This window comes from Pseudomonas sp. 7-41, from assembly GCF_021233075.1.
In the GTDB taxonomy this organism is placed as follows: domain Bacteria; phylum Pseudomonadota; class Gammaproteobacteria; order Pseudomonadales; family Pseudomonadaceae; genus Aquipseudomonas; species Aquipseudomonas veronii.
The window spans coordinates 690,660-806,002 of record NZ_CP089551.1 but is presented as its reverse complement, the minus strand read 5'-3'; the positions used below and the strand labels follow the sequence as shown (position 1 = coordinate 806,002).

The window sequence follows — 115,343 nt, the reverse complement described above, 5'->3', positions numbered from 1 at the left end:
CAGCTGCAACACCAGTTGGACGGGCGCATCAGCGTGTTCGTCGGCCAGTCTGGCGTGGGCAAGTCCTCGCTGGTCAACAGCCTGCTGCCGGAAGTCGACACCCGTGTCGGCCCGCTGTCGGAGCTGTCCGGCCAGGGCACCCACACCACCACCACCGCGCGGTTGTTCCACTTCCCTGGCGGCGGTGAGCTGATCGACTCCCCGGGCATTCGTGAATTCGGCCTCGGCCATGTCAGCCGCAGCGACGTGGAAGCCGGTTTCATCGAGTTCAACGACCTGATCGGCACCTGCCGCTTCCGCGACTGCAAACATGACCGCGAACCCGGTTGCGCCCTGCTCAAGGCGTTGGAAGATGGCCGCGTGCAGCAGCAACGGATGAACAGCTATCGGTCGATTATTGCGAGTTTGCCCGAGAGCAGTTACTAAACAGCACATACGACAAGGCCGCGTTTATCGCGGCCTTGTCGTATACAGCTTACGATCCCGTACCCGGCACCGTAGGGTCTTTCATCCCGCCACCTTCGAACAGGTTCAGCTTCTGCCGCAGCTCATGCGCCGGCAACGGCTCCTGCCCCGGCGGGATCGCGTTCGGGTCGGCCGGTGCACCGCCCTGCGCGCCCGTATCTGGGGGCGGTGGCGGCTGATCACCTTCAATCGCGCGCTGGGCCTTTTTGGTCAGCACGACGATATCGATCCGGCGGTTGATCGGGTTGAACGGGTCCTTCGGATCAAACAGCTGCGACGACGCGAAACCCACCACCCGCGCCACCTGCGAGTCCGGGTAGCTGCCGGCCACCAGCGCACGTCGGGCGGCGTTGGCGCGGTTGGCCGAAAGCTCCCAGTTGCCGAAGTCGCCCTGCCCCGAATACGGCTTGGCATCGGTGTGGCCGCTGATGCTGATCTTGTTCGGCACCGCCTTGATGGTGTCGGCCATGGCCAGCAGGATGTCTTCAAAGTACGGCTTCAACCGCGCACTGCCAGAGTCGAACATCGGCCGGTTGGCGGCGTCGGTGATCTGGATGCGCAAGCCATCCGGCGTGATCTCGAAGGAAATCTGATCCTTGAATTTCAGCAACTGCGGGTTTTCTTCGACCTTGGTCTGCAATTCCTTCAGCAACAATTCGAGGCGTTCCTGCTCGACCTGTTCGGCCAGGCTCTCGACGGTGTCGCGCTCGATCGGAATTTTTTCCTGCGGCGCCTCGGTCTTGACCTCAGGGTTGATGGTGCGCTCCGGCGCCAACTGCGGCGAACCGCCCAGGTCGATCACGAAGGGTGTGCCGCTTTCCGAGAAGCCGATCGGGTCTTTGAAGTAACCGGCGATGGCGATCTTCTGCTCGGGGGTCGCGGTGGACATCAGCCACAGCACCAGGAAGAACGCCATCATCGCCGTTGCAAAGTCGGCGAAGGCGATTTTCCAGGCGCCACCATGGTGCCCCGCAGCGAAGCGCTTGACGCGCTTGATGATTATCGGCTGGTTGTTTTCCATGGCTTAGCGACCGCGAACCGCTTGTTCCAACTCGGCAAAGCTCGGGCGATGTTTCGGGTACAGCACCTTGCGACCGAATTCCACAGCCAGCGAAGGCGGCATGCCGGAGGCCGAAGCCACCAGGCTGGCCTTGATCGCTTCATACAGATTGACTTCTTCCTTGGCATCGTGGGCCAGGGAGGTGGCGAGCGGACCAAAGAAACCGTAGGCCGCGAGAATACCGAAGAACGTACCCACCAGCGCCGCACCTACGTGCATGCCGATGGCCGCCTGGTCGCCCTCGCCGAGGGAGGCCATGGTCACCACGATACCGAGTACCGCCGCAACGATACCGAAGCCGGGCATGCCGTCGGCAATACCGGTGACGGCGTGGGACGGGTGCTCCAGCTCTTCCTTGAGGCTGAACAGTTCCATGTCGAACAGGCCTTCCAGCTCATGGGGGGCCATGTTGCCGGAGGACATGATGCGCAGGTAATCGCAGATGTAGGCAGTCATGCGCTCGTCTTTGAGCACTGCCGGGTATTTGGCGAAAATCGGGCTCGCTGCAGCGTCTTCGATGTCCGCTTCGATGGCCATCATGCCTTCACGGCGACTCTTGTTGAGGATCTCATAAACCAGGCCCAGCACTTCCATGTAGAAGGTGTGGGAGAAGCGCGAGCTGAACATGCCCAGCGACTTCTTGATCACGTGCATGGTCATGTAGCCGGGGTTGGCCTGCAAGAATGCGCCGAATGCCGCGCCGCCAATAATCATCACTTCGAAGGGCTGGATCAACGCAGCAATCTTGCCGTGAGACAGGACATAGCCACCGAGCACACTTGCAAGGACGACGATGATGCCGATTATTTTAGCCATAGGGGTTTTGTACTTGCGCCGTCGGGTTCATGGACATATTTGGGGTAACTGAAAAACTCTTGTTCTACTTATCGGCAAAACTGCGCCAGACTATAGGCCGTCAAGGCGAAAAGCCAGTTCGGCCCGTTCAGGGCGTGTTGAAGTAAGTGATGATCGCGCCCCAATCATGGCCAATGAAAAGACAGCCCCATCTGTAAGACCCATCTCTCTCGCCGCTTGGATCAAGTGCCTGGACGAAGTCCGGTTGCCCGTTCCCCAGGCCAGCCACGAGCGCGTGTGCAAAGCCATCCGCGATAGCCGCAGTTCTTTGCGAGATATTGCCGAGCTGATGCAGAACAGCCCGTCGCTGGTACTCAGCGTAATGCGCGAGGCCAACAGCCACACCCATGGCAGCATGGCGGAACCGGCAGAAAACCTTGAGGTGGCGCTTAACCGTCTCGGCCTCAAACGCGCCGAGGACCTGCTGGAACGGCTGCCGTCGGTGCCGATGAATGAAATCCCCGTCGCCTTTCGCCAACTGGTGCTGGTCAGCCGCCACGCGTCGCAGCAAGCCAGCGGCTTGTTCGCCAGCCGCCTGGCGCGGTTGTGGCAAGACATTCATTGGGGCAGCCTGCTGTTCCTGGCGCCGTTGTGGCCGATGGCGGTGGCCTACCCCAAGCTCCTGGAAGAATGGGAACTGCGGGTGATCCACAAAGGCCAATCGGCGCGTCAGGTCGAACAGGAATTGTTCGGCGTGCGCCTGCTCGACCTGTGCCTTGGCCTGACCGAAACCTGGCACCTGCCGATCTGGGTATCCCAGGGCTATCACCTGCTGCTGACCGAGCAACGCTTGCTGGTCAAGGCATTGCGCATCGCCCGGGAAGACGACCCACTGCGCCAGCAACAACTGCTGGATGCCGAGCCCAGTTTGCGGCGCTGGCTGAACCAGCCGGCCAATACGGTGTTGCTGGCCAACGGCCTGGCGATGTCGGCCCAGGAATCCTGGACCTGCCCGCATACCGAGCGCTGGCAATACCTCACCGCGCTGTACCTGCAACAGCCGTTGAGCGAGGTGCAGCAACAGGTTCACCAGCAAGCGGTGATCAGCGCTCGCGCAACCCTGATGCCCGACCTCTGGCACCCGGCGCTGTCGCTGATCTGGCCGTGGAATGTACAGAAAATCCATCGCGGCCTGCTGCCCGCACCGCCGCCGACCGCCGAGGCCCTGGCCGTCTGGCGCAGCCGTTGCACCGAACTGCTGGTGGAGCCAAGCCGCTTCGCCAACGCCATGCACCTGACCACCTGCGCCAAGGAAGCCCTGGAGGCCAGCGGCATGCAGCGCGTCTTGCTGTTCATGGCCGATCGCGCCCTGAGCACCCTGCGCGTCCACCAGGCCGCCGGCCTGCCGAAGGACGCCGCCAACTTGAGCCTCGACGTGGTCAACAGCACGCTGCTGCAACGCATGCTGGAAAAATCCGCCCAGGTGCGCCTCACGCCCGACAATCACGCGCAATTTGCCGCCCTGTTGCCGCCGATCCTGCGTCGCCTGTTCAACGGTGAACACCTGCTGTTGCGCTCACTGAGCTGCAACGGCCGGGTGGTCATGCTGATGATCGCCGACCAGGGCGGCGGGCCGTTCTCGGAAACCACCGTGCAGGCCTTCGGCAAAACCGCTCAATGCATCGAGAAAGCCCTGCACAGCTTTACCAACCGCACCGGCTGATGCTTGCGCTACAATCGCCCTCTTTTATCGCCAACATTTGTGCCCAGGAGACCTCACATGCCTGACTTCTCTGGCTTGCCGCTGGTGATCGAACCCAGCGACCTGCTTGGCCGCCTTGATGCCGACCAACTGATTCTGGTGGACCTCACCAGCGCCGCCCGCTACGCCGAAGGGCATATCCCCGGCGCGCATTTCGTTGACCCCAAGCGCACCCAACTGGGCCAGCCGCCAGCCCCCGGCCTGTTGCCGAACAAGGCAGACCTGGAAAAACTGTTCGGAGAGCTGGGCCACACCCCGGACGCGACCTACGTGGTCTACGACGACGAAGGCGGTGGCTGGGCCGGACGTTTCATCTGGCTGCTCGACGTGATCGGCCACACGAAATACCACTACCTCGACGGCGGCCTGCTGGCGTGGCTGGCAGACCCGCTCCCGCTGTCCACCGAGGTGCCGGCCCCGGCTGGCGGGCCTGTCAGCCTCACCCTGCATGACGGCCCCACCGCGACCCGCGAATACCTGCAAAGCCGTCTCGGCGCCGCCGACCTGGGCATCTGGGACGCACGCGGCCCGCTGGAATATTCCGGCGAAAAGGTCCTGGCAGCCAAGGGCGGTCACATCCCCGGCGCCGTGAACTTCGAGTGGACTGCCGGCATGGACAAGGCGCGCAACCTGCGCATCCGCCGCGACATGCCGCAGATCCTCGAAAACCTCGGGCTGACCCGCGACAAAGAAATCATCACCCACTGCCAGACTCATCACCGCTCTGGCTTCACCTACCTGGTGGCCAAGGCGCTCGGTTATCCGCGAGTCAAAGGTTATGCCGGTTCCTGGGGCGAATGGGGCAACCACCCCGACACCCCCGTCGAGATTTAAGGTTTAAGGACAGTTAATGAAAAAGCAGTTGTTCATCCTCAGCCAGTACTTGCTGCCGCACCACTTGCTGTCGCGCCTGGCCGGCTGCATTGCCGAGTGCCGCGTGCGCTGGTTCAAGAACGCCTTCACCGCCTGGTTCGCCAAGCGCTATCAAGTGGACATGTCCCAGGCCCTGGTTGAAGACCTGAGCGCCTACGAACACTTCAACGCGTTCTTCACCCGCGCCCTGAAAGACGGCGCGCGCCCACTCGATCAAACCCCGGGCGCCGTGCTGAGCCCAGCCGATGGCGCAGTCAGCCAGCTCGGCCCGATCGAGCATGGTCGCGTGTTCCAGGCCAAGGGCCACAGTTTCAGCGTGCTGGAATTGCTGGGCGGCGATGCGGCCATGGCTGCGCCGTTCATGGGCGGCGATTTCGCCACCATTTACCTGTCGCCGAAAGACTACCACCGGGTGCATATGCCACTGGCGGGCACCTTGCGCGAGATGGTCTACGTACCAGGGCGGATTTTCTCGGTCAACCAGACCACCGCCGAAAACGTGCCGGAGCTGTTTGCGCGTAACGAGCGGGTTGTCTGCCTGTTCGACACCGAACGCGGCCCGATGGCCGTGGTGTTGGTGGGCGCGATGATTGTGGCGTCGATCGAAACCGTGTGGGCCGGCCTGGTCACGCCGCCCAAGCGCGAGCTGAAAACCTTCCGCTACGACGAAGCCGCGCGTGCGCCGATTCACCTGGAGAAAGGAGCAGAGCTGGGTCGCTTCAAGCTGGGTTCGACCGCGATCGTGCTGTTCGGGCCGGATCAGGTGCAGTGGGCAGAAACACTGGTGGCGGGTTCGCCGGTGCAGATGGGCCAGGGCATCGCGTTACCGAAAGCCTGATCCGAAACCTGCAAAAATCCAATGTGGGAGGGGGTTTGCCCCCGATAGCGGTGGCTCAGTCACTTATTTGTAGCTGAACCACCGCCATCGGGGGCAAGCCCCCTCCCACATTTTTAAGCGCATTGTTTCAGTTAGAGCTGTCCGTCGCGGTCGCGAAAGCCCAGCAAATACAACACACCGTCCAACCCAAGGGTCGAAATCGCCTGCTTGGCCGATTGTTTGACCAGCGGCTTGGCGCGGAACGCCACGCCCAACCCGGCAATCGCCAGCATCGGCAAGTCATTCGCACCGTCGCCGACCGCAATGGTCTGCTCCAGACGCAAACCTTCCTTGTGAGCCAATTCCCGCAGCAAGTCGGCCTTGCGCTGCGCGTCGACGATCGGCTCCACGGCCACGCCGGTCACCTTGCCATCCACCACTTCCAGCTCATTGGCGAACACATAGTCGATGCCCAGCTTGGCCTGCAATTGCTTGGCGAAGTAGCTGAAGCCGCCGGACAGGATCGCAGTCTTGTAGCCCAGGCGCTTGAGTTCGGCGAACAGGGTTTCGGCGCCTTCGGTCAGGCGCAGGGAGGCACCGATCGAATCCAGCACGCTGACATCCAGGCCCTTGAGCAACGCCAGGCGCTCCTTGAAGCTGGCGCGGAAATCCAGCTCGCCGGCCATGGCGCGCTCGGTGATCGCGGAGACTTGCTCACCCACACCGGCAGCCTTGGCCAGTTCGTCGATGACTTCGGCTTCGATCAGCGTGGAGTCCATGTCGAACACCGCCAGGCGGCGGTTGCGGCGGAACAGCGAATCTTCCTGGAAGGCGATATCGACATTCAGCTCTTGGGCCACGCTCAGGAAGTCGGCACGCAAGGCTTGGGGATCGGCCGGTTCGCCGCGCACGGAAAACTCGATGCAGCCCTTGCCCTGGTCATCTGGCGTGTCCAATGGCATGCGGCCCGACAGACGGTCGATATGGTCGATATTCAAGCCATATTGCGCGGTGATCGAGCTGACGCGCTGCAACTGCTCGGCCGTCACCTTGCGGGTCAGCAAGGTCACGATATGGCGTTTTTTGCCCTGGCCGGACACCCAATGCCGGTAATCCTCTTCGGACACCGGGGTGAAACGCACCTGCTGATCCAGCTTGTACGCGGTAAACAGGATGTCCTTGAGGACAGACGACGCCTGCTCGGTGCTGGGGATTTCCACCAGAATCCCGAAGGACAGGGTGTCGTGGATCACCGCCTGGCCGATGTCGAGAATGTTCACACCACCCTGGGCCAGAACACCGGTAATGGCGGCGGTCAGACCTGGCCGGTCTTCCCCCGTGATGTTAATCAGGACAATTTCGCGCAAAGCGCACCCCCAGGCTGGAAAAAAACCGCATTCTACCCACTTTCAGTGACCATCGGGCACAGCCAGCGCTTTGCCGGTCTTGGGCCTGTCGCTATACTGCGCGTCAACTTCACGGACTAAAGAGCCGAGCTCAAGTGAACCGGCCCACGCCAGTAAAAACCGACAACTTCTTCCTGCTGATCTTCCGGGCACTGCGCCACCGCCGTGTACCGATCGCATTACGCATCGCCAGCCATAACGTGATCCTGGTCGCCCTGGCCCTGGTGATCTACGCCTGCGTGATGGGTTTGCAGTTCAAACAGGCCATGCACGAACAAGCCGATGCCCTGGGCGAGAGCTTGACCACCCAGACCGCCACCTCGGCGACCGAGCTGCTGGTGTCCAACGACATCCTCAGCCTCAACGTGCTGCTCAACAACCTGACCAAGAACCCGCTGGTGGCCCACGCCGCCATCTACAGCGTGGACAACCGGATCATGGCCGAAGCCGGGCAACGCCCGAAAAACGGCCTGCTGGGAGAGGCCGAAGGCCTGTACCAGAGCAATATCACGTTTCAGGATGTGAAAGCCGGCCAATTGCGCATCAGCCTGGACATGCAGCAATTCCAGCAGCCGATGACCATCAGCCTGCAAAGCATGGGCATCCTCAGCGCGATCCTGCTGGCGCTGGCCCTGGCCTTGAGCCTGCGCCTGGGGCGGCATATCTCCACGCCGTTGATGCAACTGCGCATCTGGCTGCGGGATATCGACGAGCACACCCCGGCCACCGATCGTCAGGACGAGATCGGCGACCTTGCGCGCCAGCTTCACGCCAGCTTCGCCCCGGAACCGGTGGTACACGAGGTTGAACCCGAGCCCGAGCCCGAGTTCGACGACAGCGATTACGACGAACCTGCCTTTGAAGTGCGCAACCTGCGTGACCCGGGCTTTGACGAAAGCGCGCCGGTCGCGGGCCTGAAGCCTGCGCCACGCCATGTAATCAAGGCCGAAGAAGACGAGCTGGACGACGAAGACCCGTTCGCCGACCTGCGCGACACCTCGGCCAGCAGCCCGGCCATCGCGCCGAAGCCCGTGCCGGCAAAGAACGCCGAACCCCAACACAGTGCGGTCCTGGCCGTGCAACTGGGCGCCCAGGACCAACTGCGCCGCCTGCCCCGCGCCCGCCTGACGGAATTGCTGGAACGCTACCGCGACTGCCTCGACCAGGCCGCCTCGCTCTACCAGAGCGAGCTGCACACCCTGAACGATGGCAGCACACTGATGCTGTTCCACAGCGAAGACAGCGGCGAAGACTACCTGACCAACGCCATCTGCTGCGGCGAACTGCTGCGCGCCCTGGGCCATGAGTTGCAGATCGAAGTGGCCGACAGCGGCATCACGCTGCAACTGCAACTGGGCCTGACCGTTGGCGACGACCTGTTCGGCATGAGCCAGATCGACCTGCTGCTGACCGAAATCGCACAGGACGCCTTGGCCCTGTCCCAACACAGCCGCAACCTGCTGCTGGTGGAGCGCAAGATCAGCGAAGACACGCTGATCCGCCAACGCGCGCGCATCCGTCCGATTGCCAGCCCCGAGGGCGCCAGTTGCGTAGAGCGCTTGATGGAGCCGTATCCGTCGATGCTGGAGCGGCAATTGGCGCGGATGCACGAGTCCCGTGCCAAGCCCTGACTGACATGTGAGAGGGGGCTTGCCCCCGATGACGGCGCGTCAGTCAAAACGGCGGCAACTGACACATCGCTATCGGGGGCAAGCCCCCTCCCACATTTGGACGCCACAAGCCTCAAGTAAAACGCGCACAAACAAAAAGGCCCGCTGAATAAGCGGGCCTTTTGGGTTGGAGCCATTCAGATCAGAACCTGAACACTTCCATATCCGTGCGGATCGGCGTAGCCATCGGCATTTTCGGTTTCCCCGGAGCCGCCGGTTTGGCCTGTACCGGCGCTTGCTTGCGCGGTGCCTCGGCGACTGGTGGCTGGTTGGCCAATGGCTTGAGGGCCACCGACAACTGCTGCGCCAGATGCTGCAACAGCACGCCCTGGGCCTGGACCTGGGACGCCGTGGTGCCGGCATGCTCTTCCTGCAGATGCACGATGCGGCTATCACGCACCTGGCCGCGGCGGTCGATCAAGCGCCATTGCGCATCGAGGATCGCCGGTTGCGAGGTGCCGGAGTCGAGTCGGGTAATGGTCAGCAACACCTGCACATCCGGGGAAAAACCGGCGGGCGCGGGCGCCAGGACCACACGCTGACTGTCCAACTGACCCGCCACCTGGCGCAACATCAACTGATTGATGTCGGACGACAAACTACCCGCCCAACGACCATCGGTGGAACCTTGCAGGCTGCCGTCGTTCTGACGTTGCAGCAATGTTTCGCGTTGCAGGTAGTCAGCGACGACGACCGGGCCCAGCAAGACGGCCATGCCGGCCGATTGAGCTGGCTGAGCGGGACTTCCGCTGTCCAGCTGGTACAGCGACACCGGCTGGTGCGTGCTGCAACCCGCCAACCCCAGAAGGCCAGCGAGCATAAAAATAAAAGGAAGGCGTGGAGCAGTCATCATCCCATCCAGGCGGCTGCCACAAGGCAAACCACAATGTAATACTAAAAATAACCTAAACACGCTCGGCCACGCCGGCGCTGGAAAGGCCATATCATCCGTGAATATGCGCCATGACTCCAGCGCGAAAGCGTCGATCTACGCGTTAAATCGTAGATCAAGAGCTCTAATCCGCGCTAAACCGGCGTTTCCACCAGTAAAGCATCCACGCGCTGGAAGCCACGAGGCAGTTTATTACCGCGTCGGCCACGCTCGCCCTTGTAGTGCTCAAGGTCGTCAGGGCGCAGCGACAACGTGCGCTTGCCGGCCTGTAGCACCAGGGTAGAGCCTTCCGGGATCACTGCGATGTCTGTCACGTACTCTTCGCGACTGGCCACCCGCTCGCCGGGAATACCAATGATCTTGTTGCCTTTGCCTTTGCCCAACTGCGGCAGGTCGCTGATCTTGAACACCAGCAAACGCCCTTCTGTGGTCACCGACGCCAGCCAATTACCCTCGCGATCGTCCACCGGCCGCGGCAGGATCACCTTGGCGTTATTCGGCAGGCTCAACAGTGCTTTACCTGCTTTGTTCTTGGCCTGCAGGTCTTCACCCTTGACCACAAAGCCGTAACCCGCGTCGGAGGCGATCACATACAGCGAGTCGTCGTCCGGCAGCAGCACGCATTCGAAACTCGCCCCCGGTGGCGGCGTCAGGCGCCCGGTCAACGGCTCGCCCTGCCCGCGCGCAGACGGCAAGGTGTGGGCCGGCACCGAGTAACTGCGCCCGGTGGAGTCGATAAACACCGCAAACTGGTTGGACCGCCCGGCGGCGGCGGTCTTGAAGCCGTCGCCAGCCTTGTACGACAAGCCGGTCGCATCGATATCATGCCCCTTGGCGGAACGGACCCAACCCTTTTCCGACAGAACGACAGTAATTTTCTCGTTTGGCAGCAGCTCGGTTTCTGTCAGCGCTTTCGCTTCGGCGCGCTCAACGATCGGTGAACGGCGGTCGTCGCCATAGGTCTCGGCGTCTTTGATCAGCTCGCTGCGCACCAGCTTCTTGAGCTTGGTTTCGCTGCCCAGCAGGGCTTGCAGCTTGGCTTGCTCCTTGAGCAACGCGTCCTGTTCGTCGCGCAGCTTCATTTCTTCCAATCGCGCCAACTGACGCAAGCGGGTGTCGAGGATGTAGTCGGCCTGGATCTCGCTCAGCTCGAAACGCGCGATCAGCTCGGCTTTCGGGTGCTCGGCGGTACGGATGATGTGGATCACTTCATCCAGGTTGAGGTAGGCAATCAGCAAGCCGTCCAACAGGTGCAGGCGGCGCTCGACCTTGTCCAGGCGGAACTGCAGGCGACGACGCACGGTCTGGACGCGGAACTCCAGCCACTCCACCAGCAGATTGCGCAGGTTCTTCAGCTGCGGCTTGCCGTCCAGGCCGATGATGTTGATGTTGACCCGGTAGCTGGACTCCAAGTCCGTGCTGGCGAACAGATGCTGCATCAGCACTTCATGGTCGACCCGGCTGTTGGTCGGAATAATCACGATGCGGCACGGGTTTTCGTGGTCGGACTCGTCGCGCAGGTCAGCGACCTGCGGCAATTTCGACGGTTTGGCCTGCATCAGCGCGGCGATCTGTTCCAGCACCTTGGCGCCGGACACCTGATGCGGCAACGCGGTGACGATGATGTCGCCGTCTTCGACGTGGTACACGGCGCGCATACGCACCGAGCCCTTGCCGGTTTCGTACATTTTCAGCAGGTCGGCACGCGGCGTGATGATTTCCGCTTCGGTCGGGTAATCCGGGCCCTGGATGTGCTCGCAGAGCTGCTCGACCGTGGCTTTGGGTTCATCGAGCAAGCGCACGCAGGCCGTGGCGACTTCCCGCAGGTTGTGCGGCGGTACGTCGGTGGCCATGCCGACGGCAATGCCGGTGGTGCCATTGAGCAGGATGTTCGGCAAACGTGCCGGCAGCACCAGGGGCTCGTCGAGGGTACCGTCGAAGTTCGGGCCCCAGTTCGCGGTGCCCTGGCCCAGTTCGCTGAGCAGCACTTCCGAATAACGCGACAGGCGCGCCTCGGTGTAACGCATGGCCGCGAAAGACTTGGGATCATCCGGCGCACCCCAGTTCCCCTGGCCATCCACCAGCGTGTAGCGGTAGCTGAACGGCTGGGCCATCAGCACCATGGCTTCATAGCAGGCCGAGTCGCCGTGGGGGTGGAACTTACCGAGCACGTCACCGACGGTACGCGCCGACTTCTTGTGCTTGGAATCAGCGTCCAGGCCCAACTCACTCATGGCGTAGATGATGCGCCGTTGTACGGGCTTCAGGCCGTCGCCGATATGCGGCAAGGCACGGTCCATGATCACGTACATGGAGTAGTTGAGGTAGGCATTTTCGGTGAAGTCAGCCAGCGACCGGCGTTCTACGCCGTCTAAGCTGTCTGCGAGGATGTCACTCATGCGGGCCTCATCATTGTTTGGTAAGGCGCAGCGGAAATGCCGCGGCGCCGGGTCAATTCAAAACAGGGGTGGCTCATGGCTGGGCGCTCCAGCCACCGGCGGGGGCGGCGAAACGATAGACCACCGGGCGTTTTTCGCCATCGGCGCGGGCGCCGAAATTATTGTCGATGCCCAACCAGGCACCGTCTGCGTCCAGCACCAGGGCTTCGGCCAGGCCATAAGGCTGGGCGTAGCGCCGTTCGGGCGTCAGGGTCTCGTCGGCGAACGACCAGCACAGCTCGACCTTGGCCGTGACCGCATCGCGCCGACAAATCTGGAACGCATTGCGCTCCAGGGTAAACAACTTACCGTTGAACAGCGCCAGGTCGGAAAAGTCCTTGGACACCGCCTTGGCACTGGGGAACTGCGCCGGCTGCACTTCCTGGCCGGCCTCGCTCAACAGCACGCACGCGCCCGCGCAATCCCACACGCTTTGCTGGCGCTTGATGGAAATCAGCCCGCGCCGTTCACGCTCCGCCGCCAGCCAGATCTGATTGCCCTCGGGGTTCACCGCGAGGCCTTCGAACAACGCATTGAAATGCAGCAACATGCCGCTGGCGCGGGCCTCACGCACCATGCCGGGGGCGATCTTCAACCACTCGGGCGCACCGCTCGCCGGCACTTTCAGCACCGCCGCATGGGCTTCGCTGACCACGTAGCGGTTACCCGCGGCATCGCAGCCGATGCCTTCAAAATCCAGGTCGCCACCGCGAATCAGCGACGCCGCCTTGGTGCGCGAACGCAGCCCCCAGGGCAGGCCGGAGTCAGGCACGGGCGGCACGTCGAGCTTGACCGTTTCGGCCTGCCAGGTCGGCGCGCTGATATCCAGGCGGTAGATCTGGTCGTCGTCGCGGTCGGAAACCGTCCACAACGCGTTGCCACACAAAGCCAGGCCCGACAGGTTACCGCCGCGCATGCCGTCCACCGGGTGTTCGGACACCAGCTTGAGCTCAGCCACGGGCGCGGCGACCGCCTGGGTGGCCGCCAACCCGCTCAACATCAGGATCGCCAGGGCGAAACCTGTACGCATCAGCCCAGGACCTCGGCGAGGTTGCCCTTGGACTCCAGCCAGGACTTGCGGTCCGGCGCGCGTTTCTTCGCCAGCAGCATGTCCATCATTTCCGAGGTGGCAGCGAAGTCGTCCAGGGTCAACTGCACCAGGCGCCGCGTGTTCGGGTCCATGGTGGTTTCGCGCAGTTGCGGCGGGTTCATCTCACCCAGGCCTTTGAATCGCGTGACCTGCGGCTTGCCGCGTTTCTTCTCGGCGATCAGGCGGTCGAGGATGCCATCGCGCTCGCCTTCGTCGAGGGCGTAGAAAATCTCCTTGCCCAGGTCGATACGGTACAGCGGCGGCATCGCGACGTAGACGTGACCGGCGTCCACCAACGGGCGGAAGTGCTGCACGAACAGCGCGCACAGCAAGGTGGCGATGTGCAGACCGTCGGAGTCGGCGTCGGCGAGGATGCAGATCTTGCCGTAGCGCAACTGGCTCATGTCCGCCGCGCCGGGGTCGACGCCGATGGCCACGGCGATGTTGTGCACTTCCTGGCTGGCCAGGACTTCGCTGCCGTCGACTTCCCAGGTGTTGAGGATCTTGCCGCGCAACGGCAGGATCGCCTGGAATTCCTTGTCCCGCGCTTGCTTGGCGGAACCGCCGGCGGAGTCACCTTCCACCAGGAACAGCTCGGAGCGCATCGGGTCCTGCCCGGCGCAATCGGCCAGCTTGCCCGGCAGTGCCGGGCCCGCCGTGATGCGTTTGCGCTCGACCTTCTTGCTGGCCTTGAGGCGACGGCCGGCGTTGTTGATCGCCAGCTCCGCCAGGGCCAGGCCCAATTCCGGGTGCTCGTTGAGCCACAGGCTGAACGCATCCTTGACCACACCGGAGACAAACGCCGCCGCCTCGCGGGACGACAAACGCTCTTTGGTCTGACCGGAGAATTGCGGCTCCTGCATTTTCATCGACAGCACGAACGCGATGCGCTCCCACACGTCTTCCGGCGCCAGCTTCACGCCGCGCGGCAGCAGGCTGCGGTATTCGCAGAACTCGCGCATGGCGTCGAGCAGGCCCTGGCGCAAGCCGTTGACGTGGGTGCCGCCCTGGGCGGTAGGGATCAGGTTGACGTAGCTTTCCTGCACGCTGTCGCCGCCTTCAGGCAACCACAGCAGCGCCCAGTCGACGGCTTCTTTGTTCCCGGCCAGGCTGCCGCAGAACGGCTCGTTGGGCAGGCGTTCGAAATCGCTGACGGCGTCTTCCAGGTAGGAGCGCAGGCCGTCTTCGTAGTGCCACTCGACCTTTTCGCCGCTGCCTTTGTCTTCAAAGGTGACCAGCAGGCCCGGGCACAACACGGCCTTGGCCTTGAGCACATGCTTGAGGCGGCTGATGGAGAATTTCGGCGAATCGAAGTATTTCGGGTCCGGGGCGAAGTACACGCTGGTGCCGGTGTTGCGCTTGCCAACGGTGCCGATCACCTGCAGGTCGGTGGCTTTGTAGCCATCGGCGAAGGTCATCTCGTATTCGTTGCCGTCGCGCTTGACCCGCACCCGCACCAACGTCGACAGGGCGTTGACCACGGAAATACCGACACCGTGCAAGCCGCCGGAGAACTGGTAGTTCTTGTTGGAGAACTTGCCGCCGGCGTGCAGCTTGGTGAGGATCAGCTCGACGCCCGACACCCCCTCTTCCGGGTGAATGTCCACCGGCATGCCGCGACCGTCGTCGGACACCTCCAGGGAGTGGTCAGCGTGGAGAATGACATGCACCGACTTGGCGTGCCCGGCCAAGGCTTCGTCGACGCTGTTGTCGATGACTTCCTGGGCAAGGTGGTTCGGCCGACTGGTGTCGGTGTACATGCCGGGGCGTTTGCGCACCGGGTCGAGGCCCGAGAGGACTTCGATGGCGTCGGCGTTATAAGAGCTAGCGCTGGGAGTGGCCATGGGGTCTCGTCGTGAGTCGTTCGATTAAAAAGTGACCTGCGGTTTCCAAGGCAATTACAGTGCCGAGAAATCGAAGGATTGATACTGATCCGCGCCAATGCCGGCAAAGCTCAACAACGCCGGCAACTGCCGGGCAAACCCCTGGTAACCGTGGTCGCCACCGGCCTGGATGCGCAAGGCACAGGCCCGGTAATACTGCTGGGCGAGGCGATAATCCAGGGTTTCGTCCCCGGTCTGCAACCACACCTGATAACGCGCGGCATCCTGGGGCGCCGGGACTTCCAGCTCGGCCAGCGCCGTGACGTGATCGTGGGTCAGTTCCCAGGTTTCATCGGTATAGAGGTTCTTCTGGGTGCCCAGGTAACCGTCGAACATCCGATGGGGGCTGACCGCCGGGTTGACCAGCAGCGCCTTGAGGCCATGGCGCTCGGCAAGACAGGTTGCATAGTAGCCGCCGAGCGAGCTGCCGACCAGCAGCGGCCGCCCCAGTTCTGCGATGGCCGCCTCCAATTGAGGAATCGCCTGGCGAGGGTGGTGATGCAGGGCCGGCACGCGCAGTTGGTCGGCCAGGCCGAGGGTGTCCATCACGCGGATCAACTGGCTGGCCTTGTTCGACGCAGGCGCGCTGTTGAAACCGTGGATATACAGGATCGAAGCGGACATGCCGGGCTCTCCGTGCTTGCGCCAAAAAGGCGCAGTTTACAGGGATCGGAGTGGTGAGTCCCCTGTCTTCCCCTCCCACCTTCAGTAGCCGTTGCTGGCGTAATCCACGGTAAAGGCAAAGCCTTTGACCCGTTCCACCCCGGTCTCCAACCGCCCGTCGGCATGCAGACGCAGCCAGCGATAGCCCGGCGCCTCGGTGCTGACGTTGAAGTCCTCGCTGCCCGGCGTGAACTGGATGCAGGTGGACGGCGACGCCAGCAGGCGCACGCCGTTGCGCTCGCGGTCGATCTCCTGGTGTACATGCCCCCAGAGCAAGGCCCGGACCTGAGGGAAACGGTCCAGCACGGCAAACAGTGCCTCGGGGTTGCGCAGGCCGATGGGTTCCATCCACGCACAGCCGACGGGCACCGGATGATGGTGGAAACACACCAGATGATGGCGGTGCGGCGCTTCGCTCAAGGCTTGGGCCAGCAGTTGCAGCTGGCTGTCCTGCAGATAACCCGGCACCGAACCGGGTACGGCGGAGTCGAGCAGGGTAATGCGCCAATTGCCGATGTCGACCACCGGTTCCAGCAGGTCGCTGTGCAGGGCGGCGTGGGCCATGATCTGCGGCTCATCGTGGTTGCCGGGAATCCAGCGCGCCGGCACGCCAAAGGGTGCGGTCATCTCCCGGAAGTGCTGATAGGACGCCAGCGTACCGTCCTGGGACAAGTCCCCCGTGGCCAGCAGCAAGTCGATCCGGGGCTGCTGCTCGCGCACCAGGCCGATCACCCGTTGCAAGCTCTCGCGGGTGTTCATGCCCACCAGCGTGGCGTCGGCCTCGGCAAACAGATGGCTGTCGGACAGTTGCACCAGCACTGCCGGTGCATCGGGGGTCACGGTGGGTACGCGGGGCAAGGTGCTCTCCCAAGGCAATCACAGGAATGGACGTATGGCGCGATTATGCTGGGGCAGGACACAAAGAGGAAACCCAGGGAAGCAGATGCAGTTCACATCTACCGCACGACTTCGAACTCGTGGCCCAGGGCCAGACAGTGACTCAACCATTCTCCGAGGAACACATTGAGCTGTGCTTTCTCATCGGGCTGGTGCATGAACACATTGGGGTAAGGATAGATGCTGCGAAAGCGTCGCGCATGTTCGGCGCTGATGACTTCGGCCATTCGCGCATCGTGGTACACCTGCACTTCCAGTTGCGGCACCGGCAGCCATGGCAGGCTGTGCTCCTGGCGCACGCGCAGAGTGGTGGTGTACGGGCAATTGACGATGACTTCCAGGGTCAGCACGCCGAGCATCTGGTCGCCATGGGTCACGGCGATGCGCCGTGCCTCGGGCGTGTGGCGCATGTCCGGCAGCAGGCGCATCAGCCGCGCATAGTTGGCCTCGCAGGCGGCTTGCAGCCCGATCAGGTCAACCCGGTATCGTTCCCGTGCCTTTACTGCCATAACCCCCTCACTTCCGCGCGATTGAGCGCTAGCCATTGCAAGGCAATAATGCTGGGCGCATTGGATATCCGACCATCACGCACCGCTTGCAAGGCATCTTCGAAAGCCCAGGTGCTGACGCGGATATCTTCTGCCTCTTCTTCCAGTCCATGAACGCCACCGGCGCCCGAGCTGTCGCAACGGCCCAGGTACAAGTGGACGAATTCGGTACTGCCGCCGGGCGAAGGGAAATATTGGGTGATCGGCCACAGTGCGGAGAATGTCAGTCCAGCTTCCTCCTCGGCTTCGCGGTGTGCAACCTCCTCCGGTTGTTCGTCCTTGTCGATCAGGCCGGCGACCATTTCCACCAGCCACGGGTTGGCGGCACGGCCCATGGCGCCGACGCGAAACTGCTCGATCAGCACCACTTCATCGCGCTGCGGGTCGTAGGGCAGCACGCACACGGCGTCATGCCGCACGAAGACCTCGCGGTTGATCACCCGGCTCATGCCGCCGTCGAATTTTTCGTGGCGCAGTTGCACGCGATCGAGCTTGTAGAAACCCTGATAGGCATTGTCGCGCTGAACAATCTCGATCGTGCTCGGCGTCGATTTCGCGATGTCCGTCATATCCTTCCTCGTTATGCCCGTGCAATTGGCGCCATCCTAACGCGCTCCTGCCCGTTGGCGCAGCCCCTTTACGGTTGCCGGGATAGACGGCGGGCGTCAAACTCACTCTAATGAGCTTAGTGGCGAACTGACTGCCATGCCGGTAGTCGAAGCTCCACGAATTTCGCTCTTATCGACGGACGAAGACCCTACATGTCACTTTTAAAAATCGCCTCCGTGGCGTGTATCGCCTTGACGCTCGGCGCCTGCCAGAGCCTGTTCCAACCGAACTACAGCACCCCGCTGGAAGCCACCCGCGACGCCAGCGAGCAAAGCAAGCCGGACTGCGCCAACGCCGATTGCCCGCTGGTGAATATCGACACCGTGCATTTTGCCAAGGAGCCCAAGCTCGACGCACTGATCGAACAACGCCTGCTGGAAATGACCCGCACCCGGTCGAGCGACCCGTTGCCGTCGAGCCTGGCGACGTATCGCGAGCAGTTCCTGAGCACCGCCGCGCCACGCAACAGCATGTACTTGCAGGCCAAGGTACGCGAGCAGCATGACGGCTTGGTGATCATCGAACTGTCCAGCTACCTGGACCAGGGCGCCACCCACGGCGAACCGGGCCGCGCCTTCATCAACTATTCGCGCCCGCAGCAAAAAGCCCTGTCGCTGAGCGACATGCTGCTGCCCGGCAAGGAAGAAGCATTCTGGAAGGCCGCCCAGGTGGCGCACAACAGCTGGCTGATCAGCACCCGCCTGAGCCTGGAGCCGGAGTTCGTCAAGCGCTACCCGTTCCAGAAAACCCCGAACGTGGCGCTGACCTCCGCCAGCGTGACCCTCAAGTACCCCACCACCACGATCGCGCCGTATGCCCTGGGCCACATCGAGTTGCAGATTCCTTACTCGCGCCTGGAAGGCATCATCAAGCCTGAGCTGGTGCCCGCGCGCCGCTGAAGACGCGCCCGAGGATGAACTGCAACAGCCCTGCCAGCGCCAGTGCCGGCAGGGTCGCGCCGATATCCGGATACAGGTTGGCCAGCAAGTGGTAGGTGCCGATGCCGCCCAGCCAGGCCAGCAACGCCGTCCAGCGTAGCGTGGCAAGCGCGCCCTGGCCGCGGCGGCGCAGGATGAAATGATCGACCAGCACCACGCCAAACAGCGGCGCGAATACCGAACCGATCAACAGCAGAAAGTTCTGGTACTGCGCCAACGGAGCAAAGCAGGCGATCAACGTGCAGAGCACACCGATGGCCAAGGCCAGGTGCTCGACCTTCAGGCGCAACAGAATCCCGCTGGAGACGGCCGCCGAGTGAATATCGGCAAAGGCGTTTTCCGACTCATCCAACAGGATCAGCAACAACGGAATCCCCAGCCCCGCGCCGGCCAGCGCCAGCAACAGCGCGTTGACTTCACCGCTCGGCGCAAACGCCAGGGTGTAGGCCACGCCCAGGCTCATCAGCCAGAAATTGCCGATAAAAAAGCCCAGCGCCGTGCCGCCGAACACGCTTTTCGCACGTTTGCCGAAGCGCGAATAATCGGCGATCAGCGGCAGCCACGACAGCGGCATGGCGATGGCGATATCAAACCCCACCGCGAAGGGCATCGAACCGTCACCGGCCTGGGCCCATAGCGTGGCGAGATCGGCTTTGGCGAATAGGTTCCAGGTCAACCACAGGCAGCCCGCGAGCAGCAGCCAGATGCCCCATTTACGCAGGATCTGGCGCACGAACGTCAGCGGGCCACTGACCGCCAGCAAGGTCGCCAGGCCACCGAAAAACAGGGTCCACAGCATCGGGCTGGCCAACAGGCTGGCGTCGCTGAAGGCCCGCGCGCCCAACAGGCTGGCGGCATCGCGCATGACGATGATTTCAAACGCGCCCCAACCGATCAGTTGCAGCAGGTTCAACAATGCCGGCAGGCTCGCGCCTTTGGCGCCGAGGCTGAGCTTGAGCGCGGCCATGGCGGACAGCCCGGTGTCGCTGCCGATCACGCCGACAGCGGCGAGCAGCAGCACGCCGACCAGGGTGCCGAGGAAAATCGCCAGCAACCCACCGGCCAGGCCCAGGCCGGGCGCGAGCAGCGCGCCGGTTTGCAGGACCATCAGGCCGATGCCGAGGGAGAACCACAGGGAAAACAGATCGCGGGTGCCGAACACGCGTTTGTCAGCAGACACCGCGATATCGGGGGAATAGGTGCTGGGTTGAATGCTCAAGGATGGAATCTCTGAGGGGCATTTGTTGTTTGAAAGATTGTTATCGGGGGCAAGCCCCCTCCCACACTTGAATGTGTTCACAATTCAAATGTGGGAGGGGGCTTGCCCCCGATAAGGCCCTTGAAAGCGCCTACAACCTCGGATCAGACCTTCTTGTAGAGCTGGCTGCCTTCCTGCTTGAACCGCTCAGCCTGCTCGGCCAAGCCCTTGGCCACCTCCACATCCACCGCATCGATGCGCTGGTTGGCCGCGTACTCACGCACTTCCTGGGTGATTTTCATCGAGCAGAACTTCGGCCCGCACATCGAGCAGAAATGCGCGACCTTGGCCGAGTCCTTCGGCAGGGTTTCGTCGTGATACGAACGCGCGGTGTCCGGGTCGAGGCCGAGGTTGAACTGGTCTTCCCAACGGAACTCGAAGCGTGCCTTGCTCAGTGCGTTATCGCGGATCTGCGCGCCCGGATGACCTTTCGCGAGATCGGCTGCATGGGCGGCGATCTTGTAAGTGATGATCCCGGTCTTCACGTCATCCTTGTTCGGCAGACCCAAGTGTTCCTTGGGTGTGACGTAGCAGAGCATGGCGCAACCGAACCAACCGATCATCGCCGCACCGATGCCGGAGGTGATGTGGTCGTAGCCCGGCGCGATGTCGGTGGTCAGCGGGCCGAGGGTGTAGAACGGCGCCTCGTCGCAGCATTCGAGCTGCTTGTCCATGTTCTCCTTGATCAGTTGCATCGGCACGTGGCCGGGGCCTTCGATCATGGTTTGCACGTCGTGCTTCCAGGCGATCTTGGTCAGCTCGCCGAGGGTTTCCAGCTCGCCGAATTGCGCGGCGTCGTTGGCGTCGGCGATCGAACCCGGGCGCAGACCGTCGCCTAAGGAGAAGCTGACGTCATAGGCCTTCATGATTTCGCAGATTTCGTCGAAATGCGTGTAGGTGAAGTTCTCTTTGTGGTGCGCCAGGCACCACTTGGCCATGATCGAGCCGCCGCGGGAGACGATGCCGGTAACGCGCTTGGCGGTCAGCGGAACGTAGCGCAGCAGCACGCCGGCGTGGATGGTGAAGTAGTCGACGCCCTGCTCGGCCTGTTCGATCAGGGTGTCGCGGAACAGCTCCCAGGTCAGGTCTTCAGCGGCGCCGCCGACTTTCTCCAGGGCCTGGTAGATCGGCACTGTGCCGATCGGCACCGGCGAGTTGCGGATGATCCACTCGCGGGTTTCGTGGATGTGTTTGCCGGTGGACAGGTCCATCACCGTGTCCGAGCCCCAGCGAATGCCCCAGGTCAGTTTCGCCACTTCTTCTTCGATGGACGAGCCCAGGGCGCTGTTGCCGATGTTGCCGTTGATCTTCACCAGGAAGTTACGGCCGATGATCATCGGTTCCAGTTCGGTGTGGTTGATGTTGGCCGGGATGATCGCGCGGCCGCGGGCGATTTCTTCGCGCACGAATTCCGGGGTGATGATCTTCGGCACGCTGGCGCCGAAGCTGTAGCCGGCGTGTTGCTGGTCGAGCAGGCCGCTGGCGCGGGCTTCTTCGAGCTTCATGTTTTCGCGGATGGCGACGTATTCCATCTCGGCGGTGATGATGCCTTTGCGCGCATAGTGCATCTGCGTGACGTTGGCACCGGCCTTGGCGCGGCGCGGGTTCTTCACATGGGCGAAGCGCAGCGCAGTCAGTTCGGCATCGGTCAGGCGTTGCTGGCCGAAGTGCGAGCTCAGGCCCGACAGGCGTTCGGTGTCGCCACGCGACTCGATCCACGGCGAGCGCACATCGCCCAGGCCCTTGCGCACATCGATGATGACGTTGGGGTCGGTGTAGGGGCCGGAGGTGTCGTAGACCACCACGGGGGCGTTGATCTCACCACCGAAATCGGTGGGGGTGACGTCGAGGCTGATTTCACGCATCGGCACGCGGATGTCCGGACGGGTGCCTTGCACGTAGATTTTCTGCGAGCGGGTAAACGGTTGCACGGAGCCGGAGTCGACCTTGGCCGATTCACTCAAATGCACGGTATTTTTTGGTTTTGTACTCATCACGGGCTCTCCAACTATCCAGGCGGTGGATTTTTGTCGGAGCGAACCTGTGGCGGATGGACGCACTGGAAGCAGTGCTGTGCTGGGTACTCGAGGGTTGTTCGAAGGTCGAACAACATCCCGGACAAAGCACAAGAGGACTCGCCGGGTGACGAGAAATCTTGTTCCCTACGCAGGCGTTAACCTGATCAGGTTCAACGGGATCCGGTATTTACCGATCTCAGCCTTCCAACAAGGCACCCCGACAAGAACCCGGCCAGTCTAGACAGGGTGAGGGCAAATTGCCAATAACGGAGCATTCAGCGTGATGAATGGCGCAATTGCAGGATTGTTGCGCCGTGTAACCACCACTACACTCGGTGACTGCCCCGACGCTTGACGCCAGGAATGGCCAACCGTAGCCTTGGGCGTTAAATTATCATCGTAATATTAAAACTAGGGATCAATTCATGCTGCGCAAACTCTCACTGGCTCTCGCCGTGTCTTGTGCGACCAACGGAATGGTCTGGGCAGCTGAAGCGCCCTTGTCCGCCCGAACCGACCTGGTCAGCGTCTACCAGGAAGCGGTGGACAACAACGCCGACCTGGCCGCCGCCCGCGCCCAGTACGGTGCGCAGAAAGAAGTGGTGCCCCAGGCCCGCGCCGGTTTGCTGCCCAACCTGTCGGCCGGTGCCGATATCAACAATTCGCGCACCCAGATCGACACCCCGGCCGCCACCGCCAACCGCGACGCGCATTCCTGGCGTGCGACCTTGAGCCAGCCGCTGTTCCGCGCCGACCGCTGGTTCCAACTGCAAGCCGCCGAAGCCGTCAACGAACAGGCTGCGCTGCAACTTTCAGCCACCGAACAGAACCTGATCCTGCAAAGCGCCGAGAACTACTTCGCCGTGCTGCGCGCCCAGGACAACCTGGCCTCCACCAAGGCCGAAGAAAGCGCCTTCAAGCGCCAACTGGACCAGTCCAACGAGCGCTTCGACGTGGGCCTGTCAGACAAGACCGACGTGCTGCAATCCCAGGCCAGCTACGACACCGCGCGGGCCAACCGGATCGTCGCGCAACGCCAGGTGGACGACGCTTTCGAAGCACTGATCGCGCTGACCAACCGTCAATACAATTCGATCCAGGGCATTGTGCATACACTGCCGGTGCTGCCGCCGCTGCCGAACGACGCCAAGGCCTGGGTCGAAACCGCCGGCCGCCAGAACCTGAACCTGCTCGCCAGCAACTACGCCGTCACCGCCGCCGAGGAAACCCTCAAGCAGCGCAAGGCCGGGCATGCGCCGACCCTGGACGCCGTGGCGCAGTATGAAAAGGGCGATAACGACGCGCTCGGCTTCAGCAACCCGAATGCCTTCGGCACGCCTTATGGCGGCGATGTCTCGCAACGCACCATTGGCCTGCGCCTGAATATCCCGCTGTACAGCGGTGGCCTGACCAGCTCGCAAGTGCGCGAATCGTACTCGCGCCTGGGCCAGACCGAGCAGCAACGCGAAGGCCTGCGCCGCCAGGTGGTGGAAAACACGCGCAACCTGCACCGCGCGGTCAACACCGACGTGGAGCAGGTGCAGGCACGCCGCCAGTCGATCATCTCCAACCAGAGCGCGGTGGAAGCCACGGAAATCGGTTATCAGGTGGGTACGCGCAATATCGTCGACGTGCTCGACGCCCAGCGCCAGCTCTATGCGTCGGTGCGCAACTACAACAACAGCCGCTACGACTACATCCTCGACAACCTGCGCTTGAAGCAGGCAGCCGGCACGTTGAACCCTGGGGACCTGCAAGACCTGACGCGCTATCTCAAGGCCGACTACAACCCGGACCGCGACTTCCTGCCGCCGGACCTGGCCAAGGCCGCCGCCGAGCAGCTCAAGGCCCGCCCGGGTTATTGATCGCACCACAGAACCAATGTGGGAAGGGGCTTGCTCCCTTCCACATTTGGATCGGCATTGCGTCAGTGAGTTATCAAGCGATCAAGGCCATCCAACAATCGCTTCAAAGCGCCCTGGTTGGCCTGCATCACCTTAAGCCCCGCCTGCGCCATCCGCTGGGCATCCTGCGGTAGCTCGAACAGCTGCCGCACGGCCTCGGCCAAACCTTCGGCATCATCCACCTCACGCAACGCCCCGGCGTCGCGCAGCATTGCGCTGATTTCGAGGAAGTTGAACCGGTGCGGCCCCATGATCACTGGCTTGCCCAACGCCGCCGGTTCCAGCGGGTTGTGCCCGCCGGTCGCGACCAGGCTGCCACCCACCAACGCGCTGTCGGCCAAGGCATACAAAAACAGCAACTCGCCCATGGTGTCGCCGAGCAACACGGCGGTGTGCGCGGTGACCGGCTCGCCGCTGGAACGACGCACCGTGGCGAACCCTTGTCGCTCGCACAGCTCAAACATCGGGCCGAAGCGTTCCTGATGACGCGGCACCAGAATCAGCAGCGCATTGGGATAGCTGGCGAGCAGTTGGCGATGGGCCGCCAGCACCACCTCATCTTCGCCTTCGTGGGTACTGGCGGCGATCCACACCGGGCGCTCGCCGGCGCCCCACTGTTCGCGCAACGCGGCCGCGCGCGCCAGCAGTTGCGGGTCGATGGTCAGGTCGAACTTGATCGAGCCGGTCACTTGCACCGTGTCCGCACGCGCCCCCAGGCTGCGGAAACGCTCGGCCTCAGTCTCGGTCTGCACGGCGATCAGACTCATTTCTGCCAGCATCGGCGCCGTCAGTTTGGCAAAACGTGCGTAGCCCTTGGCCGAACGCGCCGACAAGCGTGCATTGGCCAGCGCCACCGGAATCCCGCGCTGGGCGCAGGCGTGGATGTGGTTGGGCCACAGCTCGGTCTCCATGATCACGGCCAGTTTGGGCTGGACACGGTCGAGAAAACGCTTGGCCGCGCAGGGCAAGTCATAGGGCAAGTAGCAATGCTGGACGCGCGGTTCATCGGCGAACAATGCCTGGATACGCTCGGAGCCGGTGGGCGTCATGCAGGTGACCGTCATCGGCAACTGCGGGTAACGCTCCAGCAGGCCACGGATCATCGGCGCGGCGGCGATGCTTTCGCCCACCGACACCGCATGCACCCAGATCCCGCCCGGTTGCATCCGCGGCAAGCCGTAGGAAAAGCGCTCGCCCACGCGCTTGGCGTAGGCCGGCGCCTTGCGCGCGCGCAGCCATAGACGTAAAGCCACCAACGGCAGCGCCAGGTAAAACAGACAGCTGTAGAGAGTTCTATTCATGGCGGCGGAGTTTATCGGCTTTTTCAATCGATCGCCTGCAAGCACTCGGCAAAACGCTCGGCGAGAAAGCGTGCGGCAGGGCCCAGGGGTTCATCGCGGCGCCACACCAGCTCGACCACAAGCGCCGGCGGGGTCCATTCGCTGTCGAGTTCGACCATTTGGTTCTGGTACGCGGGGTATTGCACCACATGCCGGGGCAACCAGGCCCAACCCAGGCCACGGATAAGCCATTCGGCCAGCACGTAGAAGCTGTCGGCGCGCCACACCTGCGGGCTGGCGGCCTCGCTGCCGGGGTAGACGCTGGTCTGGGTCGACATCAGCAACTGGCGATACTGCGCCAACCCCTGGCAGTCCACGGTTTGCTGCGCCGCCAGCGGATGGCGACGCCCGCACACCGTGACCATTTCCACACTGCCGACGACCCGCCGCTCCAACGCTTCGGGGATTTGATCGTGATAGAACAACATGCCCAGGTCGGCCCTGCGCTCCACCAGTTTGCGTGCGACATCGCCCTGGGCAGCGCTGGAAAGCTGCACCTCGAGGTTGGGAAACTGGCCGGCCAAGGCGTCGAGACTGTCGAGGACCGGCTGGTACAGCATCGCTTCATCCTGGGCCAGGCGCAGGCAGGCTTCTTCGCCGCGCACCAACGACAGTGCGCGGCCATTGAGGCGTTCGCACTGGCGCAGCACTTCCCGAGCCTCTTCGAGCAGCACCGTGCCGGCTTCGGTCAAGCGCGGCTGGCGGCCGCTGCTTCGTTCAAACAGGCTGACGCCCAGGTCCGCTTCCAGCAAGGCGATCCCGTTGCTGACTGCCGACTGAGCCTTGCGCTGCTGACGCGCTACCGCCGAAAAAGAACGCTGCTCGGCGACGCTGACGAACAGGCGCATCTGTTCCAGGTTCCACTGCACATTCATGGCACAACCCATCTTTAATTCGGATAGGTAATGACTTTACCCCATCTGACGAGCCTCTAGAATGCCGACCTTATCCAGCGCGCTACACACCGAGGACCGCACCATGACCCCTGCCTACTACTACCTGGCCATCGCCATCTGCTCGGAAGTCATCGCCACCGTTTCCATGAAAGCCATCAAGGGCTGGAGCACACCGATCCCACTGCTGCTGGTGATCGTCGGCTACGGCGTGGCGTTCTGGATGCTGACCCTGGTGGTGCGTACAGTGCCGGTCGGCGTGGCGTATGCCGTGTGGGCTGGGATGGGCATCGTGATGGTCAGCGTCGCGGCGCTGTTCATCTATGGGCAGAAGCTCGATCTGCCGGCAATGCTGGGGATGGGCTTGATTGTGTTGGGCGTGGTGGTGATTCAACTGTTCTCGAAAACGGCGGGGCACTGACCTCACGCGTCAATATTGATCCCGCGCAAAGATCCATTCGTTGAGTCTGTATACTTGGCACCTTGATTTGAACACTGAGGTTGCCCATGCCATCCGTTATTTCCACCGACGTTCTGATTGTCGGCGCCGGAGTTGCCGGCCTCTGGCTGAATGCGCGCCTGCGCCGCCAGGGGTTTTCCACGGTGGTGGTGGAAAACGCCACCCTGGGAGGCGGGCAAAGCGTGAAGTCCCAAGGCATCATTCATGGCGGTGCGAAATACGCGCTGCACGGTGCACTCACCGGCGCCTCCGAAGCGATTGCCGATATGCCGCGGCGCTGGCGTGAGGCCCTGGCCGGTCACGGCGAACTGGACCTGACCGGCGTGCGCCTGCTCTCCGAAGCCCATTACCTGTGGTCCCCTGGCACGCTCGCCGGCAACCTCACCAGCTTCTTCGCCAGCAAGGCCGTGCGCGGCCGCGTCGATCAGGTCAAGGGCGACGCCCTGCCGCCAGCCCTGCAAGACCGCCGCTTCAAGGGCAAGGTCTATCGCCTGTCGGAATTGGTGGTCGACGTGCCGAGCCTGATCGGACGCCTGGCGCAGTTGGCCGGCGATGGTTTGCTCGCCGGACAACACATCGAACCGCTGCGGGAAAACGACGCATTGGTCGGTCTGAAAGTCGACGGCCGCGAGATCCGCGCCCAGCGCATCGTCTTGAGCGCCGGCGGCGGCACTGCCGATCTGCTCGCCGCTCTGGGCCTGAGCGAGCCGGCCATGCAAAAGCGTGCGCTGCACATGATCATCGCCAAAGGCCCAGGCCTGAAACCGCTGTACGCCCACTGCCTGGGCGGCGGCACCAAACCGCGCCTCACCGTGACAACGCACCCGGCCGCCGATGGCAACTGGGTGTGGTACATGGGCGGCGACATCGCCGAGGCCGACGGCGTAGCACGCACGCCACAGGAGCAGATCGCCACCGCGCAGCACGAGTTGGCGCTTCTGCTGCCGTGGATCGACATGAGCCACACCGAATGGGCCACCCTGCGCGTCGAACGTGCCGAGCCGCTGCAATCGGGCCTGACTCGCCCCGACAACGCCTTCCTCGCCGAACAGGGCCGCCTGCTCGTGGGCTGGCCGACCAAGCTGGCCCTGGCACCGGACTTCGCCGACCGGGTGCTCCACGCCCTCGAACGCGATGGCATCCAACCCGGCCCCGCCACCCCGCTGCCCGAGCTGCCCAAACCCGCCATCGGCCAACCGGCCTGGGAGCAACTGTTGCCATGAGCCTGCCCACCCTGCACGACCTGCACCGCCCGCTGGGCAGTACCGGCCTGCTGGTGTCGCCGCTGGGCCTGGGCACCGTCAAGCTCGGTCGCGACCAAGGGGTGAAATACCCCAGCGGCTTCCAGATTCCCGATGACGACGAAGCGCGCCTGCTGCTGCGCCAGGCCCGTCAGTTGGGCATCAACCTGATCGATACCGCGCCGGCCTATGGCCGCAGCGAAGAACGCCTGGGGCCGCTGTTGCGGGGCCAGCGCAACGAGTGGGTGATTGTCAGCAAGGTCGGCGAAGAATTCGACAACGGCGTGTCCCGTCACGACTTCAGCGCGGCCCATACCCGGATGTCGATCGAACGCAGCCTGAAACGACTGGAAACCGACTTTATCGACCTGGTGCTGGTGCATTCCGACGGCAACGACCTGCACATTCTCAACGACTGCGAGGTGTACCAGACCCTCGCGGACTTGAAACGAGAGGGCAAAATCCGCGGTTTCGGCTTCTCCGGCAAAACCGTCGAAGGCGGCGTGAAGGCTCTGGAACAGGGCGATTGCGCAATGGTCACCTACAATCTGAACGAACAGGCCGAGAAAGCCGTCATTGATTATGCGGCCGCCCATGGCAAAGGCATCCTGGTGAAAAAAGCCCTCGCCAGCGGCCACGTCTGCCTGGAACCGGGAATGGACCCCATACGTGCCAGTTTCATGTTGTTGTTTGCGCAAACGGGTGTCGCCAGTGCTATTGTCGGGACCATTAATCCGCTGCACCTGGCTCACAACGTGGCGACCGCTGCCCAGGTCATTCGTCAACTCTGATGCCGCCGACGCGGCCGCCCCGACGTAAGAAGGAGCCGACATGTCGCGAACGCTCATAAGAAAAAACCCCAGCAACTTCAAGACTCTGCCACTGCATGTCGAAGCCACCCCCGAAGGCCTGAGCTACCAGAGCGTCGGCATGCCGCTCAACTTTGCCCAGACCCTGCAACGGCGCAAGCCGGTAGAAGTGACAGACCCGGAGCGTTTCGCCCTCGAGCTGGCCAACCTCGGCGTGTCGGTGCGTTTGACCCTGCATTGGCAAAACAAGGATTACTGGGTGCTGGTGCGCCAACGCCGCCAGGACCGTGGCGACGTGGTGCTCAAGCTGATTTCCGGCTACGTCCCCGCCCATGAGCTGAACCTGCCGCTGCACACCGCCATCCAGGAAATCGCCGAAGAGTGCCTGCTGGAGACGCCCGAAGGCTGGCTCAGCGGGCGCTTCAACGACACCTGGCTGCCGGCGCCCTACTCCGCCGCGCTGCACTACCGCGAAGCCTTGCCGTTTCGCTTGAGCCCCTTGTCCGGCGCGGCCCGCCCGGTGCGCTGCGCGACCACGCAACTGATCGAGCGCCCACGGGCCTACGTCCACTTGCCTACGGCCTCGCTGCAATTGATTTATGACTTGCGCCTGGAGGTGCCCAAGGAAGCCAAATCCTTGAGCCTGTTCCATGTGGATGAGCGACTCGAAGGCGATCAACTGGTCGCGCGCCTGGACCGCCAGCGCCCGGACCTGTACCTGATGCCCTTGAAGGACGGGCAGCCGCTCGCCGAACTGTATACGGTCAAGAAAGATCAGCTGTACCCGGCGAGCACGCGGGGTTTGTACCTGGCGGAGAGCTTCGCCCAGCAGGACGGCTGGGTGGTGCGCGACGAGCGGATTCGTTGGAAGGATTGGCTCAGGCAGCAAGGCCTGGCCGTCCCGGAGAAAGAGTCGAAGCTCAAGCGCCTGACCGGCAAGGCCCGGCAGATGTTGCGCAAGATCGTGCCAAAGAAGGCCAGACCGTAGGAGCGAGCAGGCCCGCGCCTACGGCCGCAAGCCTTATTCGTGATTGCGGATTTTTTCCACGATCGCGGTCGTCGAGCTGTTCTCAACCAACCCCAGCACTTTGACCTTGCCGCCGTAGGCGCTGACGATGTCGGCGCCGACCACCTGGTCGACGGAATAGTCGCCGCCCTTGACCAGCACATCGGGCTTGACCTGGGCCAGCAGGTTTTCCGGGGTGGCTTCGGGGAAGCTGATCACCCAGTCCACCGCACCCAGGCCGGCCAGGACCGCCATGCGTCGGTCGACACTGTTGATCGGGCGGCCCGGACCTTTCAGGCGGCTGACCGACGCATCGTCATTGACCGCGACGATCAGGCGATCGCCTTGGGCGCGCGCCTGTTCCAGGTACGTCACATGACCGGCATGCAGGATGTCGAAACAGCCATTGGTGAACACAATGCTTTCGTTGTGGGCGCGCGCGTCGTCAATCGCCAGCAGCAATTGCTCGAGACTCAACACCCCACGCTCGGAGCCTTCGGAACGCTGGATCGCACGGCGCAGTTCGGGCGCGCTGATCGCGGCGGTGCCGAGCTTGCCGACCACGATGCCCGCTGCCAGGTTGGCCAGGGCCACGGCGTGGGGCAATTCCTCGCCGGCCGCGATGGAGGCGGCCAGGGTGGAAATCACGGTGTCGCCGGCGCCGGTGACGTCGAACACTTCACGCGCACGCGCCGGCAGGTGCATCGCCGCATAGCCCGGGCGCAGCAAGGTCATGCCGTGTTCGCCACGGGTCACCAGCAAGGCGCCCAGGTCCAGTTCGGCCATCAGCGTCGCGCCCTTGCTCACCAGTTCGTGCTCATCGGCGCAACCGCCGACGATGGCTTCGAACTCGCTGAGGTTCGGCGTGATCAGGCTGGCGCCGCGATAAATCGAGAAGTCCTTGCCCTTGGGATCGGCCAGCACCGGAATATTGCGGGCCTTGGCGGCCTGGATCAGCATCTGGTGGTTCTTCAGCGCGCCTTTGCCGTAGTCGGACAACACCAGCACCTTGATGCCTTCGAGCAACTCATCGACCTGCGCGCTGAGGGCCAGGGCGTCGGTGGCGAAGGGTTCTTCGAAATCGATGCGCAGCAATTGCTGGTGACGGCTCATGACCCGCAGCTTGACGATGGTCGGCTGATGGGCGATGCGCTGGAACAGCGCGCGCACGCCGGCACCGCGCAGGCTGTTGGCCAGGCTGTCGGCGGCTTCGTCGTCGCCGGTCACGCCCACCAGGGAGGCAGGGGCGCCGAGGGCGGCAATATTGAGGGCAACGTTGGCAGCGCCACCTGGACGGTCTTCGATTTGCTCGACCTTGACTACCGGTACCGGCGCCTCAGGGGAAATCCGTGAGGTTCCGCCATGCCAGTAACGGTCGAGCATGACATCGCCGACCACCAAGACAGGGGCTTGATCGAATCGCGGCATGGACAACTTCATGGAGCAACCCACATACAAAATGAACAGGGGCGCGATATTAGCACAGGGTTACAGAAGGCTTGTGGGGGTGTGACAGAAGATGTTGCAGGAACGTTGGTGAGGCGGATTGCCCGCCCCACCAAGGGTATCAGGTGATATCCGCCGACACCGGGGCATCCAGGCCCATGGCATGCAGGCGGGCGTAGTAGCCGTTCTGTGCAAGCAATTGACCGTGGGTGCCGCGCTCGACAATACGCCCGTCGTCCATCACCAGGATCAGGTCGGCCTTCTCGATGGTGGACAGGCGGTGCGCGATCACCAGGGTCGTGCGGCCTTGCATGACCTTGTCCAGCGCCGCCTGAATGTGGCGCTCGGACTCGGTGTCGAGGGCCGAGGTGGCCTCGTCGAGAATCAGCAGCGGCGCATTCTTGAGCAGGGCGCGGGCAATTGCCAGGCGCTGGCGTTGACCGCCGGACAGCAGCACGCCGTTTTCGCCGACCTGGGTGTCGAAGCCTTTAGGCAACTGGTCGATGAAGTCCTTGGCGTTGGCATCCATCGCGGCGGCTTCGACGTCGGCCCGTGGTGCGCCGGCCAGGTCGCCGTAGGCGATGTTGTTGGTCACCGTGTCGCTGAACAGGGTCACGTGCTGGGTCACCTGGGCGATGTGCTTGCGCAGGTTGAGCAGTTTGTAGTCTTCGATCTCGACGCCATCGAGCAGGATTTCACCGCTTGCATGGTGGTAGAAACGCGGGATCAGGCTGGCCAGGGTCGACTTGCCACTGCCCGAGCGCCCCACCAGGGCGATCATCTGCCCAGGCTCGGCGGTAAAGCTGATGTCCTTGAGTACAGGACGTTCGGTGCCGGGATAGGTGAAGTTGAGGTGACGCACTTCCAGATGGCCGCTGACCTTGTCGCGCTCGATCGTGCCGTTGTCGACTTCAGCCTCTTCGTCCAGCTGTTCGAAAATGCTCTCGGCGCCCGCCACACCCTTCTGGATGGTCGAACTGACTTCCGACAACTGGCGGATCGGCTTAGGCAGCAGACCGGCCAAAGTGATGTAGGCCACCATGTCGCCCGCCGATGCGTCGCCGCGCAGGTAAAGCACCAGGAACATCAGCACGGCCATGGCGGTGTAGATCACCAGTTGCAGCGCCGGGGTGTAGATCGCCCCGGTGCGGGTCATGCGCAGTTGCTTGTTGGTGTTGCTCTGGCTGGCCTTGAGGAAGCGTTTTTCCTCGTAGATCTCGCCGCCGAAGCTGCGCACGACGCGGTAACCCTGGATGGTTTCAGACGCCACGTGGGTCACGTCGCCCATGGCCACCTGGATCTTCTTGCTCTGTTTGCGGAATTTCTTGCTGGCCGTGCTGACCATCACCGCAATCAACGGCAGGATGGCGATCATCACCAGCGTCAGGCGCCAGTTCATGAACAGCAGCGAAGCGAACAGGAAGATCACGGTCATGCCTTCGCGAATCACCACCTTGATCGCATCGGTCGCCGCCCCCGTGACCATGGTCACGTTGAAGGTGATGCGGGAAATCAGGTGCCCGGAGTTGTGATTGTCGAAGTAGCGGTTGGGCAGCGTCAGCAGGTTGTTGAACAGTTGCACCCGCAGGTCGTGGACCAGGCCCAGGGAAACCTTGGCCAGCAGGTAGTTACCGAGGAACGAACCCAGGCCCTGCCAGGCGGCGATCAGGATGATCAGCAGCGGCACGGCCTGCAGCAATTGCAGGTCGCGCAGGAACGGCACGCTGGGGAACAACACGGCTTGCGGGTTCGAAAGGCCGTCGACAAAGTACTTGAGGATGTACCCCAGCATCGGCTGGGTCGACGCGAAAATCAGAAATCCGACAATACTCAGCGCGAACAAACCCGCATAGGGCCTGACGTAACTGAGCAGGCGGAAGTATATTTTCAAGCTCGAAGGGCTTGCGCTCGGACTGGAGTCGGTCATATCACGCGGCGTTTTAAAAAAGGAGGCTGACTTTAGCACAGCTTCTCTGTTGTACTTGCACCCCACATGACCCGCGGGCCGGCGAAATCCAACCGGCGACATTATATAGCCACTACTCTAAGATGGTCGGCTTTCTATTTCTGAAATGGCTTTTACCGTATGCAGTGCAAGCGTCTTACCTATGGCTCAAATCGCGTCTTCGACTTCCTGGTCCTATGGATTTTGCCCATTGGCTTGTTGCTTCTGCTGAGTTCGCTGTTCTTCGTCACCAATCGCAACGTGCTGCACAGGTTCTACTACGTCCTGTTCAGCGCGCCGACCTTGTTGCTGTTGTGCCTGCGCCCCAGGGAATTCATGGAATTGCTGCGTGAGCCGCTGGCCATCGCATTCCTGGTCTTCTCCGCCTGGGCCCTGACCAGCCTGTTCTGGAGCCCGGAGTTTCATCCCGACACCGACCTGTTCAAGCGACCGCTGCACACGTTCATGTTGTTTGGCGGCTGCGGGCTGTTGCTGCATTACCGCAACGACCTGTTCAAGCCCGTGTTCTTCAGTGCGGCAGTGATCGCACTGGTGGCGACCCTGTGTGACCTGGTGGCCTTCGCCAAGGGGTTTGAGCCGGGCCTTGAAATACGCATGATCGGCGGCCGCGGCGCCCTCGACAACCCGCTGCTCAGCTCCCACGTGTTCGGTTTTTTCAGCGTCTACTGGTTGTATGTCTGCATGACCAGCCAGCGCTTTCAGGTGCTGTGGTTCAGCGTACCGGCCCTGGCAATCATGACCCTCGCGGTGCTGGCCACCGGTTCCCGCACGCCGCTGGTGGCACTGACCCTGGCCATCCTGTGGATGAGTTTTGTCAGCCGCAACCGCCGCTCGGTCTTGATGATTGCGGGCTTGGTCCTGGGCGCGGCGGCGCTCTTGCTGTTCTACCCTGAACTGATCACCAACCGTGGCAGTTCGTTCCGCTTCGAACTGTGGAGCATGACGCTGCAGCGCATCGCCGAACACCCGTGGATCGGCCACAGCTACGATTCCGAGCTGTACCTGACCCTGGCTCAGGCCAACGGCTTCCAACTGCGCGAACCCCACAGCTTTGCCCTGGGCGTGCTGTATTACGTCGGCATCATCGGCTTTATCCCGTGGATCTTCATGCTCGGCTGGGGCCTGTACAAAAGCCTCAAAGAGCGGGCGCAACCGCTGTTCATCCTTGCGTCCTCCCTGCTGGCCTACGGCATCGGCGCCGGCCTGACCGAGGGCGGCGGCATCCTGTCGCGGCCCAAGGAACACTGGTTCCTGCTGTGGATTCCTTTGGCGATCATCGCCGGCCTGAGCATCGCCCAGCGCCGCCACAGCCTGCTGCGCATGCCGGTGCAAACCCTCAAGGCCGAGGCCTTCGATCAACTGTGCCACAACGCCCATGTGATTGAAGCCGACGGCCTGGGCCCGAAAGTCCTGCGCCTGGAAGACGGCAGTTTCCTCAAGGTCTTCCGCGCACGCCGCTGGTACACCTCGGGCAGCTTCAACCCTTATTCCGAGCGGTTTGCCAACAACGCCGAACAATTACGCAGCCTGGGCATTCCCACCCCGCAGATCCTCGGCGTGTACAGCCTGCGCGACGCCAGCAGTGCCGTCACCTACTCGCCACTGCCCGGCCTGACCCTGCGCCAGGCCCTTCAAAGCCTGGACAGTAGCCTGCGCGAATCGCTGATCGAGCGCTTCGGTCGATTCATGGCCCAATTGCATGAGCGTGGTGTGTACTTCCGCTCGCTGCACCTGGGCAACGTGCTGCTGATGGATGATGGCGAGTTCGCGCTGATCGATATCGCCGACCTGCGCATCTTCCCGTCGGCCCTGCGCAATGCCTTGCGCCAACGCAACCTGCGCCATATGCAACGTTACCCGCAGGACCGCAACTGGCTGTTCGAAGCGCACTTCGAGCAACTGGCCAAGGGTTACGCCAGCATCGCAAGCCCAAAAGCCACGGCAAAAATCCGCGAGCAGGTCCAGGGCCTGGCTAGCCCGGCCGCCTGATAAAAAAGGCGACTATCACTGCTGATAGTCGCCTTTGTCACTGCCACCGCCGCCTCAGCTTCTGAGGGGCGCCAGGTACAACCGCACCAGCCCGCGCAGGGTCTTGCGCCCCCAGAACTTCAACGGGATCTGCTTGAGGATCTCCCGCGCCAGCGGCCGGTCACGGTCGGCGGTCTTGAGGAACATCGAGTTGAGGAAGTTGTAGCGCACCGCGTCATACGACGGGTGTTCGCTGAACAATCCATAAGTCTTGAGGATGTTCTGAATCATGTAGCGATGGTTCTTGTACGTGTTGGTGGCGTGCTGGCGATAGCGCGCCATGACCATGTTCAACACGTCGATGGTGTAGCCGGCGTGGGTGATCTTCAATTCGATCAGCAAGTCTTCCAGCGGAATCAGCGGATCGAAGCCCCCCACCTGCTCCAGCGCTTCGCGGCGGATCAACAGGGTCGGTGCTGGTGGGAACGGCTTGCGGTCCAGGAACAGGTCATCGAAGTCCAGGCTGCGAAACGGCAGGTCCCGGTGCTGCTTCCTGTCGGGATAGGGCTGGCCATCGCCATCGATCAACTCGATGTTGCCCGCGCAGATGCCGACCTTGGGCTTGCCTTCCATATAGGCGACCTGGGCCGCAATGCGCTCGGGCAACATGATGTCGTCGGAACCGAACGGCGCGATCAGCGTGCCTTTGGCCCGGGCGATCGCGCCGTTGAGCGTATTGGTCAGCCCCTGGTTCTGCTGGACCTGGAAATCAAAGCCGTGCTCGGCCTGCAAGCGCCGGATGCGCTCGACGCTGTCGTCCTTGGAGCCATCGTCGACCACCAACAGTTCGATGTTCGCGTAGGTCTGCCCCAGCACGCTGAGGATGCTCTGCTCGATGTACGGGCCATGGTTGTAGGACGCGATGATCACCGAGACCAGGGGTTGTGGCTGATTCATGCTCTACCTACTTCACGCAAACCGGTTTCAATCAGGGTCAGGTACTTGTGCTTGAACTCGTCCAGAGTGTGGTTGGCTACCAGGTAACGGAACACCTCCTCGCCCTTGGCACGCAATTGCTCATCGCTCAGTGCCAGGTAAGTATCCAGCGCCGCAGCCAGTTGCTCGACGTTGCCCGGATCGTGAGACAGCCCGCCCGCGCCCTGCACCAGCGGCAGCATCGCCGGACCGTTGGAGGCGATCACCGGCAAATGCCCGCTCATGCCTTCCAGCAGCGCCAGGCCCAGGCCTTCGAACAGCGACGGCATGGTCCAGATATCGAAACCGCGCACGTACTTCATGCCGTCTTCACGGAACCCCAACAGGTGCGCGCGACCGGTCAGGCCGAGGCGCTCGATGTCGGCACGCAGGTCGGCTTCGGCGCGGCCGGAACCGATGATCCCCACCTGTGCCTGCGGGTATTTGTCCTTGAGCGTGGCAAACGCCTGCAGCAGATGCGTGTGGCCCTTGATCGGCACCAGGCGGCCCAGGGCGCCGATCATCCGCGCGTCCAGCGGCAAGCCCAGGGCTTTGCGTGCTTCATCGCGCGGCAACTGCAAGGCTTCTGCCTGCGGGATGTCGATGGCGTTGGTGACATAGGTGGTGTTTTCACGGGTGAACCCGCAATTGAGCGCCACCAGGTACTCCTGCACCGCCTCCGACACGCCGACGAAGCGCCACGCCGGGCTCACCCAGCGCTGGGTCTGACGCCGGCGGTAGCCACGGGCGTACTCGCCGAAACCATGGGAGATGCCGATGCACAGCGGGATCTTCAACCAGCGGTTGAGGGACAGCATCATGTTCACCGACTTGAAGCGGTTGCAGATGACCACATCGAACTTCTGCTCGCGGCAATACTTGTAGATCTGCCACATGGCGCCAAAGCGGATGCCCTTGAGGGACTTCTCCGGCAGTTCGAAATAGTGGGAGTGCTCGGCCACGCTCAGCGGCTGGCCCGGTAACGGGCGGCCACTGAGATACCCCGATGTCACCTCGAAGCGTTCAACCGGCAACGATTTGACGATCTGCTCACCCAGGTCGGCGAAGTCATTGGTCTTGACGTTGTAGTCCGGCTGTAACTGCAAAACCTTGAAACGAGGCTTCATAACTCTCCATGCAGCGATCTGGCTGCGGGCGCGCAGCCCGGCAAAAAATGGTGCGGCAAACGGATGCGGTCTGCCGTAAATAAGGTCTCAGTCCTGTTTCAGGACCCACAGCAATTCATGCCGACGCACAGCCTTGCGGAAGAATTCGTTCTCTCCGTATGGCGATGGGCTACGCCCGGCCAGCACCTGTTGCAACCAGCGACGCACACGGCGCTTGAACGGCGCGCGCGGTTGCAGGTCGTGCATCATGCCCAGGGCCATGGCCTTGTCCTGCTGCTGACTCAAGGCGAGCGTGAAACTGCAGGGGACCAGTTCGTCCGCGGTGTCGAAACGCGGCGGCAGGGCCACGCCGGCGCCCGAGTCGCCCATGGGCCAGCGGTCGTTATCATGCAAGTGATTGGCGTAACCGAGCAATGTGTCGGGCTGCCACGCCAGGCCCTCCAGGGCTTCCAGTATCGCCGCGTGAGCGCAGATATGGTCGGCGTGCGGATCGAGCAACGGCGTCGGCAGCACGATCACCTGCGGCCGCGCCTTGAGCAGCAGCGCGCGCAGGTCGGCGATCAGGTTGTGCCAGGTCGGCGCGCCGTCCACGTCGCCGGGCAGCGCAAAGGCATTGAACTGACGAAACAGCCGCGTATCGCTCAATTGCGCCTCGCGGGAGGCTTGAGCCTGGTCCGGCGCGGCCTGCATGGCCGCCAACTGCATGCAGAAGTAGCCCAATTGCACGCACTGTGCTTCGGGAACGCCGGCCCAGCGCGGCACGGCAATGCTGTCCCAGGCCCGCAGGCGCCCTTTGAGTTGCGCCGCTTGCGCCTTGGGCAGGCCCATCTGTTGATAATGCTCGGCTTCGATTTCACCGGCGGTCAACGTGACGATCCAACTTTCGGCCGCCTGGCTGTACAGGCTGAAGGCCGCCAGTTCGGCGTCGTCGGCATGGGGCGCAATCACCATCACACGTTGCTGGCGATAATCCGGCTGACGGAAACGCCACAGCGTCGGCTGGCCGTTGATCCGGCAAAAACGCCCGCGCACCCGCAGTTTGCCGGCGGCCAATGCCTCGGCGGCGCCGGTCAGATTGAGGTAACGGCGCCCGCCGACGCCGCGCTCGAACACTTGCCGGTCCGGCGTTTGCAGACCCAGCAGTTCCACCGCCGGGTCGATGAAACGCCCGAGCCACGAGCTGTGCAGCTCGATGCCGACGATCAGGGTGTCGTCCGCCGCCAGCGGCGCGTCCAGCAACAGCCGCCCCGCGTCCAGGCGCAGGCCTGGCACTTCACTGCCGTGAGGGAATGCGTAGGCATAATCCTCGTTGGGCGAATAGAACAGATGATCGGCAAACCAGGCTTCATGGGCCGCCCACAGCACCACCGCCAGAATCAACGGCAGCCACCAGGCCACGAGCACACCGGCCGCGATCAGCACCAGCAAGCCAATCAGCAGCGCGATGCGCTTGGTGCGCCGATGACGCTTGAGCAGTTGCTGCTTGCGGCTCATAGGCTGAACACCGGCACCGGGTTGCACCAGCGCTCCTTGTATTCACGGTCGGCGCGCCCGAAGGAAAAGCGCAGCGGTTTATCCACGGCCCGCGCCTGTTCCCAGGCGCTTTGCGTATTGAGGAAACTCAACACGCTGCCGGGGCTGAATTCACGAGTCTGGGGGTCGACACCGCCGTTGACGTATTCGATGCTGACCCACTCGGGCGCCTCGACGCGATACACCAGTTGCACGGCAATCGGCGCATCGTTGAGAAACAGTACCGAGCCCACCAGGAACTCCTTGAGCAAGCCCAGCACCTGCGCCAGATGCTCGGCGCCGGTGGCCGGGAAGCCCCAGCGGCGCTGGAACAGGTCGCAGTAGATCGCCGCCAGCTCACCGCTGGAAAACTCACTCACCGCCCGCACCACGCCGCCGGCTTCTTCGAGCAACCGCAATTCGCGGCGCTGGTTGTAGCGAAACTTCTTCGACAGGTCTTCCGGGGTGCGCGCCATGGCCAACTGCTCGGCCTGGGGCTTGAGGGTGCTGACGCGCCCCTCGTTCAACGCCGACAGGTAGCGCCCACGGTGGCGTACCGGCAACTGCGCGTCGGCGGCGATCGGCAGGATGATTTCGGCATTGCCCAGATCGAACACGCCTTTCTTGCCGCGCCGCTTGAGCACGTCCTTGGACAGGGCCAGGTCGCGCCCCCAGGTGGCAATCGCGCCCTTGAGTTCGCCGTCCTGCTCCCAGCCCAGGTAGCGCACCGGAATCTGCGCCAGGTCCGCCAACCGTTCGACGATCAGCGGATGCGTCGCCACGCTGCCGCCAAACCGCTGCCAGGCCTGGGCGTAGACCTCGGCCTCGACAGGTACCCAGCCGCGTTCACGCCAACCCTGGAAGCGATTCAGCATTTAAACCACAGCGTCATAAGGGTCCACGCCGTCCTTGACCACCAGGATGTCTTCCATGATCAGGTACTGCAGGTCGGAACCGAAGAACATGTTCAGCGCATCGGTCGGCGAGCAGATCATCGCTTCGCCACGACGGTTGAGCGAAGTGTTCAGGGACACGCCGTTGCCGGTCAGCACTTCGAGCTCTTTCATCATGTCGTAGTAGCGCGGGTTGTATTCGCGCTTGAGCACCTGGGCGCGGGACGTGCCGTCCTCATGGACCACTTCCGGCACGCGGGTTTTCCACTCTTCCGACACTTCAAAGGTGAAGGTCATGAACGGCGCCGGGTGATCGACCTTGATCATCAGCGGGGCCACGGTGTCGAGCATCGACGGGCAGAAAGGCCTCCAGCGCTCGCGGAACTTGATCTGGTGGTTGATACGGTCCGCCACGCCGGTAGCGCTCGGGCAGCCAATGATCGAACGACCGCCCAAGGCACGCGGGCCAAACTCCATGCGCCCCTGGAACCAGGCCACCGGGTTGCCGTCGACCATGATCTTGGCGATGCGTTTAGGCATGCTGTCGATCTTGCGCCAGTCCGGCTTGCTCGGGTGCTTGGCGCAAGCGGCGATCACGTCTTCGTTGCTGTAGGACGGGCCGAGGTAGACGTGTTCCATCTTCTCCACCGGCACACCACGGGCGTTGGACACGTAAGCGGCGGCGCCCACGGCGGTGCCGGCATCGCCGGACGCCGGTTGCACGAACAGCTCTTTCACGTCGTCACGGGCAATGATCTTCTGGTTCAGCTTGACGTTCAGCGCACAGCCGCCGGCGAAGGCCAGCTTGCCGGTTTCCTTGAGGATGTCGCCCAGGTAGTAGTCGATCATCTGCAGGGACAGCTTCTCGAACAGCGCCTGCATGCTGGCCGCGTAGTGGATGTACGGCTCGTCGGCGATGTCGCCTTCGCGCTTGGGCCCCAGCCACTCGATCAGTTTGGGCGAGAAGTAGAAACCCTTGCCCTTCTCTTTATAACGACGCAGGCCGATGACGTTGGCGTAGTCGGTGTTGATCACCAGCTCGCCGTTTTCAAAGGAGGCCAGGCGCGAGAAATCGTACTTGCTGGCATCGCCATAAGGCGCCATGCCCATGACCTTGAACTCGCCGTCGAGCATCTCGAAACCGAGAAACTCGGTGACCGCGCCGTACAGGCCGCCGAGGGAGTCCGGATCGTAGAATTCCTTGATCTTGTGGATCTTGCCGTTTTCGCCGTAGCCGAAGAACGTGGTGGCGTACTCACCCTTGCCGTCGATCCCCAGGATCGCGGTTTTCTCCTTGAAGCCGGAGCAGTGGTAGGCACTGGAGGCGTGGGCCAAGTGGTGTTCAACCGGCTCGATCTTGATTTTCTTCGGATCGAAGCCCAGCTGTTCCAGGCACCAGACGATCTTGTTGCGGTAGCGCTTGTAGCGCCGGTTGCCCATCAGGATCGCATCGAGAGCGCGGTCCGGGGCGTACCAGTAACGCTTGGCATAGTGCCAGCGCGCTTCGCCGAACAGGCTGATCGGGGCGAACGGGATCGCGACCACATCAACGTCGGAGGGCTTGATGCCGGCCTGTTCCAGGCAGAATTTCGCCGATTCGTAGGGCATGCGGTGCTTTGCATGCTTGTCGCGCACGAAGCGTTCTTCTTCGGCGGCCGCGATCAGCTTGCCGTCGATATACAGGGCTGCGGAAGGATCATGGCTAAGGGCGCCGGACAGGCCAAGAATCGTCAATGCCACAGGGGTCTAGCCTCTTTTAGTCTGCATGCAGGCGCGTTACGCCTGAAAAAAGTGTGCCTCTCGCCTGGGCGAGAAACAGCTAAAGGGCGGGATTATAGCTCAAAAGCAGGAGGAAGCTGTTAGCGGCGAGCGTCGAGGAGGTTCAGCGGAAGATCTCGATGCTGCCGTCCTTGTTCTGACGGTAGATCGTGTAGGGCAGGACCAGGGTGTCTAGCACGCCAGAGCCGATGAACTCGATGGCGATGATCGGGAAAGCATTGTTCTCGTGGTCCGACAGGGCTCGGTCATTCAGGCTTTTTTCTGGGGCGGGCTCAGCATTGAGCGTACAAAACCCGTAGATCACCCCACTGTAGATGCGCGGGATATTTTCGCAGTAGCTGCGCGACTCCTTGAGGTTCTGGCTGGCGACAGCGTCCGGGCGAAAGACGGTGTTGATGGTCCCGCAACCGGAGATTGCCAGGAGAGCAGCAAGCAACACAGGGTACATACGGATCATGAACGACACCGTTCAGCATAGAGGGTCGACCACACTAACATCGCCAGCGAAGATAGCCTACACCGGCACACCGATACGTCATGTGAGAAAGTTCCGATAAGACAATACAGGATTAGTTGCTTCGCGCCGCGAACACACCGGAGCAAAGAGCACTGACGGGCAAATCAATACGCTTGGTTAACGTTCAAACCAACCCTTCCTTTAAACCGCACCTGCAACTATCAACATGATCAACGGCATGAAACCCATTACCCAAAAAACGCAATAACAACGAGACGACATGAATGCTGCGCATACCCATGCAGCAGCATTCTTTTCGACGTTACACGCCCACGGGCGCCTTAATAGTGCAGCGACCGCGGAGGCTCCGCACCATCAAAGTCAATTTGATGCCCCGCTCCAACGTTGATGCTTCCTAACCCCGGTTCACCATTACCCGGCTGCCCCCTGCCCGTACCCGGCTGATAGAAACCACCATTACCGTCGGATTGAATCTCATGATCAATCGGCTGATTTTGCGCATCCAAATACTCAGCATCTTCCCCGGCCGCCTGATCCAGCGGATTGTTTTGCCCCTTCTCATTAAAGTTATTATTTTCGTACCTCTGATAATCAGCAGCCACGTTTGAGTTAGCATTGATAGACGACATAAAAACCTCCTATAAATAATTGAACAACCTCATCGGCTGTAGAACAAATTTATAGAACGACAAAAGAATGCTCAACCCGCAACATGCGCCACACATGTATCCGTTTAAAACAAGAAGTACAATACAACCAAACAAATACCTTGCCCCAATAAATTGCTCTAGGACAAGTCTGATATAAGCCAGCACACTTCGCGCTATCCGCCGAATCCGTTTCAACTTCTAACTTACTTAAAGCCCGCAACCCGTATCAAGACAGCCTCGCAACCGGGCATTGTATAAAATGATACATAATTGCCAGATTCGAGCAGTTCGTGCAGGCCAACTGGCTGCTGGGGGACAGGCCCCTGCAAGCCCGCCCCCACACTTGACCGCGTCCTACCTGAAAACCCCGCTCGACCGTCAGCCGGCGCCGCCGACTTCCTTCGGCAAACGCTGATCGATGACCTGATACAGCGCACTGCCTTGCGGCCAATTACGCATGAAGCGTGCGCGGTCCTTGGCAAACGCCGTGGCGAAGCTGGCGTCGGAGCGGTGCTGGCGCATCGCATCCAGGTCGATCAAGGCCCAGCGGCCGTCGTGCCAGAACAGGTTATGGCCCTTGAAATCGCCATGGCTGATGCGCTCGCGTATCAGCTCGGCGAACAGGTGGTCCAGCGCCAGCAGTTCGTTTTCAGGCGCGTCGCCCTGCTCCACATACGGTGCGAAGCGCTCGATGATGTCCGGCCCCGGCAGGTATTCAGTGACCAGGTAAGCGCGGCTGCGCAGCCAGAAAAAGCGCTTTTCCAGCACGGCCAGCGGCTTGGGTGTGGCAATGCCGAGGAACGCCAGGCGATTGCCTTCGCGCCAGGAATGCCAGGCGCGGCTCGGGCGCCAGAAACGCTTGAGCCAATGGGCGAAGCCCTTGATGTTGTAGCGTTTGATCACCAGCGGCCGGCCGGCCACTTCGACCTTGGCCACGCTGGCCGCACCGCCGGTCTTGTACAAATGCCCCTGGTCGAGCAAGGCATCGGCCTGCTCCAGCACCGGCAGCATCGCGCGCTCCTCCTCGCGACGGATCGCCCGCAAGCCAAACGCGCCGCGCACCACGCTGAACAGTGTGCATTCGCGGCCGACCTTGTCGAGGAAGTCCTTCAGGCGCCAGGCGCTGACCTTGCGCACCTGCTTCTCCAGGGCTTCGAGCGGTAACGCATGCTCGCCGTTGCTCAGCAGGTAATACACCAGCAACTCTTCGGTAAACGGCGTGAGGTTTTTCGGCAACTGGGCGAAAAACACCCCGAGGTTTTCCAGCACCCGGTTGCGCGACAGCGGCTGGCCCGCCTGTTCCACGCAGATCCCGGCACCATCGATCAGGTACAGCTTGCCGCCCTGGCGCAGCAGGTTATCCAGGTGCAGGTCTTCCTGCCACAGGCCCTTGGCATGCATGCGGGCGATCGCGTCCAGCGCTTCGGCGAGCACAGCGGTCTGCTCATCGGCCAACGGCGGCAGGCCTTCGACCGCTTGCCAGGCGTCGGCCAGGCTTTCGGCACCGTCGATAAACTCAAACAGCAGCCAGCCGCCCTCGCCTTCCTGCAAACCGTCGGCCAGCAGCAGCGGCGTGGTCAGGCCTTGCTCGGCCAGCAGGCGCACGCCGTTGAGCTCACGCTGAAAATGCCGCGCCGCCTTGCTGCCCACCAACAACTTGGCCAACACCGCGCGACCGCGCCAGACACCGGCACCTACATAGCGCTGGCCCGGCAACACGCGCAACAGGCTGAGCAATTGCAATTGACCAGGGCCTGCGGCGTCCGCCAGTTCGATGGTCAGCGGCAGGCTTGGGCTGCGCCCGGCCTGCTTCAGCGCGGATAAACGCATTAACGGTGCTCCTTGTGGCTGCGGCGAGCGGTCAGGCGCTGCTGCCAGGTGGCGACCAGCGGGCTGTCTTCAGGTTGTTCCAGATACGCCGCCAGCAGGTGATGCGTTTGCGCATCCGACCACTGCGGCGCACGGCGCAACAGCGGCTCCAGGTCCTTGACCCGGTCACGCCAGCCAAACAGCAGCGGGCGGGTTTTCTCCAGGTCGATCAACTGCGCGGCATAACCGTCGCCGGTGGCCTGCAGGAAAATATGCTTGGGGTAAAAACACCCGTGGACCTGTCCCACGCCGTGCAGACGGCGCGCCAATTGGCCACAGGCCAACAGGATCGCACGGTGCTGGGGGTCGCTCAGTTGCGGCCACTGTTCGAGCAACGACTCCAGGTCATTCCAGCCGTCCAGGGCGCGGGTCAACAGCATCGCGCGGTGCTCGCCAGCGACTTTGCGCTCACCGTAGAACGCCGCCTGCAAGGCCGGGATACCCAACGCGCGATAACGGCTGATGTTACGAAACTCGCGGGAAAAACTCGGCTCGCCAAACGGTCGGTGCAAGCTGCGCGTGAGGTAGTTGCTCTGGCGCTTGAGGTAGTAACCGTGGCCGTCGAGCTCCAGGCGGAACACGCTGCTCCAGCCGCCACGGCTGGTGTTCGGCTCGTCCACCGCGTCCAGTTGCTTGGCCCACAGGGCATCGAAACTGGCCAGACCGTTGCGCTCCAGCAGAGCGCGGTCTTCGGCCGCCAGGAAATCACTCATTCGCGTCCCTCGAAAAACTTCACCACATGGCGAATTCGCTGTTTGTCCGACGCACTCAGGTGCGCGCGCTGGCGGTATTGCAGGTAGAAGCGCAGGCGCTGGGTGGCCGACAGGTGATACTTGGCCACCTTGTCCAGGCAGGCCAGGTCTTTGGTGATGCGGTATTTGAGCCAGAACCCGCGCCAGAAATCGCCGTTGGGGCAATCGATCAGGTACAGGGTGTGCTGGTCGTCGATCAGCAGGTTGCGCCACTTCAAGTCGTTATGGGTGAAGTGATGATCGTGCATGGTACGCGTGTATTCGGCGAGCTGGCGGCTGACCGCATCGACCCATTTGGGGTCTTTGAGGCGCACGTCGCTGCGCTCGGCCAGCACCGACAAGTCTTCGGTCTTGGGCAACTCACGGGTGATCAGCGCGCCCCGGGCGTAGGCCAGGCCATTGCGCTCCAGGCCCCAGGCGACCACGTCGGCGGTGGGAATGCCCCACTTGGCGAAACGCTTGAGGTTCTGCCACTCGGACTTCACCCGCGGCTTGCCCAGGTAGCGGCGCAGGCCCTTGCCGGCACCGACGTAGCGCTTGACGTAGTAATTGACCCCGCCGCGCGCCACCCGGATCACTTCCGACAGCGGGTCGCGGGTCAGCCGCTCGCCTTGCAGGGCGAACACCGCTTCAAGGCTTCCAAAATCATCCGCGAGGCCGGCGTATGCGGGTTCCAGGTTCCAACCCGCCATCAGAGCGCATCCCCGTAACGTTGTTTGCGCGCGTAGAGCTTGGCCGCCTTGTGCTCCAGCCACTGCAGCAGTGCGGCCTCTTCGGCGAGAATCTGGCGCAACGGCTGTTGGAAGTAGCCCTTGAGAAAACGCAGCTTGTCACGCTGGGTCAGGCCGATATCCAGCGCCGAAAAATACAGCGCCGCCAGGTCCTTGTTGCGCCAGCGCAGCGGGATCTTCGAGCGCACCTGCGCACGGTGCAGATCGATCACCGACAACTTGAAATCATCGGCCACCAGCGGCTTGTCCGTGTGCAGCAGGAAATGGCAGATATAGCAGTCGCGATGGTTGACCCCGGCGCGGTGCATCATGCCGGTCATGCGCGCCACTTCGGCGATCAGCGCATGCTTGATGACTGGCGATGGCGGTTGCTTGAGCCAGTCCATGCTCAGGTCTTCGAGGCTGACGGTGGGCGCCAGCTCTTCGGTGACGATAAACGAATGCTGGTCGGCCGGGTTGCTGCCCTTTTCGCCATAAGCCACGGCGGTCATGGTCGGCACGCCGACTTGCTGCAAGCGCTGGATCGCCCGCCATTCCTGGCCGGCGCCCAATACCGGCAACTTCGCGGTGATCAGGTTCTTGAGGATTTCGGCCCAGCCGATACCACGGTGAATCTTCACGAAATAACCGCGGCCCTCGACCTCTGTACGCAAGGTACGACGGGCATCGAGTTCGCGGTACACCAGGCCGTCCAGCTTCTCGACTTCGGCGAACGCATCGCGTCCGGCCCAAAGGGTCTTGAACGGTTCGGCAAGCATCAACTTCATCGGTTCGGCTCCGCCAGGATCAGGTCCGCAGCGTACTGCGGCATGCTATAGAGGTCGGCCGTCTCGGCGAAGGCCAGACCATTGCGACTCATGGTCGCGCGCGCTTGTGGATCGTCGAGCATATCGACCAGGTATTGATTGAGTTGAGCCTGTTCGAACGGCTCGTCCAACACCCGGCCATTGCCGGCCTTGTCGATATAGAAGGCATAACCGCAGACCTTGCTCACCAGCACCGGCAGGCCGGCGACAACCGCCTCGATCAGCACCATGCCGGCCGCTTCGTTGTAGGCCGGGTGGATCAACAGGTCGGCCCCCAGCAGAAAGCGCGGAATATCGCTGCGCCCCTTGAAAAAATGCACTTGCTCGCCCAGGCCCAGTGCGGCGCTCTGTAATTGGAATACTTTGGGGTCGTCCTGGCCGATTACAAACAGCCGGGTACGTTTCTTCAGCGCCGACGGCAATGCGGCCACAGCCTTGAGGCTGCGGTCGACGCCCTTGGTCTTGAAGCCGGAACCGATCTGCACCAACAGCAAATCGTCCTCGGCCAGGCCGAACTCATCGCGAAACTGTGCGCGGATCTGCGCGGCATTCGGCGGCGCGCGCCGGTCACGGGCGATGCCCGGCGGCAGCAAATGAAAGCGCTGCGCCTGGGTGCCGTAGTAACGCGTGAACAATTCCTGCTGATGGGCCGAGAGCACCATGATCTGGGTCTTGGCGCTCTGTTCGAAGACGGCGCGCTCGTACTCGGCAAAGTGTTTGTAGCGGCCGAACCAGCGGTACATCGGGTTGCGCAGGGTTTGTGCCTTGTCTTCAAACACGCCATCGGCGGCGAAGTACAGGTCCAGCCCGGGCATTTTATTGAACCCGACCACGCGGTCCACCGGGCGCTTGGCCAGGTCGGCCTGAATCCAGGCGTAGAGTTTTTCGTTGCGGCGATGGTTGAACAGCGCCTTGACCGGCGCCACCAGCACTTCGAAACCGGGCGGTACATCGCCTTCCCAGATCAGGGTGTAGACACGGATCTGATGACCGCGCTGCTGGCACTCCAGGGCGATACGCATGAAGTCGCGCTGCAAGCCACCGAACGGAAAATACTTGTACAGAACAAACGCCAGTTGCATCAGTGCATCTCCTCGGCCAGTAACAACGTGCTCAGCCGGCTCGCCACACGCTCAGGGTTCAGCCGCGTGAAGCACAGGGGCGATTCGCGCTTGATGTCGAACCGACGCAGATCGTCGGCCGTGGGTTGATAGGTACACTGTTTCAGCAGGCAGGGCGCACACGGGAAGTCGCTGGCCAGGTGAATCTGGCTCTTGCCGTAGGCGCCGGTCAGGCCGGGGTTGGTGGGGCCGAACAGCGAAATGGTCGGCACGTCCAGGGCTGCAGCCAGGTGCCCGAGGCCGGTGTCCACCGCAACGCAGGCGCGGGCGCCGGCGAGCACGCGGGCGACGCCGGCCAGGTTCAGTTTGGGCAGCACCTCGGCGTTGTCCAGGCCCAGGGCCAGGCGTTCGGCGCGGGCCTTTTCGGCGGCATTGCCCCATGGCAACTTCACGTCCACGCCCAGGCGGCCCATGCGCTCGGCCAGCTCGCGCCAGTAGGCTTCGGGCCAGTGCTTGGTGTCCCAGGTGGTGCCGTGCAGCAACAATACAAACGGCTTTTTCGGCGGCAGGCCGAGCAGCTTGTCGACGCTCAGGCCGTAGTCGCCCAGGGCCTTGGGCAAGTCATAGCCGAGGGCCACGGCGAACAGCTGGCGCAGGCGCTCCACCGCGTGCTGCCCGCGGGCCACGGCCAGGCGCCGCGAATAAAAGCGCGCCGCGATCGGTTCACGCGCCGAGTTTTTGTCAAACCCGGCCACCGGGGCGCGCACGTAGCGGGTCAGCCAGGCGCTTTTGAGCAGGCCCTGGGCGTCGATCACCAAGTCGTATTTGGTTGACTGGATACGCTGCTTGAAGCGCCGCCATTCGCCACTTTTGAAGGTTTGCCAGAGGTTCTTGCGCCAGCGGCGAATCGCCACCGGGATCACCTTGTCCACCGCCGGGTGCCAGGTGGGGATCTCGGCAAAGCCTTCTTCCACCACCCAGTCGAATCGAATGCCCGGGATCGCCCGCGCCGCATCGGTCAGTGCCGGCAACGCATGAATCACGTCGCCCAGGGATGAGGTCTTGATTACCAGTACCCGCAACTCAGTGAACCTCGACCACAGTGCCCTGCAACCGCTGCAAGGCTTCGTTGACCGGTTGCGGCAACAACTGGCGCAGGCAGTTGTAGTGGCCGAAACGGCAGGTGCGGTCAAAACACGGGCTGCATTCCAGGCCCAGGCGCACCACTTCGACCTTGTCGGCCAACGGCGGGGTAAACCCTGGGGAGGTCGAGCCGTACACCGCGACCAGCGGGCGGTTCAGCGCCGCCGCGACGTGCATCAGCCCGGAGTCGTTGGACACCACCGCATCCGCGCAGGACAGCAAGTCGATGGCCTCGGCCAGCGAGGTGTCGCCACTGAGGTTCACCGCTTCTTCGCGCAGGCCGGGGATCAGGCGCTGGCGGATGTCTTCACCCACCGCATGATCGTTCTTCGAGCCGAACAGCCACACCTGCCAGCCTTCGCGGATCTTCGTCTCCGCGACTTTGGCGTAATGCTCCGACGGCCAGCGCTTGGACTCGCCAAACTCGGCACCGGGGCACAGCGCGAGCACCGGACGGTCGAGGGCCAGGCTGAACTTGGCCAGGGCCGCGTCGCGGGTGATCGGGTCGATCTGCAGGCTCGGGCGCGGATACGGCGTCGGCAACTCGGCACCCGGCGCGTAGGCCAGGGCCATGAAGCGTTCGATCATCAGCGGGTAGCGCGCCTTGTCGAGCTTGCGCACGTCGTTGAGCAGACCGTAGCGAAACTCGCCGCGCCAACCGGTGCGCTTGGGAATGCCGGCGAAAAACGGCACCAGCGCCGATTTCATCGAGTTGGGCAGCAAGATCGCCTGGTCGTACTGCCCGGCCAGGGATTTGCCGATGCGACGGCGGGTCGCCAGTTCGAGGGCGCCATGGCCGAGCGGGAAGCTCAAGGCCTGGCGCACTTGCGGCATGCGCTCAAGGATCGGCCGGCTCCACTCAGGGGCGAGCACGTCGATTTGGCAGTCGGGATGACGTTGTTTGAGGCACTGGAACAGTGTCTGCGCCATCACCATGTCACCGACCCAGCTGGGCCCAACGATCAGAATATTCATGTAGTTTCCACAAACGATGCGGGGAGGCTTACGCCTCCCCGCCTCGATGATTACTGTAGATCGCACTTTGTGTGGCAGCGGGCTCGCTCGCGATAGCATCACCGCGGTCCGCTAGACAGACCGCAGCGCCTGCATCACGAGCAAGCCTGCTCCCACATGAAGCCGGTTTCCACATTAGATTGGCGTCGCTCATTTAATCGAGTGTCAGCTTAACCCCAGCGCCTGCCAGATTCGCATCACCTGGCGCCGTTCGTCGGCGAACTGATCCCCGGCCACCGTACCGGCTTCGTTCTGCAAAGCCTGGCGGTGCGCCGCGGAACGGTAGGCCTTATATACCTCGCGCAGTAAATGGGCATCGGCGGCGGGCATCAGCCCGACCTGCTCCAGGCCCTCCAGAATGCGGATATTGTCGGTGTAGCGCAGCAACGATGGATGTTGCGCAGACCATGCCAAAGCGGCGTATTGCACCATAAATTCAATATCGACGATACCTCCGGCGTCCTGCTTGAGGTCGAACGCCACCGTCGGTTCGAAGGCATTCGCGCCGGTACCGGCCGCCGTGGCCCGGGTCCCGAGGTTATCGCGCATCTTGGCGCGCATCTCGCTGACCTCCTGGCGCAGCTTCGTCAAGTCGCGTTCACGGCCCAACACCTTGGCCCGCACCTGTTCGAAGGCGCGGCCCACGTCCTGGCTGCCCACCAACACCCGCGCGCGGATCAGCGCCTGATGTTCCCAGGTCCAGGCTTCGTTTTCCTGATAGCGCGCAAAGGCGCCGAGGGAGCTCACCAGCAAACCGGATGCGCCCGACGGTCGCAGGCGCATGTCCACTTCATACAATTGCCCCGAGTTGGTCTGGGTGGTCAGCAAGTGAATGATCCGCTGGCCCAGGCGCGTGAAAAACTGCGCGCCGTCGATCGGCTTGGCGCCATCGGTTTCGGCCTGCGGGTCGCCGTCATGGATAAACACCAAGTCCAGGTCCGAACCATGCCCCAATTCGATGCCGCCGACTTTCCCATAACCGACAATGATGAACCCAGGATCGCACACGCTGCCATCCAACCGCTGCGGCGCGCCGTGGCGGGCGACGGTCTGGCGCCAGGCCAGGGCCAGCACTTGTTCGAGGATGGCTTCGGCGAGCCAGGTCAGGTAATCGCTGACTTTCATCAGCGGCAGGCTGCCGGCGATTTCCGAGGCGGCCACGCGCAAGCGGTGAGCCAGCTTGAAGTGCCGCAGCGCTTCCATCTGCTGCTCAAGGTCGTCTTCGGGGATACGCGTAAGGCGTTCGCGCAGTTCGGCGGCGAGTTCCGGCGCCAACGGCGGCTTGAACAAGCGGCCTTCGTTGAGCAATTCGTCGAGCAGCAGCGGGAAGCGGGTGATCTGTTCGGCGATCCACGGGCTGGCGGCGCACAAGGTCAACAGGCGCCGCAGGGCGTCGGGGTTTTCCGTGAGCAACACCAGGTAGGCGGACCGGCGGGCGACGGCTTCCACCAGCGGCAAGACGCGCTCCAGCACCAGGTCCGGGTTGGCGTGCTCGACGGCCTGCGCCAGCAGACGCGGGATAAACGCATCCAGGCGCTCGCGACCGAGGCGCTGCATGGCGCGCAATTGCGGGCTGCCGCGCAGGCCGGCCAAGGCTTTGAGCGCTTTGGGCGCGTCAGTGAAGCCACCTTCGGCCAGTTGGCGGCAGGCGGCGTCTTCGTCCTGGGACTCTTCCCACAGTGGCAACCATTCCCCACCGACGACCAGTTCGCTTTCTTCGCCGTCTTCTTCATCCGGATCAGCGATCACCTGGCGGAAGTGCCAGTCTACCCGCCCACGCCAGTACATCAGGCGCTCATGGAACGCGGCCCAATCGGCGAAGCCGAGCATAAAGGCAATGCGCGCCTGGTCTTCGGGGCTGTCCGGCAGCATCTGGGTCTGGCGGTCGGCAATCGCCTGGATCGCATGCTCGGTGTAACGCAGGAATTCGTAGCCATCGCGCAACTCGGCGATCACCGCCGGCGGCAGGTAGCCCTGGCCTTCCAGGGTGCCCAGCACCTTGAGCAACGGCCGTTGCTGCAGGCTGAGGTCGCGCCCGCCATGGATCAGCTGGAACGCCTGGGCGATAAATTCCACTTCGCGGATGCCGCCCGAACCGAGCTTGATGTTGTCGGCCATGCCCTTGCGCCGCACTTCCTGCTGGATCAACTGCTTCATGGTGCGCAGCGCTTCGATGGCGGAGAAGTCCAAATAGCGGCGGTAGACGAACGGTCGCAGCATGTCGAGCAGTTGCGCACCGGCCACCTGATCGCCGGCCACCACGCGCGCCTTGATCATGGCGTAGCGCTCCCAGTCGCGGCCCTGGTCCTGGTAATACTGTTCCAACGCATTGAAGCTGAGCACCAGCGCGCCCGCCGAACCGTAAGGCCGCAGGCGCATGTCGACACGGAAGACAAAACCGTCGACGGTCATCGGGTCGAGGGCCTTGATCAGTTTTTGCCCCAGGCGAATGAAGAACTCCTGGTTATCCAGGGCGCGCTTCACCCCCACCGTCTCGCCGCCTTCGGGGTAGGCGAAGATCAAGTCGATGTCGGATGACAGGTTCAGCTCCACCGCGCCGAGCTTGCCCATGCCGAGGATCACCATCTGCTGCGGCTCACCGCTGCGGCGCCCGGTCGGCGTGCCGAACTGCGCGCAATGGCGCTGGTACAGCCACTGGTAGGCCTGGTCGATGCTGGCGTCGGCCATGTCGGAGAGGTCGCGACAGGTTTGCACCAGATCCGCCTGGCGGGTCAGGTCGCGCCAGATGATGCGGACTTGCTGGCGGGTACGCTGGCGGCGCAGCACGCGGCCCAACTCATCTTCTGTTTCAGCCTGTTGCACGGCACCGGCGATCTGCCCGCACAGCTCGCCCGGCGCAAAGCCACGGTCCAACTCGCCCCAGGCGACCAGTTCGAGCAACATCAACGGGTCACGAACACTCTGTTCAATCACGAAATCACTGGCCGCGCACACCCGCGCGAAATCGGCCCAGCGTTGCGGCGTCCATTCAGAAAGGCCATGATCGTCGTCCAGCGCGGCCACTGCGTCACGGAATGACTGTTCGGCCCGAATGGCGAACGGCAAGAGAACGGCCGGCAGCTCGGCCAGCGTTGGAAGGCTCATGGTCTATCCTTGAACGGCGCGTAAAGGCCTTGTTGTGGTGAACGCAGGAGGCAGGCGCGATGAATGACTGTCGAACAAAAGTTAGAAATAGCTGAAAATTCATAAATTTTGGCAGGTAACATTAAATTTCTACCTTTTCTTCTTCGCAAAAGATCAACAATAACGATTATGCTCACCTAACGGACCGAGCAATCCGCTCAGTCTTGTGTAGTTTTACTACTCGTATATACATTCGAAAGGCTGAAATGGCCGACGATTTGTAGTAAAACTACAGGACGCCGGAGCAACCTCCGGCCATCCAAGAATTTATGTCGTCTGCCCACAAGGCCAGTCGCAAACTTCAGGCAACCGATTCTGGTAGCCTTTCCGCCCTGGAGCAAGCCATGCAAGACCTCGATCCCGTCGAAACCCAGGAATGGCTGGACGCCCTGGAATCGGTTCTCGACAAAGAAGGCGAAGACCGTGCTCACTATCTGATGACCCGTATGGGCGAACTCGCGACCCGCAGCGGCTCGCAACTGCCCTACGCCATCACCACGCCATATCGCAATACCATCCCTGTTACCCACGAAGCACGCATGCCTGGCGACCTGTTCATGGAACGCCGCATTCGCTCGCTGGTACGTTGGAACGCCATGGCGATGGTAATGCGTACGAACTTGAAAGATTCTGACCTGGGCGGTCACATCTCCAGCTTCGCTTCCAGCGCAACGCTCTATGACATCGGCTTCAACTACTTCTTCCAGGCCCCGACCGACGAACACGGCGGCGACCTGATCTACTTCCAGGGCCACACCTCGCCAGGCGTCTACGCCCGTGCGTTCATGGAAGGTCGCATCAGCGAAGAACAGATGAACAACTTCCGCCAGGAAGTCGACGGCCAGGGCCTGTCGTCCTACCCGCACCCTTGGCTGATGCCTGATTTCTGGCAGTTCCCGACCGTTTCCATGGGGCTGGGCCCGATCCAGGCGATCTACCAGGCGCGCTTCATGAAGTACATGGAAGCCCGTGGTTTCATCCCCGAAGGCAAGCAGAAAGTCTGGTGCTTCCTGGGCGACGGCGAGTGCGACGAGCCGGAATCCCTGGGTGCCATCTCCCTGGCCGGCCGCGAGAAGCTGGACAACCTGATCTTCGTCATCAACTGCAACCTGCAGCGCCTCGACGGCCCGGTTCGCGGCAACGGCAAGATCATCCAGGAACTCGAAGGCGTGTTCCGCGGTGCTCAGTGGAACGTGACCAAAGTCATCTGGGGCCGTTTCTGGGACCCACTGCTGGCCAAGGACGTCGACGGTATCCTGCAACGTCGCATGGACGAAGTCATCGACGGCGAGTACCAGAACTACAAGGCCAAAGACGGCGCGTTCGTGCGTGAACACTTCTTCAACACGCCTGAACTCAAGGCGATGGTTGCCGACCTGTCCGACGACGAGATCTGGAAACTCAACCGTGGCGGCCACGACCCGTACAAGGTCTACGCGGCGTACCACGAAGCGGTCAACCACAAAGAACAACCGACCGTCATCCTGGCCAAGACCATCAAGGGTTATGGCACCGGTGCCGGCGAAGCGAAGAACACTGCGCACAACACCAAGAAAGTCGATGTCGGCAGCCTGAAGCTGTTCCGCGACCGCTTCGACATCCCGGTCAAGGACGAAGAGCTGGAAAACCTGCCGTTCTTCAAGCCAGAGCCGAACAGCGCCGAAGCCCGTTACCTGAGCGAGCGTCGTGCCGCACTGGGCGGTTTCGTGCCACAGCGCCGTGCCAAGAGCGTCAACATCCCAACACCGGCGCTGGATACCCTCAAGGCCATCCTCGACGGCTCGGGCGACCGTGAAATCTCCACCACCATGGCCTTCGTGCGGATCCTCGCGCAGCTGGTCAAGGATAAGGAAGTCGGTTCGCGCATCGTGCCGATCATCCCGGACGAAGCCCGTACCTTCGGTATGGAAGGCATGTTCCGTCAGTTGGGCATCTACTCCTCCGTCGGCCAGCTCTACGAGCCAGTCGATAAAGACCAGGTGATGTTCTACAAGGAAGACAAGAAGGGCCAGATCCTCGAAGAAGGCATCAACGAAGCGGGCGCCATGAGCTCCTTCATCGCTGCCGGTACGTCGTACTCCTGCCACAACCAGCCGATGCTGCCGTTCTACATCTTCTACTCGATGTTCGGCTTCCAGCGTATCGGCGACCTGGCCTGGGCAGCAGGCGACAGCCGTACCCGTGGTTTCCTGATCGGCGGCACCGCCGGTCGCACCACGCTGAACGGCGAAGGCCTGCAACACGAAGACGGTCACAGCCACATCCTGGCGGCCACCATTCCGAACTGCCGCACCTTTGATCCAACCTACGGCTATGAGCTGGCGGTGATCATCCAGGACGGCATGAAGAAGATGACCCAGGAGCAGCAGGACGTTTTCTACTACATCACCGTGATGAACGAGTCCTACCAGCAACCTGCCATGCCGGCCGGTGTCGAGGAAGGCATCATCAAGGGCATGTACCTGCTCGAAGAAGACACCAAGGAAGCAGCGCATCACGTGCAACTGATGGGCTCCGGCACCATCCTGCGCGAAGTGCGTGAAGCGGCGAAGATCCTGCGTGACGAATTCAACGTCGGCGCCGACGTGTGGAGCGTGACCAGCTTCAACGAACTGCGTCGCGACGGCCTGGCCGTAGAACGCAACAACCGCCTGCACCCAGGTCAGAAGCCTGAGCTGAGCTACGTCGAAGAATGCCTGACTGGCCGTAAAGGTCCGGTCATCGCATCCACCGACTACATGAAGCTGTTTGCGGAACAAATTCGCCAGTGGGTCCCGTCCAAGGAATTCAAAGTCCTGGGCACCGACGGTTTCGGCCGCAGTGACAGCCGCAAGAAGCTGCGTCACTTCTTCGAAGTCGACCGTCACTTCGTGGTGTTGGCAGCCCTGGAAGCCTTGGCTGACCGCGGTGAGATCGAACCCAAGGTGGTGGCTGACGCCATCGTCAAGTTCGGGATCAACCCGGAAAAACGCAACCCACTGGACTGCTGAGGAGACTTTTTGTGAGCGAACTCATTCGCGTACCTGACATCGGCAGCGGTGAAGGTGAAGTAATCGAGCTGTTTGTGAAGGTCGGCGACACCGTCGAAGCCGACCAAAGCATCCTGACCCTGGAATCGGACAAGGCGAGCATGGAAATCCCTGCTCCCAAGGCCGGCGTGGTCAAGAGCCTGAAAGTGAAGCTGGGCGATCGCCTGAAAGAAGGCGACGAACTGCTGGAGCTGGAAATCGAGGGCGCCGCCGCTGCGGCCCCTGCTCCAGCTGCCGCGGCAGCACCGGCGCCAGCGCCGGCTGAAAAACCTGCTGCTGCCGAGGCCCCTGCGGCCCCGGCTGCCGCACCGGCCGCAGCCACCATCCAGGACATTCATGTCCCGGACATCGGCTCGTCGGGCAAGGCCAAGATCATCGAACTGCTGGTCAAGGTCGGCGACACCGTCGAAGCCGACCAGTCGCTGATCACCCTGGAGTCCGACAAGGCCTCCATGGAAATCCCTTCGCCGGCTGCCGGCGTGGTGGAAAGCATCGCGGTCAAGCTGGAAGACGAAGTCGGCACTGGCGACTTCATCCTCAAGCTGAAAGTCCAAGGCGCTGCGTCGGCTGCTGCCCCGGCACCGGCCGCTGCGCCGGCTGCCAAGGCTGAAGCCGCACCGGCCGCCGCGGCTCCAGCTCCAGCGCCTGCCGCAAACGCCGAGGCCACACCGGCCCCGGCGGTGGCACCGGCACGAAGCGGTGCCAAGGTTCACGCCGGCCCTGCCGTGCGCCAACTGGCCCGCGAGTTCGGCGTCGAGCTGAACGCCGTCACGGCCACCGGCCCGCACGGTCGCGTGCTCAAGGAAGACGTACAGGTTTACGTCAAATCCATGATGCAGAAAGCCAAGGAAGCCCCGGCTGCCGGCAATGCTACCGGTGGTGCGGGCATTCCGCCGATCCCGGTCGTGGACTTCAGCCGCTTCGGCGAAACCGAAGAAGTGCAGATGACCCGCCTGATGCAAATCGGCGCGTCGAGCCTGCACCGCAGCTGGCTGAACATCCCGCACGTGACCCAGTTCGACCAGGCCGACATCACCGACCTGGAAGCTTTCCGCGTTGCGCAGAAAGCCGTGGCCGAGAAGGCCGGCGTGAAACTGACCGTGCTGCCACTGTTGCTCAAGGCCTGCGCGCACCTGCTCAAGGAGCTGCCGGACTTCAACAGTTCGCTGGCGCCAAGCGGCAAGGCGATCATTCGCAAGAAGTACGTTCACATCGGCTTTGCCGTCGACACCCCGGATGGCCTGCTGGTACCGGTCATCAAGAACGTCGACCAGAAGAGCCTGCTGCAACTGGCTGCCGAAGCCGCTGCGCTGGCTGCCAAGGCCCGCGACAAGAAGCTCACCGCGGACGACATGCAGGGCGCATGCTTCACCATCTCCAGCCTCGGTCACATTGGCGGCACTGGCTTCACGCCAATCGTCAATGCGCCGGAAGTGGCGATCCTGGGCGTTTCCAAGGCGACCATCCAGCCGGTATGGGACGGTAAAGCCTTCCAGCCGAAGCTGATGCTGCCACTGTCGCTGTCCTACGATCACCGCGTGATCAACGGCGCCGCGGCGGCACGCTTCACCCAGCGCCTGAGCCAACTGCTGAACGATATCCGCACCATCTTGCTGTAAGCCGCGACGGGCCTCCCTTGCACGAGGGAGGCCCGATTGCATCGATTTCCGAGCGCCACGCTCGTACCTCAACCCCGCCACTTGGCGGGGCTTTTTTTGCGCGTTTCTTGGACAGTAAAAACAGGGTTGTACACCACCTATCACCCCGATTGCAGAAATCGACCGCGTAGCCGATATAACCCTTATAGCACTTAGCCTTCATCCTCTCTTGTCAGCCTGGGCTGCATGATGCAACCTTGCTGCAGGCAACAGTAAAGAGGGCGTGAGCCCGGCGCCGAGTGCGTTTTTTCAAGTGAGCTTCCCCATGAAAAGCCAACCCGATGTCGCCCGGACGGCGGCCGAGGTAGTGACGCAATTACCGGTGCCTTCGCGCCTCGGTATGCTGCGTTTCGAGCGGCTGAATGAGGCAAGCTGGGCCCTGCTCTACCTAGACCCCAATTGCGAGCGCCAATTCGGCCTGCCGGCGGTTGAACTGTGCGCGCTGATCGGCTCGCCCTACGCCAGCCTGATGGAGCCACAGGCGCGCTATCAACTGCACGATGCCATCCAGCAGCAACTGGCCGAGAGCCCTCATTACCTGGTGCGCTACACCCTGCACACCAACGACGGCCCTCTAAGCCTGCTGGAACTGGGCGAAGCCTACAAACAACACAATCGCCACCTGCTGCGGGGCTACCTGATGGTGGTCGACGGCCTGTTCAGCGAGATCCCGTCGACAGCGCCGACAGCAGACCTGGAAAGCCAGAACAGCCGCCTGCAGATCGCCCTGGAACTCAACCAGCGCGCGCAACAGGAACAGTTGCTGCACCTGGAACGGGTACGCGCCCAGCAAGAGCTGATCCTGCTGCTCGCACGCCAGCGCTACACCACGAATAATTCGCTGCAGGAAGCCGCCGAGCTGATTACCCGCAGCGCCTGCGATATCTACCAGATCGATTGCGCCAGCATCTGGAACCTCGAAGGCCAGCGCCTGGTACCGATTTCGGCGTACCAGCGCGCCGATCAGCGCCACCACTTGCCTGAGCCAATTGACGCCAGTGGCTTTCCGGACTATCTCGAAGCCCTGCAGACCAGCCGGGCGATCGATGCTACCAATGTCATGCGCGACCCACGCACCCGCGAAATGGCCGAATCGCTGCAGGCCAACGACGTGTATGCAATGCTCGACGCGAGCATCCGTGTCGATGGCCAGGTCGTGGGTGTGCTGTGCCTGGAACAAAGCGGCTGCACACGCGTCTGGCAGTCCGACGAGATCGCCTTTGCCGGCGAGCTGGCGGATCAGTTCGCGCAAGTGATCAACAATCACAACCGTCGTACCGCCACCAGCGCCCTGCACCTGTTTCAGCGCGCGGTGGAACAAAGCGCCAACGCCTTCCTGCTGGTCAATTGCGATGGCGTGGTGGAGTACGTCAACCCCAGTTTTACCGCGATCACCCAGTACAGTACCGAAGAGGTCCACGGCCATCGCCTGGCGCAATTGCCCGCGCTGGAAAACCTCAGCGAATTGCTGTTCGACGCGCCGTCGAGCCTGGCCAAGAGCAACAGCTGGCAGGGCGAGTTCAAGAGCCGACGCAAGAACCTGGAACCCTATTGGGGCCAGCTGTCGATCTCCAAGGTCTACGGCGACAATCGCGAGCTGACCCACTATATCGGCATCTACGAAGACATCACCCAGACCAAGCTGGCCCAGCAGCGCATCGAGCGCCTGGCCTATACCGACAACCTGACCAACCTGGGCAACCGTCCGGCATTTATCCGCAACCTCGACGAACGCTTTGCCCGCGACAGCGACAGCCCGATCTGTCTGTTGCTGGTGGACATCGACAACTTCAAGCGGATCAACGACAGCCTCGGCCACCAGACCGGCGACAAGCTGCTGATCAGCCTGGCCCGGCGCCTGCGCAACAGCCTCAGCGCCGGTGGCAGCCTGGCGCGCTTTGCCAGTAACGAATTTGCGGTATTGCTCGACGACACCGACCTGGAGAGCGGCCAGCTCGTTGCCAGCCAACTGCTGGCGACCCTCGACAAGCCGATGTTCGTCGACAACCAATTGATCAGCGTCACCGGCTCCGTGGGCCTGGCCTGCGCGCCGCTGCATGGCCGCGACCCGCAAACCCTGATGCGCAACGCCGGCTTGGCCCTGCACAAGGCCAAAGCCAACGGCAAACACCAGGTACAAGTGTTTACCGAAGCGTTGAACGCCGAGGCCAGCTACAAACTGTTCGTGGAAAACAACCTGCGCCGCGCCCTGACCCAGAACGAGCTGGACGTGTTCTACCAGCCCAAGCTGTGCCTGCGCAGTGGCCGCTTGCTGGGCATGGAGGCGCTGCTGCGCTGGAACCACCCGGAAAAGGGCATGATCCGCCCCGACCAGTTCATCAGCGTGGCCGAAGAAACCGGCCTGATCATCCCCATCGGCAAATGGATCGCCCGCCAGGCCTGCCGCATGAGCAAGAAACTGAGCGCCGCCGGCCTGGGCAACCTGCAGGTGGCGATCAACCTGTCGCCCAAACAGTTCTCCGACCCGGACCTGGTGGCCTCGATTGCCTCGATCCTCAAGGAAGAAGAACTGCCGGCCAACCTGCTCGAACTTGAGTTGACCGAAGGCCTGCTGCTGGAGGCCACCGAGGACACCCGTCTGCAACTGGACCAGTTGAAAAGCCTGGGCCTGACCCTGGCCATGGACGACTTCGGCACCGGTTACTCGTCGCTGAGCTACTTGAAAAAATTCCCGATCGACATCATCAAGATCGATCGCAGCTTTATCCACGAAATCCCGGACAACCAGGACGACATGGAAATCACCTCCGCCGTGATCGCCATGGCCCACAACCTCAAGCTCAAGGTCGTGGCCGAAGGCATCGAGACCGCCGAGCAGTTGGCGTTCCTGCGTCGGCACCGTTGCGACGTCGGCCAGGGCTATCTGTTCGACCGGCCCATCCCCGGTTCAGAGCTGCTCGAGAAGCTTAAACGCTACCCTCGCGGGCCAATCGCCTGACAGCGCTGTAACACTCGGGCACACTGGCTGTCTGATTCTTTACTGTTAACTCAACCTGACGAGAGGACTGCTCATGGTCTTGCGCTCGGAAATTCTGGTGAACAAAAACGTGCTTCCTACTGCAGAACAAGCTTTGCCTGGCCGCGAAACCCCGATGACGTTGCCGGAGACGCACTTCGTCAACGGCAACCCGCTGCTCGGCCCGTTCCTCGACGACGTCGGCTTCGCGATCTTCGGCCTGGGCTGCTTCTGGGGCGCAGAACGCAAATTCTGGCAGCGCGATGGCGTGGTCAGCACCGTGGTCGGTTATGCCGGCGGCTACACGCCGAACCCGACTTACGAAGAAGTCTGCTCGGGCCTGACCGGCCATAGCGAAGTGGTGCTGGTGGTGTATGACCAGGCCAAGGTGAAATACGAAGACTTGCTGAAGATGTTCTGGGAACTGCACAACCCGACCCAGGGCATGCGCCAGGGCAACGACATCGGCAGCCAGTACCGTTCAGTGATCTACGCCACCACGCCGGAGCAATTGGCGGCGGCGCAGGCCAGTGCGCAGGCGTATCAGCAAGAGCTGACCAAGGCTGGCCTGGGCCCCATCACCACGGAAATCGACGAGGCCCCGACGGTGTACTTCGCCGAGGCGTATCACCAGCAGTACCTGGCGAAGAATCCGCAGGGCTATTGCGGGATTGGCGGTACAGGCGTGACCTGCCCGATCTAAAAAAATGTGGGAGGGGCGGTGCGACGGTTCGACTTGCCCCCGATAGCAATGTCTCAGGTACAGATGTATGGACTGACACACCGTTATCGGGGGCAAGCCCCCTCCCACATGGGCCTGCGCCAGACTCGGTTACTCAGCAATCAGCCAATCCATCTGCCACCCGCCCTGGGTCTGGCCCAGTTGCTTGGACAGCCACGGCAGCAGCTCACGCAACTCCTCTTCCAAGCCCCACGGCGGGTTGGCAATCGCCAGGCCCGAGCCGGTCAGGGTGTTGGGCGTGTCCAACGGATGCACCAGCAATTCGACGCGCAACAACTTCGGCGCACCGGTGCCGGCCAGGTCCTGGTAGAAACGGCGCAGCATGCGCTGGTCCTTCACCGGGTACCAGATCGCTGCGACCGTCTGGCGCATGCGGCCGACCGCCTCTTTGAGCGACGCCGCGCAGCGCTGCATTTCGTCGAGCTGTTCAAACGGCGGGTCGATCAGCATCAGCGCACGCTTTTCCGGCACCGGCAGCAACGCGCGTGGCACATGCCAGCCTTCGCCCAGGTGAACCTTGACGCGACGATCGCCCTTCATGTTGTCCTTGAGCAGCACGCCGTCTTCCGGGTGCTTTTCATTGAGCAGCACGCGGTCCTGGGGGCGGGTCAGGCGGCGTGCCAGTTCCGGCGAACCGGGGTAGTAGCGCAACTGGCCATCCGGGTTCATCTCGTGCAGCACGCGCATGTAGTCGGCGGTCAATGGCGGCAGATCGCTCTTGCCCCACAGACGGGCGATGCCTTCCAGGTATTCACCGGTACGGTTGGCCTGATCGCCCTGCAGGTCGTACAGACCGATCCCGGCATGGGTATCGAGGTAGGCGAACGGCTGCTCCTTGCGCGACATCAAGGCGATGAGGCGGGTCAAGGTCAGGTGTTTGAAGACATCGGCGTGGTTGCCGGCGTGAAAGGCGTGACGATAATTCATGGTTGCTCCTGCGCAGGGGGCGAAGTTTACCTGCTACACGGGCAAAGGTGCAGGGCCGCATGCCGGGCGGTGCTTATGCCGCAAAGACAGGCGTCCTTGTGAAAACAATCTAATCCTTACAGCATGTGCGGGCTTGCCCGCGACACAAGCGACGCGGTATTACCTGCACTCCGCGATGATGCCATCGCAGCCAAGCCAGCTCCCACCCTGCCCGGGGGCGCCCTTAAAAACCAAGGAGGTCAACAATAACCATGAAAGACGCCACCATCGCCCTGCACCACGGCTTCAAGTCCGACCCGACCACCAAGGCCGTCGCGGTGCCGATCTACCAGAACGTCGCCTTCGAATTCGATAACGCCCAGCACGGCGCCGACCTGTTCAACCTGGACGTACCCGGCAATATCTACACGCGGATCATGAACCCGACCAACGATGTGCTGGAGCAACGCATGGCCGCGCTCGAAGGCGGTATCGCCGCGCTGGCCGTGTCCGCCGGCAGCGCAGCGATCCACTATGCGATCCAGACCCTGACCCGCGCCGGTGACAACATCGTCACCACGCCGCAGCTCTATGGCGGCACCTACACCCTGTTCGCCCACCTGCTGCCGAGCTTTGGCGTCGATGTGCGCTTCGCCCGCGACGATTCCGCCGCCGCCATCGCCGAACTGATCGATGACAACACCAAACTGGTCTACTGCGAGAGCATCGGCAACCCGGCGGGCAACATCATCGACCTGCAAGCCCTCGCCGACGTGGCCCACGCCCGTGGCGTACCGCTGATGGTGGACAACACCGTGGCCACGCCGATCCTGTGCAAACCGATCCAGTTCGGTGCCGATATCGTGGTGCATTCGGTGACCAAATACGTTGGCGGCCATGGCAACTCCCTGGGCGGCGTGATTGTCGACAGCGGCACGTTCCCGTGGGCGAAATACGCGGAAAAATTCCCCGGCCTCAACCAGCCCGAACCGGCTTACCACGGCGTGGTCTACACCGAAAAATTCGGCCCCGCCGCCTTCATCGCCCGCGCCCGCACCGTACCGCTGCGCAACACCGGCGCAGCGCTGGCGCCGATGAACGCCTTCCTGCTGCTGCAAGGCCTGGAAACCCTGGCCCTGCGCATGGAACGCCACACCGAGAATGCCTTGAAGGTCGCGCGGTTCCTGCAAGATCACGCCGAAGTCGAGTGGGTCAGCTACGCCGGGCTGCCCGATCATCCGCACCACGCACTCGCGCAGAAATACATGCAGGGCAAACCGTCGGCGATCCTGTCGTTTGGTCTGAAGGGCGGTTACGAAGCCGGTGTACGCTTCTACGACGCCCTGCAAATCTTCAAACGCCTGGTGAACATCGGCGACGCCAAATCCCTGGCCTGCCACCCGGCGTCCACCACCCATCGCCAGATGAACGAGCAGGAACAGGCCAAGGCCGGCGTGAAGCCGGAGATGATTCGCCTGTCGGTGGGGATCGAGGCGATTGAAGACTTGATCGAGGATCTGCAACAGGCGCTGGCTGCAACACACGCCTGAGGCCAGATAAGCGACCCGCGCGCCATGGCTAACATCTGCATGGCGCGTGAAGCAGGCGACCTTGTGCCGCAAGGTCGTCGGCGTAAAGGCAGTGAACATTCACGCCTCTGTCGGAAACCTGGCGCAACTCAGTAGCCCTTTTCCCAAAAGCAAAAAACCACCGAAAAATCCCCCGCCAAAACCACGACACCGCTCGAATCGCTATTTAAATTGCGCAGCCATGCTCATTCAAAAAGGACTGTTTTCATGGCAAGCAGCGACCGCCCTTCGAACCGATCACCATGGCTGGGGAGTCGCTAATGCCTCAGCCCTATGCCTTCATCAATGACCGCCAACAAACCTCGGTGGAGCTCAAGGCAAGTTTGCACTTGAACCCATACGCCGAAGCCAAGTTCGACACCCTCAATACTCACATCCGCAATGTTGTCGTACTGCCGGGACAGTTAGTGATCATCGGTGACGAAAGCACTGCGATCTGCACCCCGCAAGAGTCACACTTGATGCGAGCTGCCTGGGATATTCGGCATAGCGTGATGGCCGAAGGCGGGGATGCTTTTGCACTGCACAACTATGACTTGCTGAAAAAACTGCTGGGCTACGCTTCGCTGGGGATAGGCACGGCGGGTGATGCCTGGAGTCGACACTTGCAAAACATTGCAAAGACTCTCGAAGAAATTGATGCACTGCACAAACAATTCCTGCGCCGGGGAGGCGGTGCTACGCGAGATGAGTTCCTCGCTCGACGCCAAACCCTGTTTGCCAAACTGGACGCGCAAATGCGTAGTTTTGCGCGCTACGGCACAGGGCTACGCAATGAAGGTTCGATCAAAAAAATGCTGGGAATCTCGACCAAGAGCTATTTGCACAGCGGAGAGATAAAGAGGTACAGCGAAACGATTGCGCGGGTTTCGAAGACGGCAAAGCTGCTGAAAAAAGGCACGCCGCTGGGCATCGCGTTGAGTACGACTGCAACGGCGTTGGAGATCAAGGAGGCGTGTTCCACTGGAAGAGAGGAGCACTGCAGGAAAGCGAAGTATGTAGAGGCAGGTAAATTGACCTTCGGTGTAGCAGGAGGAATCCTTGGAGGTCAGATCGGAATGGGCTTGTGTGTCGCCGTAATGGCTCCTACAACCGGGCCATTCGCCTTGAGCTGTCTTTTGATAGCCGGCGGAGTCGGAGGCGCTGTTTTCGGGCACTGGGGTGGTGAAATTGGCGCTACGGCTGGAGAGGTTCTGTATGAATATTGAGTACTTCCTCAATCTCCCCACGAAAGACCAAATAGCACTTGGGTCAGCGGCCGCAATGCTCATAGCGGTTATTCTCGATCTATTTCTGGCCTATCGGAAATTAGAGGTGATGGAGCGCTATTTGGATCAGTGCAGCCTCTTGAGCACGTACAAACATCTTTTGAGCAACTCCTTACGTGGAAGATTGGGCAGGCTATGCGTGGTCTACGTGGCAATCGCTCTGCCGCGATGGAATGCAAAACGTGGCGTCGTTGATTTACAGCAGGTGGAGGCGTTTCCGAGCTGCCTAAAACTTGCTCTTCACGGGACAGCCCTGATCGGACTAGTCGGAGTTGCAGGCGCGATGATCTTTCATTTCCGTGATCAATTGAACGTATAAGCACCCGATTGCAGGGGCCAGATTTTGTTTGGTCGCTATCTACTTTGCTTAAGCACCAGAAGGAAAAACGGCCCGCTATCCAAAAGATAGCGAGCCGTTTTCTTCAACACATCAGGCGCATAACGCCCGAGGTTTTATTTGTTGAGGTTGTAGTCTTTCTCGGCAGCATCAAAGCGCTCAACCATACCCGCAGTCGGCGCGCCCAGCTTGCTGACGATGTAGATCGCCAGGCTGGCGAAGATGAAGCCTGGGATGATTTCGTACAGGCCCAGCAATTCGAAATGCTTCCACACGATCACGGTGATCGCGCCGACCAGAATGCCAGCCAGTGCGCCATTGCGGGTCATCTGCTTCCAGATCACCGAGATCAGCACCACAGGGCCGAACGCGGCGCCGAAGCCGGCCCAGGCGTAGCTCACCAGGCCCAATACGCGGTTATTCGGGTTGGCGGCCAGGCCGATGGCGATCACGGCCACCAGCAGCACCATGGCGCGGCCGACCCACACTAGCTCAACCTGGGAAGCGTTCTTGCGCAGGAAGGTCTTGTAGAAGTCCTCGGTCAGGGCGCTGGAGCACACCAGCAATTGGCAGCTCAAAGTGCTCATGACCGCCGCCAGAATCGCCGACAGCAGAACGCCAGCAATCCATGGGTTGAACAGCAGCTTGGCCAGCTCGATAAACACGCGCTCGTGGTTCTCGGTCACGGGGCCGGCCACTTCCGGGTGCGCCGAGAAGTAGGCGATGCCGAAGAAGCCCACGGCCACGGTGCCGCCCAGGCACAGGATCATCCAGGTCATGGAGATGCGACGCGCCTTGGCGATCGACTTCACCGAATCCGCCGCCATGAAACGCGCGAGGATGTGCGGCTGGCCGAAGTAACCCAGGCCCCAGCCCATCAGCGAGATGATGCCGATGAAGCTGGTGTTTTTCAGCATGTTGAAGTTGTCGGGGTTCTTCGCTTCGATCGCCAGGAACGTGGTATCGATACCGCCGGTGGCCAGCAGCACGATGATCGGCGTCAGGATCAGCGCGAAGATCATCAGGGTGGCTTGTACGGTGTCGGTCCAGCTCACGGCCAGGAAACCACCGACAAAGGTGTAGGCAATCGTCGCCGCCGCGCCGGCCCACAGCGCAGTCTCGTAGGACATGCCGAAGGTGCTTTCGAACAGGCGGGCACCGGCCACGATGCCGGAAGCGCAATAGATGGTGAAGAACACCAGGATCACTACTGCGGAGATGATCCGCAGCAGGCCGCTTTTATCTTCGAAACGGCTGGAAAAGTAATCCGGCAGCGTCAGGGCGTCGCCGTTGTGCTCGGTCTGCACGCGCAGGCGACCGGCCACGAACAGCCAGTTGAGGTACGCACCGACGATCAGGCCGATGGCGATCCAGCTTTCCGACAGGCCGGACATGTAGATCGCGCCCGGCAGGCCCATCAACAACCAGCCGCTCATGTCGGAAGCACCGGCTGACAAGGCAGTCACCACGCTACCGAGGCTGCGACCGCCCAGGATGTAATCGGAAAGGTTGTTGGTGGAGCGATAGGCCATGAAGCCGATCAGCACCATTGCTGCGATGTAGATCACGAACGTGATCAGGGTTGGATTACTAACGCTCATAGAAGTGACGCCCTGGCTTTGTTTTTATGTAGCGGCGGTCTGTCAGACGGCCACCCACTGATCCAGTGAGTAAACGTAGCTGCATCGCGCGCATTTATGACTGACGTTTCCCCAGGAAAGCCGTCAGCCGATGAACCACACCATACGGGTGGTTGCACCTTGGCCGCGAATGCTATTCAACAAAGCAAATAAGGTGCAACCAGTTTCTCGCGAATAAGTTGCACCTCGATGTGTTTTACAGAAAACACCGCGTTTTTGCTCCTTTTCGGAGCAAGAACAGCCGATCTCAGAAGCAAATGCACCAAAGTGCAGCGGATTCGGTCGAGTGTCGATTTTTTCCCGATGGAACGGCGAAAAATTCATGCATAAAAAGGGTTGCACCCGGTTGCACCTCTTCCAGACCGAAGCTAATCTTGCCGCCAGCTGATGCCACTCGGTAGTGGCACCCATGAGGATAAGAAAATGGCTACAACCACCCTTGGGGTCAAACTCGACGACCCGACCCGCGAGCGCCTGAAGGCGGCCGCGACCTCCATTGATCGCACGCCGCACTGGCTGATCAAGCAGGCGATTTTCAATTACCTGGAGAAACTCGAGGGTGGTGCAACCCTGACCGAGCTCAATGGCTTGAGCAGCAAGGAGGCCGATGACGCCGGCGAGGTCCAGGCCGACCACGCCCATCAGTGCTTCCTCGAGTTCGCCGAGAGCATCCTGCCGCAATCCGTACTGCGCGCCTCGATCACCGCCGCTTACCGCCGCCCGGAGCCGGAAGTGGTGCCGATGCTGATCGAACAGGCTCGCCTGCCGGCCCAGATGGCCGAAGCCACGAATAAGCTGGCCGCGTCGATTGCAGAAAAACTGCGCAATCAGAAGAGCGCCGGCGGCCGTGCCGGCATCGTCCAGGGTTTGCTGCAGGAATTCTCCCTGTCGTCCCAGGAAGGCGTGGCACTGATGTGCCTGGCCGAAGCGCTGCTGCGCATCCCCGACAAAGGCACCCGCGACGCACTGATCCGCGACAAGATCAGCACCGGTAACTGGCAACCGCACCTGGGCAACAGCCCGTCGCTGTTCGTCAACGCGGCCACCTGGGGCCTGCTGCTGACCGGCAAACTGGTCGCCACCCACAACGAAGCAGGCCTGACCTCATCCCTGAGCCGCATCATCGGCAAGAGCGGCGAGCCGATGATCCGCAAGGGCGTCGACATGGCCATGCGCCTGATGGGCGAGCAGTTCGTCACCGGCGAAACCATCGCCGAAGCCCTGGCCAATGCGAGCAAGTTCGAAGCCAAGGGTTTCCGCTATTCCTACGACATGCTCGGTGAAGCCGCACTCACCGAACACGATGCACAGAAGTACCTCGCCTCTTACGAACAAGCCATTCATTCCATCGGCAAAGCCTCGAACGGCCGTGGGATTTATGAAGGCCCGGGCATTTCCATCAAGCTGTCGGCCCTGCACCCACGTTACAGCCGTGCCCAGTACGAACGGGTGATGGACGAGCTGTACCCGCGCTTGCTGTCCCTGACCCTGCTGGCCAAGCAATACGACATCGGCCTGAACATCGATGCCGAAGAAGCCGACCGCCTGGAACTGTCCCTGGATCTGCTCGAACGCCTGTGCTTCGAGCCGCAACTGAGCGGCTGGAACGGCATCGGTTTCGTGATCCAGGCCTACCAGAAGCGCTGCCCGTATGTGATCGACTACGTCATCGACCTGGCGCGCCGCAGCCGCCACCGCCTGATGATCCGCCTGGTAAAAGGCGCGTACTGGGACAGCGAAATCAAGCGCGCCCAAGTTGAAGGCCTGGAAGGCTACCCGGTCTATACCCGCAAGGTGTACACCGACGTGTCCTACATCGCCTGCGCACGCAAACTGCTGTCGGTGCCGGAAGTCATCTACCCGCAGTTCGCCACGCATAACGCCCACACCCTGTCGGCTATCTACCATATCGCCGGTCAGAACTATTACCCCGGCCAGTACGAGTTCCAATGCCTGCACGGCATGGGCGAACCGCTCTATGAACAGGTCGTCGGCAAAGTGGCCGAGGGCAAGCTGAACCGTCCGTGCCGCGTGTACGCCCCGGTCGGCACCCACGAAACCCTGTTGGCCTACCTGGTACGTCGCCTGTTGGAAAACGGCGCCAACACCTCGTTCGTCAACCGTATCGCCGACCAGTCCATCTCGATCCAGGAGCTGGTGGCCGATCCAGTGGCCAGCATCGAGCAAATGGCGACGCTGGAAGGCGGCTTCGGCCTGCCGCACCCGCGCATTCCATTGCCACGCGATCTGTACGGCAGCGACCGCGCCAACTCGGCCGGTATCGACCTGGCCAACGAACACCGTTTGGCGTCGTTGTCCTGCGCCCTGCTGGCCACCGCGCACAATCACTGGAAAGCCGCGCCGATGTTGGGTTGCGCCGCCAGCAATGAAGCTGCGACGCCGGTGCTGAACCCGTCCGACCTGCGTGATGTGGTCGGCCACGTACAGGAAGCCACCGTCGATGACGTCGACAACGCGATCCAGTGCGCCATCAACGCCGGCCCGATCTGGCAGGCGACCCCGCCCGCCGAGCGCGCCGCGATCCTTGAACGCGCCGCCGACCTGATGGAAGGCGAGATCCAGCCGCTGATGGGCCTGCTGGCCCGCGAAGCCGGCAAGACCTTCGCCAACGCCATCGCCGAAGTGCGCGAAGCCGTGGACTTCCTGCGTTACTACGCGGTGCAGGCGCGTCACGATTTCACCAACGACGCCCACCGCCCATTGGGCCCGGTGGTCTGCATCAGCCCGTGGAACTTCCCGCTGGCGATTTTCAGTGGGCAAGTCGCCGCCGCACTGGCCGCCGGTAACCCGGTATTGGCCAAGCCTGCCGAGCAAACCCCGCTGGTGGCCGCACAAGCGGTACGTATCCTGCTCGAAGCCGGTATTCCGGAAGGCGTGTTGCAACTGCTGCCGGGCCAGGGCGAAACCGTTGGTGCGCGCCTGGTCGGCGATGATCGCGTCAAAGGCGTGATGTTCACCGGTTCCACCGAAGTCGCGCGCCTGCTGCAACGCAATGTCGCCGGACGCCTGGATGCCCAGGGCCGACCGATCCCGCTGATCGCCGAAACCGGTGGCCAGAACGCGATGATCGTCGACTCTTCGGCCCTGACCGAACAAGTGGTCATCGACGTGGTGTCGTCGGCCTTCGACAGCGCCGGCCAGCGTTGCTCGGCCCTGCGTGTACTGTGTCTGCAGGAAGACTCTGCAGACCGCGTCATCGAAATGCTCAAGGGCGCCATGGCTGAATGCCGCTTGGGTAACCCGGAGCGCCTGTCGGTGGATATCGGCCCGGTGATCGACGCCGAAGCCAAGGCCGGCATCGAGAAACACATCCAGGCCATGCGCGACAAAGGCCGCGCGGTGTACCAAGTGGCGATCGCCGACGGCGAAGAGATCAAGCGCGGCACCTTCGTGATGCCCACCCTGATCGAACTGGAAAGCTTCGACGAGCTGCAACGGGAGATCTTCGGCCCGGTGCTGCACGTGGTGCGCTACAAGCGCAAGGAGATCGACCAGTTGATCGGCCAGATCAACGCTTCCGGCTACGGCCTGACCCTGGGCGTACACACGCGCATCGACGAGACCATCGCCAAGGTGATCGACAACGTTCATGCCGGCAACGTCTACGTCAACCGCAACATTGTCGGGGCGGTGGTCGGCGTGCAGCCGTTTGGCGGCGAAGGTTTGTCGGGCACCGGCCCGAAAGCCGGTGGTCCGCTGTACCTGTACCGCCTGCTGTCGACGCGTCCTACCGATGCGATCGAGCAGTCCTTCGTTCGCGGCGATGCATTGTCCGCACCGGATGTGCGCTTGCGCGACGCCATGAGCCAACCGCTGACCGCTTTGAAAGCCTGGGCCGACAGCCACACGCTCAGCGACCTGAGCGCGCTGTGCAGCCGGTTCGCCACGCAATCGCAAAGCGGTATCACCCGCCTGTTGGCCGGCCCGACCGGCGAGCGCAACAGCTACGCCATCCTGCCCCGCGAGCACGTACTGTGCCTGGCAGAAGTAGAAGGTGACCTGCTGACCCAACTGGCGGCGGTATTAGCCGTCGGCGGTTCGGCGGTATGGCCGGAAACCGAGCTGACCAAAGCCTTGTTCCCACGCCTGCCGAAAGAGATTCAGGCGAAGATCAAGCGCGTGGCCGACTGGACCAAGGACGATGTGCTGTTCGACGCAGTCCTGCACCACGGCGATTCCGATCAACTGCGCGCGGTTTGCCAGCAAGTGGCCCAGCGTGGCGGGGCGATCGTCGGGGTACATGGTTTGTCCCAAGGCGAGACAGCAATTGCCCTGGAGCGTTTGGTGATCGAGCGTGCGCTGAGCGTCAACACCGCAGCGGCGGGCGGTAACGCCAGCCTGATGACCATCGGCTAACTGCCGGAACGCGGTAAACATGTGGGAGGGGGCTTGCCCCCGATGGCGGTGGATCAGTAACAGCTGAACTGACTGACACACTGCAATCGGGGGCAAGCCCCCTCCCACATTTTGGCTGTATTTCAATTCCTCGTCCGCGTTCTGCCCCTCCATCACCCAGATCAATCTTGCTATCCAGCCTCTATTCGCGCACTTAGACTCAGGCTCCTTCCCACACAGGTAAGCCGCCATGTCCGAGACGCTCCTCAGTTCCCGCAATCTGGCTTTCGAGCTGTACGAAGTCCTCGATGCCGAGGGCCTGACCCAGCGCGAGCGGTTTGCCGAACATAATCGCGAAACCTTCGACGCGGCCATCAGTACCGCCCGCACCATTGCCGAAAAGTACTTCGCACCGCATAACCGCAAAAACGACGAAAACGAACCGCGCTACGAGGACGGCAAGGCCATCCTGATCCCGGAAGTCAAACCGGCCGTGGACGCCTTCCTGGAAGCCGGCTTCCTCAATGCCGCGCGCAGTTTCGAAGCCGGCGGCATGCAGTTGCCGACATTGCTGTCCCAGGCCTGCTTCGCGCACTTCCAGGCGGCCAACGCGGCGTCAACGTCCTACCCGTTCCTGACCATGGGCGCCGCCAACCTGATCGAAAGTTTCGGCACCGAGGAGCAGAAGCAACGCTTCCTGCAGCCGATGATCGAGGGGCGCTTCTTCGGCACCATGGCTCTGACCGAGCCGCATGCCGGCTCGTCGCTGTCGGACATTCGTACCCGCGCAGAGCCTGCGGCGGACGGCAGCTATCGGCTCAAGGGCAACAAGATCTTTATCTCCGGCGGCGACCACCCGCTGTCGGAAAACATCGTGCATATGGTGCTGGCCAAACTGCCGGACGCGCCGGCCGGGGTGAAGGGCATTTCGCTGTTTATCGTGCCCAAATTCCTGGTCAACGACGATGGCAGCCTGGGTGCGCGCAACGATGTGTTGCTGGCCGGGCTGTTTCACAAGATGGGTTGGCGTGGCACCACGTCCACGGCGCTGAATTTCGGCGATAACGGGCATTGTGTCGGCTATCTGGTCGGCAAGCCGCACCAGGGCCTGAGCTGCATGTTCCAGATGATGAACGAAGCGCGCATCGGCGTCGGCATGGGCGCGGTGATGCTCGGTTACGCCGGCTACCTGTATTCCCTGGAATACGCCCGCGAACGCCCGCAAGGCCGCCTGCCGGACAGCAAAGACCCGAGTACCGCGCCGGTGTCGATCATCCAGCACGCCGATATCAAGCGCATGTTGCTGACCCAGAAAGCCTACGTCGAAGGCGCCTTTGACCTCGGCCTGTTTGCCGCGCGCCTGTTCGACGACACCACCACCCTGGCAACCGACGTCGAACGCAAGCGCGCTCACGAACTGCTCGACCTGCTGACGCCGATCGTCAAATCCTGGCCCTCGGAGTTCTGCCTCAAGGCCAACGAGCTGGCGATCCAGATCCTCGGCGGCCACGGCTACACCCGCGAATACCCGGTGGAACAGTATTACCGCGACAACCGCCTCAACCCGATCCATGAAGGCACCCACGGTATCCAGTCCCTCGACCTGCTGGGGCGCAAGCTCGCGCAGAACGGCGGCGCGGGCCTGAAGCAACTGATTCGGTTGATCGCCGAAACAGGCGCACGGGCGCAGCAATATCCATCGCTGAAGGCCATGAGAGAACCGCTGGAACAGTTGGTGGCGCGCCTGCAAAGCGTGACGATCGGCCTGCTGACGGATCTCGCCCAAGGCAAGGTCAACAGCAGCCTGGCGAATTCGGCGCTGTACCTGAAGGTGTTCGGGCACACAGTGATTGGCTGGCGCTGGCTGGAGCAGGCGATTCGCGCCGAAGAAGGCCTGGCCAAGGGCAATGCGGCGGACACCGCGTTCTATAAAGGCAAGCTCCAGGCGGCCCGCTACTTCCTGACCTGGGAAGTACCGGGCTGCCATCATGAACTGGCAATACTGGAGGCCCGCGACGATACGTGCCTCGGCATGCAGGATGAGTGGTTCTAAGGCTGTCCGATAGCCTTGGAAATCACCTCGACCGTGGCGCTGACTTGCTCTTGGTAACGGTCGAGTTCCTGCTGGTGACGCTGTTGCATTTCGATCTGCTCGGCGCACAGGTTCAGCGCGGCCAGTACCAATAGCTTGTCACCGATCAGGGTCGGGTACTTTTTCTTGGTGGTGGCCAGGGAGGCCTTGAGCAGGGTCACGGCGTGCATCAGGGTTTGATCTTCCCCGGCCGGAGCCTTGATCGAGTAATCCTCTCCGAGAATCGAAACGACCTTTATCCCTTCGTTCATGCGCTGACAGGCCCTGCGCTCACACGCTCAACCAACGCCTGGATACGCGCAGCGGTCGCGCCGTTCTTTTCTTCCTGTTCCATCAGGTTCAATTGCAGGCTGTCATTCTCATCCTTGGCGCGGGCCAATTGCGCCTTGAGGGATTCATTGGTGCCCAGCAGGTCTTGATTCTGCTGTACCAGGTCGCTGACCAGTTGTTCCAGTTGGCTGAGGGATGCTTCTAACATTTTGATTTCCTGGGCTTTTTAAAAGGGCGGTGACGATAAAGAAAATTCACCTCGGATGCCAGGGTTATCCCCGGCGCGCAGCCCGATTGTTAAGGGCCGGGCCGCACTTTCGAGCCTTAGTGACTGCATTTCCCCCATCTGGTTCCTGAATCGACCCGGCCCCTCGTCAGATGCGATAAAAACACACGCCACTTTAGACTTTAGTCGTACTGCCGATAGGTAATACTCACCCTGTCTCATAGCCGCATGGATCGCGCTTCTTCCCAGGACTCCCGCATGTCTCTTCGTAATATGAATATCGCGCCGCGCGCGTTCCTAGGCTTCGCGTTGATTGGTGCACTCATGTTGTTTCTCGGTGTGTTCGCCCTGAACCAAATGAGCAAAATCCGCGCGGCGGCAGAAGACATCACGCTGTCCAGCGTCCCGAGTATTCGCGCCCTCGATGAGTTCACCCAGCTGACATTGCGCCTGCGGGTGCTGTCATACCGATTGCTGACCAACCGCGGGCCAGACGTGCAGCAAAAAACCCTGGAAACCATCGAACAGCGCAACCAGCAGATTCGGACCGCCCAGGGCATCTACGAAAAACTCATCGACAGCAGCGAAGAACGCGCGGCCTACGACGAATACGTGCGCCTGCTAGCCCAGTACCATCAGATCGAAGAGCGCATGAAGAGCATGTCGCGGGCCAATCAGGTCGACGAGCTGCGCGAGTTGCTCAACAGCGAGTTGCTGAGCAACGCCGAGCAGACCAACGCCGTGCTGGCGCGCCTGGCGGACATCAACAACAAGATGGCCCTGACCACCAATCAGCAGGCCAAAGACCAATACAACCTGGCCTTCGACCTGGTGGTTGGGCTGCTGGTCATCGCCACGACGCTGACCCTGTTGTTCGCCTGGCTGCTGACCCGCAGTATCACCCTGCCGATCGCCCAGGCCCTGGACGCGGCTGAAGAAATCGCCGAAGGCAACCTGACACGCCCGATCAAGGTCGATGGCCACGACGAAGCCGGCCGCCTGCTGGCTGCCATGGCCAAGATGCAGGACAAACTGCGCGACACCCTGCAACGCATCGCCGGCTCGGCCACTCAGTTGGCTTCTGCCGCCGAAGAGCTCAACGCCGTGACCGACGAAAGCGCCCGTGGCCTGACCCAACAAAACAACGAAATCGAACAGGCCGCCACCGCGGTCAACGAGATGACCAGCGCCGTCGAGGAAGTCGCGCGCAATGCGGTGAGCACCTCCGAGGCCTCGCGCAACGCCACCACCTCCGCCGGTGACGGCCGCGACCTGGTGCAGGAAACCGTCAGCGCCATTGAGCGCATGAGCGGCGACGTGCAAGCCACCGCGACGCTGATCGGCGACCTGGCCAATGAGTCGCGCGACATCGGCAAGGTGCTCGACGTGATTCGCGGCCTTGCCGACCAGACCAACCTGCTGGCCCTGAACGCGGCGATTGAAGCGGCGCGTGCCGGGGAAGCCGGCCGTGGCTTTGCCGTAGTGGCCGACGAAGTGCGTGCGCTGGCGCATCGCACCCAGCAGTCGACCAGCGAGATCGAACGGATGATCGGCAGTATCCAGGCCGGCACCGAGCATGCCGTGGATTCGATGCGCAACAGCACCGAGCGCGCGGAATCGACGCTGAACATCGCCAAAGGCGCGGGGATGTCGCTGGATACGATCAACACGGCGATTGTCGAGATCAATGAACGCAACCTGGTGATCGCCAGCGCGGCGGAGGAACAGGCGCAGGTGGCACGGGAAGTGGACCGCAACCTGGTGAACATTCGTGATCTGTCGGTGCAATCGGCAACCGGCGCCGGCCAGACCAGTGCTGCGAGCAGCGAGTTGTCGCGCCTGGCGGTGGACTTGAACGGGATGGTCGGGCGGTTTCGCCTCTAAGAATGTGGGAGGGGCGGTGCGACGATTCGACTTGCCCCCGATAGCGGTGGGTCAGCTGTAGATAAGCTAGCTGACAAATCGCAATCGGGGGCAAGCCCCCTCCCACATTTAGATCGGCGCCCGCCGCTAAAAGCTTTTTGACAGCGCGGCAATTCAACAGGTTAGAATCGCTGGCACGCAGACTGCATGGTCAGAATGCGTCCGTCTTATTTTGCCCATGGAGTACTGCCTTTGAATGCGACCACCATCAACAGCCTGTTCTTGATCGGCGCGTTGCTGGTGAGTGCGAGCATTCTGGTGAGTTCTCTTTCGTCCCGCCTGGGCATTCCGATCCTGGTGATCATCCTGGCCGTGGGCATGGTCGCCGGCGTCGACGGCGGCGGCATCATCTTCGATAACTACCCGACCGCCTACCTGGTGGGCAACCTCGCCCTGGCCGTGATCCTGCTCGACGGCGGCTTGCGCACCCGGGTGGCGAGTTTTCGCGTGGCACTCTGGCCGGCGTTGTCGCTGGCCACGGTGGGGGTGTTGATTACCACCGGTCTCACTGGCATGGCCGCGGCCTGGCTGTTTGACCTCAACATCATTCAAGGCTTGCTGATCGGCGCGATTGTCGGCTCCACCGACGCCGCCGCGGTGTTCTCGCTGCTCGGCGGCAAGGGGCTCAACGAACGGGTCTCCGCCAGCCTGGAAATCGAATCCGGCAGCAACGACCCGATGGCGGTGTTCCTCACCGTCACCCTGATCGACATGCTCGCCAGCGGCCAGACCGGCCTGCACTGGAACCTGCTGTTGCACCTGGTGCGCGAGTTCGGCATCGGCGGCCTCATCGGCCTGGGCGGCGGCTGGCTGATGCTGCAGATGGTCAACCGCATCAACCTGGCCAACGGCCTGTACCCGATCCTGGTGATCGCCGGCGGCCTGTTCGTCTTCGCCCTGACCAACGCCCTGCACGGCAGCGGCTTCCTCGCCGTGTACCTGTGCGGCCTGGTGATCGGCAACCGCCCGGTGCGCAGCCGTCATGGCATTTTGCATATGCTCGACGGCATGGCCTGGCTCGCCCAGATCGGCATGTTCCTGGTGCTGGGCCTGCTGGTCACGCCCCACGACCTGCTGCCGATTGCGCTGCCCGCCCTGGGCCTGGCGCTGTGGATGATCCTGTTTGCGCGGCCGCTGTCGGTGATGGTCGGCCTGCTGCCGTTCAAGGCGTTCCACGGCCGCGAAAAAGCCTTTATCGCCTGGGTCGGCCTGCGCGGCGCGGTGCCGATCATTCTTGCGGTGTTCCCGCTGATGGCCGGCCTGCCCCATGCACAGCTGTACTTCAACCTGGCGTTCTTTATCGTGCTGGTCTCGCTGCTGGTGCAAGGCACCAGCCTGCCGTGGGTGGCCAAGCTGCTGAAAGTGACCGTGCCACCGGAGCCGGCGCCGATTTCCCGCGCCGCCCTGGAAGTTCACGTCACCAGTGAGTGGGAGCTGTTCGTCTACCGCCTGGGCGCGGAAAAATGGTGCATCGGCGCAGCCCTGCGCGAGCTGAAAATGCCCGAAGGCACGCGTATCGCTGCACTGTTCCGTGGCCAGCAACTGCTCCATCCGTCGGGTAGTACGGTGCTGGAAGCCGACGATCTGCTCTGCGTGATCGGTCACGAACACAACCTGCCGGCCCTGGGCAAACTGTTCAGCCAGGCGCCGCAACGCGGCTTGGATTTGCGCTTCTTCGGCGACTTCATCCTCGAAGGCGACGCCCAACTGGGCGCAGTCTCGGCGCTGTACGGCCTGCAGCTCGAAGGCATCGACCCGGACATGCCACTGAGCCACTTCATCACCCAGAAAGTCGGCGGCGCGCCGGTGGTCGGCGACCAGGTGGAGTGGAACAACACGATCTGGACCGTCGCAGTCATGGACGGGAACAAGATTGGCAAAGTCGGCGTCAGATTCCCCGAAGGAAGTCGCCCGGGCCCCGGACTCTTCCTCTAAACTGCGGGGCAATACTGCCCCGATTCTTCACCTTGCTCGACCGGTCTCTATGCCAACCCTGCGCACTTTTCTCGCCACTGCCCTGCTGGGCCTGACCCTTTGTGTCGGCAGCGTATACGCCGCCGACCCGCCCAGCGCCGACGCTATCCAGCAAACCCTGGACAAGCTGCCCGACCGCAAGCTGCCCGACGCCGACATGAAGGCGCTGCAGGCGATCCTGCAGCAGACGCTGACTCACCTGGGCAACAAGCAGGATTACGAGCAGCGCCTGGTCGATCTCAAGCGCCAGTTGCAAGACGCCCCGCGCCAGACCAGCGAAAACCAGCGCGAACTGACCCGGCTCAAGGCCACCAAAGTCGTCCCGGTGGCCCAGCGCTACGCCACCTTGCCGGTGCCGCAACTGGAACAACTGCTGGTGCAGCGCACCACCCAGCAAGGCGACCTGCAAAAAGACCTGGCCGACGCCAACAGCCTGACCATCGCCGCCCAGACCCGCCCCGAGCGCGCGCAGACCGAAATCAGCAGCAGCCAGACGCGCATCCAGCAGATCAACGCGACCCTCAAGGCCGGCAAGGACAATGGCAAAACCCTCAGCGCCGACCAACGCAACCAGTTGAACGCCGAACTGGCGTCGCTCAATGCCCTGATCCCACTGCGCCGCCAGGAACTGGCCGGCAACAGCCAACTGCAAGACCTGGGCAACAGCCAGCATGACCTGGTGGTGGAAAAAACCGCGCGCCTGGAACAAGAGATCCAGGACCTGCAAACCCTGATCAACCAGAAACGCCTGGCCCAGTCCCAACAGACGGTGACCCAACAGTCCATCGAAGCGCAGAAAGCCGGCAGCAGCAGCCTGTTGGCCACGGAAAGCGCGGCCAACCTGAAGCTGTCCGACTACCTGCTCAAAAGCACCGACCGCCTCAACGACCTGACCCAGAAAAACCTGCAGACCAAGCAGCAACTGGACACCGTGACCCAGAGCGACTCGGCGCTGGACGAACAGATCAACGTGCTCAAGGGCAGCCTGCTGCTGTCGAAGATTCTGTACAAACAGAAACAGGCCTTGCCGCGCCTCACGGTCGACCGCAACCTCGCCGACGACATCGCCAACATTCGCCTGTACCAGTTCGAGGTCAACCAGCAGCGCGAACTGATCAGCTCGCCCAGCACCTATGTGGATAACCTGCTGGCCAACCAGCCGCCGGATGAGGTCACCCCGCAATTGCGGCGCACTCTGCTGGAACTGGCGATCACCCGCAGCGACCTGCTCGAGCGCCTGAGCCGCGAGCTGAGCGCGCTGCTCAATGAATCGATCACCCTGCAACTGAACCAGAAACAACTGCTGAGCACCGCCACCACCCTGCGTGCGACCCTCGATGAGCAGATGTTCTGGATTCCCAGCAACAAGCCGCTGGACACCGAGTGGCTGGAAACCGTCCCGGATCACCTGAGCAAGCAAGTCACCTCCCTGCCCTGGGCCTCCAGCGTCAGCGAACTGTACGACGGCCTGACCCAGCGCCCGCTGCTGTTCCTGCCGTTGCTGCTGTTGATCGGCGCACTGTTGTGGCGGCGCAATGCCTTGTACGCGCGGCTGAAAAAGGTGCACATGGACATCGGCCACTTCAAGCGTGACAGCCAATGGCACACGCCCCAGGCGATCCTGGTGAATATCCTGCTGGCCATGCCCGTGGCCTTGGGCCTGGCGTTATGCGGTTATGCGTTGCAGATCGACGCCCGCGGGCAAAACGCCAACCTGGGTGCCGCGCTGTTGCAGATCGCCCAGGCGTGGTTGGTGTTCTACACCGCCTACCGAATCCTCGCGCCAGGCGGCGTCGCCGAATTGCACTTCCGCTGGGAACGACCGCAGGTCGCATTCCTGCAAGGCTGGGTACGCAAGCTCGGACTGGTGGTGCTGGCGCTGGTGGCCGTGGTGGCCATTGCCGAGCACCAGCCGGCAGCCCTGGCCGACGACGTGCTGGGCATCGGCGTGGTGCTGACCTGCTATGCGCTGATGGCCTGGCTGCTGGGTCGCCTGCTGTTGCACAGCACGACCCACGAGAAAGCCTCACTGTTCCGCAAAACCGCGGGTCTGTTGTTTACCGCGCTGCCCATCGCACTGTTTATCGCCGTGTGCTTCGGCTATTACTACACCGCGCTGAAGCTCAGCGACCGGTTGATCAACACCCTGTACCTGTTGATGTTCTGGCTGGTGATCGAAGCCACGTTCGCCCGCGGCCTGGGCGTCGCCGCCCGGCGCCTGGCCTATTCGCGGGCATTGGCAAAACGCCAGGCCGCCAAGGAAGCCGGCGAAGGCGAAGCGGTGATCGAAGAGCCGACCCTGGACATCGAACAGGTCAACGAACAATCCATGCGCCTGATCCGCCTGGCCCTGCTCGGCGGCTTCATCGCGGCGCTGTACTGGGTGTGGTCGGACCTGATCTCGGTGTTCTCCTACCTCGACAACGTCACCCTCTACGAATACACCAGCGGCACCGGGGCCAATATCAGCATGGTGCCGATCAGCATCGGCGACATGCTCGGCGCGCTGATCATCATCGGCATCACCTTCGCCCTGGCGCGCAACCTGCCCGGCTTGCTGGAAGTGCTGGTGCTGTCCAAGCTGGACCTGGCCCAGGGCAGCGCCTACGCCACCACCACGTTGCTGTCCTACGTGATTGCCGGCGTGGGGTTTGTGGCGACCCTATCGACCCTCGGCGTGAGCTGGGACAAGTTGCAATGGCTGGTGGCTGCGCTGTCGGTGGGCCTGGGCTTCGGTATGCAGGAGATCTTCGCCAACTTTATCTCCGGCATCATGATCCTGTTCGAGCGCCCGGTGCGGATCGGCGACACCATCACCATCGGCAACCTGTCGGGCACGGTGAGCAAGATCCGCATCCGCGCCACCACCATCACCGACTTCGACCGCAAGGACATCATTGTCCCGAACAAGACGTTCATCACCGGGCAACTGATCAACTGGTCGCTGACCGACACCATCACCCGGGTCACCCTCAAGCTCGGCGTGGACTACGGCTCCGACCTCGACCTGGTGAAAGCCCTGCTGCTCCAGGCCGCGCGCGAAAACCCGCGGGTGCTGAAAGAACCCGAACCCCACGTGTACTTCCTCAACTTCGGCGAAAGCACCCTCGACCACGAACTGCGCATGCACGTGCGCGACCTCGGTGACCGCAACCCGGTGATCGACGAGGTGAACCGTTTTATCAACCGCGAGTTCAAGAACAACCACATCAACATCTCGTTCCGGCAGATGGAGGTTTACCTGAAGAACCTGCACGGCCAGGAGTACAAGCTGGTGCCGGTAGAAGACGAAAAACGCACCATCGCCAACCCGGCCGAGACGCACGACGCACCGGAACCGCCGCCGGGCAAAGTGGTGGACGCCCCCGAGCCGCCACCCTCCAAGCTCGACTAAAACGCCTATCCCCAGCAGAATGCTCGGACATTCTGCTGGAGATGGCCGGTGAAAGCCCTCGACGAACTGACCTTCGACAATCGCTTCGCACGCCTGGGCGACGCGTTCTCAACCCACGTCCTGCCCGAGCCCCTCGACGAACCGCGCCTGGTCGTGGCGAGCGACGCCGCCATGGCCCTGCTCGACCTCGACCCAGCCGTGGCCGAAACGCCGGTGTTCGCCGAACTGTTCGGCGGCCACAAGCTGTGGGCCGAAGCCGAACCGCGGGCGATGGTGTATTCCGGGCATCAGTTCGGCTCCTACAACCCGCAGTTGGGCGATGGCCGTGGCTTGCTGCTCGGCGAGGTGTATAACCGCGCCGGCGAACACTGGGACTTGCACCTCAAGGGCGCCGGGCAGACGCCGTACTCGCGGATGGGCGATGGCCGCGCCGTGCTGCGCTCTTCGATTCGGGAGTTTCTGGCATCAGAAGCCCTGCATGCATTGAACATCCCTAGCAGCCGGGCGCTGTGTGTGATCGGCTCGAGCACGCCGGTTTGGCGCGAGAAGCAGGAACGCGGGGCGATGGTGTTGCGCCTGGCCCGTAGCCATGTGCGCTTCGGTCATTTCGAATACTTCTACTACACCCAGAAGACCGAGCAGCAGGCGGCACTGGCCGAGCACGTGTTGAAGCTGCACTTCCCCGAGTGCCGGGAACAGCCCGAACCGTACCTGGCGATGTTCCGCGAAGTCGTCGAACGCAACGCCGCACTGATCGCCAAATGGCAGGCCTATGGCTTCTGCCATGGGGTGATGAACACCGACAACATGTCGATCCTCGGCATCACCTTCGATTTCGGGCCGTTTGCGTTTCTCGACGATTTTGACGCGCACTTCGTCTGCAACCATTCCGATCATGAAGGGCGCTACTCCTTCAGCAATCAAGTGCCGATCGGGCAGTGGAACCTCAGCGCGCTGGCGCAGGCGCTCACACCGTTTATCAGCGTCGACGCCTTGAAGGAAACCCTCGGCCTGTACCTGCCGCTGTACCAGGCGCACTACCTGGACCTGATGCGCCGCCGGCTGGGGCTGACCAGCGCCGAAGACGATGACCAGAAACTGCTGGAGCGCCTGCTGCAATTGATGCAGAACAGCGGCGTGGACTACACGCTGTTCTTCCGCCGCCTGGGCGATGAACCGGCGGCGCTCGCAGTGGCGCGGTTGCGCGACGAGTTTGTCGACAGGAACGGCTTCGATGCCTGGGCCGATGCGTACAAGGCCCGCGTGGCGCGTGATGGCGAGTACAGCGAAGAACAGCGCCGAGCACGGATGCATGCGGTCAACCCGCTGTACATCCTGCGCAACTACCTCGCACAGAACGCTATCACCGCCGCCGAGTCTGGGGATTACAGCGAAGTGCGGCGGCTGCATGAGGTGTTGCGCAAACCGTTCGAGGAGCAGGCCGGGATGGAGCAGTACGCGCAGCGGCCGCCGGATTGGGGCAAGCATTTGGAGATCAGTTGTTCTTCGTAGAGTCGGCTAGATGAACGTCTCCACGGAAACCCCAAAGCGTTCGGCCAACCATTTAATCTGTCGCAGATTGAGCTTACGCTTACCGCTCAGAATCTCGGAAACGACTGACTGTTTGCCTAAGCCTGGCAGATCACTTTGATTCAAGCCGTGTTCGCGCATCATCGCGCGCAACACGTCAACACCACTGACGATGGGCATCGGACGATGCTCGTGATCGTAGGCTTCGATCCAGTCACTGAGAATATCCACCAAACTCATAAGCGGATTTGATTCGTCCTCCCCGACCAAATCCAGCAACTCGTCGAGGGCAGCAACCAGTGCATCGTAATCCGCCTCGTTTTTTGGCTTGCGCAGTAATGGTGAAACAAATTGCCAATGTTCAGCGGCGAGCTGAATGAGTGCGCTCATCTGATTGTCTCCTTCCACTTGTCTTGTTCGTATTCGCGGTGATCGAGCAGATGCTTGATGTAAATTCGTTGTGCTGGGTACCGCACGAAAGCAATTAACCTCAGTTTATTGCCACCGATGTCGAACACATGGAACTGCCCGACTTTATCCGTCGCAGGAAAAATGCCTTTCATTGACGCGAAATCTCCTGGGCTATTGCGCTTTATCCGTCGGTACCACTCATCCAAAGCACTCGCTGAGCGCGGCCACTTTTCCTTTGCTTCCCAGATCCTTTTCTCACTAATCACTCGCATGCAACATCCTTATCGCATCTTGCTATGAAGGTTAAACCCGAACTCAAACTATCGCAATTTGCTATAACCGCAAACAGACAGATGGCGGGAAACAGAACGCGCTCCAACAGCCTAGATAAGCGGCTTCACATCGACATGGCAGAAACTGTGAACGGATGAGTCACCGCTCCCACGCCTTGATAAACCCCAGACCTGACTCCAAATAGGATCTATTGGCCAGTCTCAAAGGAGCGCCACCATGTCCAACCCTCTCGTCATTCCCTGCCCGCACTGCAACGGCCTCAATCGCATCCCCGGCGAACGCCTGGGCGATGCGCCGAAGTGCGGGCGCTGCAAGCAGCCGGTGCTGCTGAACAAACCTTTTGAACTGAAACAGGGCGACTACGCCAGCCAGATCAAGGGCGACCTGCCGTTGCTGGTGGATGTGTGGGCCGATTGGTGTGGGCCGTGCAAGTCGTTCGCACCCATCTTCGAGCAGGCCGCTGCGCAGTTGGAAGGCAAGTGCCGGTTGGCCAAGCTGGACAGCGAGGCCAATCAGCAGTTGTCGGCGCAGTTGGGGATTCGCTCGATTCCCAGCTTGATTCTGTTCAAGAACGGCCGCGAAGTGGCGCGTCAGAGTGGGGCGTTTCCGTTACCGCAGTTGATGAGCTGGTTGCGTAGCCAAGGGGTGTAACTCGACCTTGAGCACAACGCAGGCCAGTGTGGTGCTTTGGGTCAGGCGTTTTCCAGCAGGTTATGCAACTCCACAAACTGCTGCGTCAGCTTGTGCCGTGGGTCCAGGTGGATCAGCGGTTTGTTCTGCTGGTGCGACTCACGCATGCGTACCGAACTCGCCAGGTACACCGGCAGCACCGGCAAGCCTTCGGCAATCAACTCATCGAGCATCTGCTGCGGCAAGCTCGCTCGCGCCTGGAACTGGTTGACCACGATGCCTTCGACTTCCAGGCCTTCGTTGTGGTCTTCCTTCAATTCTTCGATTTCCGCCAGCAGGCCATACAGCGCCTGGCGCGAGAAACTGTCGCAATCGAAGGGGATCAACACACGATCAGCAGCAATCAGCGCCGAAACCGCATAAAAATTCAACGCTGGCGGGGTATCCAGGTAAATCCGGTCGTAGTCTTCGCTCAGTTCATCCAGCAGCTTTCGCAGCTTGTTGATTTTGTGCTTGGCTTCGAGCTTGGGCTGCAAGTCCGCCAGCTCAGCGGTGGCGGTGATCACGTGAAGGTTGTCGAAGGGCGTTTCGTAGATATCCACCCGGTTTTTCTTGGCGAACGGCCCCGAAGACAGGGTTTGCTTGAAGAACTCGGCAATACCCATCGGTATATCGTCGCCGGTCAGCCCGGTGAGGTACTGAGTAGAGTTGGCTTGTGCATCGAGGTCCACCAACAGGGTTCGGTAACCTTCACTGGCGCTGACCGCCGCCAGGTTGCAGGCGATGCTGGACTTGCCAACCCCGCCTTTTTGATTGAACACCACGCGCCGCATGGAAAAACCTCCGTGTACCAATGAATGCCCGAGTGTAGAGGGCAAAAGCGCCGGTTAGCTACCTCGTTCATCCATGCACTGCTGCATTAATGGTCCGGGCTAGCATCTAACGTACAAATGAAAAGGAACAGTCCGACAATCCAGCTCGGTTCTCAGTAAAGGACAATCTGTAAATCTTCCCCAGCAAATTGTAATCGGCCGTGAACAAATATTTACCAAAGTTTGCTAGAACCCCACAGCACCGGGATAATGCGCGCCATTCGGCTGCTGCTCCCTGTCCCGGTATTCGGGGCCAGTGGCCGCGCATGGAAGCCCGCAGGGGCGGGATATCTTCTCAGTGATCAATTTCAATATCAGCCAATGGCGCGCCTGGGCTCCGGGCCTCGAAAGTGCGGACGACTGGCGCGCCTGGTGCCAGGCGCCAGTGTTGCTACCCGCCAGCGAAGCCTCCCCCGACGTCTCGTTTTTACCGGCCATGCAGCGCCGCCGCCTGAGCCGTCTGGCGCGCATGGCTTTCAGCGTGGGCTGGCCGCTGGCCGAGGGCCTGCAAGACCTGCCGCTGGTGTTCGTTTCCCGCCACGGCGAAACCCCGCGCACCCTCGACATCCTCAGCGACCTGGCCAACGATCAGCCGCTGTCGCCGACCCAGTTCAGCCTGTCGGTGCATAACGCGGTGATTGGCCTGTGGTCGATCCTGCGCAATGAAACCAGCGAAATGACCGCCCTCGCCGCCGCCGGCGATGGCCTGGAACACGGCATGCTCGAAGCAGCGGCCCTGCTCAACGAAGGCGCCCCGGCGGTATTGCTGGTGATCAGCGAGGAACAGCCCCCCGAGGCCTACGCCAACTGGATCCACGACGTGCCCTTCCCCTACGCCCTCGGCCTGTTACTGACGCCGGGCGACGAGTGGCAACTGGAACTGCGCACCGGCACGGTCCAACACACTCACACCCAGTGGCCTCATGCCCTGAACCTGCTACGCACCCTGTTGACCGAACAGGGCGCCTGCCAACACGCCTGGAAGAACCGCGTATGGAACTGGCAACGCAAGCCCTGAACGACAAGCCACGGGACGCCTACTACTGGCGCCTGTTCGCCACCGCCGCCAGCTTCGCGCTGTTTGGCGTCGGCGGGCTGTGCCTGCGCTTACTGGTGTTTCCGTTGCTCAATTGCCTGCCGGGGACTGCCAAGCAGCACCAACGGCGCGCGCGGCATACCATCAGTCGCCTGTTCTGGTTGTTCATTCGGTGGATGCAGCGCCTGGGCATTCTCACGTTCAGCGTCGACGGTGCCGACAAACTCGGGCGCCCCGGCCAGATGATCGTCGCCAACCACCCGTCACTGATCGACGTGGTGTTCCTGATCGGCCTGATGCGCCAGACCAACTGCGTGGTCAAGCAGAGCCTGTTTCAAAACCCGTTCACCCGTGGGCCGGTGCGCGATGCCGGCTACATCAGCAATGACGGCAGCGCGGACATGCTCGACGCCGCCGCCGATGCGCTGCGCGAAGGTCAGACCCTGATCATCTTTCCAGAAGGCACCCGCACCACACCCGGCGCGGCGCCTGCCTTTCATCGCGGCGGCGCCGCGATTGCGTTGCGTGGTGCGACAATCATCACCCCCGTGGTAATCAAGGTCAGCCCGACCACCCTGACCAAGGCCGAACCCTGGTATCGCATTCCCAAACGCCGCTTTCACTTCAGTTTACGGGTGGGTGCCGATATAGAACCACAAGCGTTCGCCGCACTCGGCCCCGCGCCCCAGGCCTCACGCAAGCTCAACGATTACCTGCATCACTATTTTATTAAGGAGCTCGCCGAAGATGAGCAACTCAAACAGCCTTGAGCACGACATAAAGACGCTGATCATCGAGGCCCTGGGCCTGGAAGACATCAGCGTCGACGACATCAACAGCGACCAAACCCTGTTCGGCGAAGGCCTGGGCCTGGACTCAGTCGACGCCCTGGAACTGGGCCTGGCGATCCAGAAAAAGTACGGCTTCAAGATCGATGCCGACGCCAAGGACACCCGCAATCACTTCACCAACGTGGCCAGCCTTGCGGCGTTCGTCACGGCCAAACAGGCAGCTTGAGACCGTACCATGCAAACTCGTGACGATATTTTCAACACCCTGCGCGCTGCCTTGGTGGAACTGTTTGAACTGGAACCTGAACGCATCACCCTCGAAGCCAACCTGTACCAGGACCTGGAAATCGACAGCATCGACGCCGTGGACCTGATCGACCACATCAAACGCCAGACCGGCAAAAAAATCGCCGCCGAAGAGTTCAAGGCTGTGCGTACCGTGAACGACGTGGTTGAGGCGGTGTACCGTCTGGTCCAACCGGCCGCATGAGCCGGCTGATCGGCCTTGGCCTGTTGCTGGCGGGGTTGCTGTACCCTTTCGCGGTGTATTACGGCACCGAGCACTTTGCACCGTGGCAATTCGGCCTGCTGCTCGGCAGCCTGTGGTTGCTGCGCGCGCTCACGGGTGCGCGGCGCCCCGGCAGCCGCTGGATGGCGGTGGCGATCATCCTGTTCTGCTTGGCCCTGGCCTGGTTCGACAACCCGCACCTGCTGCGCTGGTACCCGAGCCTGGTCAGCGCGTTCATGTTGGCGCTGTTCGGCCTGAGCCTGAAATACGGCCCGCCGATGGTCGAGCGCCTGGCACGCATGACCGACCCGCAACTGCCGCCGAAAGCCATTGTGTATACGCGCCAGGTCACCGTGGTGTGGAGCGTGTTTTTTCTGTGTAATGGCCTGCTGGCCGCCGCCCTCACCCTGTGGGCGCCGCTGAGTTGGTGGACGTTGTACAACGGCCTGATCGCCTACGGGCTGATGGGGCTGTTGTTTGCCGTGGAATGGCTGGTACGACAAAGGGTTCGAGGCCGCGTATGAATGGGTTGAAACTTGAGCACCTGCTGCTTGAGCCGTTGGAACAGCGCTTGGTCACCACCGAGCCTGCGATGAATCACGCCCAGCTGTGGGAGCAATCCCTGCGCCTGGCGGCAGGCCTGCACGCGCGCGGTATCCAGCGCGTGGCGGTGCATCTGGAAGACGCCGGCCTGCTGGCGATCGCCCTGCTGGGGGCCTGGCGCGCCGGGGTCGGCGTGTTGCTGCCCGCCGACCTGCAACCGCAGACTCGACAACGCTGGGCCGACGCCGTCGACACCTGGCTGACCGACGCCGCGGACCTGGACGCGTTGTATCAGGCGCCGTTGAGCCCGGCCGCCCTCGACCTGGATGCGTGCCAATTGAGCCTGTGTACCTCCGGCTCCAGCGGCGAACCCAAGCGCATCGACAAGACCCTGCGCCAGCTGGCCAACGAGGTGCAGGCCCTGGAAACGCTGTGGGGCGCGGACCTCAACGACGCCTGCATCATCGGCAGCGTCGCCACCCAACACATCTACGGCCTGTTGTTCCGCGTGCTGTGGCCGTTGTGCGCCGGCCGCAGCTTCGTGCGCCGCCAGCTGGCCTTCCCGGAGGATTTGCAGCGCGCCAGCCGCGAGCACCCACGGTTCGCCTGGGTCGCCAGCCCGGCGCTGCTCAAGCGGATGGGCGACAACCTCGACTGGCCGGCCCTGAGCCGAGTGTCCCGGGTGTTCTCCTCCGGCGGCGCCCTGCCCATCGACGCGGCCGCCAGCCTGTACGAACGCTTGCAGCAATGGCCGACGGAAATCCTCGGCAGCTCGGAAACCGGCGGCATTGCCTGGCGCCAAGGCGCGCAGCCGTGGCAGCCGTTCGCCGAGGTAGAACTGAGCCAGGACGCCGACGGAGCCCTGCGCATTGCCTCGCCGTACCTGCCCGCCGGGCATATCGAACAGACCGCCGACGCCGCCCGCCTGCATGCCGACGGCCGCTTCGAGCTGCTCGGGCGCCTGGATCGCATCGTCAAACTGGAAGAAAAACGTATCTCCCTGCCCATGCTCGAACAGGCCCTGATGGCGCACCCCTGGGTCGCCGAAACGCGCCTGGGCGTGGTCCAGGAAAACCGCGCCAGCCTCGGCGCTCTCGTGGTGCTGAGCGCCGACGGCCTGCATGCCCTGCGCAACCAGGGCCGGCGTACCGTCACGCAAACCCTGCGCCAACACTTGAGCCAGCACTGCGAAGCCCTGGCCTTGCCGCGTCGCTGGCGTTTACTGCGACAGTTGCCGCTGAACAGCCAAGGCAAGCTGCCCCAGGCCGAGATCGAAGCGCTGCTGCTGGCGCCCCGGCCGAAAGCCCCGGAGGTGCTGGAGCAAGTCGAAGCCGATGGCGAATGGACCTTGCAACTGAGCATCCCGCCGGACCTGGCCTACTTCAGCGGCCACTTCCCGGTGACGCCGGTGCTGCCGGGCGTGGTGCAGGTCGAGTGGGCGTTCAACCTCGGCCAGCAACTGCTCGACTTGCCAGCGACCTTTGCCGGCATGGAAGTGCTCAAGTTCCAGCAACTGGTGCGCCCCGGCGACCACGTCGAACTGCACCTGCGCTTCGACCCGCAACGCAGCAAGCTGTATTTCGCCTACCGCAGCGGCGTCGCAGCCTGCTCCAGTGGCCGGATTCAACTGGAGCCTGCGCATGCATAACCCCTGCGCCCTGATCCCGGTCTACAACCATGAAACCGCCGTGCCGGCCGTGGTCCACAGCCTGCTCGACAGCGGCCTGCCATGCCTGTTGGTGGACGATGGCAGCAGCCCGGCGTGCGCGGCGGTGCTGGCGCAATTGGCAACCCTCGACAACGTCAGCCTGCTCACCCTGCCGAACAACCAAGGCAAGGGCAGCGCGGTGATGGCCGGCTTTCGCGAAGCGGCGCGCCTGGGCTTCACCCATGCCCTGCAAGTGGACGCCGACGGCCAACATGACCTACGCGAAGTCGAGAGCTTCATCGACACCTCGCGCCGACACCCCACGGCGGTGATCTGCGGCTACCCCGAATACGACGACAGCGTGCCCAAGGGCCGCCTGTACGCACGCTACCTGACCCACGTGTGGGTGTGGATCAACACCCTGTCGCTGCAGATTCGCGATTCGATGTGCGGCTTTCGCGTGTACCCGCTGGGGCCGACCCTGGCGCTGATGGACTCGGCCTACATCGGCACCCACATGGATTTCGACTCGGACATCCTGGTGCGCCTGGCCTGGCGCAACCAGCCGATGCGCTGGCTGCCGACGAAGGTGCATTACCCCGCCGATGGCCTGTCGCACTTCCGCCTGTTCCGCGACAACGTGCGTATCTCGGCCATGCACACCCGGCTGTTCTTCGGCATGTTGGTGCGCGCACCGATGATTCTGTGGCGACGGTGGCAGGCATGAGCGACAGCAGCAAACACTGGGCCGACCGCGAAGAGCGTGGCAGTTTCTGGTTGATGAAGCTCACCGCAGTCGCCGCCAGGCTGCTCGGGCGCCGGCTGTTGAGCCCGCTGCTGTACGGCATCGTGCTGTACTTCTTCCTGTTCGGCCGTACCGCGCGCCAGAGCACCTGGCAATACCAGCAGCGCCTGGCGCAATGGAGCGGCCGTGACGAGCTGCGCCCGACCCTGCGTAAAGTCTTCGGCCAGTTCATGGCATTTGCCGATGCGCTGCTGGACAAGCTCGACGTGTGGAACGGCAAGCTGCGCATCGAGCAGATCGAAATCCACGACCCGGCGCAATTGCGCGGCCAACTGCGCGGCGAACGCGGGCAGATGCTGGTGGGCGCGCACCTGGGCAACCTCGAAGTGTGCCGCGCGCTCGCGGAGATCGGCGAAAAAGTCACCATGAACGTGCTGGTCCACACCAAGCACGCCGAACGCTTCAACCGCCTGCTGGGCGAAGCCGGCGCGACCCATTTGCGCCTGATCCAGGTCAGCGAGCTGGACCCGGCGACCATGCTGCTGCTCAGCCAGCGCCTGGACGACGGCGAATGGCTGGCGATTGCCGGCGACCGCGTGCCACTGCACGGCGGGCGCACGGTGCGCGTGGACTTCCTCGGCCATGACGCCGCCTTCCCCCAGGGCCCGTGGCTGCTGGCCGGCCTGCTGAAATGCCCGGTCAACCTGCTGATGTGCCTCAAGCACCAGGGCCGCTATCGCCTGAGCATCGAACCGTTTGCCCAACTGATCGAATGGAAACGCAGCACCCGCGAACAGGTCATCGCCCTGTGGACCGCACGCTACGCCGCACGCCTGGGCCAGTTCTGCCTGGAAGCGCCCCAACAATGGTTCAACTTTTACCCTTTCTGGAAGACCGATGACGACGCATCTTGAGCCGGTAACGTTTGGCGAACGCGCTTTGCGCATTGAAGACGTATTGGCCCTGGCCAATCGTCAGGCGCCCACGCACTTGCAGGATGATGCCGCGTATCGCCAGCGCATCGCCAAGGGCGCGCAGTTCCTCGACTCGCTGCTGGACAAGGAAGGCGTGATCTACGGCGTGACCACCGGCTATGGCGACTCGTGCGTGGTGGCGGTGCCGTTGCAGCACGTCGAAGCCCTGCCGCGGCACCTGTACACCTTCCACGGTTGCGGCCTGGGCAAGTTGCTCGACGCGCGAGCCACCCGCGCCGTGCTCGCGGCGCGTTTGCAGTCGCTGTGCCACGGCGTGTCCGGGGTGCGCGTGGAACTGCTCGAACGCCTGCACGCGTTCCTCGAACACGACGTGCTGCCGCTGATCCCGGAAGAAGGCTCGGTGGGCGCCAGCGGCGACCTGACGCCGCTGTCCTACGTGGCCGCGACGCTCTCCGGCGAACGCGACGTGCTGTTCCGTGGCGAACGCCGCCAGGCCATCGACGTCCACCGCGAACTGGGCTGGGCGCCGCTGGTCCTGCGGCCCAAGGAAGCCCTCGCACTGATGAACGGCACCGCCGTGATGACCGGCCTCGCCTGCCTGGCCTTCGCCCGCGCCGATTACCTGCTGCAATTGGCCACGCGCATCACCGCGCTGAACGTGGTGGCGCTGCAAGGCAACCCGGAACACTTCGACGAGCGCCTGTTCGCCGCCAAGCCGCACCCGGGGCAGATGCAAGTCGCCGCGTGGTTGCGCCAAGACCTGGCCATCGATGCGCCGACTGCGCCGCTGCACCGTTTGCAGGACCGCTACTCGCTGCGTTGCGCGCCCCATGTTCTCGGCGTGCTGGCCGACAGCCTGAACTGGCTGCGCTCGTTCATCGAGATCGAACTCAACAGCGCCAACGACAACCCGATCATCGACGCCGAAGCAGAGCGCGTGCTGCACGGCGGGCACTTCTACGGCGGGCACATCGCCTTCGCCATGGACAGCCTCAAGACCCTGGTGGCCAACGTCGCCGACCTGCTCGACCGCCAGCTCGCCCTGCTGGTGGACGTGCGTTACAACCACGGCCTGCCGAGCAACCTGTCCGGCGCCCCGGCCGACCGCGCGATGATCAACCACGGCTTCAAGGCGGTGCAGATTGGCACCAGCGCCTGGACCGCCGAAGCGCTGAAGAACACCATGCCGGCCAGCGTGTTTTCACGCTCCACCGAGTGCCACAACCAGGACAAAGTGAGCATGGGCACCATCGCCGCCCGCGATGCGATCCGTGTGCTGGAGCTGACCGAACAGGTCGCCGCCGCCACCCTGCTCGCCGCCAACCAGGGCGTGTGGCTGCGCGCCCAGGCCGCCGAGGCGCGCCCATTGCCGCCGGCGTTGGCAGCGATGCACAGCGAGCTGGCCAAGGACTTCCCGCCGGTGATCGAAGACCGCGCCCTCGAAGGCGAGCTGCGCCTGTGCCTGCAACGCATCGCCGAGCAACACTGGAGGCTGCATGCGTAGCCCGGGCGTACTGCATTGCGACACGGAAATCCTCGTGCCGTTTTTCGACATCGACACCATGAACGTGGTCTGGCACGGGCACTACGTGAAGTACCTGGAAATCGCCCGCTGCGCCCTGCTCGACAAGATCGGCCATAACTACGCAGCGATGCTCGAGTCGGGCTACGCCTGGCCGGTGATCGACATGCAACTGCGCTATGTGCGCGGCGCCACCTTCGGCCAGACGCTCAACGTGCGCGCCAGCCTAGTGGAGTGGGAGAACCGCTTGAAGGTCAATTACCTGATCACCGACCGTACCAGCGGCGAACGCCTGACCCGTGCCAGCACGGTACAAGTAGCGGTACAAATCGCCAGCCGCGAGATGCAACTGGCGTCCCCTACCGTCTTCATCGACGCGATCGAAAAGGCCCTGAAATGCTGACCCCTGTAGGAGCGAGCTTGCTCGCGAAGATCGTCAACGATAACGCTGGCCACCTGACACCCCGCGGTGCCCTCAGGTTTTTCGCGAGCAAGCTCGCTCCTACAGTGTTCGCGTTGTTTGGTTTTTCGGCGGCGGCCCATGGGTTCGATCTGCAGCAACTGAGCGATCAGTTGGCCAAACCCAGCGTGATCCACGGCAGCTTCATCCAGGAAAAACACCTGCGCGCCCTGCCGCAGCCCTTGGTCAGCAAAGGCACCTTCGTCCTGGCCAAAGACCACGGCCTGCTGTGGCTGCTCAAAACCCCGCTGCAACAGGATTACCGCATCAGTACCCAAGGCATTGCGCGGCGTGACGCCAACGGCTGGCAGACGCTGCCGAACAAGAGCGCCGGGGCCGAGCAGAACCGCCTGTTCCTCGCCGTGCTGCAGGGCGACAGCAGCGGCTTGCAGCGTGACTTCGACCTGCAACTGCAGGGCGAAGCCGAGCAGTGGCAGTTGACGCTGACCCCGCGCTCGCTGCTGCTCAAGCAAGTGTTCAAGCAGATCAATATCGACGGCGGCACGCTGGTCCACAGCATCGAACTGCTGGAAACCCAGGGCGACAGCACCGTGCTGCGCATGCAGGACAGCAGCGCCGACCTTCCCCTGAGCGATGCGGAGCAACACGACTTTGCCCAGTGAGCGTTTATTGCCGCGCCTGTTCCTGACCCTGCTGGTGGCCGTGCTGGCCCTGGCCGGCTGGCAATGGCGCCATGGCGCGCCGTTGTCGGCCAACCTGATGGAACTGGTGCCGGGCAACACGCCGGACGCCCTCGAACTGCAAGCCGAACAGCGCATGCAGGAACCGTTGAACCGCGAAATCCTGGTCCTCGTGGGGCACGCCGACCGCCAGCAAGCGGTCAACGTGGCCGAGCAACTGGGCGCGCGCTGGCAAGCCAGCGGCCTGTTTGAAAAGGTCCAATGGAACCTGCAAGCCGACCTGCCGGCACTGCGCGCGCAATTGTTGCGCGGGCGTTTGTCGATGCTCGCGGCCAAGGACCGCGAGCAACTGATCGACCACCCCGACGCCTTCATCCAGCAGCGCGTGCAAGCGCTGTTCGACCCGTTCACCGGGTTCAGCCTGGTGCCGAGCCAGGACGACTGGCTGGGCCTGACCGGACGCATTCAGAACAGCCAGCCGCAGAGCGGCGCGGTGCAATTGGATATCGGCAGCGGCGCATTGATCGCCGATGCCGACGGCAAGAGCTGGGTGCTGCTGCGTGCGCGCACCACCGGCAATGCCTTCGATATGAAACTGCCCCTGCAGGTCGCGGACCTGCTCCAGGCCAGTCGCGTCCAGGCCACCGAGCACGGCGCGCAACTGCTCGCGGCCAGCGGTTTGCTCTACGCTGCCAGCGGGCAACAGCAAGCCAGCCGCGAAATCACCTGGGTCGGCGGCGGCGCCACCCTCGGCATTCTGCTGCTGTTGCTCCTGGCGTTCCGCCGCTGGCGCGTGCTGCTGGCCTTCGTGCCGGTGCTGGTGGGCATGCTGTTCGGCGCGGTGGCCTGTGTGGCGCTGTTCGGGCATATGCATGTGATGACGCTGGTGCTCGGTTCCAGCCTGATCGGCGTGGCGGTGGACTACCCGCTGCACTATTTGTCGAAAAGCTGGAGCCTGCAGCCGTGGCGCAGTTGGCCGGCGTTGCGCCTGACCCTGCCGGGCCTGAGCCTGAGCCTGGCGACCAGTTGCATCGGTTACCTGGCGCTGGCCTGGACGCCGTTCCCGGCGCTGACCCAGATCGCCGTATTCTCCGCTGCCGGCCTGGTCGGTGCGTACCTGTCGGCCGTGTGCCTGTTGCCGGCGCTGCTCAAGGGTGTCGACCTGCGCCCGGCGCAATGGCCGTTGCGCATCGCCGAGCGCCTGTGGCTGATGCGTTCCGGGTTGATCAAGCGCGTGCCGAGCGCGGTGCTGCTGGTGTGGGTGCTGCTGTTTTGCGCCGGCGGCTTGTGGCAGTTGAACAGTAAAAACGATCTGCGCCAGTGGATCGGCGCCCCGCCGCAATTGCTGCAGGAAGCCCAGGCCGTGGCGCGGATCACCGGGTTCCAACCCACCAGCCAGTTCTTCCTGGTGCGCGCCGACAATCAGCAGCAGTTGCTGGAACGCCAGGCCGCCCTGGGCCAGCGCCTGGAACAGCTGGTGAATATGGACAAGCTCCAGGGTTATCTGGCGCTGAACCAACTGGTCAACCTGCCCGCCGAGCAACAACAGCTGCGCGAGGCGCTGAATGCACTTCCCGCGCACTGGCAACCGCTGCTGGACCTCGGCGTGCCCGTCGGCGCGCTGCAAGCCGAAGTCGCTCAACTGCAAGCGCTGCCCACCCAAGACATCGACGCTGCACTGCTCGGGCCGCTGGCCGAACCCTGGCGCACGCTGTGGCTGGGCCCGGTCGACGGCGGTGTGGCAGCCATGATCAGCCTGCAAGGCTTGAGCGACCCGGCGCTGCTGCAGGTGCAGGCCGCGGATTTGCCGGGGGTGCAACTGGTGGATCGCCTGGGGGAGTTGAACCGGGTGTTCGCCGCCACGCAGATCAGCGCGGCTGAATTGAAGTTGATGTCGTGCGGGCTGATCGTGCTGTTGCTGATCGTGCCCTTCGGCTTTGGCGGCGCGCTGCGCATCGTCGCTCTGCCGTTGCTGGCCGCGCTGTGCAGCCTGGCCAGCCTCGGTTGGCTGGGCCAGCCGCTGACGCTGTTCAGCCTGTTCGGCCTGCTGCTGGTCACCGCCATCAGCGTCGACTACGCGATCCTGATGCGTGAACAGATCGGCGGGCCTGCGGTCAGCCTATTAGGAACACTGCTGGCGGCACTGACGACCTGGTTGTCGTTCGGCCTGCTGGCGCTGTCGAGTACACCCGCGGTGAGTAATTTCGGCCTGTCGGTCAGCCTGGGCCTGGCCTTCAGCTTTATGCTGGCGCCCTGGGCCGGCCGACAGAAGCACGCCTCATGAATGTGATTATCGCCAAAGCGGCAAGGAGCCCTCGTGCCCATAGTTGAAATGGAACGTCGCCAGGTGGTGGTGATCGGTGCCGGCCCGTCCGGTGCCATCGCTGCAGCGCTGTTAAAGCGTAAAGGGCATGATGTATTGATTATCGAGCGCCAGCATTTCCCACGTTTTTCGATCGGTGAAAGCCTGCTGTCGCACTGCATCGACTTTATCGAAGAGGCCGGCATGCTCGACGCCGTGCAGGCCGCGGGTTTCCAGGTGAAAACCGGTGCCGCATTCGCCTGGGGCGAGCGCTACAGTGCGTTTGATTTCGGCGATACGTTCAGCCACGGCAAGCCGACCACCTTCCAGGTGCAGCGCGGCGAGTTCGACAAGTTGCTGGCCGATCAGGCGGCGCTGCAAGGCGTCGACATCCGTTACGGCGAAACCATCGTCGGCGTGGATTTCAGCGGTGAAACCCACTACCTGCATGTGCGCCGGGAGAACGGCAGCGAGTACCACATCAAAGCCAAGTTCGTGCTCGACGCCAGCGGCTACGGCCGCGTCCTGCCGCGCCTGCTGGACCTGGAAGCGCCGTCGGATTTCCCGTTGCGCCAGGCGGTGTTCAGCCATGTCGAGGACCGCATCGAACACCCAGGCTTCGACCGCACCAAGATCCTCGTGACGACCCACCCGACCCAGCGCGACATCTGGTTCTGGACCATCCCGTTCAGCAACGGCCGTTGCTCCGTGGGCGTAGTGGCGGCCAAGGAACATTTCGCCGGCCGCGACAACGACCTGGACGCGTGCCTGCGCGGGTTCATCGACGAAACCCCAAGCCTCAGCAGCGTGCTGCAGAACGCCGTGTGGGATACCCCCGCGCGTACCATCGGCGGCTACTCGGCCAACGTCAAAACCTTGCACGGCCCGGGCTTTGCGCTGCTGGGCAACGCGGCAGAATTCCTCGACCCGGTGTTCTCCTCCGGCGTGACCATCGCCATGCGTTCGGCGAGCATGGCCGCGGGCGTGCTGCATCGTCAGCTCAACGGCGAAACCGTGGACTGGCAGCGCGAGTTTGCCGAGCCGTTGAAGCGCGGCGTCGACACCTTCCGCTGCTACGTCGAAGGCTGGTACGCCGGGACGTTCCAGGATGTTATTTTTCACGCCGGCAGCTCGCCGGAGATTCGCCGGATGATCAGTTCGATCCTCGCCGGCTACGCCTGGGACGAGCGCAACCCGTTTGTCAGCGAGCCCAAGCGGCGGTTACGGATGTTGTCGGAAATTTGTGCAGGGGATGCCGTGTGAGCAGTCAGTACTTGAGTAAGAACTACGTCGAAGAAACCAAGTTCGGCTTCTGGTTCCTGCGCAGCCACACCTGGCAGCACCATGTGTTGCGCGTGGCGATCAACGACCTGCGCAGCCTGTTCAGCGAACCGCTGCCGGTGGCGCCGGTACTGCTGGACGCCGGCTGCGGCCAGGGCAAATCCTTCAAGCTGTTGCAGCAAGTGTTTGCGCCGTCCCGCCTGATCGGGCTGGATGCCGACCCGCACAGCCTTGAGCTGAGCAAGGCGGAAGCCGCGCACCAAGGGCTGGAGGTCGAGCTGATCGGCAGCGACTGCGCCACCCTCGACGTCGCCGACGCCAGCGTCGATATCCTGTTCTGCCACCAGACCTTCCATCATCTGGTTGAGCAGCACCGCGCATTGAAAGAGTTCTACCGGGTCCTCAAGCCCGGCGGCTATCTGCTGTTTGCCGAGTCCACCGAAGCCTATATCGACACCTGGGTGATTCGCTGGCTGTTCCGCCACCCCATGCAGGTGCAGAAAAGCGCCGAAGAGTACCTGCAGATGCTGCACGAGCAGGGCTTTGAATTCGGCGCGCAGAACGTCTCCTACCCATACCTGTGGTGGAGCCGGGCCAGCGATTTCGGCCTGCTGGAACGCTGGGGCCTGCGCCAGGCTCCGCCGGTGGGCCAGCGCGAAGAAACCCTGGTCAACTGCGTGGCACGCAAACCCCTGGCGAGCGCGACACCATGATGCGTGCGCTGCTGATCGGCTGCCTGTTGCTGCTGAGCGCCTGCGCCAGCCAACCGCCCTTGCCGGCAAAAAACCCGGCCCTGGCCTTGCCGATGCAACTGCACGTGCAGCGCCTGGCGGACGGCCAGAGCCAGGACTGGTTGCTGGTGATCCAGCGCGAAGGCAACGCGATCCGCTGGTCGATGATGGACCCGCTGGGTATCCCCCAGGCCCGGCAGAAGCTGATCGACGGCCAGTGGCAGGCCGACGGGTTGCTGCCGCCCAATCCCCAGGCGCGCGAGCTGTTCGCCGCGTTGCTGTTTGCACTGACTTCGGCGGATGACCTCCGCGCGCTGTACCCGAACGCCCAAGCGATGGACCTGACACGCACCCTGCCGGGCCATTGGCAAATCGTCTATCAGTCATCCGAGGTGTTCAGCGTGAACATGCGCGGGCAACCGCTGAGCTATCGCATCACCCCGCTGGGAATGGCGCGATGACCGCGTATCTGAATGCCCTCGGCGTGATCTGCGCTCTCGGGCGCGGCCAGGCCGACGTCAGCCGCAGCCTGTTTGCCGGCGACTGCTCCGGCATGCGCGCCGAAAGCGACTGGGTGCCGGAGTGCGTGTTGCCGGTTGCCGGCGTACCGGGCGCACTGGCGACCATCCCGCCCGAGCTGGGCCAGCAAAGCAGCCGCAATAACCAGTTGCTGCTCGAAGCCGCGTTGCAGATCGACAGCGAGATCCGCCAGGCGATCCAACGCTACGGCGCGGCGCGGGTCGGCATTGTGCTCGGCACCAGCACCTCGGGCATCGACGAAGCCAGTCGCGGCATTGCCCGTTACCTGAGCGATCATCGGTTCCCCGACGACTACGACTACCAGCAACAGGAACTCAGCGCCCCGGCGAACTTCCTCGCCGACTGGCTGCAACTGAGCGGCCCGGCCTATGTGATTTCCACCGCCTGCACCTCCAGCGCCCGCGCGTTGATGAGTGCCCGGCGCCTGCTGGAGCTGGGCCTGTGCGATGCGGTGATCTGCGGCGGCGTCGACAGCCTGTGCAAGCTGACGCTTAACGGCTTTACCGCGCTGGAGGCGGTCTCGAGCGAGCGTTGCAACCCGTTTTCGGTGAACCGCAACGGCATCAACATCGGCGAAGCGGCGGTGTTGTTTTTGATGACTCGCGAGCCCGCCCCCATCGCGCTGCTAGGCAGTGGCGCGAGTTGCGATGCACACCATATTTCCGCGCCGGAGCCCACTGGCAAAGGCGCGTTGCTGGCGATGCGCAAGGCCCTGGCCAGCGCGCGCTTGAAGCCGGAGCAGATCGGCTACCTGAACCTGCACGGCACCGCCACCCAACACAACGACGCCATGGAAAGCCTGGCCGTCGCCAACCTGTTCCCCGACGGCGTGGCCTGTTCTTCGACCAAACCGATGAGCGGCCACACCCTGGGCGCGGCCGGCGCGCTGGAAGCGGCGTTCTGCTGGCTGAGCCTGGCCCACGGCCGGCTGCCGCCCCACGTATGGGACGGCCAGGCCGACCCGGCGCTGCCTGCCTTGCAGTGGGCACGCCGAGGTGACACCTTGAAAAAACGCTGCCTGATGAGCAACTCGTTTGCCTTCGGCGGCAATAATGTCAGCCTGATTATCGCAGAGGCCCCATGATCGATTGGCCACTCGCCGCACTGCTGCCCCACGCGGGCGACATGATCCTGATCGACCAGGTGCTGTCGTTCGACGAAGAGCAGATTCACACCCGCCTCACCGTCAAGCCCGGTGGCTTGTTCAACCGCCCCGACGGCAGCCTGCCGGCCTGGGTCGGCATCGAGCTGATGGCGCAAAGCGTCGCCGCCTATGCCGGTTGCCGCGCGCGCCAGAACGGCCAGGCGGTGGAGCTGGGCTTCCTGTTGGGCACGCGTAAGTTCGAGTGCAACGTGGAGCACTTCCCGGCCGGTGCCGAGTTGACCATCCACGGCCTGCGCTCCCTGGAAGACGACAACGGCATGGGTGTGTTCGAATGCCACCTGACCGGCGACGGTATCCACGCCAGCGCCCGCTTGAACGTATTTCGACCGCCCCAGGCGGCCACCTATTTAGATGAATCGAAGGACGAAACGCCATGACTGAATCCGTACTGGTCACCGGCTCCAGCCGTGGCATCGGCCGCGCCATTGCCCTGCGCCTGGCGCAGGCCGGGCACGACATCGTGTTGCATTGCCGCAGCGGTCGAGCAGAAGCCGACGCGGTGCAGGTCGAGATCGAAGCCCTGGGCCGCAAGGCGCGGGTGCTGCAATTCGACGTTTCCGAGCGGGCCGAGTGCAAGGCAATCCTCGAAGCCGACGTGGAACAACACGGCGCGTATTACGGCGTGGTGCTCAACGCCGGCCTGACCCGCGACGGCGCGTTCCCGGCCTTGTCGGAAGACGACTGGGACGTGGTGATGCGTACCAACCTCGACGGTTTCTACAACGTGCTGCACCCGGTGATGATGCCGATGATCCGCCGTCGCGCCGCCGGGCGTATCGTGTGCATCACCTCGGTGTCCGGGCTGATCGGCAATCGCGGCCAGGTCAACTACAGCGCCTCCAAGGCCGGCCTGATCGGCGCGGCCAAGGCCCTGGCCATCGAGCTGGGCAAGCGCAAGATCACCGTCAACTGCGTCGCACCGGGCCTGATCGACACCGCGATGCTCGATGAAAACGTGCCGGTCGAAGAGCTGATGAAAATGATCCCGGCGCAGCGCATGGGCACGCCGGAAGAAGTGGCCGGCGCGGTGAATTTCCTGATGTCGGCCGAAGCCGGCTATATCACCCGCCAGGTCTTGGCCGTGAACGGAGGTCTGTGTTGATGAAGCGCGTGGTCGTAACCGGCATGGCCGGCATCACCTCCCTGGGCAGCGACTGGAACACCATCGCCGCCAACTTTCGCGCCAACCGCAGCGGCATCCGGCGCATGGACGAGTGGGACCGTTTCAGCGAATTGAACACGCGCCTGGCCGGGCCGATCGACGACTTCGTCGTGCCCGCGCACTGGACCCGCAAGCAACTGCGCAGCATGGGCCGCGTATCGCGCCTGGCGGTGTGGGCGGCGGAGCAGGCGCTGAAAGACGCCGGCTTGCTCGGTGACGAGTCGATCAAGGACGGGCGCATGGGCGTGGCCTGCGGCTCGTCCACCGGCAGCACCGACGAGATCAAGGCGTTCGGCAACATGCTGCTCAACTCGGTGGCCGAGGGGCTGAACGCCAACTCCTATGTCCGCATGATGCCCCACACCACGGCGGCGAATATCAGCATCTTCTTTGGCCTCACCGGGCGCTTGATTCCCACGTCCAGCGCTTGCACCAGCGGCAGCCAGGGCATCGGCTATGCCTATGAGGCGATCAAGTTCGGACGCCTGCCGCTGATGCTCGCCGGCGGCGCCGAAGAGCTGTGCCCCACCGAAGCCATGGTGTTTGACGCGCTCTACGCCACCAGTCTGAAGAACGATGCGCCACAGACCAGCCCGCGCCCCTACGACAGCGGCCGCGACGGCCTGGTGATCGGCGAAGGCGGCGGCATGCTGGTACTCGAAGAACTGGAACACGCCCTGGCCCGTGGCGCGCATATCCACGCCGAAATTGTCGGTTTCGGCAGCAACGCCGACGGCCAGCACACCACGCGCCCGGAACAGAAAACCATGCGCCGCGCCATGGAGCTGGCCCTGGAAGACGCCGGGCTTGAGCCCTCGGTCATCGGCTACGTGAACGGCCATGGCACCGCCACCGACCAGGGCGACATCGCCGAAACCCTGGCCACCAACAGCCTGTTCGGCAGCCGCATGCCCATCAGCTCGCAGAAGAGTTTCCTCGGCCACACCCTGGGCGCGTGCGGGGCGCTGGAGTCGTGGTTCAGCATCGAGATGATGAACCGCGACCAGTACGTACACACCTTCAACCTGGATTCCGTCGACCCGCAGTGCGGCGAGCTGGATTACCTGCAAGGTGAGTTTCGCGAGATGCACCACGACTACGTGATGAACAACAATTTTGCCTTCGGCGGCGTCAACACCTCGTTGATCTTCCGCCGCTGGTCCTGACTTTTTACATCGACTGGAGAAAACGGAATGTCTTCCTTGCTACGCGCCACCCTGATCACCCTGGCCCTGCTGACCGGCGCCGGTTGCACCAGCAAACCGGTGCTCAACACCCAGCACGACTTGCCGGCGGGTGCCCAGGTCAGCGAAGAACAAGTCAAACAGGTGATCGTCACCGCCCTGCAAAAACGCGAATGGACCGTGCAACGCCTGAGCCCGCAACTGGTGCAGGCTGAGATCACCGTGCGCAATCAGTTCTACGCCGCCATCGACATCCGCTACACCCGCAACAGCTACGCCATCACTTACCGCGACAGCCGCGACCTGGGCTACAAGGACGGCAAGATCCATCGCAACTACAACCGTTGGGTGAGCATGCTGGATCGGGACATCATGGCGGGGTTGCGTTCGGCGGGGATGCAGTAACCCCGGAAACGACAAAGGGCGCCGTTCGGCGCCCTCTTCACAAACCGGTGGGCTTGTCATCGCCGCGTCCTGCCTGGCTCTGCAAGCGCTGGCAAAACACAGCTGAACTCACCGCCCCCCAAGCGCGCTGCGAACCGCCGCCTTACGCGTCAACAACTCCACAAACGCCTGCGCCATCGGCGTTTGCGCGCCCTTGCGCTGCACCAGCCATACCGCCGTCACCGCCTCCTGGTCGAGCAGGGTGCGATAGACCACGCCATCGATGCGGATGCGCTGGTAGGACGCCGGCAGCACCGACACGCCCAACCCCGCCGCGACCAACCCGATGATCGTCATCGCCTCCCCGGCTTCCTGGGCAAAGCGCGGGCTGAAGCCGGCGTCGCGGGCCAGGTTGAGCAGTTGCGCGTAGAGGCCGCTGCCGTAGCTGCGCGGGAAAAACACGAACGGCTCCTCGGCCAACTGCACCAGGTGCAAGCCCCGCTCGCTGCCTTGCACCAAGGGATGATCGGCGTTGAGCACCGCCACCAGAGGTTCGCGCATCAACTCCACCACACTCAGCGAGTCTGGCAACGGCAGCGGCCGCATCAAGCCGACCTGGATCGACTCATCCACCAGCGACTCGGCTACCTCGGTGCTGCTCATTTCCTGCAAACTCAGGTGGACCGCCGGGAACGCCTGGCGAAACGCAAAGATCGCCTGGGGGATGCTCGAATTGAACGGCGCCGACGACGTGAAGCCGATCTTCAGTTCGCCCAGCTCACCCAACTGCGCCCGGCGTGCCACATCCGCGGCCTTATCGACTTGCGCCAGCACCAGTCGCGCCTCGTGCAGGAACAAGCGCCCGGCTTCGCTCAGTTCGACCCGACGGTTGGTCCGCTCGAACAAACGCGCCCCCACCTCGTGCTCCAGCGCCTGGATCTGCTGGCTCAGAGGCGGTTGCGAGATGCCCAGCACCTGCGCGGCCCGGCCAAAATGCAGCTCTTCGGCGACGGCGATGAAGTACCGCAGGTGACGTAATTCCATAGCAGCCTCATTAGGTCGTTAAAGCTATCAAACAGGTCGAACAATATATTGGAAAGAATCATTAGGCAGCTATATTCTTTTTTGCATTGCCGGTCCTGGCAGGCTTTTCCTCCCCGAGGTCCCCGTGAAATCTGCTGTCGCTCCATTCGCTCAAGAAGTCCCGTTGACTGCCCTGGATAAGAGGGTGGAGCAGCTCACTGACACGTACATCGAAAAAGGTACACCGATGTTCATGCGGACCGTGCTGGCGCTGTTCTGCGGCGGCTTCGCGACGTTTGCCCTGCTGTATTGCGTGCAGCCGATGATGCCGGCGTTGTCCCACGAATTTTCCATCAACGCGGCGCAAAGCAGCCTGGTGCTGTCGGTGTCCACGGCGATGCTCGCCCTGGGCCTGCTGATCACCGGGCCGATTTCCGACACCCTGGGGCGCAAGCCGGTGATGGTCGCCGCGTTGTTCTGTGCCGCCCTGTCCACCATCGCCAGCGGCCTGATGCCGAGTTGGGAAGGGATTCTGCTGATGCGCGCGCTGCTGGGGCTGTCGCTGAGTGGCCTGGCTGCCGTGGCGATGACTTACCTGAGCGAAGAGATCCACCCGCAGCACATCGGCCTGGCCATGGGCCTGTACATCGGCGGTAACGCCATCGGCGGCATGAGCGGGCGCCTGATCATCGGCGTATTGATCGACTTCGTCAGCTGGCACACCGCCGTGCTGATCATCGGCGCCCTGGCCCTGATCGCCGCGACGGTGTTCTGGAAAATCCTCCCCGAATCGCGCAACTTCCGCGCCAGCAGCCTCAAGCCGCGCAGCCTGGTGGACGGCTTCGTCATGCACTTCAAGGACGCGGGCCTGCCGTGGTTGTTCCTCGAAGCCTTCCTGCTGATGGGCGCGTTTGTGACGATGTTCAACTACATCGGCTATCGCCTGCTGGCCGACCCGTATGACCTGAGCCAGGCCGTGGTCGGCCTGTTGTCGCTGGTGTACCTCTCGGGCATCTACAGCTCGGCGAAAATCGGCGCGCTGGCCGACCGCCTCGGCCGCCGCCGTGTGCTGTGGGCCACCATCGTGTCGATGCTTGGCGGCATCGGCCTGACCCTGTTCACTCCGCTGTGGCTGGTGATACCCGGCATGCTGGTGTTCACCTTCGGTTTCTTCGGCGCGCACTCGGTGGCCAGCAGCTGGATCGGCCGTCGCGCGGTGAAAGCCAAGGGGCAAGCGTCGTCGCTGTACCTGTTCTGCTACTACGCGGGGTCAAGCGTCGCCGGCACCACGGGGGGGGTCTTCTGGCATTTGGCCGGGTGGAACGGGATTGGCGGGTTTATCGTCGCGCTGTTGCTCGGCGCGTTGCTGGTGGCGTTGAAGTTGGCGAAATTGCCGCCGCTGCAAACGGCCTGACAAACAAAAACGCCCGGCATAAGCCGGGCGTTTTTCATTCGGCGGCGATCACTCGTGATACTGCGCCGACAACTCATGCACCGCGCGCAAGAACGCGCCGGCATGTTCCGGGTTCACTTCCGGCGTAATGCCGTGACCCAGGTTGAACACATGCCCGCTGCCCTTGCCGTAGCTGGCCAGGATGCGCCCGACTTCGGTGCAGATGGCTTCTGGCTTGGCGTACAGCACCGTCGGGTCCATGTTGCCTTGCAGGGCAACCTGGTTGCCGACGCGACGGCGGGCGTCGCCGATGTCGCAGGTCCAGTCCAGGCCCAGGGCATCCGCGCCGGCATCGGCGATGCTTTCCAGCCACAGGCCGCCGCCCTTGGTGAACAGGATCACCGGCACTTTACGGCCTTCGTGTTCGCGGATCAGGCCGCTGACGATCTTGCGCATGTAGGCCAGGGAGAACTCCTGGTACGCCGCCGCCGACAGGTTGCCGCCCCAGGTGTCGAAGATCTGCACCGCTTGCGCGCCGGCCATGATCTGGCCGTTGAGGTACGAGGTGACCGACTGCGCCAGCTTGTCCAGCAGCAGGTGCATGGCCTGCGGGTTGTCGTAGAGCATGGCCTTGGTCTTGCGGAAGTCTTTCGACGAGCCGCCTTCGACCATGTAGGTGGCCAGGGTCCAGGGGCTGCCGGAGAAGCCGATCAGCGGCACGCGGCCATTGAGCTCGCGGCGGATGGTGCTGACGGCGTCCATCACGTAACCGAGGTCTTTGTGCGGGTCCGGGATCGGCAGCGCTTCGATGTCGGCCAGGGTGCTGATGACTTTCTTGAAACGCGGGCCTTCGCCGGTCTCGAAGTACAGGCCTTGGCCCATGGCGTCAGGAATGGTGAGGATATCGGAAAAGAGGATGGCCGCATCCAGCTCCGGGTAGCGGTCCAACGGCTGCAGGGTGACTTCGCAGGCGAACTCCGGGTTCATGCACAGGCTCATGAAGTCGCCGGCCTGGGCGCGGCTGGCGCGGTATTCCGGCAGGTAGCGACCGGCTTGACGCATCATCCACACAGGGGTGACGTCTACGGGCTGCTTGAGCAGGGCACGAAGGAAACGGTCGTTCTTGAGGGCAGTCATGTCGGCATCCGCAAAAAAAGTACGGGCATTTTCTCAGAGCGCGACGCAAAAGGCACGGGATGAGCCGTGCCTTTTATCTATCGGGTTGATTTACGACAATCTCTTGGGCACATCAAAACCGAATGTGGGAGGGGGCTTGCCCCCGATTGCAGTGTGTCAGTCTCAGTATCTTTAACTGGACTACCGCTATCGGGGGCAAGCCCCCTCCCACATATTGATCCCATTTCAACTCGGGATCGGGGTCAGACCTGCAGGTAGTCCAGGATACCTTCGGCGGCGTTGCGGCCTTCGAAGATCGCCGTCACTACCAGGTCAGAGCCGCGCACCATGTCGCCACCGGCGAAGATCTTCGGGTTGCTGGTCTGGTGCTTGTACTGGCCTTGTTCCGGGGCGACGACGCGGCCCTGGCTGTCGGTCTGGATCTGGAACTGCTCGAACCACGGCGCCGGGCTTGGGCGGAAGCCGAAGGCGATGACCACGGCGTCGGCCGGGATGATCTCTTCGGAACCCGGGATCGGCTCGGGGCTGCGACGGCCACGGGCGTCCGGTTCGCCGAGACGGGTCTCGACCACCTTCACGCCTTCGACGCGGTCTTCACCGACAATCGCGATCGGCTGGCGGTTGTAGAGGAATTTCACGCCTTCTTCCTTGGCGTTCTTCACCTCTTTGCGCGAGCCCGGCATGTTCGCTTCGTCACGACGATACGCACAGGTCACCGACTTGGCGCCCTGGCGGATCGAGGTGCGGTTGCAGTCCATCGCGGTGTCGCCACCGCCCAGCACCACGACCTTCTTGCCTTTCATGTCGATGAAGTCTTCCGGCGACTTTTCAAAGCCCAGGTTGCGGTTGACGTTGGCGATCAGGAAGTCGAGCGCGTCGTACACGCCCGGCAGGTCCTCGCCGGCAAAGCCGCCCTTCATGTAGGTGTAGGTGCCCATGCCCATGAACACCGCATCGTATTCGGCGAGCAGTTGTTCCATGGTCACGTCTTTGCCGACTTCGGTGTTCAGGCGGAACTCGATGCCCATGCCAGTGAACACTTCACGACGATTGCTCAGCACGGTTTTTTCCAGCTTGAACTCGGGGATGCCGAAGGTCAGCAGGCCGCCGATTTCCGGGTTCTTGTCGAACACCACCGGGGTCACGCCGCCACGCACCAGCACGTCGGCACAGCCCAGGCCCGCCGGGCCCGCGCCGATGATCGCGACGCGCTTGCCGTTCGGCTTGACCTTGGACATGTCCGGGCGCCAGCCCATGGCGAAGGCGGTGTCGGTGATGTACTTCTCCACCGAACCGATGGTCACCGCGCCAAAACCGTCGTTGAGGGTGCAGGCACCCTCGCACAGACGGTCCTGCGGGCACACCCGGCCGCAGACTTCCGGCAGGGTGTTGGTCTGGTGCGACAGCTCGGCGGCGGCGAGGATGTTGCCCTCGGCCACCAGTTTCAGCCAGTTGGGAATGAAGTTGTGTACCGGACACTTCCATTCGCAATACGGGTTACCGCACCCCAGGCAGCGGTGGGCCTGGTCGGCCGACTGCTGGGGTTTGAAGGGTTCGTAGATTTCCACGAACTCTTTCTTGCGTTGACGCAACAGTTTCTTCTTCGGATCTTTGCGCCCGACATCGATGAACTGGAAGTCGTTATTCAGACGTTCAGCCATGTTAAAACCTCATCAAACTCTTCAGGCGCATATCACTGCGGGTTGGCACGGATGCTGGAAAGCAACGATTTCAGGTTGGCAGCCTTGGGCTTGACCAGCCAGAAACGACGCAGGAAATCATCAAGGTTCTCGGCGAGGTTACGACCCCATTCGCTGCCGGTTTCCTCGACGTACTCGTCCAGCACGTGCTGCAAGTGGTTACGGTGGGATTCCATCGCTTCGCCGCTGATCCGCTGGATCTCGACCAACTCGTGGTTGACCCGGTCGACGAAGGTGTTGTCCTGGTCGAGCACGTAGGCGAAACCGCCGGTCATGCCCGAACCGAAGTTGTAACCGGTCTTGCCCAGTACCGCGACAAAGCCCCCGGTCATGTACTCGCAGCAGTGATCGCCAGTGCCTTCCACCACGGTGTGGGCACCGGAGTTACGCACGGCGAAACGCTCACCGGCGGTCCCCGCGGCGAACAGCTTGCCGCCGGTGGCGCCGTACAAGCAGGTGTTGCCGATGATGGCACTGTCCTGGGTCTTGTAGACGCTGCCTTTAGGCGGAACGATCACCAGCTTGCCGCCGGTCATGCCCTTGCCCACGTAGTCGTTGGCGTCACCTTCCAGGTACATGTGCAGGCCACCGGCGTTCCACACGCCGAAGCTCTGGCCCGCGGTGCCCATGAAGCGGAAGGTGATCGGCGCCTTGGCCATGCCCTGGTTGCCGTGCTTGCGCGCGATTTCGCCGGAGATGCGTGCGCCGATGGAACGGTCGCAGTTGCAAATGTCCAGGCTGAATTCGCCGCCGCTGGCGTCGTTGATCGACGAAGCGGCCATCTCGACCATCTTCTCGGCCAGCAGGCCCTTGTCGAACGGTGGGTTGCGGTCCACCTGGCAGAATTGCGGCTTGTCGGCCGGGATATGATCGCTGCCCAACAGCGGCGTCAGGTCCAGGTGTTGTTGCTTGGCGGTCTGGCCTTCGAGGATGTCCAGCAGATCGGTGCGGCCGATCAGCTCTTCGAGGGAGCGCACGCCCAGCTTGGCCAACCACTCACGGGTTTCTTCGGCGACGTAGGTGAAGAAATTCACCACCATGTCGACGGTGCCGATGTAGTGATCCTTGCGCAGCTTCTCGTTCTGAGTGGCGACGCCGGTGGCGCAGTTGTTCAGGTGGCAGATGCGCAGGTATTTGCAGCCCAGGGCGATCATCGGCGCGGTGCCGAAGCCGAAGCTTTCGGCGCCGAGGATCGCGGCCTTGATCACGTCGAGGCCGGTTTTCAGGCCGCCGTCGGTTTGCACCCGGACTTTGCCGCGCAGGTCGTTGCCGCGCAGGGTCTGATGCGTCTCGGCCAGGCCCAGCTCCCACGGAGCGCCGGCGTACTTGATCGAGGTCAGCGGCGAAGCGCCGGTGCCGCCGTCGTAGCCGGAGATGGTGATCAGGTCGGCATAGGCCTTGGCCACACCGGCGGCGATCGTGCCCACGCCGGCTTCGGCGACCAGTTTCACCGAGACCAGGGCCTGCGGGTTGACTTGTTTGAGGTCGAAAATCAGCTGCGACAAGTCTTCGATAGAGTAGATGTCGTGGTGCGGCGGTGGCGAGATCAGGGTCACGCCCGGCACCGCATAACGCAGCTTGGCGATCAGACCATTGACCTTGCCGCCTGGCAACTGGCCGCCTTCACCGGGCTTGGCGCCCTGGGCGACTTTGATCTGCAGCACTTCGGCGTTGACCAGGTATTCCGGAGTTACACCGAAACGGCCAGTCGCCACTTGCTTGATTTTCGAGCTCTTGATGGTGCCATAGCGCGCCGGGTCTTCGCCGCCTTCGCCGGAGTTGGAACGCGCACCCAGGCGGTTCATGGCTTCGGCCAGGGCTTCGTGCGCCTCGGGCGACAAGGCGCCCAGGGAAATACCGGCGGAGTCGAAGCGCTTGAGGACCGATTCGAGCGGTTCGATTTCGCTGAGGGCCAGCGGCGTATCCAGGGTTTTCACCTTGAACAGGTCGCGGATCATCGACACCGGGCGGTTATCCACCAGCGCGGTGTATTCCTTGAACTTGGCGTAGTCGCCCTGCTGCACGGCGGCTTGCAGGGTGCTGACCACGTCCGGGTTGTAGGCGTGATACTCGCCACCGTGTACGAACTTGAGCAGGCCGCCTTGCTGGATCGGCTTGCGCGCACTCCAGGCTTCGGCCGCCAGGGCTTTCTGCTCGGCTTCGATGTCGACGAAACGCGCACCCTTGATGCGGCTCGGTACGCCACGGAAGCTCAGCTCGCAGACTTCTTCCGACAGGCCAATGGCCTCGAACAACTGCGCACCACGGTAGGAAGTGACGGTGGAGATGCCCATCTTCGACAGGATCTTCAGCAGGCCCTTGGTGATGCCTTTACGGTAGTTCTTGAACACCTCGTAGAGGTCGCCCAGCACTTCACCGGTACGGATCAGGTCACCGAGCACTTCGTAGGCGAGGAACGGGTACACCGCCGAGGCGCCGAAACCGATCAGCACCGCGAAGTGATGCGGGTCGCGGGCGGTGGCGGTTTCCACGAGGATGTTGGAGTCGCAGCGCAGGCCTTTTTCGGTCAGGCGGTGATGGACCGCGCCGGTGGCCAGGGAGGCGTGGATCGGCAGCTTGCCCGGTGCGATGTGACGGTCGGTCAGCACGATCTGGGTACGCCCGGCGCGCACGGCTTCTTCGGCCTGGTCCGCGACATTGCGCACCGCAGCTTCAAGGCCGAGGCTCTCGTCGTAGTTCAGGTCGATGATCTGGCGGTCGAAGCCCGGACGCTCCAGGGTCATCAGCGAACGCCACTTGGCCGGGGAAATGACCGGCGAGCTGAGGATCACACGGGAGGCGTGCTCAGGCGATTCCTGGAAGATGTTGCGCTCGGCGCCGAGACACACTTCCAGGGACATCACGATGGCTTCACGCAGCGGGTCGATCGGTGGGTTGGTCACCTGGGCGAACTGCTGGCGGAAATAGTCGTATGGCGTGCGAACGCGCTGGGACAGCACGGCCATCGGCGTGTCGTCGCCCATCGAGCCGACCGCCTCGTAGCCTTGCTCGCCGAGCGGACGCAGCACCTGGTCGCGCTCTTCGAACGTGACCTGGTACATCTTCATGTACTGCTTGAGCTGGTCGATGTCGTAGAACGCCGAACCGTGGTCGTTGTCTTCCATGGTCGCCTGGATGCGCAGGGCATTCTTGCGCAGCCATTGCTTGTATGGGTGACGGGACTTCAAGCGGTTGTCGATCGCATCGGTGTCGAGGATCTGCCCGGTTTCGGTGTCCACGGCGAGGATCTGGCCAGGACCGACGCGGCCTTTGGCGATCACATCTTCCGGCTGGTAGTTCCACACGCCGATTTCCGACGCGAGGGTGATGAAACCGTTGGTGGTGGTCACCCAACGCGCCGGGCGCAGACCGTTACGGTCGAGCAGGCACACCGCGTAGCGGCCGTCGGTCATGACCACGCCGGCCGGGCCGTCCCACGGTTCCATGTGCATCGAGTTGTACTCATAGAACGCCCGCAGATCGGGGTCCATGGTCTCGACGTTCTGCCACGCAGGCGGAATGATCATCCGCACGCCACGGAACAGGTCGATGCCGCCGGTGACCATCAGTTCGAGCATGTTGTCCATGCTGGAGGAGTCGGAGCCGACGCGGTTGACCAGCGGGCCGAGCTCTTCCAGGTCCATCAAATCGTTGGCGAACTTGGTGCGACGGGCCACGGCCCAGTTGCGGTTGCCGGTGATGGTGTTGATCTCGCCGTTGTGGGCGAGGAAGCGGAATGGCTGGGCCAGCGGCCATTTCGGCAGGGTGTTGGTGGAGAAGCGCTGGTGGAACACGCAGATCGCGGTTTGCAGGCGCTCATCGCTCAGGTCCGGATAGAAGGCGGTCAAGTCCGCCGGCATCATCAGGCCTTTATAAATGATGGTCTTGTGCGAAAAGCTGCAGATGTAGTGGTCGGTGTCGGCGGCATTCGACACGGACGAGCGACGACGCGAGGTGAACAGCTTGATCGCCATGTCCTGGTCGCTCAGGCCGTCGCCCGCGATGAACACCTGTTCGATCTGCGGCAGGCGCTCCAGGGCCAGGCGGCCGAGCACACTGGTGTCGATCGGCACTTTGCGCCAGCCGACGAGTTGCAGGCCGGCCGCGAGGATTTCGCGGTTCATGTTCTCGCGAGCGGCTTCGGCTTTGACCGGGTCCTGGTTGAAAAACACCATGCCCACGGCGTACTGCTTGGGCAGCTCGACCGCGAAATGCTGTTTGGCGATGGCGCGCAGGAACAGGTCGGGCTTTTGAATGAGCAAGCCACAACCGTCACCGGTCTTGCCGTCGGCGTTGATCCCACCGCGGTGGGTCATGCAGGTCAGGGCCTCGATGGCCGTTTGCAAAAGGGTATGACTGGGCTCGCCCTGCATATGGGCAATCAGGCCGAAACCGCAGTTATCCTTGAATTCATCGGGTTGGTACAGACCTGCTTTCATAGACACTTTCTCACCAGGCTGCCTCTTATATCGAGGCAAATTTCTTTTCAATTCAACCAGTTACCTTCCACGCCGAACGTTCGCCGGCTTTGCAGGGGCAAAAGGGAGGTCATTGTACACACCGACACAGACGCTCACAAATTTAGCGACGAGATGTCGCAAATCTATGTCGCATTTATGAAAGGTTTAAAGCGATATGCTGTGCTAGTCAAAACTTTTTTAATTTTGACCGCTACGACTCAAAAGCCACTGTGACGCAGACACCACAATGCGCGCGGCCTTGAGGGCTGCACGCACTTGCGGTTTTTTTTGAGGTGCCGGGAGGGCGGCCTGGGTAAGGCCGCCGAATCTTCAGCGAGTTGCTGCCAGTTCTTGTTGAACGCTGGCAACAGTGCGAGGCCAAGGTTTACCAGCCTGAACCTTCGCTGGCAAGGCTTTGATAGCGGTATCGGCGGCGGCACGGCTGGAGAAGCTACCGTAAGTGATCACGTAAAGCGGCTTGCCGTTGAGCACCTTCTTGAAATAACGGTACTCGCCGCCCTGCTCTTTGACGAAGGCTTGAGCATTGGCTTCGGAGCTGGTGCCGAGGATCTGCACCACGAAGTTACCGCTGGGCTGGCTGGTGTACCAGCTGCTGCCGGTGGCGCCGGCCTTGGCGACAGTCACCGGTTTTTCCGCCGGTTTGGCGGCCGGGGCCGGGGCCGGAGCCGGCTTGGCGACAGGCGCTGGCGCGACCGGCTTGGCGACGGGCGCCGGTTTGGCGGTCGCGACCGTAGGCGCAGGTACAGGCACAGGCGTTGGTTTTGCCGCCGGTTGACCGGCAGGCACGCCCACTGGCGGCGCGGTGGTGGTCACGGTCGGCGGTGTGCTGCTGGAGCCTTCCACTGGCACACCGTCGTCGCCTTCGGAGATACCGCCGGCCGCTTCGGCGAGCGGGCCGCGCATGACGGGCTGGCCGACCATCGGCAGGTTGGTCGGTTGGCCGGAGTTGGCGAACTCGACATTCGGCGTGGGTTTACCCAGTGGTAACTGCGCCTGTTCGGCTGGCGCGCCGGCAGGCGTCGGTGCCTTGCTGCGACCTGGGATCAACCAGGCGGCGGCGACAGCGACCACGACAACGGCGGAAATAGCCAATACGTGCTTTTTAGGCATAGTGAACCCCATCTTTGGACGCTTGACCGCAGAGCGGCTGGCAATCATGGCTTCAATCATCGCATCGCGGGCAACCTGGTTGATGGTGCCAGGCCAGCCGTCGGAGCTTTCGTGAATATCAGAGATCTGCTGAGCGGAGAAAAGTTCGATGCCCTGCCCGGCGCCTTCGAGGCGTTGTGCCAGATATTCGCGGGTTTCTTCCTCTTCATACGGCTGCAATTCGATGACGTGGAACAGCTCCTGCTCGCCGCTGATCTGCTCCAGAGCGGCGATCAGGGACGATTCACCGAACAGGAACACATGCGGACGACCTTCCGGCGTACCCGCCGCCAGCGCCAGCAGCGCTTCGAGGGCCGACTCGTCAAGCTGCTCGGCGTCGTCCACCAGCAGGTAGACTTCCTGGCCGGTCAGGCCCAGTTGCACCACTTGCTTGAGAATCGCATTCGGTTCGGCGCTGGCAACGTCCAGGGCCTGGGCCACCTGACGCAGCACGCCCGCCGCATCGCCGGCGCCACGCGCCGACACCACTACGCTTTGCACCGATTGCTTGTTGGTGCTGGCGACCAGCGCCTGGCGCAGCAAGGTCTTGCCGCTGCCCAGCGGGCCGGTGACGACCAGCAACAGCTGGCTGTAGCGCGCCAGGTGATGCAACTGCCCGAGCACCGGCTTGCGCTGCGCAGGGAAGAATTTGAAACCAGGCACCCGTGGAGCGAAGGGGTCGTGGCTTAACTGGTAATGGCCGAGGAACGCCTCGTCGGCATGCAAACTAGTCATCGGGCTCTTATTAACCTTTAAGCTGGGCCAGGGCGCGGTAATCCGCTCCCAGCGTGGCCTGTAGAATCTCTTTCGGATAATCGTCGGTCACCACCGCTTCGCCCATGCGGCGCAGCAGCACCAGTCGCAGTCGACCGTCGATCACTTTCTTGTCTATCGCCATATGTTCGAGGAAATCCGCCTCGCTCATTTCCTCGGGCGGGATCACCGGCAACCCGGCGCGCTGGAACAGGCGGATGCCCCGATCCCGCTCCTGGGCGCTGATCCAGCCCAGGCGTTGCGACATCTCCAATGCCATCACTGTGCCAGCCGCTACGGCTTCCCCATGCAACCACACACCATAGCCCATGTGCGTTTCGATCGCATGGCCGAAGGTGTGGCCCAGGTTCAAGGTGGCCCGTACACCGGACTCCCGTTCGTCGGCATTCACCACCAGCGCCTTGGCCGCACAGGAACGGGAGATCGCTTCGGTCAGCGCCACCTGGTCCAGCGCGCGCAGGGCGTCGACATGTTCTTCCAGCCAGGTCAGGAACGGCTCGTCGCAGATCAGCCCGTACTTGATGACTTCCGCCAGGCCCGCCGACAGCTCGCGCGGGGGCAAGGTGTTGAGGGTCGCGGTGTCGATCAGCACAGCCTGGGGCTGGTAGAACGCGCCCACCATGTTTTTGCCCAGCGGATGGTTGATGCCGGTCTTGCCGCCCACCGACGAATCGACCTGGGACAGCAAGGTGGTCGGCACCTGGATGAAATCCACGCCGCGCTGGTAACAGGCGGCCGCAAAACCGGCCATGTCACCAATCACGCCGCCACCGAGGGCGACCACGGTGGTGCGCCGGTCATGGCGTGCGGTCAGCAGGCCATCGAAGATCAGTTGCAGGGTTTCCCAGTTCTTGTGGGCTTCGCCGTCGGGCAGCACCACGGAGATCACCGAGTACGCCGCCAGGCTGCGGCTCAGACGCTCAAGATACAGCGGCGCGACC

General features: G+C 62.6%; 93 protein-coding genes, 1 pseudogene and 1 riboswitch (2 of these 95 cut by a window edge). Of the genes and pseudogenes, 48 read left to right on the top strand and 46 right to left on the bottom strand.

Annotated features, from left to right (window positions below; translation table 11 throughout):
- On the top strand, positions 1 to 426 hold the 3' portion of the coding sequence (gene rsgA / locus LQ249_RS03440; protein WP_017849765.1) for a small ribosomal subunit biogenesis GTPase RsgA. 606 nt of this gene lie to the left of the window's left edge; 426 of the gene's 1,032 nt are visible here — the last part of the coding sequence; its start codon lies beyond the left edge, outside the window; its stop codon occupies positions 424 to 426.
- 49 nt (positions 427 to 475) lie between these two features.
- Here the strand turns inward: rsgA and motB are convergent, their stop codons facing one another.
- Together motB and motA are read right to left on the bottom strand one after the other, a co-directional pair.
- On the bottom strand, positions 476 to 1,486 hold the full coding sequence (motB, locus tag LQ249_RS03435) for a flagellar motor protein MotB (RefSeq protein WP_169881374.1): 1,011 nt from the start codon (positions 1,484 to 1,486) through the stop codon (positions 476 to 478).
- 3 nt (positions 1,487 to 1,489) lie between these two features.
- Entirely contained in the window at positions 1,490 to 2,341 is an 852-nt protein-coding gene (motA, locus tag LQ249_RS03430) for a flagellar motor stator protein MotA (protein WP_046384911.1), read from the bottom strand.
- 166 nt (positions 2,342 to 2,507) lie between these two features.
- Between motA and LQ249_RS03425 the strand changes: the two genes are divergently transcribed.
- The 3 genes from LQ249_RS03425 to asd are packed head-to-tail and all read left to right on the top strand — an operon-like array spanning position 2,508 to position 5,793.
- Positions 2,508 to 4,043 (top strand): HDOD domain-containing protein, encoded by a 1,536-nt coding sequence (locus LQ249_RS03425; protein ID WP_046384912.1) that lies wholly within the window; start codon positions 2,508 to 2,510, stop codon positions 4,041 to 4,043.
- Positions 4,044 to 4,100: 57 nt separating this feature from the next.
- Complete coding sequence (rhdA, locus tag LQ249_RS03420) at positions 4,101 to 4,916, top strand: thiosulfate sulfurtransferase (protein ID WP_017849769.1); 816 nt, start codon at positions 4,101 to 4,103, stop codon at positions 4,914 to 4,916.
- 16 nt (positions 4,917 to 4,932) lie between these two features.
- Complete coding sequence (asd, locus tag LQ249_RS03415) at positions 4,933 to 5,793, top strand: archaetidylserine decarboxylase (protein WP_017849770.1); 861 nt, start codon at positions 4,933 to 4,935, stop codon at positions 5,791 to 5,793.
- Between the two features lie 131 nt (positions 5,794 to 5,924).
- On the opposite strand, the gene serB is transcribed toward asd, so the two are convergent.
- Positions 5,925 to 7,139 (bottom strand): phosphoserine phosphatase SerB, encoded by a 1,215-nt coding sequence (serB, locus tag LQ249_RS03410; RefSeq protein WP_017849771.1) that lies wholly within the window; start codon positions 7,137 to 7,139, stop codon positions 5,925 to 5,927.
- 134 nt (positions 7,140 to 7,273) lie between these two features.
- Between serB and LQ249_RS03405 the strand changes: the two genes are divergently transcribed.
- Entirely contained in the window at positions 7,274 to 8,809 is a 1,536-nt protein-coding gene (locus LQ249_RS03405; RefSeq protein WP_057003671.1) for an AhpA/YtjB family protein, read from the top strand.
- Positions 8,810 to 8,990: 181 nt separating this feature from the next.
- On the opposite strand, the gene LQ249_RS03400 is transcribed toward LQ249_RS03405, so the two are convergent.
- The 8 genes from LQ249_RS03400 to LQ249_RS03365 all read right to left on the bottom strand — a co-directional run bounded on the left by LQ249_RS03400 (position 8,991) and on the right by LQ249_RS03365 (position 17,828).
- Positions 8,991 to 9,701: a PqiC family protein gene (locus tag LQ249_RS03400; protein WP_026140384.1), complete on the bottom strand. Its 711-nt coding sequence runs from the start codon at positions 9,699 to 9,701 to the stop codon at positions 8,991 to 8,993.
- A gap of 173 nt (positions 9,702 to 9,874) precedes the next feature.
- Positions 9,875 to 12,139 carry a DNA topoisomerase IV subunit A gene (gene parC / locus LQ249_RS03395; RefSeq protein ID WP_017849774.1) on the bottom strand — a complete coding sequence of 755 codons (2,265 nt, stop codon included), beginning with the start codon at positions 12,137 to 12,139 and terminating at the stop codon, positions 9,875 to 9,877.
- Positions 12,140 to 12,212: 73 nt separating this feature from the next.
- Positions 12,213 to 13,208 (bottom strand): esterase-like activity of phytase family protein, encoded by a 996-nt coding sequence (locus tag LQ249_RS03390; protein WP_108526096.1) that lies wholly within the window; start codon positions 13,206 to 13,208, stop codon positions 12,213 to 12,215.
- Positions 13,208 to 15,112, bottom strand: a complete 1,905-nt coding sequence (gene parE / locus LQ249_RS03385; RefSeq protein ID WP_057003668.1) for a DNA topoisomerase IV subunit B — start codon at positions 15,110 to 15,112, stop codon at positions 13,208 to 13,210. Before parE ends, LQ249_RS03390 begins: the two co-directional genes overlap by 1 nt.
- A gap of 54 nt (positions 15,113 to 15,166) precedes the next feature.
- A complete protein-coding gene (locus LQ249_RS03380; protein ID WP_017849777.1) occupies positions 15,167 to 15,775 on the bottom strand; it encodes a YqiA/YcfP family alpha/beta fold hydrolase in 609 nt (202 codons plus the stop codon).
- Positions 15,776 to 15,856: 81 nt separating this feature from the next.
- Positions 15,857 to 16,672: a 3',5'-cyclic-AMP phosphodiesterase gene (gene cpdA / locus LQ249_RS03375; RefSeq protein WP_169881377.1), complete on the bottom strand. Its 816-nt coding sequence runs from the start codon at positions 16,670 to 16,672 to the stop codon at positions 15,857 to 15,859.
- A 98-nt stretch (positions 16,673 to 16,770) separates the two neighbouring features.
- Positions 16,771 to 17,220, bottom strand: a complete 450-nt coding sequence (locus LQ249_RS03370) for a DUF1249 domain-containing protein (RefSeq protein WP_003209507.1) — start codon at positions 17,218 to 17,220, stop codon at positions 16,771 to 16,773.
- Complete coding sequence (locus tag LQ249_RS03365) at positions 17,211 to 17,828, bottom strand: NUDIX domain-containing protein (protein ID WP_017849779.1); 618 nt, start codon at positions 17,826 to 17,828, stop codon at positions 17,211 to 17,213. Before LQ249_RS03365 ends, LQ249_RS03370 begins: the two co-directional genes overlap by 10 nt.
- A 192-nt stretch (positions 17,829 to 18,020) precedes the next feature.
- Here LQ249_RS03365 and LQ249_RS03360 point away from each other — a divergent pair, with 192 nt between their 5' ends.
- Positions 18,021 to 18,767, top strand: a complete 747-nt coding sequence (locus tag LQ249_RS03360; protein ID WP_046384917.1) for an RsiV family protein — start codon at positions 18,021 to 18,023, stop codon at positions 18,765 to 18,767.
- Here the strand turns inward: LQ249_RS03360 and cytX are convergent.
- Complete coding sequence (cytX, locus tag LQ249_RS03355; protein WP_232566192.1) at positions 18,736 to 20,025, bottom strand: putative hydroxymethylpyrimidine transporter CytX; 1,290 nt, start codon at positions 20,023 to 20,025, stop codon at positions 18,736 to 18,738. The genes LQ249_RS03360 and cytX overlap by 32 nt on opposite strands.
- A 143-nt stretch (positions 20,026 to 20,168) precedes the next feature.
- Complete coding sequence (thiC, locus tag LQ249_RS03350) at positions 20,169 to 22,058, bottom strand: phosphomethylpyrimidine synthase ThiC (RefSeq protein ID WP_046384919.1); 1,890 nt, start codon at positions 22,056 to 22,058, stop codon at positions 20,169 to 20,171.
- 148 nt (positions 22,059 to 22,206) lie between these two features.
- Positions 22,207 to 22,312, bottom strand: a riboswitch (TPP riboswitch).
- A gap of 195 nt (positions 22,313 to 22,507) precedes the next feature.
- On the opposite strand from thiC, the gene LQ249_RS03345 reads away from it, so the two are divergent.
- Positions 22,508 to 23,947, top strand: coding sequence for a TolC family outer membrane protein (locus LQ249_RS03345; RefSeq protein WP_046384920.1), 1,440 nt, complete (start codon positions 22,508 to 22,510; stop codon positions 23,945 to 23,947).
- A 62-nt stretch (positions 23,948 to 24,009) separates the two neighbouring features.
- On the opposite strand, the gene waaA is transcribed toward LQ249_RS03345, so the two are convergent.
- Together waaA and LQ249_RS03335 are read right to left on the bottom strand one after the other, a co-directional pair.
- Positions 24,010 to 25,287: a lipid IV(A) 3-deoxy-D-manno-octulosonic acid transferase gene (gene waaA / locus LQ249_RS03340; RefSeq protein ID WP_108526088.1), complete on the bottom strand. Its 1,278-nt coding sequence runs from the start codon at positions 25,285 to 25,287 to the stop codon at positions 24,010 to 24,012.
- Positions 25,288 to 25,310: 23 nt separating this feature from the next.
- Complete coding sequence (locus tag LQ249_RS03335) at positions 25,311 to 26,201, bottom strand: LysR family transcriptional regulator (RefSeq protein WP_017849785.1); 891 nt, start codon at positions 26,199 to 26,201, stop codon at positions 25,311 to 25,313.
- A gap of 103 nt (positions 26,202 to 26,304) precedes the next feature.
- Here LQ249_RS03335 and LQ249_RS03330 point away from each other — a divergent pair, with 103 nt between their 5' ends.
- From LQ249_RS03330 to LQ249_RS03315, 4 genes are all read left to right on the top strand, one after another.
- Complete coding sequence (locus LQ249_RS03330; RefSeq protein WP_026140385.1) at positions 26,305 to 26,640, top strand: DMT family transporter; 336 nt, start codon at positions 26,305 to 26,307, stop codon at positions 26,638 to 26,640.
- A gap of 86 nt (positions 26,641 to 26,726) precedes the next feature.
- On the top strand, positions 26,727 to 27,902 hold the full coding sequence (locus LQ249_RS03325) for an NAD(P)/FAD-dependent oxidoreductase (protein WP_046384922.1): 1,176 nt from the start codon (positions 26,727 to 26,729) through the stop codon (positions 27,900 to 27,902).
- Positions 27,899 to 28,711: an aldo/keto reductase gene (locus LQ249_RS03320; protein ID WP_017849788.1), complete on the top strand. Its 813-nt coding sequence runs from the start codon at positions 27,899 to 27,901 to the stop codon at positions 28,709 to 28,711. Before LQ249_RS03325 ends, LQ249_RS03320 begins: the two co-directional genes overlap by 4 nt.
- Positions 28,712 to 28,751: 40 nt before the next feature.
- On the top strand, positions 28,752 to 29,717 hold the full coding sequence (locus LQ249_RS03315) for a hypothetical protein (RefSeq protein ID WP_017849789.1): 966 nt from the start codon (positions 28,752 to 28,754) through the stop codon (positions 29,715 to 29,717).
- A 33-nt stretch (positions 29,718 to 29,750) separates the two neighbouring features.
- Here the strand turns inward: LQ249_RS03315 and hldE are convergent, their stop codons facing one another.
- Entirely contained in the window at positions 29,751 to 31,175 is a 1,425-nt protein-coding gene (gene hldE / locus LQ249_RS03310; protein WP_026140386.1) for a bifunctional D-glycero-beta-D-manno-heptose-7-phosphate kinase/D-glycero-beta-D-manno-heptose 1-phosphate adenylyltransferase HldE, read from the bottom strand.
- Between the two features lie 127 nt (positions 31,176 to 31,302).
- On the bottom strand, positions 31,303 to 33,108 hold the full coding sequence (msbA, locus tag LQ249_RS03305; protein ID WP_046384924.1) for a lipid A export permease/ATP-binding protein MsbA: 1,806 nt from the start codon (positions 33,106 to 33,108) through the stop codon (positions 31,303 to 31,305).
- 159 nt (positions 33,109 to 33,267) lie between these two features.
- Here msbA and LQ249_RS03300 point away from each other — a divergent pair, with 159 nt between their 5' ends.
- On the top strand, positions 33,268 to 35,136 hold the full coding sequence (locus LQ249_RS03300) for a bifunctional O-antigen ligase/aminoglycoside phosphotransferase family protein (RefSeq protein ID WP_232566191.1): 1,869 nt from the start codon (positions 33,268 to 33,270) through the stop codon (positions 35,134 to 35,136).
- 54 nt (positions 35,137 to 35,190) lie between these two features.
- Here the strand turns inward: LQ249_RS03300 and LQ249_RS03295 are convergent, their stop codons facing one another.
- From LQ249_RS03295 to glnE, 15 genes are all read right to left on the bottom strand, one after another.
- Entirely contained in the window at positions 35,191 to 36,072 is an 882-nt protein-coding gene (locus LQ249_RS03295) for a glycosyltransferase (RefSeq protein ID WP_169864673.1), read from the bottom strand.
- Positions 36,069 to 37,217, bottom strand: coding sequence for a glycosyltransferase family 4 protein (locus LQ249_RS03290; protein WP_017849794.1), 1,149 nt, complete (start codon positions 37,215 to 37,217; stop codon positions 36,069 to 36,071). The genes LQ249_RS03295 and LQ249_RS03290 overlap by 4 nt, the downstream gene beginning before the upstream one ends.
- A gap of 87 nt (positions 37,218 to 37,304) precedes the next feature.
- Positions 37,305 to 38,711: a PIG-L deacetylase family protein gene (locus LQ249_RS03285; protein WP_232566190.1), complete on the bottom strand. Its 1,407-nt coding sequence runs from the start codon at positions 38,709 to 38,711 to the stop codon at positions 37,305 to 37,307.
- Positions 38,708 to 39,604 (bottom strand): antimicrobial resistance protein Mig-14, encoded by an 897-nt coding sequence (locus tag LQ249_RS03280; RefSeq protein ID WP_126588435.1) that lies wholly within the window; start codon positions 39,602 to 39,604, stop codon positions 38,708 to 38,710. The genes LQ249_RS03285 and LQ249_RS03280 overlap by 4 nt, the downstream gene beginning before the upstream one ends.
- Positions 39,605 to 41,362 carry a carbamoyltransferase family protein gene (locus tag LQ249_RS03275; protein WP_017849797.1) on the bottom strand — a complete coding sequence of 586 codons (1,758 nt, stop codon included), beginning with the start codon at positions 41,360 to 41,362 and terminating at the stop codon, positions 39,605 to 39,607.
- A 142-nt stretch (positions 41,363 to 41,504) separates the two neighbouring features.
- Positions 41,505 to 41,858 carry a YceK/YidQ family lipoprotein gene (locus tag LQ249_RS03270; protein ID WP_057003658.1) on the bottom strand — a complete coding sequence of 118 codons (354 nt, stop codon included), beginning with the start codon at positions 41,856 to 41,858 and terminating at the stop codon, positions 41,505 to 41,507.
- A gap of 341 nt (positions 41,859 to 42,199) precedes the next feature.
- On the bottom strand, positions 42,200 to 42,508 hold the full coding sequence (locus LQ249_RS03265; RefSeq protein WP_017849799.1) for a hypothetical protein: 309 nt from the start codon (positions 42,506 to 42,508) through the stop codon (positions 42,200 to 42,202).
- A 399-nt stretch (positions 42,509 to 42,907) separates the two neighbouring features.
- The gene (locus LQ249_RS03260; protein ID WP_232566189.1) at positions 42,908 to 44,359 is read right to left on the bottom strand and encodes a lipopolysaccharide kinase InaA family protein; all 1,452 of its coding nucleotides are present in this window, start codon (positions 44,357 to 44,359) and stop codon (positions 42,908 to 42,910) included.
- Complete coding sequence (locus tag LQ249_RS03255) at positions 44,359 to 45,111, bottom strand: lipopolysaccharide kinase InaA family protein (protein WP_232566188.1); 753 nt, start codon at positions 45,109 to 45,111, stop codon at positions 44,359 to 44,361. The genes LQ249_RS03260 and LQ249_RS03255 overlap by 1 nt, the downstream gene beginning before the upstream one ends.
- Complete coding sequence (locus LQ249_RS03250; RefSeq protein WP_046384933.1) at positions 45,108 to 45,842, bottom strand: lipopolysaccharide kinase InaA family protein; 735 nt, start codon at positions 45,840 to 45,842, stop codon at positions 45,108 to 45,110. Before LQ249_RS03250 ends, LQ249_RS03255 begins: the two co-directional genes overlap by 4 nt.
- Complete coding sequence (gene rfaP / locus LQ249_RS03245; RefSeq protein WP_046384934.1) at positions 45,842 to 46,648, bottom strand: lipopolysaccharide core heptose(I) kinase RfaP; 807 nt, start codon at positions 46,646 to 46,648, stop codon at positions 45,842 to 45,844. Before rfaP ends, LQ249_RS03250 begins: the two co-directional genes overlap by 1 nt.
- Complete coding sequence (locus LQ249_RS03240; RefSeq protein WP_046384935.1) at positions 46,645 to 47,769, bottom strand: glycosyltransferase family 4 protein; 1,125 nt, start codon at positions 47,767 to 47,769, stop codon at positions 46,645 to 46,647. The genes rfaP and LQ249_RS03240 overlap by 4 nt, the downstream gene beginning before the upstream one ends.
- A complete protein-coding gene (gene waaC, locus LQ249_RS03235; RefSeq protein ID WP_017849805.1) occupies positions 47,769 to 48,830 on the bottom strand; it encodes a lipopolysaccharide heptosyltransferase I in 1,062 nt (353 codons plus the stop codon). Before waaC ends, LQ249_RS03240 begins: the two co-directional genes overlap by 1 nt.
- 1 nt (position 48,831) lies before the next feature.
- Complete coding sequence (waaF, locus tag LQ249_RS03230) at positions 48,832 to 49,866, bottom strand: lipopolysaccharide heptosyltransferase II (protein WP_017849806.1); 1,035 nt, start codon at positions 49,864 to 49,866, stop codon at positions 48,832 to 48,834.
- Between the two features lie 204 nt (positions 49,867 to 50,070).
- Positions 50,071 to 53,010, bottom strand: a complete 2,940-nt coding sequence (glnE, locus tag LQ249_RS03225) for a bifunctional [glutamate--ammonia ligase]-adenylyl-L-tyrosine phosphorylase/[glutamate--ammonia-ligase] adenylyltransferase (RefSeq protein WP_046384938.1) — start codon at positions 53,008 to 53,010, stop codon at positions 50,071 to 50,073.
- 383 nt (positions 53,011 to 53,393) lie between these two features.
- On the opposite strand from glnE, the gene aceE reads away from it, so the two are divergent.
- The 4 genes from aceE (at position 53,394) to msrA (ending at position 61,416) form a co-directional block, all read left to right on the top strand.
- Complete coding sequence (gene aceE / locus LQ249_RS03220) at positions 53,394 to 56,039, top strand: pyruvate dehydrogenase (acetyl-transferring), homodimeric type (RefSeq protein ID WP_046384939.1); 2,646 nt, start codon at positions 53,394 to 53,396, stop codon at positions 56,037 to 56,039.
- An 11-nt stretch (positions 56,040 to 56,050) separates the two neighbouring features.
- Positions 56,051 to 57,697, top strand: a complete 1,647-nt coding sequence (gene aceF, locus LQ249_RS03215) for a dihydrolipoyllysine-residue acetyltransferase (protein ID WP_232566187.1) — start codon at positions 56,051 to 56,053, stop codon at positions 57,695 to 57,697.
- Positions 57,698 to 58,001: 304 nt separating this feature from the next.
- Positions 58,002 to 60,695, top strand: a complete 2,694-nt coding sequence (locus LQ249_RS03210; protein WP_232566186.1) for a putative bifunctional diguanylate cyclase/phosphodiesterase — start codon at positions 58,002 to 58,004, stop codon at positions 60,693 to 60,695.
- A 73-nt stretch (positions 60,696 to 60,768) separates the two neighbouring features.
- On the top strand, positions 60,769 to 61,416 hold the full coding sequence (gene msrA / locus LQ249_RS03205) for a peptide-methionine (S)-S-oxide reductase MsrA (protein WP_017849811.1): 648 nt from the start codon (positions 60,769 to 60,771) through the stop codon (positions 61,414 to 61,416).
- Between the two features lie 129 nt (positions 61,417 to 61,545).
- Here the strand turns inward: msrA and LQ249_RS03200 are convergent, their stop codons facing one another.
- A complete protein-coding gene (locus LQ249_RS03200) occupies positions 61,546 to 62,382 on the bottom strand; it encodes a 23S rRNA (adenine(2030)-N(6))-methyltransferase RlmJ (RefSeq protein ID WP_017849812.1) in 837 nt (278 codons plus the stop codon).
- Between the two features lie 251 nt (positions 62,383 to 62,633).
- Here LQ249_RS03200 and LQ249_RS03195 point away from each other — a divergent pair, with 251 nt between their 5' ends.
- The 3 genes from LQ249_RS03195 (at position 62,634) to LQ249_RS03185 (ending at position 65,537) form a co-directional block, all read left to right on the top strand.
- Positions 62,634 to 63,911, top strand: a complete 1,278-nt coding sequence (locus tag LQ249_RS03195; RefSeq protein WP_057003651.1) for an O-acetylhomoserine aminocarboxypropyltransferase/cysteine synthase family protein — start codon at positions 62,634 to 62,636, stop codon at positions 63,909 to 63,911.
- Positions 63,912 to 64,210: 299 nt separating this feature from the next.
- On the top strand, positions 64,211 to 65,158 hold the full coding sequence (locus LQ249_RS03190) for a hypothetical protein (RefSeq protein WP_057003784.1): 948 nt from the start codon (positions 64,211 to 64,213) through the stop codon (positions 65,156 to 65,158).
- Entirely contained in the window at positions 65,148 to 65,537 is a 390-nt protein-coding gene (locus LQ249_RS03185) for a hypothetical protein (protein WP_108526067.1), read from the top strand. The genes LQ249_RS03190 and LQ249_RS03185 overlap by 11 nt, the downstream gene beginning before the upstream one ends.
- Positions 65,538 to 65,671: 134 nt before the next feature.
- Here LQ249_RS03185 and putP read toward each other — a convergent pair whose 3' ends face one another.
- Positions 65,672 to 67,156: a sodium/proline symporter PutP gene (gene putP / locus LQ249_RS03180; RefSeq protein WP_046384943.1), complete on the bottom strand. Its 1,485-nt coding sequence runs from the start codon at positions 67,154 to 67,156 to the stop codon at positions 65,672 to 65,674.
- A 123-nt stretch (positions 67,157 to 67,279) separates the two neighbouring features.
- On the bottom strand, positions 67,280 to 67,537 hold the full coding sequence (locus tag LQ249_RS03175; RefSeq protein WP_132849954.1) for a hypothetical protein: 258 nt from the start codon (positions 67,535 to 67,537) through the stop codon (positions 67,280 to 67,282).
- Positions 67,538 to 67,618: 81 nt separating this feature from the next.
- Between LQ249_RS03175 and putA the strand changes: the two genes are divergently transcribed.
- Positions 67,619 to 71,572, top strand: coding sequence for a trifunctional transcriptional regulator/proline dehydrogenase/L-glutamate gamma-semialdehyde dehydrogenase (gene putA, locus LQ249_RS03170; RefSeq protein ID WP_017849817.1), 3,954 nt, complete (start codon positions 67,619 to 67,621; stop codon positions 71,570 to 71,572).
- A gap of 229 nt (positions 71,573 to 71,801) precedes the next feature.
- Positions 71,802 to 73,604: an acyl-CoA dehydrogenase gene (locus tag LQ249_RS03165; protein ID WP_079442699.1), complete on the top strand. Its 1,803-nt coding sequence runs from the start codon at positions 71,802 to 71,804 to the stop codon at positions 73,602 to 73,604.
- Here LQ249_RS03165 and LQ249_RS03160 read toward each other — a convergent pair.
- Both LQ249_RS03160 and LQ249_RS03155 read right to left on the bottom strand, forming a co-directional pair.
- Positions 73,601 to 73,894, bottom strand: coding sequence for a cell division protein ZapA (locus LQ249_RS03160; protein ID WP_017849820.1), 294 nt, complete (start codon positions 73,892 to 73,894; stop codon positions 73,601 to 73,603). The two genes, LQ249_RS03165 and LQ249_RS03160, sit on opposite strands and share 4 nt — an antisense overlap.
- Positions 73,891 to 74,121, bottom strand: a complete 231-nt coding sequence (locus LQ249_RS03155) for a hypothetical protein (protein ID WP_017849821.1) — start codon at positions 74,119 to 74,121, stop codon at positions 73,891 to 73,893. Before LQ249_RS03155 ends, LQ249_RS03160 begins: the two co-directional genes overlap by 4 nt.
- Before the next feature lie 246 nt (positions 74,122 to 74,367).
- Between LQ249_RS03155 and LQ249_RS31670 the strand changes: the two are divergent.
- The 5 genes and pseudogenes from LQ249_RS31670 to selO all read left to right on the top strand — a co-directional run.
- Positions 74,368 to 75,120, top strand: a pseudogene (locus LQ249_RS31670) (MCP four helix bundle domain-containing protein); the annotation flags it as partial.
- A 30-nt stretch (positions 75,121 to 75,150) separates the two neighbouring features.
- Positions 75,151 to 76,023, top strand: a complete 873-nt coding sequence (locus tag LQ249_RS31665) for a methyl-accepting chemotaxis protein (protein WP_371928164.1) — start codon at positions 75,151 to 75,153, stop codon at positions 76,021 to 76,023.
- A 231-nt stretch (positions 76,024 to 76,254) separates the two neighbouring features.
- Complete coding sequence (locus LQ249_RS03145; protein WP_046384946.1) at positions 76,255 to 77,997, top strand: potassium/proton antiporter; 1,743 nt, start codon at positions 76,255 to 76,257, stop codon at positions 77,995 to 77,997.
- A gap of 49 nt (positions 77,998 to 78,046) precedes the next feature.
- Entirely contained in the window at positions 78,047 to 81,430 is a 3,384-nt protein-coding gene (gene mscK / locus LQ249_RS03140; protein ID WP_046384947.1) for a mechanosensitive channel MscK, read from the top strand.
- A 48-nt stretch (positions 81,431 to 81,478) separates the two neighbouring features.
- Positions 81,479 to 82,942, top strand: coding sequence for a protein adenylyltransferase SelO (selO, locus tag LQ249_RS03135; RefSeq protein ID WP_057003646.1), 1,464 nt, complete (start codon positions 81,479 to 81,481; stop codon positions 82,940 to 82,942).
- Positions 82,943 to 82,948: 6 nt separating this feature from the next.
- Here the strand turns inward: selO and LQ249_RS03130 are convergent, their stop codons facing one another.
- Positions 82,949 to 83,350 (bottom strand): helix-turn-helix domain-containing protein, encoded by a 402-nt coding sequence (locus tag LQ249_RS03130; RefSeq protein ID WP_046384949.1) that lies wholly within the window; start codon positions 83,348 to 83,350, stop codon positions 82,949 to 82,951.
- Positions 83,347 to 83,643, bottom strand: coding sequence for a type II toxin-antitoxin system HigB family toxin (locus LQ249_RS03125; protein ID WP_017849827.1), 297 nt, complete (start codon positions 83,641 to 83,643; stop codon positions 83,347 to 83,349). Before LQ249_RS03125 ends, LQ249_RS03130 begins: the two co-directional genes overlap by 4 nt.
- 238 nt (positions 83,644 to 83,881) lie before the next feature.
- Here LQ249_RS03125 and trxC point away from each other — a divergent pair, with 238 nt between their 5' ends.
- Positions 83,882 to 84,316 carry a thioredoxin TrxC gene (gene trxC / locus LQ249_RS03120; protein WP_017849828.1) on the top strand — a complete coding sequence of 145 codons (435 nt, stop codon included), beginning with the start codon at positions 83,882 to 83,884 and terminating at the stop codon, positions 84,314 to 84,316.
- 41 nt (positions 84,317 to 84,357) lie between these two features.
- Here trxC and LQ249_RS03115 read toward each other — a convergent pair whose 3' ends face one another.
- Positions 84,358 to 85,128: a ParA family protein gene (locus LQ249_RS03115; RefSeq protein ID WP_017849829.1), complete on the bottom strand. Its 771-nt coding sequence runs from the start codon at positions 85,126 to 85,128 to the stop codon at positions 84,358 to 84,360.
- A gap of 337 nt (positions 85,129 to 85,465) precedes the next feature.
- Here LQ249_RS03115 and LQ249_RS03110 point away from each other — a divergent pair, with 337 nt between their 5' ends.
- From LQ249_RS03110 to LQ249_RS03015, 20 genes are read left to right on the top strand one after another with little or no spacing between them, the layout of a single operon-like run.
- A complete protein-coding gene (locus tag LQ249_RS03110) occupies positions 85,466 to 86,185 on the top strand; it encodes a beta-ketoacyl synthase chain length factor (protein ID WP_046384950.1) in 720 nt (239 codons plus the stop codon).
- Positions 86,161 to 86,973, top strand: coding sequence for a lysophospholipid acyltransferase family protein (locus LQ249_RS03105; protein WP_017849831.1), 813 nt, complete (start codon positions 86,161 to 86,163; stop codon positions 86,971 to 86,973). Before LQ249_RS03110 ends, LQ249_RS03105 begins: the two co-directional genes overlap by 25 nt.
- A complete protein-coding gene (locus LQ249_RS03100) occupies positions 86,951 to 87,220 on the top strand; it encodes a phosphopantetheine-binding protein (RefSeq protein ID WP_046384951.1) in 270 nt (89 codons plus the stop codon). The genes LQ249_RS03105 and LQ249_RS03100 overlap by 23 nt, the downstream gene beginning before the upstream one ends.
- A 9-nt stretch (positions 87,221 to 87,229) precedes the next feature.
- On the top strand, positions 87,230 to 87,484 hold the full coding sequence (locus LQ249_RS03095; protein WP_017849833.1) for an acyl carrier protein: 255 nt from the start codon (positions 87,230 to 87,232) through the stop codon (positions 87,482 to 87,484).
- The gene (locus LQ249_RS03090; RefSeq protein ID WP_017849834.1) at positions 87,481 to 88,026 is read left to right on the top strand and encodes a membrane protein; all 546 of its coding nucleotides are present in this window, start codon (positions 87,481 to 87,483) and stop codon (positions 88,024 to 88,026) included. The genes LQ249_RS03095 and LQ249_RS03090 overlap by 4 nt, the downstream gene beginning before the upstream one ends.
- The gene (locus LQ249_RS03085; RefSeq protein ID WP_232566185.1) at positions 88,023 to 89,693 is read left to right on the top strand and encodes an acyl-CoA synthetase family protein; all 1,671 of its coding nucleotides are present in this window, start codon (positions 88,023 to 88,025) and stop codon (positions 89,691 to 89,693) included. The genes LQ249_RS03090 and LQ249_RS03085 overlap by 4 nt, the downstream gene beginning before the upstream one ends.
- Positions 89,686 to 90,420, top strand: a complete 735-nt coding sequence (locus tag LQ249_RS03080; protein ID WP_079442695.1) for a glycosyltransferase family 2 protein — start codon at positions 89,686 to 89,688, stop codon at positions 90,418 to 90,420. The genes LQ249_RS03085 and LQ249_RS03080 overlap by 8 nt, the downstream gene beginning before the upstream one ends.
- Entirely contained in the window at positions 90,417 to 91,352 is a 936-nt protein-coding gene (locus LQ249_RS03075) for an LpxL/LpxP family acyltransferase (protein WP_017849837.1), read from the top strand. The genes LQ249_RS03080 and LQ249_RS03075 overlap by 4 nt, the downstream gene beginning before the upstream one ends.
- Positions 91,336 to 92,877 carry an HAL/PAL/TAL family ammonia-lyase gene (locus tag LQ249_RS03070; RefSeq protein WP_232566184.1) on the top strand — a complete coding sequence of 514 codons (1,542 nt, stop codon included), beginning with the start codon at positions 91,336 to 91,338 and terminating at the stop codon, positions 92,875 to 92,877. The genes LQ249_RS03075 and LQ249_RS03070 overlap by 17 nt, the downstream gene beginning before the upstream one ends.
- The gene (locus LQ249_RS03065; RefSeq protein WP_057003642.1) at positions 92,870 to 93,298 is read left to right on the top strand and encodes an acyl-CoA thioesterase; all 429 of its coding nucleotides are present in this window, start codon (positions 92,870 to 92,872) and stop codon (positions 93,296 to 93,298) included. The genes LQ249_RS03070 and LQ249_RS03065 overlap by 8 nt, the downstream gene beginning before the upstream one ends.
- A complete protein-coding gene (locus tag LQ249_RS03060) occupies positions 93,292 to 93,978 on the top strand; it encodes an outer membrane lipoprotein carrier protein LolA (protein WP_046490798.1) in 687 nt (228 codons plus the stop codon). The genes LQ249_RS03065 and LQ249_RS03060 overlap by 7 nt, the downstream gene beginning before the upstream one ends.
- Positions 93,950 to 96,280: an MMPL family transporter gene (locus LQ249_RS03055; protein WP_232566183.1), complete on the top strand. Its 2,331-nt coding sequence runs from the start codon at positions 93,950 to 93,952 to the stop codon at positions 96,278 to 96,280. The genes LQ249_RS03060 and LQ249_RS03055 overlap by 29 nt, the downstream gene beginning before the upstream one ends.
- Before the next feature lie 33 nt (positions 96,281 to 96,313).
- The gene (locus LQ249_RS03050; protein ID WP_026140390.1) at positions 96,314 to 97,561 is read left to right on the top strand and encodes an NAD(P)/FAD-dependent oxidoreductase; all 1,248 of its coding nucleotides are present in this window, start codon (positions 96,314 to 96,316) and stop codon (positions 97,559 to 97,561) included.
- Positions 97,558 to 98,292 (top strand): class I SAM-dependent methyltransferase, encoded by a 735-nt coding sequence (locus LQ249_RS03045; protein ID WP_046384958.1) that lies wholly within the window; start codon positions 97,558 to 97,560, stop codon positions 98,290 to 98,292. Before LQ249_RS03050 ends, LQ249_RS03045 begins: the two co-directional genes overlap by 4 nt.
- Positions 98,289 to 98,771, top strand: a complete 483-nt coding sequence (locus LQ249_RS03040; RefSeq protein ID WP_046490803.1) for a hypothetical protein — start codon at positions 98,289 to 98,291, stop codon at positions 98,769 to 98,771. The genes LQ249_RS03045 and LQ249_RS03040 overlap by 4 nt, the downstream gene beginning before the upstream one ends.
- Complete coding sequence (locus LQ249_RS03035; protein ID WP_057003640.1) at positions 98,768 to 99,934, top strand: beta-ketoacyl-[acyl-carrier-protein] synthase family protein; 1,167 nt, start codon at positions 98,768 to 98,770, stop codon at positions 99,932 to 99,934. The genes LQ249_RS03040 and LQ249_RS03035 overlap by 4 nt, the downstream gene beginning before the upstream one ends.
- A complete protein-coding gene (locus LQ249_RS03030; protein WP_017849846.1) occupies positions 99,931 to 100,392 on the top strand; it encodes an ApeP family dehydratase in 462 nt (153 codons plus the stop codon). Before LQ249_RS03035 ends, LQ249_RS03030 begins: the two co-directional genes overlap by 4 nt.
- Positions 100,389 to 101,117: a 3-oxoacyl-ACP reductase FabG gene (fabG, locus tag LQ249_RS03025; protein WP_057003639.1), complete on the top strand. Its 729-nt coding sequence runs from the start codon at positions 100,389 to 100,391 to the stop codon at positions 101,115 to 101,117. The genes LQ249_RS03030 and fabG overlap by 4 nt, the downstream gene beginning before the upstream one ends.
- Positions 101,117 to 102,343, top strand: a complete 1,227-nt coding sequence (locus LQ249_RS03020) for a beta-ketoacyl-ACP synthase (RefSeq protein WP_046384962.1) — start codon at positions 101,117 to 101,119, stop codon at positions 102,341 to 102,343. Before fabG ends, LQ249_RS03020 begins: the two co-directional genes overlap by 1 nt.
- 27 nt (positions 102,344 to 102,370) lie before the next feature.
- The gene (locus tag LQ249_RS03015) at positions 102,371 to 102,766 is read left to right on the top strand and encodes a hypothetical protein (RefSeq protein ID WP_017849849.1); all 396 of its coding nucleotides are present in this window, start codon (positions 102,371 to 102,373) and stop codon (positions 102,764 to 102,766) included.
- Between the two features lie 108 nt (positions 102,767 to 102,874).
- On the opposite strand, the gene LQ249_RS03010 is transcribed toward LQ249_RS03015, so the two are convergent.
- Positions 102,875 to 103,789, bottom strand: coding sequence for a LysR family transcriptional regulator (locus LQ249_RS03010; protein WP_057003638.1), 915 nt, complete (start codon positions 103,787 to 103,789; stop codon positions 102,875 to 102,877).
- Between the two features lie 124 nt (positions 103,790 to 103,913).
- Here LQ249_RS03010 and LQ249_RS03005 point away from each other — a divergent pair, with 124 nt between their 5' ends.
- Positions 103,914 to 105,182, top strand: coding sequence for an MFS transporter (locus LQ249_RS03005; protein WP_232566182.1), 1,269 nt, complete (start codon positions 103,914 to 103,916; stop codon positions 105,180 to 105,182).
- Positions 105,183 to 105,230: 48 nt separating this feature from the next.
- Here LQ249_RS03005 and hemE read toward each other — a convergent pair whose 3' ends face one another.
- The 5 genes from hemE to aroB form a co-directional block, all read right to left on the bottom strand.
- Complete coding sequence (hemE, locus tag LQ249_RS03000; RefSeq protein ID WP_017849853.1) at positions 105,231 to 106,298, bottom strand: uroporphyrinogen decarboxylase; 1,068 nt, start codon at positions 106,296 to 106,298, stop codon at positions 105,231 to 105,233.
- Between the two features lie 242 nt (positions 106,299 to 106,540).
- Positions 106,541 to 107,959, bottom strand: coding sequence for an FAD-dependent oxidoreductase (locus LQ249_RS02995; protein ID WP_017849854.1), 1,419 nt, complete (start codon positions 107,957 to 107,959; stop codon positions 106,541 to 106,543).
- Positions 107,960 to 107,991: 32 nt separating this feature from the next.
- Positions 107,992 to 112,437: a glutamate synthase large subunit gene (gene gltB, locus LQ249_RS02990; protein ID WP_057003636.1), complete on the bottom strand. Its 4,446-nt coding sequence runs from the start codon at positions 112,435 to 112,437 to the stop codon at positions 107,992 to 107,994.
- A 351-nt stretch (positions 112,438 to 112,788) separates the two neighbouring features.
- Positions 112,789 to 114,363: an SPOR domain-containing protein gene (locus LQ249_RS02985; protein ID WP_232566181.1), complete on the bottom strand. Its 1,575-nt coding sequence runs from the start codon at positions 114,361 to 114,363 to the stop codon at positions 112,789 to 112,791.
- Between the two features lie 10 nt (positions 114,364 to 114,373).
- Positions 114,374 to 115,343: the 3' portion of a 3-dehydroquinate synthase gene (gene aroB / locus LQ249_RS02980; protein WP_017849857.1), read on the bottom strand. Its footprint extends 131 nt past the window's final position; the window shows 970 of its 1,101 coding nt (coding positions 132-1,101); its start codon lies off the right edge, out of view; its stop codon occupies positions 114,374 to 114,376.

Coding starts and splice junctions, on each gene's coding strand:
- LQ249_RS03065 (WP_057003642.1), top strand. CDS start 92,870: ATGCGTAGCCCGGGCGTACTGCATTGCGACACGGAAATCCTCGTGCCG.
- LQ249_RS03200 (WP_017849812.1), bottom strand. CDS start 62,382: ATGAATTATCGTCACGCCTTTCACGCCGGCAACCACGCCGATGTCTTC.
- putA (WP_017849817.1), top strand. CDS start 67,619: ATGGCTACAACCACCCTTGGGGTCAAACTCGACGACCCGACCCGCGAG.
- LQ249_RS03105 (WP_017849831.1), top strand. CDS start 86,161: ATGGAACTGGCAACGCAAGCCCTGAACGACAAGCCACGGGACGCCTAC.
- LQ249_RS03295 (WP_169864673.1), bottom strand. CDS start 36,072: ATGAATCAGCCACAACCCCTGGTCTCGGTGATCATCGCGTCCTACAAC.
- LQ249_RS03300 (WP_232566191.1), top strand. CDS start 33,268: ATGCAGTGCAAGCGTCTTACCTATGGCTCAAATCGCGTCTTCGACTTC.
- LQ249_RS03030 (WP_017849846.1), top strand. CDS start 99,931: ATGATCGATTGGCCACTCGCCGCACTGCTGCCCCACGCGGGCGACATG.
- msrA (WP_017849811.1), top strand. CDS start 60,769: ATGGTCTTGCGCTCGGAAATTCTGGTGAACAAAAACGTGCTTCCTACT.
- LQ249_RS03255 (WP_232566188.1), bottom strand. CDS start 45,111: ATGAGTGATTTCCTGGCGGCCGAAGACCGCGCTCTGCTGGAGCGCAAC.
- LQ249_RS03320 (WP_017849788.1), top strand. CDS start 27,899: ATGAGCCTGCCCACCCTGCACGACCTGCACCGCCCGCTGGGCAGTACC.
- LQ249_RS03270 (WP_057003658.1), bottom strand. CDS start 41,858: ATGATCCGTATGTACCCTGTGTTGCTTGCTGCTCTCCTGGCAATCTCC.
- LQ249_RS03035 (WP_057003640.1), top strand. CDS start 98,768: ATGACCGCGTATCTGAATGCCCTCGGCGTGATCTGCGCTCTCGGGCGC.
- LQ249_RS03380 (WP_017849777.1), bottom strand. CDS start 15,775: ATGTCCGCTTCGATCCTGTATATCCACGGTTTCAACAGCGCGCCTGCG.
- parE (WP_057003668.1), bottom strand. CDS start 15,112: ATGGCCACTCCCAGCGCTAGCTCTTATAACGCCGACGCCATCGAAGTC.
- LQ249_RS03080 (WP_079442695.1), top strand. CDS start 89,686: ATGCATAACCCCTGCGCCCTGATCCCGGTCTACAACCATGAAACCGCC.
- motB (WP_169881374.1), bottom strand. CDS start 1,486: ATGGAAAACAACCAGCCGATAATCATCAAGCGCGTCAAGCGCTTCGCT.
- LQ249_RS03265 (WP_017849799.1), bottom strand. CDS start 42,508: ATGTCGTCTATCAATGCTAACTCAAACGTGGCTGCTGATTATCAGAGG.
- LQ249_RS03100 (WP_046384951.1), top strand. CDS start 86,951: ATGAGCAACTCAAACAGCCTTGAGCACGACATAAAGACGCTGATCATC.
- LQ249_RS03330 (WP_026140385.1), top strand. CDS start 26,305: ATGACCCCTGCCTACTACTACCTGGCCATCGCCATCTGCTCGGAAGTC.
- LQ249_RS03165 (WP_079442699.1), top strand. CDS start 71,802: ATGTCCGAGACGCTCCTCAGTTCCCGCAATCTGGCTTTCGAGCTGTAC.
- aceE (WP_046384939.1), top strand. CDS start 53,394: ATGCAAGACCTCGATCCCGTCGAAACCCAGGAATGGCTGGACGCCCTG.
- glnE (WP_046384938.1), bottom strand. CDS start 53,010: ATGAGCCTTCCAACGCTGGCCGAGCTGCCGGCCGTTCTCTTGCCGTTC.
- LQ249_RS03095 (WP_017849833.1), top strand. CDS start 87,230: ATGCAAACTCGTGACGATATTTTCAACACCCTGCGCGCTGCCTTGGTG.
- msbA (WP_046384924.1), bottom strand. CDS start 33,108: ATGACCGACTCCAGTCCGAGCGCAAGCCCTTCGAGCTTGAAAATATAC.
- LQ249_RS03315 (WP_017849789.1), top strand. CDS start 28,752: ATGTCGCGAACGCTCATAAGAAAAAACCCCAGCAACTTCAAGACTCTG.
- LQ249_RS03290 (WP_017849794.1), bottom strand. CDS start 37,217: ATGAAGCCTCGTTTCAAGGTTTTGCAGTTACAGCCGGACTACAACGTC.
- LQ249_RS03400 (WP_026140384.1), bottom strand. CDS start 9,701: ATGATGACTGCTCCACGCCTTCCTTTTATTTTTATGCTCGCTGGCCTT.
- LQ249_RS03190 (WP_057003784.1), top strand. CDS start 64,211: ATGCCTCAGCCCTATGCCTTCATCAATGACCGCCAACAAACCTCGGTG.
- parC (WP_017849774.1), bottom strand. CDS start 12,139: ATGAGTGACATCCTCGCAGACAGCTTAGACGGCGTAGAACGCCGGTCG.
- LQ249_RS03160 (WP_017849820.1), bottom strand. CDS start 73,894: ATGAACGAAGGGATAAAGGTCGTTTCGATTCTCGGAGAGGATTACTCG.
- mscK (WP_046384947.1), top strand. CDS start 78,047: ATGCCAACCCTGCGCACTTTTCTCGCCACTGCCCTGCTGGGCCTGACC.
- LQ249_RS02985 (WP_232566181.1), bottom strand. CDS start 114,363: ATGACTAGTTTGCATGCCGACGAGGCGTTCCTCGGCCATTACCAGTTA.
- LQ249_RS03155 (WP_017849821.1), bottom strand. CDS start 74,121: ATGTTAGAAGCATCCCTCAGCCAACTGGAACAACTGGTCAGCGACCTG.
- LQ249_RS03085 (WP_232566185.1), top strand. CDS start 88,023: ATGAATGGGTTGAAACTTGAGCACCTGCTGCTTGAGCCGTTGGAACAG.
- LQ249_RS03130 (WP_046384949.1), bottom strand. CDS start 83,350: ATGAGCGCACTCATTCAGCTCGCCGCTGAACATTGGCAATTTGTTTCA.
- LQ249_RS03370 (WP_003209507.1), bottom strand. CDS start 17,220: ATGGCAGTAAAGGCACGGGAACGATACCGGGTTGACCTGATCGGGCTG.
- LQ249_RS03335 (WP_017849785.1), bottom strand. CDS start 26,201: ATGAATGTGCAGTGGAACCTGGAACAGATGCGCCTGTTCGTCAGCGTC.
- LQ249_RS03075 (WP_017849837.1), top strand. CDS start 90,417: ATGAGCGACAGCAGCAAACACTGGGCCGACCGCGAAGAGCGTGGCAGT.
- LQ249_RS03115 (WP_017849829.1), bottom strand. CDS start 85,128: ATGCGGCGCGTGGTGTTCAATCAAAAAGGCGGGGTTGGCAAGTCCAGC.
- LQ249_RS03345 (WP_046384920.1), top strand. CDS start 22,508: ATGCTGCGCAAACTCTCACTGGCTCTCGCCGTGTCTTGTGCGACCAAC.
- LQ249_RS03280 (WP_126588435.1), bottom strand. CDS start 39,604: ATGCTGAATCGCTTCCAGGGTTGGCGTGAACGCGGCTGGGTACCTGTC.
- LQ249_RS03060 (WP_046490798.1), top strand. CDS start 93,292: ATGCTGACCCCTGTAGGAGCGAGCTTGCTCGCGAAGATCGTCAACGAT.
- fabG (WP_057003639.1), top strand. CDS start 100,389: ATGACTGAATCCGTACTGGTCACCGGCTCCAGCCGTGGCATCGGCCGC.
- LQ249_RS03015 (WP_017849849.1), top strand. CDS start 102,371: ATGTCTTCCTTGCTACGCGCCACCCTGATCACCCTGGCCCTGCTGACC.
- LQ249_RS03185 (WP_108526067.1), top strand. CDS start 65,148: ATGAATATTGAGTACTTCCTCAATCTCCCCACGAAAGACCAAATAGCA.
- hemE (WP_017849853.1), bottom strand. CDS start 106,298: ATGACTGCCCTCAAGAACGACCGTTTCCTTCGTGCCCTGCTCAAGCAG.
- motA (WP_046384911.1), bottom strand. CDS start 2,341: ATGGCTAAAATAATCGGCATCATCGTCGTCCTTGCAAGTGTGCTCGGT.
- LQ249_RS03210 (WP_232566186.1), top strand. CDS start 58,002: ATGAAAAGCCAACCCGATGTCGCCCGGACGGCGGCCGAGGTAGTGACG.
- waaF (WP_017849806.1), bottom strand. CDS start 49,866: ATGAATATTCTGATCGTTGGGCCCAGCTGGGTCGGTGACATGGTGATG.
- LQ249_RS03425 (WP_046384912.1), top strand. CDS start 2,508: ATGGCCAATGAAAAGACAGCCCCATCTGTAAGACCCATCTCTCTCGCC.
- LQ249_RS03390 (WP_108526096.1), bottom strand. CDS start 13,208: ATGCGTACAGGTTTCGCCCTGGCGATCCTGATGTTGAGCGGGTTGGCG.
- LQ249_RS03070 (WP_232566184.1), top strand. CDS start 91,336: ATGACGACGCATCTTGAGCCGGTAACGTTTGGCGAACGCGCTTTGCGC.
- LQ249_RS03010 (WP_057003638.1), bottom strand. CDS start 103,789: ATGGAATTACGTCACCTGCGGTACTTCATCGCCGTCGCCGAAGAGCTG.
- LQ249_RS03055 (WP_232566183.1), top strand. CDS start 93,950: ATGCGGAGCAACACGACTTTGCCCAGTGAGCGTTTATTGCCGCGCCTG.
- LQ249_RS03260 (WP_232566189.1), bottom strand. CDS start 44,359: ATGCGTTTATCCGCGCTGAAGCAGGCCGGGCGCAGCCCAAGCCTGCCG.
- asd (WP_017849770.1), top strand. CDS start 4,933: ATGAAAAAGCAGTTGTTCATCCTCAGCCAGTACTTGCTGCCGCACCAC.
- LQ249_RS03020 (WP_046384962.1), top strand. CDS start 101,117: ATGAAGCGCGTGGTCGTAACCGGCATGGCCGGCATCACCTCCCTGGGC.
- LQ249_RS03040 (WP_046490803.1), top strand. CDS start 98,289: ATGATGCGTGCGCTGCTGATCGGCTGCCTGTTGCTGCTGAGCGCCTGC.
- putP (WP_046384943.1), bottom strand. CDS start 67,156: ATGAGCGTTAGTAATCCAACCCTGATCACGTTCGTGATCTACATCGCA.
- gltB (WP_057003636.1), bottom strand. CDS start 112,437: ATGAAAGCAGGTCTGTACCAACCCGATGAATTCAAGGATAACTGCGGT.
- LQ249_RS03360 (WP_046384917.1), top strand. CDS start 18,021: ATGTCACTTTTAAAAATCGCCTCCGTGGCGTGTATCGCCTTGACGCTC.
- LQ249_RS03195 (WP_057003651.1), top strand. CDS start 62,634: ATGAAAGACGCCACCATCGCCCTGCACCACGGCTTCAAGTCCGACCCG.
- LQ249_RS03125 (WP_017849827.1), bottom strand. CDS start 83,643: ATGCGAGTGATTAGTGAGAAAAGGATCTGGGAAGCAAAGGAAAAGTGG.
- hldE (WP_026140386.1), bottom strand. CDS start 31,175: ATGAAGTTGTCCATGCCGCGATTCGATCAAGCCCCTGTCTTGGTGGTC.
- LQ249_RS03365 (WP_017849779.1), bottom strand. CDS start 17,828: ATGACGGACATCGCGAAATCGACGCCGAGCACGATCGAGATTGTTCAG.
- waaA (WP_108526088.1), bottom strand. CDS start 25,287: ATGAATAGAACTCTCTACAGCTGTCTGTTTTACCTGGCGCTGCCGTTG.
- LQ249_RS02995 (WP_017849854.1), bottom strand. CDS start 107,959: ATGGCTGAACGTCTGAATAACGACTTCCAGTTCATCGATGTCGGGCGC.
- thiC (WP_046384919.1), bottom strand. CDS start 22,058: ATGAGTACAAAACCAAAAAATACCGTGCATTTGAGTGAATCGGCCAAG.
- trxC (WP_017849828.1), top strand. CDS start 83,882: ATGTCCAACCCTCTCGTCATTCCCTGCCCGCACTGCAACGGCCTCAAT.
- LQ249_RS03090 (WP_017849834.1), top strand. CDS start 87,481: ATGAGCCGGCTGATCGGCCTTGGCCTGTTGCTGGCGGGGTTGCTGTAC.
- rhdA (WP_017849769.1), top strand. CDS start 4,101: ATGCCTGACTTCTCTGGCTTGCCGCTGGTGATCGAACCCAGCGACCTG.
- LQ249_RS03325 (WP_046384922.1), top strand. CDS start 26,727: ATGCCATCCGTTATTTCCACCGACGTTCTGATTGTCGGCGCCGGAGTT.
- LQ249_RS03240 (WP_046384935.1), bottom strand. CDS start 47,769: ATGCAACTGGCGTTTGTTCTGTACAAGTATTTTCCGTTCGGTGGCTTG.
- LQ249_RS03285 (WP_232566190.1), bottom strand. CDS start 38,711: ATGAGCCGCAAGCAGCAACTGCTCAAGCGTCATCGGCGCACCAAGCGC.
- LQ249_RS31665 (WP_371928164.1), top strand. CDS start 75,151: ATGGCCAAGATGCAGGACAAACTGCGCGACACCCTGCAACGCATCGCC.
- LQ249_RS03250 (WP_046384933.1), bottom strand. CDS start 45,842: ATGGCGGGTTGGAACCTGGAACCCGCATACGCCGGCCTCGCGGATGAT.
- rfaP (WP_046384934.1), bottom strand. CDS start 46,648: ATGAAGTTGATGCTTGCCGAACCGTTCAAGACCCTTTGGGCCGGACGC.